Origin of the sequence: Agromyces terreus (assembly GCF_009749465.1) — a bacterium.
Taxonomy (GTDB): domain Bacteria; phylum Actinomycetota; class Actinomycetes; order Actinomycetales; family Microbacteriaceae; genus Agromyces; species Agromyces terreus.
Genome location: NZ_WBIS01000008.1, coordinates 1 through 113,926 on the forward strand (window position 1 = coordinate 1; position 113,926 = coordinate 113,926).

Genomic DNA, 113,926 nt, shown 5'->3' on the forward strand with positions numbered 1-113,926 from the left:
CCCCGACGTCCGGCAGCCGGTCCGCGCCGTACGCCCGGTCGCCGCGCGCTCCGGCGTCGCGCGGCCGTGCTCGGCGGCGTGCTCGCCGCCGGGCTCGCGGTGTCGCTGCTCGCCGGATGCGCGAAGGCGCCGCCCGCACCCTCGCCGCCCGCGGGCGTCGACCTCGAGTCCTTCGACCAGGCCGAGGGCAACGGCCTCTGGCTCGTCGCGGCCGACGACATCGCCGCCGAGGTCCTCGCGGCCGTGCGCGCCGCCGGACCGGTGCACGCGAGCGGAACCTTCACCGAGACGACTCGGTCCGACCCCGAATCCGACCTGGTCCGCGGGCGCGCGCTCGAGCTCGACTACCGCGGGCGCGCCGGCTCCTTCGACGCCCGCGTGCGCTCCGGCGGCACTTCGGCGCGCATCGTCGTCGACGGAGGAACCGCGCATGTGCTGGGCAACGAGGCGTACGCGACATCCATCGACGCCCCCGACACCGCGGGCGTCGTGGTGTGCACCGTCGGCGCCGAACCCGTGGTCGACCGCTGGGACCCGCTGCTCGATCCGGTCGACCTCGTCTCGGCACTGCTCGGCGGCGCCCCGCTCGCGGTGAGCGAGCCCGCAGGCGACGAGGAGCAACTCGACATCGTGATCGGCGAGGGCGCCGCGCTGGGCGTGCTCTCGGTCGAGCGCTACGGGCCGCCGCTGCCGCGCACGTACACCGCCGCCGACGAGACCGGCGACGCGACCTTCGAGTTCGCCGACTGGGGCGTCGAGGCCGACCCCGCGCCGGCGGCCGCCGAGCTCGCCTGCCCCGGGGGCTGAGCGCCAGCCCTCCCCCGCGGCGAGGGCCCGACCGCCGCGATCAGACGGCGGACGTCGGCCCGGCGAGCTTCGGACCCGCCGCGAGCTCGCGGTCGTACGCCTCGACGGCGAGCCGATTGCGCTCGGTGACCGTGCGGCCGCGGGCGGCGATCCATCCGCCGAACCAGATCGGGATCTCGCGGGCGATGACCCCCGCCGCGATCGCGAAGGGATCGAGCCAGCGCTGCGAGATGAAGGTCTCGGCCTCGTCGAAGGTGAGCGTCCACGCCTGCACGGTGAGGAGCGAGGCGCCGATGTACGAGAAGTACACGAGCACGCCGACCAGGAGTCCGAAGACCGCGTAGACCCACCACGGCCCGCGGTTCACGATCGCCGCGAGCAGCGCGAACGCGAGGAACACGGCGACGACCGGAAGCCAGAACACCGCGCTGCCGAGGAAGGAGACGAACACGTCGGTCGCACGCGCCGAGTCGCCCCGCCCGAGGAGCAGGAGGTACGAGACCGCCCCGTAGATGATCGCGAACGCGACGGCGCCGATCGCGGCGACGAGCGCGCCGAAGGCCCGATTGCCCTTCGCCTTGGGCGGCACGGGGGCCTGCACGTAGATGGTCTGCGGCTGCGGCGCGACCGGGGGCGCCGCGAGGGTCGCCGCACCGGCGGCCGCGGCGGCCTCCTCGGGCGTCGGCGGCACGTACGTCTCACGTCGCACGCTGTCGGCCGCGACCGGTTCGGGCAGCGCCTCGGGGGTGTCGGATGCCGCGTCGACGTCGTGCTCGACGAGCACCGCCTCGGCGGGCGTGCGCTCCGGTTCGAGGGGGGCCGGCTCGGACGGGACGGGCTCGACCGGCGCCGGCTCGGACGGGGTCACGAGCGGTTCCTCGGATGCCGCGGCGCCGGCGTTCGCCCGCTGCACGGCCTCGTCGAGACGGGCGGTGCGAGCGGCCTCGGCGTCGTCGACCGAGTCGGCGACGGGCTCTTCCACGGGCTCGGGCGCGTCGAAGATCGTCGCGGGCGCGCGCTCGGGCTCCGGCTCCTCGACCGGCTCGGGAGCGGCCGCGACGTCGTCGACGGCATCGGGCTCGGGCTCGGGCTCGGCGGCCACGGGCTCGGGTGCCGGCTGGAAGACCGGCTCGGGCGCGGCATCCGCCGGCGCCTCGGACTCGTCGGGCGCCGCCGCGAGGTCGGGCTCGTGCTCGTCGGGCGCCGCCTCGTCGAGGGGCGCGTCGGCCGCCTGCGCGGTGCTCGGCGTCTCGGTCGCGTCGCCCTCGTCGGCCGGGAACGCGCCGGAGTCGTCGGGGTCCTTCGTCGTGTCGCTCATCATCGCGCTCCTTCCGGGCGCCACGCACCCGCGGTCGGTCGGCTCATGCTAGCAACGGTCGCCGCACGCGCCCGGGAGCGCGCGCGGAGCATCTTCGAGCCCGTGGCGCGCGCCGCCTACTCCGCCGCCGCCTGCTGCGCGCCCAGGTCGTCCTGCGTCGACGCCGCCTCCTCGGCGTTCACGAGCGAGAAGATGTACCCGCCGATGCGCGCCTGGTGCCCGGGGATCGTGGGGGCCGGCGCGGCCTCCTCCGAGCCGTCGCCGCCCGCGGAATCCTCGGCGGTCGCATTCGGGTCGGTCGCCTCGACGCTCACCTCGAACTCGTTCACGAGCATGAGGCGCTCCCCCGTCTGGAGCCCGTGCACGAACTCCAGGATGTTCGGGTACGCGCCCGAGACCTCGAGCCCGATCTGCATCGTCGCGAAGTTGGCGGGCGTCAGCAGGGCGGATGTCGCGGATCCGACGGGTGCGGCGGACGCGGAGCCCGAGGCATCCGCCGTCTCCCCCTCGGCACCCGATCCGTCGTCGGCCTCGCCGGCGGCATCCGCCCCGACCTCGGCAGGGGGCGCGACCACGTAGGCCGCAGGGTCGCTCACGGTGATGCGCTCGATCGCGACGCCCGTCGACGTCGCGAGCGCGTTGAGCTGGTCGATGAACTCGGGGACGCCGGTTCCGGAGGGCACGGATGCCGCGGCCACCGCCCACTCGGCCTGCAGTTCGGTCTCGTTGCCGGCGTCCGCCTCGAGCTGGTCGAGCACGGCCCGTTCCCGGGCGTTCTGGGCGTCGATGCCGACCTGCTGCGCCTGGACCGCCGCGAGCGAGGCGAGCTGCGGCTGGATGCCGACGAACCAGGCCAGGAGCAGGATCGCGACCATCGCCGCGACCGAGCCGATCACCCACATGCGGTTGCGTGCGTTCATGCTCATTCACCGTCCTTCTGGGCGTCGGTCTCGCCGGCCGTGTCGGACGCCGCCTCCGGCGTCTCGGCGAACCGGTTCGTGAAGACCTCGTCGTCGATGTGCATCGTGATGTTGACGGTGTACGTGCCGTCGTCGTTGGCGCTCGTCTCGCCGGGAAGCGCGTCGGCGTATCCGGGCAGGTCGGCGAGGCCCTCGAGCCAGCGCGGCACGTCGGGGAGGGTCGGGCTCGTCGCGGTGAACGCGATCGTCGCGACCCTGGCCCCCTGGAGCGGCGCGGTGGCCTGCGCGTACGCCGCCATGGGCGTCGCGGAGTCGATGTCGGCCTGCGTGACGACGACGCCCGCGGGGAGCGTGGCCTGCACCTGCTGGAGGTAGTCGCGCCAGTCGATCTCGGTCGAGGCGCCGATCTCCTGCGCCGCCGCGACGATCGTGACGTTGCTGCGCAGTTCGCGGATCTCGCCGTACTCGGTCTGCTGCAGCAGCAGGTCGGTCGTCGCCTGCTGCGAGAGCGCGAGCTGCACGGCGGCCTGCACCTGCAGCGCGAAGACCGCGCCGATGGCGACGGCGGCGACCACGGCGGTGCCGATGATGCCGAGGACGAGGCCCCGCCGCATCCGCCGGTCGCCGCGTTCGGTGCGGATCTCCTCCGGCAGCAGGCTCGCCCGGGGTTCGGCGGCCACGATCGCATCGGCGGCGCGACCGCGTGCGCCGCGGCCGTCCTGCCCGCCCCGGGCGCTCACGCCGCACTCCCGAGCGCGAGGCCGACGGCGACGGCCATGTGCCGCGGATCGCCCGCGAGGCCGGCCTTCTCGATGCGATGCCCGAGCTTGACGGCGGCGAGCACGTCGACGTGCTCGACCGGGAGCCGGGTGAGCTCGCCGAGCGCGGTCGCGAGTCCCTTGAGATGCGCGCCTCCCCCGGTGAGCAGCACCCGGGTGACGGGATCGTCGGGATGGGAATTCTGGTAGTACGCGATCGTGTTGCGGATCGCCGCGAGCTGGCCGCGCACGACGCCCGCGATGACCTCGACCGCCTGCCGCCCGTCGGCGCTCTCGGCGTCGGTGACACGCAGGCCGAGCTCGCGCTTGATGGACTCGGCCGTCGCCGGATCGGAGTCCAGCTCCTTCAGCACCTCGGCGGTGACCGTGTTGCCGCCCGTGTGCACGATGCGCACGAACTGCACCACGCCGTCGCTCACGACGAGCGTCGTCGTCGTCTCGGCCCCGATGTCGACCACGGCCACCGTGCTCGTGATGCCGGCGCGCGTCACGAGCGACCTCGTCAGCGCGAACGGGATCAGGTCGACGTCGGTGGCCTTGAGGCCCGCGCCCTGCACGGCGCGCACGTTGCCGAGCACCACGTCCTTCGGCGCGGCGATGAGCAGGCCCTTGACGACGGGCCCCTGCTCGCTCGTGCCCTCGGACTTCGGGTAGAAGTCGAGCACCGCGTCGGCGAGCGCCATCGGCAGCACGTCGCGCGCTTCGAACTGCAGCGAGTCGCGGATCTGCGCGAGCGGTGCGCGGCGCACCGTGAAGTCGCGGGCGAGCACGCGTTCGCCGCCGATGCCGAGCACCACGTCCTTCGTGGTGAATCCGCCGAGCGACCAGAGGGAGCGCACCGCCGCGGCGACGGTGTTGGGTTCGCGCACCTCCCCGCCGACGACGGCGCCCTCGGGCACCGTGATCTCGGCGTAGTGGGTGAGCACGGGGGTCTTGCGGCCGCCCGCGTCGGCGATCTCCGCCGCACGGATCGAGCCGTTGCCGATGTCGATGCCGGCGAGTGTTCGTGCCATCTCGGGTTCCTTCGTTCGGGTCGTGCGGGGTGTTCGGGTGGTGCCGGGGCGGGGTGCCGAGTCGCCCATCTCTGTCCAAAGTCGGGCGCCTCGGGGTGGGGTCTCGCTCAGCCGAATCCGGCGAGGGCGAGGTACCACGTCGCGACGGGTTCGCCGACGACGATGCCGACCCAGGCGCCGAGCAGCATCCACGGGCCGAACGGGATCGCGGTGCGTTGGCCGGCCCGACGGGTGACGAGCAGCACCAGGCCGGCGAGCCCGCCGAGCAGGAACGCGGCGAACGCGCCCACGGCGAGCTCGGCCCAGCCGAAGTACGCGAGCACGAGGCCGAGCACCCCGGCGAGCTTCACGTCGCCCAGGCCGAGTCCGCCGCGTGAGACGATCGCGAGCACGAGGTAGAGGGTGAAGAGGCCGACGCCGCCCAGCAGGGCGCGACCGATCGCGGCCGGGTCGCCCGCGACGAGGGATGCCGCGACCACGAGTCCGCCGAGCAGGATCGCCGCCCACGCGACGATCACGTTCGGCAGCCGCTTCGTGTCGAGGTCGATGAGGGCGAGGGCGATGCTGACGCCGGCCAGGACGAGCATGATCGCGAGGTCGAGCAGGGAGTGCGCGAGCCCGGCGGTCGTGCTGGCAGGCGTACCCACGCCCGCGTCGCCGACCTGCCCGCCCGGCAGCGTCGCGCCGAACGCGACCCACGCCGCGATGGCCGCGAACGCGAGCCCGGTGAAGAGCTCGACGAGCGGATACCTCGCCGAGATCGGCGCCCCGCAGTCGCGGCAGCACCCGCGCAGCACGAGCCACGAGAGCACCGGCACGTTGTCGCGCGGGCGGATCTCGGAGTGGCACTCGGGGCACGCGCTCGGCGGCGCGACGACCGACCGGCCCGCCGGCACGCGGTAGACGACGACGTTGAGGAACGACCCAATCGCGAGGCCGAGCACGCCGACGGCCGCGACGAGGAACGCGGGCAGGGCGGCGGCGAGGGTCGCGACGGCGGGCATCAGTTCGGCGCTCCCGTCGACGTGAAGGCGGGCGCGGTGGACGAGAACTGGGTCACGCCGTACGTCGTCGACGTGGGGGTGAGGAACTTCGGCGGGGCGATCGTCTTGAAGCGCGTGTCGTAGTTGTAGTCCTTGTCGTATCCGCCGCCGTTGTAGACGATGCCGCGGAACTTCTGCGCGATCGCCCCGTTGACGATGAGATCCCCTCGCTTCGAGCCGACGCTGTAGTTCTGTACCTGGAAGACGTGCGCGACTGAGATCATCGCCGCATCGATTCGGCGGTTTCCCGTGCCGTACGGATTGATCGCGGTGCTGCTGCGCATCGGGTTCCAGACCCAGACCGAGTTCTGGCCGACGAGCCCCAGGATCGAGTCGGTCGACGGCACGTACTTGAGGTCGCCCGTGATGTAGACGACCGTCGCCGAGATCGTGACGGCGCCCTTGAGGTCGCCTCGGACGAACACGTCGCCGCGCCTGCAGTCATAGGACGGGTTGGCATCGGTCGAGACCGGCGACGCCGGGATCGTCTCGGTCGAGGCCGTGGTATTGCCGAAGTACGGGAAGCCGATACGCGGCCAGGCGTTCGTGCCCTGACGGAACTGCCACCCGCTCGTCCGGCCCGAACCGACGCAGGTGAACCGTGGGGGGAGGTACGACGTGCTGGTCGGCCGGTTGGGGTCGGCCGGCCCGGTGGCTGACGGCACGTCCTGCACGTAGATCAGGTTCTGGTCGAGCACCGGAATGGTCGCGCCGGCGTAGGAGTTCAGATCGGCGATCCGTCCGCAGGTATTCGGGCTCTGGGACGCGATGCCGGTCGTGTACGACGGCTGCGTGACGCGCGTCCACGGTGAGATCACGGTCATCGTGCCGCCCGAGTTGAAGGTGATCACGGTGGGCCCGGTGTACAGGCAGCCCGGTCGCGCAACGGTGTCGGGCAGGTCGACGCGGGTCTCGTTCTCCATCTCCTGGTTCGTCGGCGGCATGCCCACCGTCGACGTGGAGACGGGTGCGCCCTGGTTGAAGTTCGGAGTCCCCGATCCGCAGGACGAGTAGTTCGGCGTGCGCGGGTCGGCGGTCGTGACGCTGCCGTTCCAATCGGACCCGCCGCAGATGAGCATGCGATCGTCGGAGTGCGCCGGCCCGTTCATCTCGTCCTCGTTGCGGAACTGGATGTCGACGCAGCCGGGAGGGCGGCCACCCTCCCAATCGTGGCGGATGGGCGAGCAGGTGCCGGTGTTGTACATGGGGTCGCCGAACTCGTAGTCCGTGTACCAGAGGTAGTCGATGAAGCCCTTCTGCTTGATGCTCACGATGATGCTGCGCACCGCGGTGCCGACCTTGCCCGTGGAGCGCACGCGGATCACACCCGTCCGGTCGAAGTTGGAGTTGTCGACCTCGTAGCGGAAGCTCGCCCGCCCGCCCGACCCCGCGACGCTCGCCCACGGTGCGCCCGCCGCCACATTGAACGCCGGGTTCGCCGGCTTGGCGGGCGGCACGGGCAGCGCCACCGAGCTGCCGCTGGCCGTCGAGAACGCCGACGCGGGGTTGCCGTACCTGAAGTAGCTCGCGTCATTCGAGAGACGGCTCGTGTACTCGTCGGCGCCCGCATAGGCGGCCGCGAGCGCGGCGCTGGTGTCGTTGTCGGTCGCGGCCTTGCGGAGGCCCGCGAGCGACCAGCTCGCCCCGATCGCGATGAGGATCAGGAGCACGAGCGAGATGCCGAGCACCGTCAGGAGCGCGGCCCCCCGTTCGTCGTCACGGGCCGGTCGCACACGCGTGTCGAGATTCATGATGGCTCCCGGAGGCCGAGGTTGGCGAGGGGGATGCGGGCCGTGATGACGACCGGCGCCGCCGTGAGGTCGTCGGGCGGCACCATGCTCACCCGCACGCCGATCTCGCTGACCCCGGCGCGCTGGGTGGCGTTCAAGCCGGCGACCGGTGTCGTGATCGGGTTGCCGACGGCGTCGTAGTACGTGAACAGCGCGGTACCCGTGGTGAGGGTTCCCCCAAGGAGGCGCACGGACGCCGGCGCCACCGTCGTCGGATCCGTGCCCGCGAAGACCCATGTGCTGCCAGACGCTGTCGGAATCCACCGTCGTTCCTGCAATTGACCGGCGGCCGTGCGCGAGAACTCGATGAGCGTGGGCTTGGTGGGTCGCCCACCCGTCTCAGCCGTCGGTGAGACGCCGACCGTCGCCATGAGCACGAGTCGTGTCGAGGTCGCCGCGAGGATCGCCGGATCGGGGTCGGTCGTGCCCGACCTGGGATTCGTCGTCGCGAACCGGATGACCGCGCCGAGCTCGTTCGCGGCGTTCGAGGCGTTGCCGGTCGACTCGTGCACCGCACCGGCCTGATGCGTGCCCTTCACGGTCGCGATGTAGATGTTCGCGATCATCGTGAGCACGATGCCCATCAGGATCACCGCGACGAGCAGCTCGACGAGGCTGAAGCCCGCGTCGTCGCTCGCAAGACGCCGACGGATGCCGCGGATCACGGCGCCACCCCGCGCGGGTCGAGGGCGAACCCTCCGTCGGTGTTCGGCACGACGCCGGGCGTCCTGAGCGTGACGCCGGTCTTCAGCACGTTCGACTCGGCCGGTGTCGCCGTGGCGGTCGCCGTGACGGCATAGAGCTTCCAGCTTCCGAACGGAAGCGCGACGCGGGCCGCGACCGTCGTCGAAGCGAGCACCGACCCGAAGTTGTACTGCAGCGTCGAGCCGGTGCACGCGGGCTGGCCGGTTGCGACCGGAGCCGATTGCCGAACCGCGATGAGGAACGTGCGAGCGTCGTTGGCGCTCCCACTCGGCCGAAGCACATCGACCAGCCCCATCGGCACATCGAGGTCGGTGGAGGTGCCGCCCGGCGCCGCACTCTGGAGCGGTGACCGCGAGCCGACGAGCGGCGGAGTCGCCGTGGTCGGTGGCCACGCCTGCGGGTCGTGCACGGTGCACGTGGCGGTGGTCGGGCCGGCGAACGCCTGATAGCCGATCTGCCAGGGATGCAGCTCCTTCGTCCACGAGCCGATACCGGCGGCCGGAGCCGTCACGGCCGATTCGACGACCGGCGACGGGTAGGCCCAGACGCCGTTCGAGTTGATGAACGTCGTCACGAGTTCGTTCGGGTACTCGATCCTCCGGGCGGGCACGGCTGGGGTCTGCGTGGGCAGGCGGAGTGCGTTCGAGGCGTAGCGCAGCGGGAACGTGCCGCGAAGGTCGTACTGGAACGCGGCCGACGCCGACGCACCGGCGACGATGACCACGCTCTTCGTCGGAGCCGAGACCTGGTCGATATCGAGATAGTTCGGGCGGCTGGGCCTGACCGTGTACGTTCCGGGCGCGACGCCGAGCACGAAGCTGCAGCCCTCGGCATCGGTCGGTTCGAGGGCGACTCCCGTACCGGGTGTGATCGTGAACGAGACGCCCGGCTCGCCCAGTCCGTCGGCACCCTTGATCGAGACGAGGAGCGTGCCCTTCGCGGGATCGTTGATGCGGGATGCGGGTGCGAGCAGCGTATCGGTGCGTGCGGGGATGCCGGTCGGGCCCATGTTGGTCCACGTGACCGTGACGTTCACGCGCTTGTACTGCAGCGTGCCGGCGGCGATCGAGCAGGGGGCGTCGGTGCCGGCCGTGCTGATCCAGGAGGTCGACCGCTGGATCGAATAGGTCTCGCCGTCCTGGGTGACCGGCGTCGTCTCGGTGAGCACCTTGAACGGGTCGCCGATCGCGCGCACCTTGTCGATCTCCTGCGAGGCGAGGTTGAGCGCGATCTGGCGCGCCTTGCTGTCGCGGGTGTTCGCGAGGGTGAACGTGAGCGAGTACGCGACGCTCAGGGCGACGATCGCGAAGACGAGCATCGCGACGAGCACCTCGACGAGGCCCATCCCCGCATCGTCTGCGGGGTGGGCCTCGTCGAGGGCTGCGGTGCGTGCGAACACGTGGGTCCTTCGGGCTTCGGGTTTGCCGTCAGTGGGTGGAGCGGGTGGTGGCGGGGCGCCGTTGGGGTCGGCGCCCCGCCGTCGAGCGAGCTAGCAGCCGTTCTCCGCGACTTCTGTCGATTCCGTGATGTGGAACTCGTTGCCGGCCCCACTTGTCGCCTCAATACAGAACGACGCGGACGTCGGAGTGCCGCTGAAGAGCGCGGCTGAATCCAACCCATCACTCTCGACGTAGCCGAAGTTCCCGAGCGATGTCGAAAGGGGTGTAGCGGGTGCCGCAGCATCGGGATCGTCCGCCCAATACGCAATCGTTGCAATCTTTGCGTTGGTCAGGTCCGACTGGGCAGCTGAATCACGCGCCCCGTTCTGCAGCCCGATGTACACGGGGATGGCGATCGCCACGAGGATGCCGATGATGATGACGACGACCAGGAGCTCGATGAGCGTGAAGCCCTTGTCCTCGTCCTTGAGTTGGGTGCGTCGCTGCTCGAGCGACTCCAGGATCCGCTTGATCACGGTGATTCCATTCTGTCGGGTTTCACCCGGTGGGAGGCCGGCTGTGAGGTGAGTCTAGGAACGCGGAATCACCGCCATAAGTCCCCCGATGGGTGACATTTATCCCTGATCAGACCCCCTTTTCGAGGGTCAATGCATACGCATGGACACCATGACGGAGAGCCCGATCAGGATCGGGCTGTCGGGGCATCCGCCGCCGTGTCGAGGGCTGCGCGTCAGCCGCCCTGCACCGCCGTGGCGATCGAGAAGATGGGCAGGTAGAGCGCGATGACCATGCCGCCGATCACGACGCCCAGAAGGGCGATCATGAGCGGCTCGATGGTGGCGGTGAGCTGCTCGGAGGCCGTCTCGACCTCCTGCTCGTAGAACTCGGCGACCTTGTCGAGCATGGGCTCCAGCGCGCCCGAGTCCTCGCCCACCGAGACCATCTGCGTGACCATGGGCGGGAACACCTGCTCCGCGGCGAGCGGCGCCGCGAGCGAACTGCCCTTGCGCACCTGCTCGCCGACACGGTCGAGCGCCTGCTCGATGACCCAGTTGCCCGAGGTCTCGCCGACGATCTTGAGCGACTGCAGGATGGGCACGCCCGCGCCCGTCATGTTCGACAGGTTTCGGGCGAAGCGCGCGATGGCGACCTTGCGGGCGAGCGGGCCGAACACGGGCGCCCGCAGCTTCCACGGGTCGATCGCGCGGCGCACTCGCGCCGTATGGCGGTTCTGCGACCACCAGAACCACGACGCGAGCCCGACCACGAGCAGCACCGGCAGGATCCAGACCATCTGCTCCGAGACGGTCACGAGGAGCTGCGTCGGCCAGGGCAGGTCGCTGCCGAGCCCGTCGAACATGTCCTTGAAGATCGGCACGATGAACACGAGCATGCCGATCACGGCGAGCACCGCCATGATGAGCACGATGACCGGGTAGGTGAGCGCCGAGCGGATGGCCGCGCGGAGCTTGACCTCCTTCTCGAACGTCTCGGCCACCGAGGCGAGCGCCCGGTCGAGGAATCCGCCCGTCTCGCCCGCACGCATCATGCTGATCATGATCGGCGGGAACGTGTGCTCGAACGCGGCGAACGACTCGGAGACGGATGACCCGCGCTCGACCTCGTCGCGCACCTTCGTGAGGATGCGCTGCAGGTTCTTCGACGAGGTCTGCGACTCGAGCACCGACAGGGTGCGCAGGATCGACAGGCCCGCGCCGATCATCGTCGCCATCTGGCGCGCCATGACCGCGAGGTCCTTCAGCGCCACCTGGTCGGAGCCGCCGCCGAACGAGATCTCGCGCTGCAGGCCCGTGCCGGGCGGCGCCTCCTCGATCGAGACGGGCGCGAGGCCCATGACCGCCAGGCGCCCCGCCACGGAGGACTCGCTCGCGGCATCCATTCGGCCCTTGACGATCTTGCCGGCCGTGTCGCGGCCGACGTACGTGTACTGCGCGGTCGCCATCAGCGGACCCCCTTCGTGAACCCGTCGCCGAAGTCGATCTCGCCGAGCGACGGCGCGTTCGTGCGCGTCACGTCGCCGCTGCGCCGCACCAGCTGCTCGAACGCGTCGGGATCGTGCGCCTTCTCGAGGGCGACCCGGCGCGTGATGACCGCGGCGTCGACGAGGGCCGCGAGCGACTGGTCCATCGTCTGCATGCCGAGATCGCGGCCGCCGAGCATCGCGGACGCGACCTGGAACGTCTTGCCCTCGCGGATCAGGTTCGCGATCGCCGGCGTCATCACGAGCACCTCCGTCGCGATCGTGCGCCCCTCGCCCGTCGCGCGCCGCACGAGCGTCTGGCAGACGATGCCCTGCAGCGTCGCCGCGAGCTGCTGGCGCACCTGCCCCTGCTGATGCGGCGGGAACACGTCGATGATGCGGTCGATCGTCTGCGGGGCGTCCTGCGTGTGCAGCGTCGCGAACACGAGATGGCCCGTCTCCGCCGCGGTGAGCGCCGCCGAGATCGTCTCGAGGTCGCGCAGCTCGCCGATCAGGATCACGTCCGGGTCCTGCCGCAGCGCGAACTTCAGGGCCGACGCGAAACTGTGCGTGTCGGGCCCCACCTCGCGCTGGTGCACGATCGACCGCTTGTGCTCGTGCAGGAACTCGATCGGATCCTCGACCGTGATGATGTGGTCGGCCCGCGTGCGGTTCACGAGGTCGATGAGCGCCGCGAGCGTCGTCGACTTGCCCGACCCCGTCGGACCCGTCACGAGCACGAGCCCGCGCGGCAGCGTCGCGAACTGCTCCACCGTCTTCGGCACGCCGAGCGAGGCGAGGTCCTTGATGTCGGCCGGCACGAGTCGGAACGCCGCCCCCATCGCCCCCCGATGCATCGAGTAGTTCACGCGGAACCGCTGCTCGGGCGACACCGCGAACGAGAAGTCGAGCTCGAGATCGCGCTCGAACACCGCGAGCTGCTCCGCCGTGAGCAGGCTCGTCAGGGCCGTGCGCACGCGCTCGGCATCCCACGCGGGGCCCGTCGCCTGTCGGAGGCCCCCGTCGATGCGGAACGTCGGCGCAGCGCCCACCGCGATGTGCAGGTCTGACACCGCCGGCAGCTGCACCTGACGCAGCGCGCCGACGATCGCCGCGTCGGCCGCGGCGAGCGCCGCCTCCTCGGCCGGCGTCAGCGGCACCACCGAGGCCGTGCGCCCCGTCTCGTCCCACGTCGGCACCGCCCGACGCCCCTCGGGGATGATCGGCAGCATGCCCGGGTCGGGCTCGGGGCCCTGCCCCTCCGGCCAGACGTGCTTCGGCTCGAGATCCTGCACGGCGGGGGCCATCGGGCCCGCGCCGAGCAACGTCGACGCGACGTCGGAGCCGCCGCCCGCGGCATCCGTCGCCCATCCGGCCGCCTCGAACGGCTCGTCGGCCCAGCGCTGCTCAGGTGCGTCCATGCGCGTGCCCCTCTCCCCGCGGTCGCTAGATCGCGACCCGCAGGACCTCTTCGATCGAGGTGACGCCGTCGCGCACCTTCGCCCAGCCGTCCTCCCGGAGCGACCGCATGCCGTTGCGGCGCGCCGTCGAACCGATCTCGCTCGCCGCCGCACGCGCCACCGCGAGCCGCTCGAGCTCCTCGTCGACCTCCATGACCTCGTGCAGCGCGATGCGGCCCCGGTACCCCGTCTTCGCGCACGCCTGGCAGCCGACGGCCGCGAAGATCTCGGGCATGCCCTCGCCCGGCGCGAGCTCGAAGCGCATCGCCGCGAGCTCCTCGACCGTGACCTCGACAGGCGCCTTGCACCGGTCGCACAACCGCCGCGCCAACCGCTGCGCCACCACGCAGTCGACCGCCGACCCCACCAGGAACGGCTCGACGCCCATCTCGGTCAGGCGCACCACCGCGCTCGCGGCATCGTTCGTGTGCAGCGTCGACAGCACGAGGTGACCGGTGAGGGATGCCTCGATCGCGATCTGCGCCGTCTCGCGGTCGCGGATCTCGCCGACGAGCACGATGTCGGGATCAGACCGGAGGATGCTGCGCAGCGCGCTCGCGAACGTCAGCCCCGCCTTCGTGTTCACCTGCACCTGGTTGATGCCGTTCATGCGGTACTCGACCGGGTCCTCGACCGTGATCACGTTGACCTCCGACCGGGCCACCGCATTGAGCGTCGCGTACAGCGTCGTCGACTTGCCCGACCCCGTCGGGCCCGTGACCAGGATCATGCCGTGCGGCTTGCGGTACGAGCGCTCGTACACCGCCCGATTGCCCTCGCTCAGGCCGAGATCCTGCAGATCCAGACTCGCGTGCGAGTTGTCGAGGATGCGCATGACGACCTTCTCGCCCCACACCGTCGGCAGCGTCGCCACGCGCACGTCGATCTTGCGGCCGCCGACGACCGCCGACATCCGCCCGTCCTGCGGCTTGCGCCGCTCGGCGATGTCGATGTCGGCCATGATCTTCAGCCGCGAGATCACGCCGCTCTGGATGCTCTTCGGCGCGCTCTGCATCTCGTGCAGCACCCCGTCGATGCGGTACCGCACCCGCAGCGCGTGCTCCTGCGGCTCGATGTGGATGTCGGATGCCGCGTCCGCGATCGCCTGCGACACGAGCACGTTGACCAACCGCACGATCGGCGCATCGTCGTCGGCGTCCGCGACCTGGAACGTCTCGGTGAGGGATGCCTCGGCCTCGCCCTCGAGCGTCGTCGCCAGGTCGAGCAGCTCCTCGTCGGCCCGGTGGTAGCGGTCGATCATGCTGAGCAGCTCGGCCCGATCGGCGACGACCGGGCTCACCGTCAGCCCCGACTCGACCCGCACGTCGTCGAGCGCGAACACGTCGCCCGGGGTCGCCATCGCGAGGATGATCGCGTCGCCCGCCACGGCGATCGGCAGCACCGAGTGCCGCCGGCACGTCGCCGGGCCCACGAGGTCGACCGCCTCCTGCTCGACCGGGTACTCGAGCAGGTCGTCGATGAAGGGCACCCCCGCCTGCGCCGCACGCGCCCGCTGCAACTGCCGCTCCGTGATGAGGCCGCGCGTCACCAGCGAACGCACCGCGCGCTCGTCGGAATCGTCGATCGACGTGATCTCGTGCAGGTGCTCGTAGGGCACGTCGCCCTGCAGGATCAGGATCTCTCCGAGGACGGCCATCGTCGCTCCGCACGATCGGTCGGAGCGGCCGTCGGGTCGACCACCGCACCGAGGTGTGAAGCACGCGGATCGGGTTCCGCGTGTGGCGGCAACACTAGGTTCGGCGTCGCGCGGCCGTCAGTCCCCAGAGCGGGGGCCTCCCCAACGGGGCGCAGCGCACCGCGGCATCCGCCCACCCCGCGGCATCCGCCCGCCCCGCGGCATCCGCCCACCCCGCAGCATCCGCCCGCCCCGCGGCATCCGCCCGCCCCGTGGCATCCGCCCGTTGTGGCATCCGCCCGTTGTGGCAATTCAGGTGCGGAGGCGTGTCGCACCCCCGACTGGCCGCACCCGAAGGCGACACGCCGGGTGCGAACCTGAATTGGCTGCCAGGCGGGGCGGGATGAGGGGCGGGCAGCACGGGCCGGAGACGCCGAACGGCCCCCGATCCGTGAGGTTCGGGGGCCGTTCGTGGAGCGATTCGCGCCTAGCTGTAGTTGCCGGGCGTGAAGTCGTCGTTCGAGAACGCGTCGAAGTCGACGAAGCTCAGGTCGCCCTCGGTGAACGCGGCGTCGTCGGTGAAGATGCGGTTCGGGTACCGCTCCGCCTTCGCCTCCTCGGTCGCCTCGACCGCGACGTTCCGGTACTTGTTCAGACCGGTGCCCGCGGGGATCAGCTTGCCGATGATCACGTTCTCCTTGAGGCCGACCAGCGGGTCGGACTTGCCCTCCATGGCGGCCTGCGTGAGCACGCGGGTCGTCTCCTGGAAGGACGCGGCCGAGAGCCACGACTCGGTCGCCAGCGAAGCCTTGGTGATACCCATGACCTCCTGACGGGCCGAGGCCGTCTTCTTGCCCTCGGTGAGCGTGGCGCGGTTGATCTCGTTGTACTTCGACCGGTCGACCAGCTCGCCGGGGAGCAGGTCGGTGTCGCCGTGGTCGACGACGGTGACCTTGCGGAGCATCTGGCGGACGATGACCTCGATGTGCTTGTCGTGGATCGGCACACCCTGCGAGCGGTAGACGCCCTGCACACCGTCGACGAGGTGCTTCTGCACCTCGCGCACGCCCTTGACCCGGAGGACCTCCTTGGGGTCGACCGTGCCGACGATGATCTGCTGACCGAGCTCGACGTGCTGTCCGTCTTCGACCAGGAGGGTCGAACGCTTGAGCACGTTGTACGCGATCGGCTCGTCGCCGTTGTCGGGCGTGAGGATGACCTTGCGCTGACGGTCGGACTCGTCGATGGTGATGCGACCGGCGGCCTCGACGATGGGCGACGCACCCTTGGGGGTACGCGCCTCGAAGAGCTCCTGCACGCGGGGAAGACCCTGCGTGATGTCGTCGGCCGAGGCCGAACCACCGGTGTGGAAGGTACGCATCGTGAGCTGCGTGCCGGGCTCGCCGATCGACTGGGCCGCGATGATGCCGACGGCCTCGCCGATGTCGACGAGCTTGCCGGTCGCGAGCGAACGGCCGTAGCACTTCGCGCACACACCGACCGCGGACTCGCAGGTCAGGACCGAGCGCACCTTGATCGACTCGACGCCGGCCGCGATGAGCTTGTCGATGAGCACGTCGCCCACGTCTTCGCCCGCCTCGGCGACGACCTCGCCCTTCTCGTTCACGGCGTCGGCCGCGAGCGAACGGGCGAACACCGAGTTCTCGACGTTCGGGTCGCGCACGAGGACGCCCTCGGAGTCGGCCGCACCGATCGGAAGGCTGAGGCCCTTGCCGGTGCCGCAGTCCTCTTCGCGGATGATGACATCCTGCGAGACGTCGACGAGACGACGCGTGAGGTAGCCCGAGTCGGCGGTACGGAGGGCCGTGTCGGCCAGACCCTTGCGGGCACCGTGCGTCGCGATGAAGTACTCCGCCACCGACAGACCCTCGCGGTACGAGGAGATGATCGGACGGGGGATGATCTCACCCTTCGGGTTGTTCACGAGACCACGCATACCGGCGATGTTGCGAACCTGGAGCCAGTTACCACGGGCGCCCGACGTGACCATGCGGTTGATGGTGTTGTCGGTCGGGAAGTTCTCCTGCATGGCCTTGGCGACCTCGTCGGTGGCCTTCGTCCAGATCTGGATGAGCTCCTGACGACGCTCGGCGTCGGTCGTGAGGCCCTTCTCGAACTGCGACTGCACCTTCGCGGCGAGCTTCTCGTAGCGGCCGACGATCTCGCCCTTGGTGGGGGGCGTGATGATGTCGGACAGCGCCACGGTGACGCCCGAGCGGGTCGCCCAGCGGAAGCCGGCGTCCTTGATGCGGTCGAGGGTCGCGGCGACCTCGGTCTTCGGGTAGCGCTCGGCGAGGTCGTTGACGATCGCCGAGATCTGGCCCTTGCCGGCCTGCTCGTTGAAGAACGGGTAGTCGACCGGGAGCGCCTCGTTGAACAGCGCGCGACCGAGCGTGGTCTCCATGAGGAACGGCTTGCCCTCGACGAAGTTCTCGGGGGCCTCGCCCTCGGCGAAGTGCACGCCGTCGAGACGGATGCGCACCTTCGCGTTGAGGTCGAGCGCGATCTCGCCCGGACGGTTCTGGTCGAACGCGAGGATGGCCTCGGAGATCGACGAGAACGCGCGGCCCTCGCCGGCGGCGCCGGGCTTCTCGGTCGTCAGGTGGTGCAGGCCGATGATCATGTCCTGCGAGGGCAGGGTCACCGGGCGGCCGTCGGACGGCTTCAGGATATTGTTCGACGCGAGCATCAGGATGCGCGCCTCGGCCTGGGCCTCGACGGACAGCGGCAGGTGCACGGCCATCTGGTCGCCGTCGAAGTCCGCGTTGAACGCGGCGCAGACGAGCGGGTGGAGCTGGATGGCCTTGCCCTCGACGAGCTGCGGCTCGAACGCCTGGATGCCGAGACGGTGCAGGGTGGGTGCACGGTTCAGCAGCACGGGGCGCTCGCGGATGATCTCTTCGAGGACGTCCCACACGTGCGGGTTCGAACGCTCGACCATGCGCTTGGCGGCCTTGATGTTCTGAGCGTGGCTCAGGTCGATCAGGCGCTTGATCACGAACGGCTTGAAGAGCTCGAGCGCCATCTGCTTGGGCAGACCGCACTGGTGCAGCTTCAGCTGCGGGCCGACGACGATGACCGAACGGCCCGAGTAGTCGACGCGCTTGCCGAGCAGGTTCTGGCGGAAGCGACCCTGCTTGCCCTTGAGCATGTCGCTCAGGGACTTGAGGGCGCGGTTGCCGGTGCCGGTGACGGGGCGTCCGCGGCGGCCGTTGTCGAACAGCGCGTCGACGGCCTCCTGCAGCATCCGCTTCTCGTTGTTGACGATGATCTCGGGGGCGCCGAGGTCGAGCAGACGACGAAGACGGTTGTTGCGGTTGATCACACGACGGTAGAGGTCGTTGAGGTCGGAGGTCGCGAAGCGGCCGCCGTCGAGCTGCACCATCGGGCGCAGCTCCGGCGGGATCACCGGAACGACGTCGAGCACCATCGCGGCGGGCGAGTTGCCCGTCTGCAGGAAGGAGCTCACGACACGCAGGCGCTTGATGGCGCGGATCTTCTTCTGACCCTTGCCCTCGGCGATCTGCAGGCGCAGGTCTTCGGCCTCGGCCGCGAGGTCGAACGCGAGGAGGCGCTTCTTGATGGCCTCGGCGCCCATGTAGGCGTCGAAGTACATGCCGAAGCGGTCCTGGAGCTCGTGGAACACCGAGTCCTCGGGCTTGAGGTCGCCGACCTTGAGGGTGCGGAAGTCCTCCCACACGCGCTCGAGGTGCGCGATCTGCTCGTCGCCCGACTTGCGGACGCCGGTCATCTCCTTGTCGGCGGCGGCCTCGGCCCGCTTGCGCACGTCGGACTTGGCGCCCTCGGCCTCGAGGGCCGCGAGGTCGTCCTCCTTGCGCTTCATGAGCTCGGCGATGCGCGCGTCGCGCTGGTCGCCGATCGTCTTGATCTCGAGGCGGATCTCGTTCTCGAGACCGGGCATGTCGGCGTGACGCCCGTCTTCATCGACATCGATGACCATGTAGGCCGCGAAGTAGATGACCTTCTCGAGGTCCTTGGGCGCCATGTCGAGTAGGTACCCGAGGCGCGAGGGCACGCCCTTGAAGTACCAGATGTGGGTCACGGGAGCGGCGAGCTCGATGTGGCCCATGCGCTCGCGACGGACGGAGGACTTGGTGACCTCCACGCCGCAGCGCTCGCACACGATGCCCTTGAAGCGGACGCGCTTGTACTTGCCGCACGCGCACTCCCAGTCACGGCTCGGTCCGAAGATCTGCTCACCGAACAGACCGTCCTTCTCGGGCTTCAGGGTGCGGTAGTTGATGGTCTCGGGCTTCTTGACCTCACCGTAGGACCACTTGCGGATGTCCTCTGCCGTGGCCAGACCGATGCGAAGCTCGTCAAATGTGGTTGCGTCGAGCAATTTCTCTCCTTGGAAAGTCTCTGTAGTCGTCTACTGGCCAGGCTTAGATCTCGTCGATGTTCGACGACTCGAAGCGCGCGGAGATGTTGATGCCGAGCTCTTCCGCAGCGCGGAAGGCCTCGTCATCGGTGTCGCGGAGGGAGACCGCGGTGCCGTCGGCCGAGAGGACCTCGACGTTCAGGCAGAGCGACTGCATCTCCTTCATGAGCACCTTGAAGGACTCGGGGATGCCGGGCTCCTGGATGTTCTCGCCCTTGACGATGGCCTCGTACACCTTGACGCGGCCGAGGATGTCGTCGGACTTGATCGTGAGGAGCTCCTGGAGCGCGTACGCGGCGCCGTAGGCCTCGAGGGCCCACACCTCCATCTCACCGAATCGCTGACCGCCGAACTGCGCCTTACCACCGAGCGGCTGCTGGGTGATCATCGAGTACGGGCCCGTCGAACGCGCGTGGATCTTGTCGTCGACGAGGTGGTGCAGCTTCAGGATGTACATGTAGCCGACCGAGACCGGGTACGGGAAGGGCTCGCCCGAGCGGCCGTCGAAGAGCTGCGTCTTGCCGCTCGAGTCGATGAGGCGCTCGCCGTCGCGGTTGGGGAGCGTCGAGTCGAGCAGACCCGCGATCTCCTCCTCGAAGGCGCCGTCGAACACGGGGGTCGCGACCTTGGTGCCGGGCGCGGCCTCGTGAGCCGCCTTGGGCAGCTTCTTGGCCCATGCCGGGTTGCCGTCGACCTTCCAGCCCTGCTTGGCGACCCACCCGAGGTGGGTCTCGAGCACCTGGCCGAAGTTCATTCGACCCGGGATGCCGAGCGGGTTCAGGATGACGTCGACCGGGGTGCCGTCGGCGAGGAACGGCATGTCCTCGACGGGCAGGATCTTCGAGATGACGCCCTTGTTGCCGTGGCGGCCGGCGAGCTTGTCGCCCTCGGTGATCTTGCGCTTCTGGGCGATGTAGACGACCACGCGCTGGTTGACGCCCGAGCCGAGCTCGTCGTCGTTCTCGGAGGAGAACTCCTTGACCGCGATGATCGTGCCCTGCTCGCCGTGGGGCACCTTGAGCGACGTGTCGCGCACCTCGCGGCTCTTCTCGTTGAAGATCGCGCGGAGGAGGCGCTCTTCGGCGGAGAGCTCGGTCTCGCCCTTCGGCGTGACCTTGCCGACGAGGATGTCGCCGGGGCGGACCTCGGCGCCGATGCGGATGATGCCGCGCTCGTCGAGGTCGGCCAGCAGGTCGGGGCTCACGTTGGGGAGGTCACGCGTGATCTCCTCCTTGCCGAGCTTCGTGTCGCGGGCGTCGACCTCGTACTCCTCGATGTGGATCGACGAGAGCACGTCGTCCTTCACGAGGTTCTGGCTGAGGATGATCGCGTCCTCGAAGTTGTGACCCTCCCACGGCATGAACGCCACGAGGAGGTTCTTGCCGAGCGCGAGCTCGCCGTTGTCGGTCGCGGGACCGTCGGCGATGACCTCGCCGACCTCGATGCGCTCACCGGCCGTGACGACGACGCGGTTGTTGTACGAGGTGCCCTGGTTCGAGCGGTCGAACTTGCGCAGGTAGTAGGTCTGCGTTCCGCCCTCGTCGAGCTGCACGGTGACGGCGTCGGCCGAGACCTCGGCGACGACACCGGCCTTGTCGGCGGTGACCACGTCGCCGGCGTCGACGGCCGCGTAGCCCTCCATGCCGGTGCCGACGAACGGCGAGTCGCTGCGCAGCAGCGGCACGGCCTGACGCTGCATGTTCGCACCCATGAGGGCGCGGTTCGCGTCGTCGTGCTCGAGGAACGGGATGAGGGACGTGCCGACCGACACCATCTGGCGCGGCGAGACGTCCATGTAGCCGATCTCGTCGGCGGGGATGAGGTCGACCTCGCCGCCGGTCTTGCGGGCGAGGACGCGGTCCTCCTGGAAGTGCCCGTCGGACTTGAGCGGCGCGTTCGCCTGGGCGATGACCTCGCCCGCCTCTTCCATCGCGGTGAGGTACTCGATCTCGTCGGTGACCTTGCCCGCGACGACCTTGCGGTACGGGGTCTCGATGAAGCCGAACGAGTTGATGCGCGCGAACGACGCGAGCGAGCCGATGAGGCCGATGTTCGGGCCTTCAGGGGTCTCGATCGGGCACATGCGGCCGTAGTGCGAGGGGTGCACGTCTCGCACCTCGACGCCGGCGCGGTCTCGCGAGAGGCCGCCGGGGCCGAGCGCCGAGAGGCGACGCTTGTGGGTCAGGCCCGCGAGCGGGTTGTTCTGGTCCATGAACTGCGAGAGCTGCGACGTGCCGAAGAACTCCTTGATCGCGGCGACGACGGGGCGCACGTTGATCAGGGTCTGCGGGGTGATCGCCTCGATGTCCTGCGTGGTCATGCGCTCGCGGACGACGCGCTCCATGCGGGACAGGCCGGTGCGGACCTGGTTCTGGATGAGCTCGCCGACCGCGCGGATGCGGCGGTTGCCGAAGTTGTCGATGTCGTCGACGTCGAGGCGCAGGTCGATGTCCTTGCCGTTGCGACGGCCGGGCAGCGTGGTGCGCTCGTCGTGCAGGGCGACGAGGTACTTGATGGTCGCGACGATGTCTTCGACGGTCAGCACCGAGTCGGTGAGGGGAGCCTCGAGGCCGAGCTTGTTGTTGATCTTGTACCGGCCGACCTTCGCGAGGTCGTAGCGCTTCGGGTTGAAGTAGAAGTTGTCGAGGAGCGCACGCGCGGCCTCGGCGGCGACCTGCTCGCCCGGACGGAGCTTGCGGTAGATGTCCTTGAGCGCCTCTTCCTTCGTGAGGATGTTGTCCTTCTCGAGGGTGAGGGCGATCGACTCGTAGCCGGCGAACTGCTCGAGGATCTCTTCGCTCGTGAGGCCGAGGGCCTTGAGGAACACGGTGACGCTCTGCTTGCGCTTGCGGTCGATGCGGACGCCGACCTGGTCGCGCTTGTCGATCTCGAACTCGAGCCACGCACCGCGGCTCGGGATGACGCGGGCGGAGTAGATGTCCTTGTCGGAGGTCTTCTCGGGCGTGCGCTCGAAGTAGACGCCGGGCGAACGGACGAGCTGCGAGACGACGACGCGCTCGGTGCCGTTGATGACGAAGGTGCCGCGCGCGGTCATGAGCGGGAAGTCGCCCATGAAGACCGTCTGCGTCTTGATCTCACCCGTGAGGTGGTTCATGAACTCGGCGTTCACGTAGAGCGGGGCGGAGAAGGTCTTGCCCTTCTCCTTGCACTCGTCGATCGTGTACTTCGGCGGCTCGAGCTCGGGGTTCGTGAACGAGAGCTGCATGGTCTCGCCGAGGTCCTCGATCGGGGAGATCTCCTCGAAGATCTCTTCGAGACCGGTCGCCTCGGGCAGGTCCGTGCGGCCGGCCTGGACGGCCTCCTCGACGCGCGCCTTCCACGCGTCGTTGCCGACGAGCCAGTCGAAGCTCTCGGTCTGCAGGGCCAGCAGGTCGGGTACGGTGAGGGTGTCGGTGACCTTGGCGAACGAGAGACGGCTTGCACCGCGTCCGTTCTTGGGAGTGGGCGTGGTCGCGTTGCGCGCAGCAGCCAAGTGAATAACCTCCATCGGCCCCGTCGGGCCGGTTCACTGTCGGTAGCGGAGAAAATTGCCCCGAGACGCGTGCCGATGCCGGGGATGAGCCCGACATGCGAAGCCGACCGCAATATGAAGGCATAGTGGGTCTGGGAGCGCAAAGGTTAACCATATACTTTGCGGCACGCCGTGTCCAGTCGATTCTTGATTTGTTCGACGGTCTCAGGTATAACCCAGTTTTCGGATGCCGCTTCGCCGGCCGACGGGGCCTCCTCCCCTATGCTGACCGCACCGACGAGGAGGTCCTGTGAGCACGAACGCACCCGCGACGACCGGCGCCGATCCCGGCCCGACCGTACACGGCTCGGCACCGGCGCCGGCCGTTCGGAGCCTGCGCGGCTATCGACGTATCGCGGTCATCGTGCTCGTCGTCTCGCTCTCGATCACCGCCGTCACCGGCGTCGTCGTGCTGCTCTCGGGCGAGTTCGACACGTTGCAGTCACAGGTGCTGACGACGACGCTGCTCGTCGCGACGTTCAGCGTGGTCGCGCTCTGCCACCTGGCGGTCGCCGGACGCCCGGTACGGATCGTCGGCTACGTCGGCCTCGCGGTGAGCGGCCTCGCGCTCGTCCTCGGCCTGATCTCGATCTGGGTGCCCTACGAGACGGGCCTCGGGGATTTCCTCGGATTCGTCGGGCACGCATTCGGCGCCGCCGCGATCGCCGCGCTCAGCCTCGCCCAGGCGAACCTCGTGCTGCTGTTGGCCGGTCGGCGTCGTACCGTCATCAGGGCCGTGCTCGCGGTCACGCTCCTGGCGATCGCGATCGTCGCCGTCATGCTCTCCCTGCCGCTCGTCAGCGACTGGCAGATCCCAGGGAACCACGCAGACGAGTACTGGCGCTGGTTCGGCGTCGTCGCGATCGTCGACGCGTTCGGCACGGTGCTGCTGCCCGTGCTCGGACTGCTCATGCGGGAGCATGCGACCGCCGCGACCGCCGCGACCCCGCCGAGAGCCGAGCCCGTGGCAGCCTCGGGACAGCCCGACACGTCGCTCGACGCCGCGCTCGACCGACGCATCGCCGACCTCAGCGCGCGCACCGGTCTCGATCGCACCGCCCTGATGAACGCCGCGCTCGATGCGTTCGAGGCGAAAGGCACCCCCGGGGCCTGATCACGACGAGGCGCGAGCGCCTGCGCGTGCGCGTGCGCGTGCGCGTGCGACGATGCCTGCATGGGGCGCATCGAGTTCGAGGCCGACATCTTCAGCGCCGGCGGGCTGACGCTGCTCGTCGACGGATCGGCGCAGTCGCACGTCGACCTCGCCGATCCGACGCGGCTCTTCTTCGAGTACGTGCGCCGCATCGGCCACGTGATCGACCACCATGCGGGCCCGGGCCGGCCCGTCGACGTGCTGCACCTCGGCGGCGGTGCGCTCACCCTCCCCCGCTACGTCGCGGCCACCCGGCCGGGCTCGCGCCAGACGGTGGTCGACGTCGACGCCGAGCTCGTCGAGGTCGTGCGGGCGAGGGCGCCGTGGTCCGCGGCATCCGGCATCGAGGTGCGCGTCGCCGACGCCGAGGACGCGGTGGCCGGCGCCGCCGCGGCACGCGAGCGGTACGACCTCGTCATCGTCGACCTCTACACGCGGCTGGCCGCGCCCGCGTTCGCCGACGACCCGCGGTTCCTCGGCGACTGCCTCGGCCTACTGGGTCCGGGCGGCCTCGTGGCGGTGAACATCGCGGATGCCGCGGGGCTGGCCCGTCTGCGCACGGCCGCCCGTGCGTTCGCCCGCGCGGCGCCGGGCTGCGAGCTGCTCGCCGTCGGCGACACCGCCGTGCTCGACGGGAGCGAGGAGGGCAACACGGTGCTCGTGGCGGCCCCGGGGGCCGGCGCGCCCGGGGCTGCAGCGCCGCGCGGGAGCGGTCTGCCGCCCGGCCTCGGCGAGCGGCTCGCGGGGGCGGGGCCGTTCCCGGCGACCGTGCTCGAGGGCGCGCGGCTCGACTTCGCCCTGTGGGGCGCGTGCTGAGGGATGCCCCGCACCGGGGCGCGGGCGACGTCGCGCGGTAGCGTGGCATCCGTGCCCTCCGGATCCGACCACGACGCCCAGCTCGAACGCCGCCTCTCGGTGAGCGGGCACCTCGCGCACCTCGAGGAGTCGCGGCAGGTGCCGGGTTCCTGGACCCTCTACGTCGACGGCACCCCGCAGTCGCACGTCGAGCTCGACCGGCCCGACTGGCTCGGGTTCGAGTACGTGCGCCGCATCGGGCACGCGATCGACCTCGTGCGCGACGAGGGCGAGGCGATCACGGCCCTGCACCTCGGCGGCGGCGCGCTCACGCTCCCCCGATACGTCGCGGCGACGAGGCCGGGCTCGCGGCAGCAGGTGATCGAGCTGGAGTCCGAACTCGTCGACCTCGTGCGCGAGCACCTCCCGCTGCCGCGCGGCGCGCAGGTGCGCGTGCGGCACGGCGACGCCCGCGAGGTGCTCGCGAAGCTGCCCGCCGGCCTCGACGGCGCGGTCGACCTCGCGATCGTCGACATCTTCTCGGGGGCGCGCACGCCCGCGCACGTGACGAGCGTCGAGTTCTACGAGCTCCTCGCCAGACGCATGGCCCCGCACGGCATCGTGGTCGCGAACGTCGCCGACGGCGCCGGGCTCGCGTTCGCACGCTCGCAGGCGGCGACCCTCGCGCACGTCTTCGGGCATCTCGCGATCGCCGCCGACGCGTCGATGCTGAAGGGCCGCCGGTTCGGCAACGTCGTGATGTACGCCTCGAACGCGGAGCTGCCGTTCGCGGGCCTCCCGCGGCGGCTCGCGAGTGATCCGGCGCCGGCGCGCATGGTCGACGGCGCGGAACTGCGCAACTTCATCGCCGGGGCGCCGGTCGTGACGGATGCCACGGCGGTGCCCTCGCCCCCGCCGGCGCGGTCGATCTTCCTCAAGCGCTGACGCGAGCCCGGCGGCGAGCGCGGGCGACCGGGATCAGCGCGCCCGGACCCAGCCGGGCCGGCTCGGCGCCGACTCGTTCCAGACCCGGTCGAGGGCCGTGACGACGTACGTGTAGGCACGGTTCGGCTGGGCCGCGGCATCCGTCCACTCCTGACGCACGCCGTCGGCGGCGCGCACCGTGGCGACGAGGTTCGCGGCGTCCTCGACGTCGACGGAGGAGGCGCGCCCCTCGACGCGGTAGATCGCGAACGACGTCGCGCGCCGGTTCGGTCTGGCGGCGTCGATCCAGACGAGCCGGGCGCCGTCGTCGTCACGGTACGAGAGCGCGAGCAGCGGGCTCCGCACCGGCGTCGCCGGCAGCCACGACATGGCCGGGACGATCGCGGGCGTCGCGTAGTGGCGATCGCGCAGCAGCGTCATGGCGCCCTGCGGGTCGGCGGGCACGTGCTTGGCCGAGAAGTACACGTTGCCGTGCACGGGCGCGCGCTCGGCGTCGATGCGCCGGTCGAAGTCGAGGTGGTTCGAGAGCTCCGCCGGATCGGTGAACACGCCCGACGTCACCTTGTAGAGGGCCTCGCCGATGTAGAGGTGCGTGTCCGAGGTCGCCGCCACGTCGGCCCACCACGGCACGAGCGCGGCGTAGTCGGCGACCGCGAGCCCGAACTGCCAGTAGATCTGCGGGTTGATGTAGTCGAGCCAGCCCTCGAGCACCCACTTGCGGGTGTCGGCGAACTGCAGGTCGTACGACTGCGACCCGGCCGTCGCCGAACCGGCGGGATCGGTGGTGTCGTTGCGCCAGATGCCGAAGGGGCTGATGCCGAACTTCACCCACGGCTTGGCCGCCTTGATCCGTTCCGAGATCGACCGCACGAACGTGTCGACGTTGTGGCGACGCCAGGCGGCGACATCGTCGAAGCCCGCACCGTGCTCGGCGTAGGCCGCGGCATCCGGGATCGTGGCACCGGCGACCGGATACGGGTAGAAGTAGTCGTCGAAGTGCACGCCGTCGAGGTCGTAGTGCTCGACCGAGTGCATGATGGCCTGCTGGATGTGCTCCTGCACCTCGGGCAGGCCCGGGTCGAAGTAGAGCTTGCCGCCGTACGGCCAGACCCACTCGGGGTGCACGCGCGCCGGGTGCTCGGGCACGAGCTGCGCCGGGTCGGCCTGCATCGACACGCGGTACGGGTTGTACCAGGCGTGCAGCTCGAGGTTGCGGCGGTGCGCCTCCTCGACGATGAACGCGAGCGGGTCGTAGCCGGGGTCCTTCCCCTGCACCCCGGTCAGGTACTGCGACCAGGGCTCGAGGGGGCTCGGCCAGAACGCGTCGGCCGTGGGACGCACCTGCACGAAGACGGCGTTCAGCCGGAACTGCTCGGCCACGTCGAGCCAGTGCAGGAACTCGGCCCGCTGGGCGTCGGCGCCGAGGCCCGGCGCCGAGGGCCAGTCGATGTTCACGACCGACGAGATCCACATGGCGCGCAGTTCGCGCTTGCGCGGGGCGAGCGGGTCGCCGCCCTCGGCTGCGAAGGCCGCCGACGGCGCGAGCGTGCCGATCGTCACGGTGAAGGCGGATGCCGCGGCGCCGGCCGCGGCGAGGGTCAGGAACCCCCGTCGGTCGAGCCCGGTGCTCGCGGGCATGGCGTCGGCGGTCGGAATCTCGCGGGGCATCGTCGTCCTCCATCGGTCGCGTAGGGAAGATACTTCCAGCTTTACGACGCGATGTGAAGAGTTTTTTCCAATCCGGCGCGCGGCCGCGTCACGCGTGCCGGAACCGCACCGCCTGCCCCGGCCGCATCTGCGCCACCGCGTCGAGGGACGCCGCCGCGACGACCGCGATCACCGGGTACCCGCCGGTGACCGGACGATCGGCGAGCAGGATCGTCGGACGCCCGTCGCCCGCCACCTGCATCGATCCCGGCACGGTCGCCTCGCTCGCGAGTTCGCCCCCGACGCGCCGCGCGAGCGTCTCGCCGAGGAGCCTCGCGCCGATGCGGTCGGCCTGCTCCGACATCCGCCACTCGCCGTCGAACAGGGCCCGATGCGCGGCATCCGCGAACCAGTCGGCCCTCGGGCCCGGCAGCAGCGCGAGCGTCACCGGGCCCTCCGGCGGCGGGAACGCGGCCTCCTGGTCGAGCAGGGGCACGGATGCCTCGGGCGGCGCCCCGATCGGCAGCACATCGCCGGCGCGCACCGGCTCGGGCCCCAGCCCGGAGAGCGTGTCGCGCGAACGCGAGCCGAGCACCCGCGGCACGTCGACGCCGCCGCGCACCGCCAGCAGGTACCGGATGCCCCGCGCGGGCGCCGCGAGCTCGAGCACCGACCCCGGGGTCGCCCTCGCAGCCGCGTACGGAGCCGCCCGGCGGCCGTCGAGACGCAGCTCGCCCCACGCTCCCGTCACCGCGAACCACGTCTCGGCGGCGAAGCGCGCCCGGAACCCGCCCGCGACGATCTCGAGGGCGGCCGCACCGTCGGGGTTGCCGACCAGCCGGTTCGCGAGTGCGAGCGCGCCCCGGTCGAGGGCGCCCGAGGCCGGCACGCCGAGATGCGCGAGCCCCGGCCGGCCCAGATCCTGCACCAGCGTCGACGCGCCGGATGCCTCGACCGTGAGGGAGCCCGCGTGCGTCATGCCCGCTCGAACCGCACGCGACGACCGGGAGCGAGCAGCGCCGGCTCGGACGCGGCCGGATCCCAGAGCGGCGCATCGGTGCGTCCGAGCAGGCGCCAGCCGCCCGGGCTCTGCCTCGGGTACACGCCGGCGAAGGCGCCGGCCACCGCGACCGACCCGCCCGGCACGCGGGCGCGGGGCGCGTCGAGCCGCGGCACCTCGAACGGCCACTCGTCGCTCACGAGGTACCCGAAGCCCGGCGCGAAGCCGACGAACGCGACCCGCCACTCGATGCCCGAATGCCGGGCCACGAGCGCCTCGACCGAGACGTGGAGCGACGCCGCCGTCGCCGCGAGGTCGGCGCCGTCGTAGACCACCGGGATCGTGACCGTCTCGGCATGGGCGCCCGCCACGCGGGAACCCGCCTCCGCCGGGATGCGGCGGATCCACGTCGCGGCCGACTCCAGCGGCATCCGCTCGGGATCGACCGAGACGAGCAGGGTGCGCGCCGCGGGGACCAGCTCGACCACGCCCGGACGCCGCGCCGCCTCGAGCGCGTCGTGCAATGCGAGCACCTCGTCGAGCGAATCGCACTCGACGAGCAGCGCCGCCTCGCCGCTCGGCAGCAGGCGCCGGCTCATGCGAAGGACCGGATCTCGACGCCGGCGCGCTCGAGCGCGGCGCGTACCGCGCGCGCCATGGCGGCGGCGCCCGGGGTGTCGCCGTGCAGGCACAGCGAATCGGGGCGCAGTTCGACGCGGCTGCCGTCGTCGGCCGTGATGCCGCCCGTCTCGGCCAGCTCGATCGCACGGTCGGCCGCGGCCGCGGGATCGTCGACGATCGCCCCCGGCTGCCCCCGTGGCACGAGCGTGCCGTCGGCCAGGTAGCCCCGGTCGGCGAACGCCTCGCGGGCGAACCGCAGCCCCGCGGCATCCGCCGCCCGCTCGAGCTCGCTCGCCGGCGGACCGAGCACCGACATCGCCGGGTCGTACGCGAACACCGCCTCGGCGAACGCGTGCGCGGCCGAGGCATCCGCCGCGAGGCGATGGTAGAGCGCACCGTGCGCCTTGACGTACCGAACCCGGATGCCCGAGGCGCGGGCCACCCCGTCGAGCGCGCCGAGCTGCACGAGGAGCTCGGCGGCGATCTCGGACGGACTCGTGTCGAGCGCACGCCGCCCGAAGCCCGCCAGGTCGCGATAGCCCGGATGCGCGCCCAACGCGACGCCCTCGCGGGCCGCCGCCGCGGCGCTCGCCGTCATCGTCATCGCGTCGCCCGCGTGGAACCCGCAGGCCACGTTCGCGCTCGTGACGACGCGGAACATCTCGTCGTCGTCACCGATGCGCCAGGCGCCGAAGCCCTCGCCGAGGTCGCTGTTCAGGTCGATCGTCGGCTGCATGCGTTCCATTCTGCCGAAGCGGCGCGCAGACTGGGGAGATGCGCATCGTGGAGGTTCCTCGTGCGACCGCGGCCCCCGGGGCCGCGGGTGGGGGCGCCCGCGCGGCTGCCCGCGCGGCTGCCCGCCGGTCCCGCGGCCCGGCGGCGCTCGCGCTCGCGCTCGCCGCCCTCCTCGCAGGGCTCGCCGCGTGCACGGCGCCCTCCGAACGCACCGTGCCGCCCTCGACCCCGCCCGGGCCGCCGGCCTCGAGCACGCCCGCGACCGGCTCGCCCGCACCCGAGCCGCCGCCGGCACCGGCCGCCGTCGTTCCGACCGGCGAAGTCGAGACCGTCGCCGAGGGGCTCCGGTCGCCGTGGTCGATCCTCAGGCTGCCGAGCGGCGGGGTCCTCATCAGCGAGCGCGACGGTGGACGCATCGTCGAAGTGCTCGCCGACGGGTCGCTCCGAACCGCGACGACCGTCGCGGACGTGTCGCCGGGCGCCGAGGGCGGGCTGCTCGGGCTGGCGTACCTCGCCGGCGCCGACGGCGCGCCCGGCCACGTCTACGCGTACCTCACCGCGGCATCCGAGAACCGCATCGTGCGGATGCCGCTGGCCGGCGACCCAGGCGCGCTCTCGCTCGGAGCCCCCGAGACCGTGCTCGGCGGGATCCCGCGCGGCGACGCGAACCACCAGGGCGGCCGCATCGCGTTCGGACCCGACGGCACGCTGTTCGCGACGGTGGGCGACGGCGGCGACCGCGACGCCGCGCAGGACCCCGACTCGCTCGCGGGCAAGATCCTGCGGATGACCCCCGAGGGCGCCCCCGCACCCGGCAACCCGTTCGGCACGCTCGTGTACTCGCTCGGACATCGCAATCCGCAGGGGCTCGCGTGGGACTCGGAGAACCGGCTGTGGGCGGCCGAGTTCGGGCAGAACACGTGGGACGAGCTGAACATCATCGTGCCCGGCGCGAACTACGGCTGGCCGGTCATCGAGGGGCAGGCCGGAGCCGAGGGGTTCCGCGATCCCGTGCTGCAGTGGTCGACCGAGGAGGCGAGCCCCAGCGGTCTCGCCGTCGTCGGCGACACGCTCTTCCTCGCGGCGCTGCGCGGGGAGCGCCTCTGGGTCGCATCGCCCGCGAGCGGTGGTGCGCCGTCGGCCTCGCCCGCGTTCGTCGGCGAGTTCGGGCGGCTGCGCGATGCGGTGCCCGGCCCCGACGGCGAACTGTGGGTCATCACGAACAACACCGACGGTCGCGGCAGCCCGGGCGAGGGCGACGACCGCCTGCTCCGGGTGCGACTGGCCGAGGGTTGAGACCTGCCGATCGGGACGTCACCGGGGCTATTCTCATCACATGGCGGATCTCGAGCGGGTGCGACGGTGGGCGGATGCGCTCATCGCGCTGCACCTCGATCCCGCCGTGTGGAGCTTCGGCTTCGATCACGCGAAGAAGCGGGCCGGGCTCTGCAACTACACGTCGAAGCGCATCTCGGTCTCCCGGTATCTCGCCGCCCGCTACGACGACGACGAGATCCACCAGATCCTGTTGCACGAGGTCGCGCACGCGATGGCGGGTCCTCGCGCGGGCCACGGCCCGAAGTGGCGGCGCATCGCCGGCGAGCTGGGCTACGTCGGACGCCGCACGCACGACGGCGAGGTCGCACACGAGCTCGCCCCGTGGGTGGGCCGGTGCCCCGCCGGGCACGAGCACTTCCGCTACCGGCAGCCGACGCGTCCGCTGAGCTGCGGCGTGTGCCATCGCGGCTTCGACCGCGAACACCTCATCGTCTGGCGTCGCCGCGAGATCACGTCGGCGGTGCGACGCCGGGCGGCGAGCGCGAGCGCCGGATGAATCGGGGTCCGGCCGCTTCCGCCGACCGCTAGCATTGCCGGGTGCCCGTCTCAACCGTTGCGATCCCCGTCGGACAATGGCTCGTTTCCCCCGAGGGCGTGCGGTGGTGGTTCGACTCGGGTTCGTTCGCCCTCGACTTCGCCACCACGGGCCCGCTCGGGCAGCAGACGACCGGCGGCACGGCCGGCGGCACGGCCGGTGACACGGCCGGCGCCTCGGTCGGCGGCGCACCCGGTGATGCGCCCGGCGGCGCGGCCGGTGGAGCGCCCGCGGCGCATGAACAGCTGCACGCGCCCGACGACCTCACGGAGTGGCTTCGCGAGCGGTTCCCCGTGCAGATGGGCGCCGCCAGGTCGCGCGATCTGTTCGACGCGGTCGCCCTGCGCGACGCGATCGCCCGCATGGCGCGATCGGCAGCCCGCGGCGAAGACGCCCGCGGTGCCGACATCGACGTCGTGAACCTGTATGCGGCGACCCCCGACATCCCGCCGACGCTCGCGGGCGGCACGCGTCAGGCCGGCCGCTCGGTGCACACCGTTTCGCAGGCCCTCGCGACGATCGCGCGCGACGCGGTCGACGTGTTCTCGCCCGACAACGCCGGTCGCCTGCGCGAGTGCGACGGGGCCGACTGCACGATGGTCTACCTCGACACGTCGCGCGCGGCCACCCGCCGCTGGTGCTCGATGCAGCGCTGCGGCAACCGCGCCAAGGTGCGTGCGCATCGCGCCCGCAAGGCCGGCAATGCACGGGCGGCCGCGCCGGATGCCTCGGCCGCGCCGGCCGCTCCCGCTGCGCCGACCGCCTCCACTGCACCGGCTGCACCGGCCGCGCCCACCTCGTCGGCCGCCGCGGTCTCTTCGGCCGCGCCGGCCGCGGAGACGGCTACGGCCTCGACACCCGCCGAGGGCCGTCGCGCGGAGCAGACCGCGGCCTGACGCGCAGATCCGAGGCACCGCAGGCGAAGGCCCTGCGCCGATCCGAGACCGCACGGGACCTGGCGTCCGTCGGCGCCGTGCGAACCACGCGCGCGCTACATCGCTACATCGCTACCCGGTTTCGAACCGGACCTCCGCCGGGAGCCCGGACACTCGGACACCCGGTGGCCCAGACCCGGCACCCGGTAGCCGGCAACCGGTAGCCGGTGAGCGCCAGTGCGGCAGCCCGCTACGCCCCGAAGACGCCGTCGCGGAGCACCGGAACGAGGTCCGTCACGTCGCGCTGGGTGGCGAGGCGTGCTTCGGCCTTGCGTCCGGCGGCCGCGAGTCCGGCTCCGGTCGCCGAGGCGCCGATCAGGTGGACGGCGGCGTGCTGGAGACCCTCGAAGGCGGCGCAGGCGACCGCGGCCTCGGGCGAGGTGTGGTCGATGCCGAGTCGCACGAGCGAGTCGATGACGGCGCCGGCGGTGAGCTGGTCCTCGATGGCGAACCGGATCCCGCGCTGCGCGCCCACGGCGTCGTCGATCGCACCCGTCGCGCGGTCGGAGACATCCGACGCATGAGTGGCATCCGTGGCATCCGACGACGCATCGGGCAGGGGAGTCGGCTCCGCGTGCTCCCCCGCCGCGACGACGGCGACGGCGAGGCGCTCGCCGCGCGCCTCCTGCAGCGCGAGGATGCGTCGTGCGACGGCCTCCCGATTGCGGAGGGACGCCGCGAGCACCACCACGTCGAGCCCCGCGAGGGACGCGGCGAGGTCGGCGGTCGTCGTGCCCTCGGCATCCGCGGCGCCCGAGGCATCCGCTGCCGACGGGGCGATGGCGTACGTGTCGCCGCGCTCGGCGGCGAGCACCGCCTGCGTGGTGGCGAGGAGCGCGTCGACGAGCACGACGATGTGCGCACCCGGCAGGATGCGGCGCGCACCGTCGACGCCCCAGTCGAACCGGACCTGGTACTTCGCCTGGGCGAGGCCGGCATCACCGACACCGGCAGCCCCGAGGCCCGGTCGGTCGCGGCGCTGATCGGGGGTGTTCGTCGCATCGTTCACCGCGACAGGCTACCTCCGAGCGCCGCGGGCGCCCCGCCGCATGACGCTCAGCGACGGCCCATGAGGTCGTACGCGGCCAGGGCCTCGGCGTCGCTCGCACGCGCCGTCGCCCGGCGAGCGGCATCGAGCGCGGCCACCGGATCGGGCTCCTGGCGCGCGATCACGAGCTGGCGCTCCGCCTCGGCGAGGCGCGTGCGCGCGTCGGCGCCGACGCGACGTCCGCCGCGCCGGATCGCCTCGCCGGCCGCCCCCAACTGACTCTCCGCGATGGCCAGGGCACCGCCGAGGGCGCCGCGCGCGCCGTCGACGCGCGAGCGGGCCGCTCGCGCCGTGGCGCGGGCCACCTCGAGCCGGTCGCGCACCATGCGGAGGCGATCGCGCGCCGCGAACGGATCCGGCAGTTGGCTCGGCTCCGTCGAAGCGACGACGGCACCGGCGCCGGCACCGACGGCCCCAGGGCCGGCGCCCCAGGTTCCGGCCCGCGCCTGCACCGCCTCGTCGACGGCGCGCGCGAGCGCGGCGCGAGCCTCAGGATCCTCGGTCGCATCGCGCTCGGCGCGGGCGGCGCGAAGCTCTTCCTCGAGCGCGGCGGCCTGCGCGAGCGCGTCGGCACCGACCGCCTCCAGGTCGGACTCGACGCGTTCGGCCTCATCGAGCATGCGCGCCGCGCGCTCGAGCAGCCCGGCCGCCGCCGACGTCGGCTCGGCAGCGCCCAGCCCTCGGTCGAGCCGCCCCCGCGCGACCTCGAGCTGTTCGGACGACGCGGCGAGCGCGGCATCCGCTCGACCGAGCGCGTCGTGCGCGCCTCCGAGCGCCGACGCGGCGAACCGACCGTCGAGGCGGTCGAGCATCGCCGCCGCTTCGTCGCGACGCACCGACAGCGCGTCGCGCCGGCCCTCGAGGAGCGGCGCCTCGGAGCTCGCACCCCGCTCGGCGAGCCGGCGCGCGTCGAGCGCCGCATCCGACGCCGCCAGGGTCGCGAGCGCCGACTCGCAGAGATCGACGATGCGGGCCGACCAGCTGCGCCGCTCGGCCGCGGTGTCGGGCTCGGCGTCGTCGAGCCGCTGCTGGAGCAGGAACGCCTCGCGCAGACGACGCTGCGCGACCTCGACCGCCTCGCGCACCGACGCGGCCGTCGCCCGATCGAACTGCGCCTCGACGAACAGCGCCTCGGCGAGCGCCTCCCGCACCGCGGAATCGGCCTGCACGATGAGGGACTTCGCCCGGAGCTCGGCCCCGCGACCCGACTCGAGGGCGGCCCGCTCGCGCCGGGCGCCCAGCCGGCGGAACGCGACGATGCCGCCGACGACCGCGGCCGCCGCGACGCCCAACACCACGAGCGAGGGCAACCACCAGAGTCCATCGGGCATGCCGGGATTCTACGTGCGTCGCGTGCACGGGCACCGTGCCGCCCGCACAGACCCCGTGAATGGGCAGAACCTGCTTGGCTGCGGCATCCGCCGGTCGTAGGGTCGGCTCATGCGGGTCCTCCTGAAGCTCGAGCTCGACTGCACGCCCGATGCGGCCTGGCGGGCGCTGCACAGCCCGGCGGTGCTGCGCGAGGTGGTCGCGCCCTGGCTCGACTTCGGCTCGCTCGAGGCGGGCGGGCTGCCCACCGCGTGGCCCGAGGGCCGGCACCGGCTGCAGCCGCGCGCGTTCGGCCGCTTCCCGGTGGGCGAGGAGGTCATCGACCTCGGGTATCCCGGCGGCCTGCCCGACGGCGTGCGCATGCTGCGCGACTCCGGCGGCGCGATCAGCGGACCGTTCGCCCTCTTCGACCGGTGGGACCACCGCATGGCCGTCTCGGCCCTGCCCGGCGGCCGCACGCTCTACCGCGACCGGCTCATCGCCCACGCCGGCGCGCTCGACGCGGTGGCCTGGTACCCGACCTGGGCGTTCTGGCAGTGGCGCGGCCGGCAGCTGCGCCGGCTCGCGCCGACCTGGGCGTTCGACCCGCCGGGCACGGCGGATGCCGCGAGCGCGGCGGATGCCTCCGGTCGAGCGGATGCCGCGAGCGCGGCGCACCCCGCAGCCGCACCGAACCCGGCCGGGACTCCGGTCTCCCCACCCGCACGGAAGGGCCGCCCCGCATGACCGACCAGCTCCCCACCCTGCAGCTCGCCGACTGGCGGCGGCGCGTCTTCGGCCTCTACGCGGGCGTGCGGCAGTTGAGCGCCCACGACCCCGCGGCCGGCCACGAACTCTGGAAGTCCGCGAGGGACGAGCTCTTCGGGGGGCATCCGCAGTCGCCGCTGATGCCCGACGACCGGGCCGTGTTCACCGGCCTCACGGTCGCGCCGTACGACCCCGACTGGCGATTCGAGCTCGAGGTGCGTCCGGCCGATGAGCCGCAGAAGCTCACGGTCGACAGCTCGACCGACGGCAGGATCCGCTTCTCGCTGCTCGGCACCGTGCGCATCCCGTACCTCGGCACGCTCGACGTGTGGCGGCTGAGCCAGTACGCGGGCGGCCTGTTCGTGCCCGTGAAGGACAAGCTCGCCGGCGCGCCGGGCGGAACGTACGGCGGCGGGCGCTACCTGCTCGACACGGCGAAGGGCGCCGACCTCGGCCCGGGCGGCGGGGTCGACTCGCTCGTCATCGACTTCAACTTCGCGTACAACCCGTCGTGCGCGTACGACCCGTCGTGGTCGTGCCCGCTCGCGCAGCCCGGCAACACGGTGCGCGAGGAGATCCCGGTCGGCGAGCGGCTCGCCCGCTGAGTCGGTCTCGAGACGCTCCGCGCCGGTGGTCGAGGAGGCGCGCCAGCGCCGTCTCGAGACCCCCCGCTGGTCTCGAGACGCTTCGCTCCTCGACCGGCGGGCGCCGCTGGTCGAGGAGGCGCGCCAGCGCCGTCTCGAGACCCCCCGCTGGTCTCGAGACGCTCCGCTCCTCGACCGGCGGGGCTGCACGCTGGTCGAGGAGGGCCGCCAGCGCCGTCTCGAGACCTCCCCCGTCGGTCTCGAGACGCTCCGCTCCTCGACCGGCGAAGGGACTCACAGGGTCGGGCACGCGGCATCCGCTATGCTGATGGACGGCGTGCGCGATGAACGCGCCGCCTGCGTCGTAGAAACGCTTTCCGGGCAGGGCCTCATCTGAGGGCGCCCGTTGACTCTCATACGGCGAACGGATGCGCCGACCGGCGCCTTCGCCAATCCCACCGCCGGGCCGATCCGCCGCACCGTGCAGCCGTTCCATGCGAACGCGCGGGCAGCGGCGCCACCGTGCGGTGCGCCCCGAAAGGCACCCATGACCGACACCACCTTCAGCACGCTCGGCGTTCCCGCGCCCCTCGTCGCGGCCCTCTCCGCCGACGGCAAGACCAGCCCGTTCCCGATCCAGGTCGACACCCTGCCCGACACGCTCGCCGGCCGCGACGTGCTCGGCCGCGGCAAGACCGGCTCGGGCAAGACCCTCGCGTTCTCCATCCCGATGGCCGCCCGCCTCGGCGGCGAGCTCGCCGGCGGCAAGCGCCGCCCCGGCCGCCCCCTCGGCCTCGTGCTCGCCCCGACGCGCGAGCTCGCGACCCAGATCGACGCCGTGCTCGCCCCCCTCGCCAAGGCGTACGGCATGACCACGACCACGATCTTCGGCGGCATCAGCCAGAAGCGCCAGGTCGACGCCCTGCGCGCCGGCGTCGACATCGTCGTCGCCTGCCCCGGCCGTCTCGAAGACCTCATGCAGCAGGGCCACGTCACCCTCGACGCCGTCGAGATCACCGTGCTCGACGAGGCCGACCACATGGCCGACCTCGGGTTCCTGCCCGTCGTCACGCGCATCATGGACAAGACCCCGCAGTCGGGCCAGCGCCTGCTGTTCTCGGCGACGCTCGACAACGGCGTGGACAAGCTCGTCAAGCGCTTCCTCCACAACGAGGTGCTGCACTCGGTCGACGAGGCCACCTCGCACGTCGCCGCGATGACCCACCACGTGTTCGAGGTCGAGGACGTCGACGCGAAGAACGACCTCATCACGGCGCTCGCCTCGGGCACCGGCCGCCGCATCCTCTTCATGCGCACCAAGCACCACGCGAAGAAGCTCGCGAAGAAGCTCACCGAGCAGGGCATCCCCGCGGTCGACCTGCACGGCAACCTGTCGCAGCCGCAGCGCGACCGCAACCTCGCCGCGTTCGGCGACGGCTCGGTCAAGGTCCTGGTGGCCACGGATGTCGCGGCGCGCGGCGTGCACGTCGACAACGTCGAGCTCGTCATCCACGTCGACCCGCCCATGGAGCACAAGGCGTACCTGCACCGTTCGGGCCGCACCGCCCGCGCCGGCAGCGAGGGCGACGTCGTCACCATCTGCCTGCCCTCGCAGAAGCAGGACCTCAAGACCCTGCTCCGCAAGGCCGCGATCCAGGTCACGCCCGAGCGCGTGACCGCGAAGTCCCCCTCGGTCGTGAAGCTCGTCGGCGAGGTCGCCCCCTACGTGAAGCCCGCGCCCCGCGCTGCCGTGCAGCAGGGCGGCGGCCGCTCGCAGGGCGCCGGTCGTTCGCAGGGCGCCAACGCGCAGCGCAAGCGCGCGGCCCGCGACGGTGCGCCGGTCTCGGGCGAGGCCCGCACCGAGGGCGGCGGACGCCGTCGCCGGGGTCGCGGCAACGGCGGCGGTTCGGCGGATGTCGCACCCGGCGCTCCCCGTCGCGACCGCTCCGGCCGCCCGGCCGAGGCGAAGGCCAACGCGCCCAAGCAGGGCTCGGGCCACAGCCGCGGCGCGCAGAGCTCGGGCGCGCAGCGCGGTGCATCCGGCCGCCCCGCGAAGCAGCCGCTCCGCGTCGGCAGCGTCGTGAGCGGCACGGGCGCCCAGCGCTCGAACCGTCGCGCGCAGGGCTGACGCCGCGCCGCCCGCGTCGGCGCACGTCGGCGCACGTCGACGCAGCCCACGTCACCCGATTCGGAGATATTCGCGACACGCCGCGGTGCAGAGGCCCGAACTGCGGCGCGTCTCGAAATCTCCGAATCGGGCAACTGGCAGCCGCTCGGCGAAGCCGCGCCACCAGGGGTGGTCACGGAACCACAGGGCGACCCCGCTCGATTTGTCGCTCGCCGGAGCCTGGCTTAGCCTCTGGATATGAGCACCGACGTTGTTGCCGAAGCACTTGTGATCCGTCCGGTCCGCGATTCCGACGCCGAAGCCCTCGGCCGTGTCCACGCCCAGTGCTGGCACGAGGACTACGACCAGCTGGTCGACGAGGCCACCCTCGCGAACCTCTCCCCCCGCCGCATGGCCGAGCTCTGGGCGCACCGCCTCGGGCAGAACGAAGACCACACCTACTTCGCCGCGCTCGTCGACGGCGAGATCGTCGGCTTCGCCGGCGCAGGCCCCGCTCGCGACGACGACGCGCCCCGCGAGCACGAGCTGTTCTTCATCCACCTGCTCGACTCGCACCACGGCCACGGCATCGGCCAGAAGCTCTTCGACGCCACCGTGGGCGACGCCGCGGCGACGCTGTGGGTGCCGTCGGCGAACACCCACGCGATCGGCTTCTACGAGCGCAACGGCTTCACCGCCGACGGCGCCTCGCACGACGAGCCGTTCCTCGGCGAGACCATCCACGAGATCCGCATGGTGCGCTGAGCGGGCGCACTCGCGATTCTGACGAGACGGACGGATGCTGCGGCATCCGCCCGTCTCGTGCTCTGGGGCCGTGCTGCGGCATCCGCCCGTCTCGTACTCGGGGGCCGTGCCGCGGCATCCGCCCGTCTCGCGCTCTGGGGACGTGCTGCGGCATCCGCCCGGCTCGCGTCGCCGCCGGCCGCGGTGCCGCAGACCCTCAGCGCAGCGCACCGACCGACGCCAGCGCCTGGCGCACGAGCAGCCCGCGGCCGCCCTCGAACTCGTCGCCGACCGCGTCGGATCCGGCGTCGGCGGGCGTCATCCAGGTGACCTCGAGCGCGTCCTGACGCGGCTCGCAGGTGCCCGTCACGGGCACCACGAACACGAGCGACACCGCGTGCTGGCGGTCGTCGTGGAACGGCGAGACGCCGGGCATCGGGAAGTACTCGGCGACGGTGAACGGCACCGGGCTCGCGGGCAGCAGCGGGAACGCCATCGGCCCGAGATCCTTCTCGAGGTGGCGGAACAGCGCGTCGCGCACGGTCTCGCCGTACATCACGCGACCCGACACGAGGGTGCGGGTCATCTCGCCGACCGCGTTGGCCCGCAGCAGCACGCCGACCTCGGTGACCTGCCCGAGCCCGTCGACGCGCACGGGCACCGCCTCGACGTAGAGCAGCGGGAGCCGCCCGCGGATCTCGGCGAGCTCGATGTCGGTCAGCCAACCTGGTGACGGATTCGACGCGGGCTGGTTGACGGGCTCGTCGCCGTTCCAGTCGGGGTCCGGGGTGCGCACGCTCATGCCTCGATTCTGCCCCAGCATCGCCGGGATACGATGCGTGGATGCGAATCGACGACGAGGCGGTGCTCTGGTCGGCCTCCGAGGCCGACCGCGCGGGCCGGCCGCTGCTGGTGCTCCTGCACGGATTCAACTCGAACGAGGGCGACCTCTTCGGCCTCGGCCCGTACCTGCCCCTCGAGCCCACGCTCGCGTCGTTGCGGGCCCCCGAGTTCACCGGCTACGGCTACGCGTGGTTCCCGCTGCTCGCCGAGGGCGCCGAGATGTCGATCGAGGGCGCGGATGCCGCGACCGACGCGATCCTCGACTGGCTCGACCGGGTGGCGCCCGACGGGGCATCCGTGGGCCTGCTCGGATTCTCGCAGGGCGGGGCGATGGCGATCGAGCTGCTGCGCCGCGCCCCCGAGCGCTTCTCGTTCGCGGTGAGCCTGGCCGGATTCGTGCTGCCGGGCGAGCGCGCCGGCGACGGCGACGCTCGCCTCGCCGAGCTCGCGCCGCCCGTGTTCTGGGGCCGCGGCACCGACGACACCGTGATTCCGGATGCCTCGGTGCAGCGCACCCGCGACTGGCTGCCGTCGCACTCCTCGCTCGACGAGCGCATCTACGAGGGGCTCGCTCACTCCGTCTCGGAGGTCGAGCTCGCGGATGTCGCCGCGTTCGTGCGCGCGCAGTACGCGGCCTGACGCGCCGCGCAGAGCCTCCCGACTGCGCCGTGCACCCCTCGGCTTCAGGCCGAAGGCGCCGGGTCAGGACGAAACGGCGGGAAACGTCCTGATCCGGGAACGTCGGCCTGACGCCACCCTGAGATCAGGCCGAAGGTGCCGGATCAGGACCAAACGGCCGAAAACGTCCTGATCCGGGAACGTCGGCCTGACTTCACCCTGAGATCAGGCCGAAGGCGCCGGATCAGGACCAAACGGCGGAAAACGTCCTGATCCGGGAACGTCGGCCTGATCTCTCGCCCGGGGCGGGAGAAGAGCGGCGGGGGGAGGAAGAGGAGGAGGAGGAGGAGGTCAGACGCCCGAGCCGCCGGAGGTGCGCCCCTCGGCCCGACGTGCGGCGCGCTCCTTGTCGCGCTCGGCGACGCGGATCTTCTCCTGACGCACGGCGGCCTGCGTGGCGCGCTCCTGCACGAGCCACTGCGGCGGCGCCTCGAGTAGCGACTTGATCTCGGCGCTCGTGAGCGGGTCGACGACCCCGCCCCGGGCGAGGCCCGAGTTCGAGATGCCGAGCTTGGCCGCGACGACCGTGCGCGGGTGCGGGCCCTCGCGGCGCAGCTTCTCGAGCCACTCGGGCGGGTCGGTCTGGAGCTTCGCGAGCTCGTCACGGGTGACGACGCCCTCGCGGAAGTCCTCGGGGGTCGCGTCGAGGAGGATCCCGAGCTTCTTGGCGGCGGTCTCGGGTTTCATCGACTGGGAGGCGTTCACCCTCACACGTTAGCCGGTTCACCTGTGCGCGGCATCCGCTGGCTCCTCCTGCTCGCCCGCTCCAGTCCCACTTCGGCCCGCCCGCGCCCAGCGACCGCCACCGGGGCGCGATAGCCTGTGGTGGGCGTTTCCGCGGCACAGGAGGGGGCGAGATGACCCTGCAACTGCGCTATGTCGCCGGGGTCAGCCCCGCACGATGGCTCCGCGCCTGGAACGAGCGACGGCCCGACCTGCCGCTCGAGGCCCGTCGCGTCGACGAGCCGGCCCAGCTCGACGGCCTGCGCGAGGGCGAGGTCGACGTCGCGTTCGTGCGGCTGCCGATCGCCGACGAGGGCCTGCACGTCGTCGCGCTCTGGGAGGAGCAGCCCTTCGTCGTGCTGCCCCACGACCACGCGTTCGCCGACGAGGCATCCGTCACGCTCGCCGACCTCGCCGACGAGCCGACCGCACCGATCCAGGACGACGCGGCGATGACCATCGAACTCGTGGCCGCCGGCACCGGGCTCGCGCGGGTGCCGCAGGGCGTCGCCCGGCTGCACGCCCGGAAGGACGTCGTCGCGATCCCGATCTCGGATGCCCCGACCACCCGCATCGCCCTGGTGTGGACCCTCGAGCGCGACGACGCCGACATCCAGGAGCTCGTCGGGGTCGTGCGCGGCCGCGGCGCGAAGAGCTCGCGCGGGCGCGACGACGACGAGCCCGCGCTCTCGCCCGCGAAGGCCGCGAAGAAGGCCGCGGCCGAGCGCCGGGCCGCCGAGGCGGCGAAGTCCGGCAAGGGCAAGGGCAAGGGCGGCGGCGCGAAGTCCGGCAAGGGTGGCAAGACGTCGCGCCCGGGCCCGCGCACCGGCGGCAAGCAGCGCAACCAGCGGAGGGGCCGATGAGCGACGCCCGGCCGTTCCTGTTCCTGTCGGCGCGGCCCGAGGTCGAGGCCGTGGGGCCCGAGTACGAGTCCGTGCGGCGGGCCATGGGCGTCGACGCGGGCCGGCTCGAGCATGTTCGCCTCGACGTCGAGACGCTGCCGACGACCGACCTCTCGGCGTACGCCGGCATCGTCGTCGGCGGCAGCCCGTACAACGTGACGACCCCTGACGAGCACAAGCACCCCGTGCAGCGCCGCGTCGAGGACGACCTCGCACGCATCGCGCAGTCGGCCCTCGACGGCGGTCACCCGCTGCTCTTCACGTGCTACGGCATCGGCGTGCTCACGCGCCTGCTCGGCGGCACGGTCGGCGTCGAGCACGGTGAAGAGGCCGCCGCGGTCGAGATCACCCTCACCGACGCCGGCGTCGACGATCCGCTGACCGGGGTGCTCCCCCGCCGCTTCGACGCGCTCGTCGGGCACAAGGAGGCGACCGAGGCGCTTCCCGCCGACGCCGTGCTGCTCGCGTCCTCGGCCGCGTGCCCGGTGCAGGTGTACCGGGTCGGCACGAGCGGGGTGTACGCGACGCAGTTCCACCCCGAGGTCACGGCGGCGGAGTTCGTCGCCCGGGCGAACGTCTACCGGCACCACGGCTACTTCCCCGCCGCCGAGCTGCGGGCCGTGAGCGAGCGGCTCGCCGCGGCATCCGTCACCGCACCCCAGCTGCTGCTCCGCCGCTTCGCCGAGCTCGCCGACGCCTGACCGGGCTCACGCCGGCAGCGCCGGCGCCTGCGGGGACTGCGGCGGCACCGCCGGGTACATCCGTCGCAGCACGAGGCGCTGGCCGAGCGTCCAGGCGACCGTGACGAGCAGGTAGATCGCCGCGGCGAGCGGCACGAACATCGCCACCACCGCGGTGATGAACTGGAGCAGCCCCAGCACGCCCTGCATGCGGGCGAGGCCCTCGGGCGACAGGGTGCCGGGCATCGTGCCCGCGCCCGTCGTGGCCGGGCTCGCGGCATCCGGTGCCGTCGCGACCGGACGGAACGCCCGTCGCGTGATCTCGCCGACGAGCGCGATGAGCAGCACGATCGTGCCGAACACGACGATGACGGTCGGCGTCGCGGTGCCCGCGGCGATCGATCCGGCGAGGCTCGTGCCGAGCGGCACGCCGAACAGGGTGTGCGCGAGCAGCTCGTTCGGATGCCCCGCGATGACCGGCAGGATGAACAGGGCGTAGATCACGCCCACCACCGGGATCTGCACGAGCATCGGCAGGCAGCCCGCCAGCGGCGAGGTGCCCTCCTCGGCGTAGAGGGCCATCGTCTCGCGCTGCAGGCGCTCGGGGTCCTTCTTGTGCTTGCGCTGCAGTTCGGCGATCTTCGGGGCGAGCCGCGCGCGCGTGCGCTCGGCCTTCGCCTGCAAGATGCCGACCGGGATGAGGGCGGCGCGCACGAGCAGGGTCACGAGCACGATCGCGAGTGCGGCGCTCGACGCGCCGGCCAGGGGCTCGAGCAGGTTCGAGAGCGACATGAGGAGCGAATAGGCCGCGTCGAGCACGGCGGCGATGGGCGGGAAGGCGTAGAGGTTCACGAGAGCGTCCTAGCGGTCGGAGCGGAAACTGGGATTCCGTCTGGCCGCGAGGGTCGCCTCGGCCTCCCGCGAGCGCGGGACGAGGGGCGGATGTCGCTACGCGGCCGGGATGCCGCGCCCCGGCGCCCTCGGGCGCGGGCGACCTGCCGCATCGGGGTCGCTCTGGGCGATGAGCCGGCCCGGATCGGCCGTCTGCCGGAGCCGGAGCGACGCACCGGCCGGGTCTGCGCCGACGAGCGCGGGCACGGCGCGATGCGCGGTGACGAGGACCGCGACCGCGGCGACGCCGAGGGCGCCGATGACGAGCATCGAGACGTGCGCGTCGCCCGCGAGCTGCGGTTCGAGCACGCCCTGGATCAGGCGCAGGAGAGCGACGAGGTGTTCCATGTCGGCCTCCTCCCGCGCAGCGCGGGCGCGCCGCTGCCGTCCACGCTAGCACCGGCCCCGGCCTCGATTTCATTTTTCAGGAGGGGGTGTGCGATCGGCGCGGCGTGTCGCGGCGAACGCTGCCGCGACGGGCCGTCGCGCCCACACCCCCTCCTGAAAAAGGTCAGAGGTTCGCGCCCCAGGCGGTGGACTCGCCCGCGGGCGAGACGGCCTGCGGCACGCCCCACGGGTTCGCCGTCTGCAGCGGTGCGGGCAGCAGCTCCTCGGGGGCGCCCTGATAGGCGACGGGGCGGAGGAAGCGCGTGATCGCCGCGGTGCCGACCGAGGTCGACGAGTCGTTCGTGGTCGCGGGCCACGGCCCGCCGTGCTGCATCGCGGGGGTCACCGCGACCCCGGTCGGCCAGCCGCCGAAGAGCACGCGCCCGGCGTGCTCGGTGAGCACGCGCACGAGCGCGCGCAGCTCGGGCGTCGCCTCTCCGGCCGCGGCGTGCACGGTGGCCGTGAGGTTGCCCTCGAGCAGGATGGGCACGAGCGCGGCGAGGTCGGTTCCGGGATCGGTCTCGACGAGGATCGCGAGCGGGCCGAACGACTCCTCGAGCAGCGTCTCTCGCGCCGCCAGCAGGTCGTCGAGGGAGACGGCGACGACGGTCGGCGTGACCCAGCCCTGGCCTTCGCCGTCGAACTCGACCCGCCCTTCGGCGATCGCCCGGACCCCGGACGTCGCGAGGATCGCCTCGCGACGGGCGGCGTAGCCCTCGGTGATGCGCGGGTTCAGCAGGCGGTGGGGGGCGACGGATGCCGCGGCATCCGCGATGCCCTGATCGAGTCCGTGCCCCTCGGGCAGGAACACGTAGCCGGGCTTCGTGCAGAGCTGACCCGCCGACCCGCTGACGCTCGTGACGAACCCCGAGACGAGCTCGCCCGAACGCTCGGCGAGCGCGCCCTCGGTCACGAACACCGGGTTCAGGCTGCCGAGCTCGCCGAAGAACGGGATGGGCACCTCGCGCGCGGCGGCGATGCCGGCGAGGAACTGGCCGGCGGGGATCGAGCCCGTGAAGGATCCGGCCTTCACGCGCGGGTCGCGCAGGATCGCGACGCCCTCCTCCTGGCCCATGACGACCTGGAACACGCCGTCGGGCATGCCGGCGGCGGCGAGCGCCTCGACCACGACCGCCTCGGTGCGGCGGGTGAGCTCGGGGTGGCCCGGGTTGCCCTTGAGGATGACGGGGCAGCCCGCGGCGAGCGCCGAGGCGGTGTCGCCGCCGGCCACCGAGAACGCGAACGGGAAGTTCGAGGCGGCGAAGTTCACGACGGGGCCGAGCGGCACCAGGTAGCGACGCACGTCGGCGCGCGGGCCAAGCGCGAACTCGGGGTCGGCCGCGTCGATGCGCACGTCGAGGTAGCCGCCGTCGGCGACCGTCTCGGCGAAGAGCCGCAGTTGCACGGCGGTGCGGCGCAGTTCGCCCCGGAGTCGCGCCTCGGCGAGTCCGGTCTCGGCCATCGCGACGGCCACGAGCCCGTCGGCGTTCGCCTCGAGCGCGTCGGCGACGGCGACGAGCGCCCTCGCCCGGTCACGCGGGTTCGTGTCGGCGAACGGCTGCGCGGCGGCGGCGGCCGCAGCGGCGATGGTCTCGAGCTCGGGGTTCATGGATCTCCTCCTGGGTGCGGCGGGTGCGGGTTCGTGCGACGGAGCGGCGGTGCGGCCTAGAACTGGAAGCCGGTGGGGAACGGGTCGCTCGGGTCGAGCAGGTAGTTCGCGGTGCCGGTGACCCATGCGCGGCCCGTGATGGTCGGGATGACGGCGGGGCGCCCCTCGACCTCGGTCTCGGCGACGAGGCGCCCGATGAACCGGCTGCCGATGAACGACTCGTTCACGAAGTCGGTGTCGAGCGCGAGCTCCCCGCGGGCCCACAGTTCGGCCATGCGGGCCGAGGTGCCCGTGCCGCAGGGCGAGCGGTCGAACCAACCGGGGTGGATGGCCATGGCGTGGCGCGACAGCGCGGCATCCGACCCCGGCGCGATGAACTCCACGTGATGGCAGTGGTCGAGGCCCTCGATCGACGGATGCCTCGGCGGCGCCGTCTCGTTGATCGCCGCCATGATCGCGAGTCCGGCGGCGATGATGTCCTGCTGGCGCGAGCGCTCGTAGGGCAGCCCGACGGCGTCGAGGTCGACCATGGCGTAGAAGTTGCCGCCGAAGGCCATCGAGTACGGCACCGTGCCGAAGCCCGGCACCTCGACGGTCGCGTCGAGCACGTCGACGTAGCTCGGCACGTTCTCGATCGTGACCGAGTCGGCGTGCCCGTCGCTCACGGCGACGCGCGCGATGACGAGGCCCGCCGGGGTGTCGAGGCGGATCTCGGTGACGGGTTCGACGACCTCGACCATGCCCGTCTCGACGAGCACGGTCGCGACGCCGATGGTGCCGTGACCGCACATGGGGAGGCATCCGCTCACCTCGATGTAGACGACGCCCCAGTCGCAGTCGGGGCGGGTCGGGGGCTGGAGGATGGCGCCGCTCATCGCGGCGTGCCCGCGCGGTTCGTTCATGAGGAACAACCGCAGGTCGTCGAGGTGCTCCATGAAGTGGAGCCGCTTCTCGTTCATCGTCGCGCCGGGGATGACCCCGACGCCGCCGGTCACGACCCGCGTGGGCATGCCCTCGGTGTGCGAGTCGACGGCCGAGATGACCCGGTTCGAGCGCATGCGTCCTCCTCCAGCCCTTCCGTTCGCTTCAGCCCGCGGGCTCAGCGGCTCGCGATGTAGTCGAGCGCCTTCTGCGTGTCGCGGCGCACCTGCGCCTCGTGCTCGGCCGTCAGCGGGCCGCGCGGCGGACGCGTGGGCCCGCCGTAGCTCTGCCCTGCGATGTCGATCGAGAGCTTGATCGCCTGCACGAACTCGGTCTTGGAGTCCCAGCGGAAGACCGCGACGAGCTGCGTGTACAGCGTACGCGCCTCGTCGATGCGTCCGGCCTTGACGAGGTCGTAGATCTCGACGGCCTCCTTGGGGAACGCGTTCGGGTAGCCGGCGAACCACCCGGTCGCGCCCACCACGAGGGATTCGAAGAGCAGGTCGTCGGCGCCCGCGATGACGTCGATGTCGCAGAGTTCCTTGATCTCGAGGACGCGGCGGATGTCGGCCGTGAACTCCTTGATCGCGACGACGTTCTCGAGCTGCGCGAGCTCGGCGACGAGGTCGGGCGTCAGGTCGACCTTCGTGTCGAAGGGGTTGTTGTAGAGCATGATCGGCAGCCCTACCTCGTTCAGGCGGGTGTAGTGCTCCACGATCTCGCCGCGGTTCGCGCGGTAGATCGTCGGCGGCAGGGCGAGCACGCCGTCGGCGCCGTCCTCCTTGGCGTACTCGGCCCACTGCACGGCCTGGTGCCAGCCGACGCCGTGCACGCCCGCGACGACGAGCCCGCGACCGGCGACGGTCTCGACGGCGACCTGGATCACCTTGCGGCGCTCCGCGTCGGTGAGGCTCGAGTACTCGCCGAGCGATCCGTTCGGGCCGACGCCGCGGCATCCGTTCTCGATCAGGAAGTCGCAGTGCGCGGCGAACCGGTCGAAGTCGACGGCGAGGCCGGCGGGTGCGGAGGGGTCCTCCTTGAAGGCGAGGGTGGTCGCGACGACGACTCCGCCGAGGTCGAATTTCTGCGTGGTCATGGGTGTCCCTTCCGGACGGTGTGGGTGGTGGATGTGGTGGGGTCTTCGGCGGCGGCGAGCTCGCCGATGCGCAACGGCGAAGCGATCGGCCTGCGGTCGGTGGTGGCCCGCCGGTCGAGGAGGCCGCCCGCGTCGCTCCGCCGGTCGAAGAGGCCGCCCGCGGCCGTCTCGAGACCAGCGGATGCCGCGTGCCCGGCGTCATCCTCGCCGCCGACGTCGGGCCCAGCGCCGAGGAGCTCCTCGACGGTGCGCCCGCAGATGCGCCCCTGGCAGATGCCGAGGCCCGCGCGCGTCGTGAGCTTCATCGAGCGCAGCCCGCTGCCGCAGGTCGCCTCGCGGGTGTCGCGGAGGCGCCCGTACGGCACCTCCTCGCAACGGCACACGAGAGTGTCGTCGTCGAGCCAGGAGGTCCAGCCGGAGCGGATGCCGTGCGCGGCCTCGATGCGGGCGGCGAACCCGGCGAACGTGCGCCGGGCGCCGACGGCCGCGCCGAGGTCGGCGTCGCGGGCGCTGCCGCCGGCCGCGACGTGCCCGGCGATCTCGCCCTCGGCGAGCGCCGCGTCGACGCCGCCGATGCCCGTGATCTCGCCCGCCGCGTAGACCCCCGCCACGCTCGTGCGCTGGCCGTCGTCGACGCGCACGAAGCGTTCGGGCGTGAGCTCGCAGCCCGCGGCGATCGGCAGTTCGAGGCGGGGGGTGAATCCGTGGCTCACGCACACGGCATCGGTCTCGACGCGGCGCTCGGTGCCGGCGATCGGCGCCCAGTCGGCGTCGACCTCGGCGATCGTCACGGCCTCGACCCGGTCGGCGCCGTGGGCGGCGACGACCGCTCGCCCGGTGACGTAGGGGATGCGGTGGCGCAGGTGGGAGCCGACGTAGCCCGCGAGCTCGCCGCCCTTCTTCGCCGCCCCGATGAGCTGCCACGGCTTCGGGAGCCACCCCCTGACGAGGCCCGCGACGCGGCTCGCCTCGTAGACGCCGAGGACCTTCGCGCCGGTGGCGGCGACCGATGCGGCGACCGGGAGCAGGAACGGACCGGCGCCGGCGACGACGACCCGCCCGCCGAGCGCGACGCGCTCCCCCTTGGCGAAGGCCTGCGCCGCACCCGCGGTGAACACGCCCGGCAGGTCCCATCCGGGGAACGGCAGGGTGCGGTCGTGCGCGCCCGTCGCGAGCACGAGCGCGTCGGGACGGAACGTGCGTCCGACGCGGCGGGTGCCGTCGGGCGGGCCGACGAGCACGTGCACCGCGACGGGGGCCGGCACGGTCGCGGCATCCGTCGAGGCCGAGGCATCCGTCACGGCCGAGGCATCCGCCCCGCCCGAAGCATCCGTCACGTCCGAGGCATCCGTGCGCTCGATCGCCCAGACCTGCGCACCGAGCACGATCTCGCAGCCGTCGTCGCGTTCGAGTTCGTCGTGCAGCGCCCGGTACGTGGACCAGCCGTGGTGCAGCGCGCGCTCGTTCGCCGACGGGCGTGACGGCGGCAGGTGGCGCCAGTACTGCCCGCCGGTCGCGTCGGACGCGTCGAGGAGGATCACGGAGGCCCCGCGCTCGCGGGCGGCTCGCGCGGCGGCGAGCCCGGCGGGCCCCGCGCCCACGACGAGCACCGTCCTGGTGCGGATCGCGGCGATCATCGGGCCGCCTCGGGGAGTTCGTCGTGCTGGGACTCGACGACGTCGCCGTCGCCCGCGCGTCGTTGGCAGGCGCGCACATCCCGTTCGCCGTTGACCGTGACGATGCAGTCGAAGCAGACGCCGATGCCGCAGAAGAGACCCCGCGGGCGCCCGTCGACCGACGTCCGACGCCAGGCGAGCCGACCCGTCGCGAGCACGACGCCCGCGATGGTCTGACCCTCGACGCCCGAGACGGGATCGCCGTCGATCGAGATCACGATGGGGGTCGCGGCGCCGGGCCGGATCGGATCGCGGTGCGCGGGCACGGGGCGTGCGGGCATCAGGCGGCCTCCTCGAGGTACGGTGCCAGGCTCGCGCGGGCGAGGCCGAACGGCGCGGCGTCGATGGGCGCCGCGGTGCCGAGCATGCCCGCGACGAGCAGCTCCGCCGTCGCGAGCGAGAGGCCGATGCCGGCGCCCTCGTGCCCGCTGGCGTGCCAGAGCCCCGCGATGCGGTGGTCTTCGCCGATCACCGGCAGGTGGTCGGGCATGAACGGCCGGAACCCACCGTAGGCGCGCATGATCGAGGCGTTCGCGAGGAACGGGAACAGGCGCAGCGCCTTCGTCGCGATCTCGCGGATCACGTCGACCCGGAGCCGCTCGTCGAACCCGACCTGCTCGCGGCTGGAGCCGAGGAGCACCGTTCCCGCGGCGGTCGATTCGACGACGCTCGAGGTCTGCAGCGCGGCATCCGATGACTGCGTGGCGCCGAAGTAGTCGCCGTCGTAGACCTTGTGGAACACGCGGTGGGGCATGCGCGTGGTGACGAGCACCATGCCGCGGCGGGGGCGGACGGGCAGGATCGCGCCGAGCGCGCGGGCCGTCTCGCCCGACCACGGGCCGGCCGCGAGGAGCACGGCGCCGGCCGGGACGTCGCCCGCGGTCGTGACGAGCCCGATGAGGCGACCGGATGCGTCGCGCTTCGCGCCCGTGACCTCGACGCCCGTGCGCACCGCAGCGCCGTGGTTGCGCGCCGAGGCGAGCAGCGCCTCGGTCGCGATCACCGGCTGCACCTGCGCGTCGTCGGGGTAGTGCACGGCTGCGGTGATCTCGGGGTTCAGCCACGGCTCGAGCTCGAGGGCCGTGCCGTTCGGGATCGCGCGCGCGTCGACGCCCGCGGCCCGCTGGCTCGCGGCGAAGGCGCGCAGCGGTTCGGCGCCGGCCGCCGTCGTGGCGACGACCAGGCCGCCCTTGCGCTCGTACTCGAGCGACGGGAAGGCGGGTCCGAGCTCGTCGGCGAGCTCGTCGACGAGGTCGGGCCAGAGCGAGGCGGCGTAGACCGCGAGGTCGAGCTCGGGGCCGGGGCCCTTGTCGGAGACGAGGAGGTTGCCCTCGCCCTTCGCACTGGTGCCGGATGCCGCGGCGCCGCGTTCGAGCACGGTCACGCGCACTCCGGCCACGGCGAGTGCCCGCGCGCAGGCGGCGCCGACGATGCCCGCGCCCACGATGACGACGTCGCTGACCATGGGGCGCTCCTCCGCTCTCGCATCCGATCCGACATCAGTAATATGTCACATATCGATCGGAGATTCAACGCTCCCGACCGGCCGGCACCGGTGGATGGATTCAGTGTCCTGTCCTTCCGGATGGTGCGCAACCGACGGATCGTCCACGGATGCATCCGGCGCCGCCATCGCCGACCCTGCGGGTCCTAGGCTGAGCGCATGGCCGACGAAGAGTCCGCACGCACGCCGCCACTGGGCTCGGGGCTCTCCGCCGTGCTCGACTCGGTGCTCGAACAGGCCAGGCCGACCGACGGCGGCGAGGTCGCGGGCTACATCCCCGAACTCGCGGACGAAGACCCCGAGCAGCTCGGCATCGCCCTCGCGAGCGTACGCGGAGCCGTGCACGAGGCCGGCGACAGCGACGCGGAGTTCACGATCCAGTCCGTCTCCAAGCCGTTCGTGTTCGCCCTCGCGCTCGAGCAGTCGGGGCTCGCGGCGATCACCCGGCACGTCGGCCTCGAACCGAGCGGCGAGCCGTTCAACGCCATCAGCCTCGAAGAGCGCACCGGGCGCCCCCTCAACCCGATGATCAACGCCGGCGCGATCGTATGCTCCTCGCTCATCAGGGGCGACGATGCCGCGGCCAAGTCCGGGGTCATCGAGGCCGGGCTCTCGGCGTTCGCCGGACGCACGCTCGACGTCGACGAGGCGGTCCTCGCGTCCGAGGCGGCTACCGGCGACCGCAACCGCGCGCTCGCGCATCTCGCCCGCGCCGCGGGAACCCTCGCGTCGACGGCCGCCGTCGCGACCGACGCCTACTTCCGCCAGTGCTCGGTGAACGTGACCGCCAGGGATCTCGCCGTCATGGCCGCGACGCTCGCCGCTGGCGGCGTGAACCCCGTCACGCGCGAACGCGTCGTGAGCGAGGACGTCGCCCGGTGGACCACGGCCGTCATGACGAGCTGCGGCATGTACGACGCCTCCGGCGAATGGCTCGTGCGGGTCGGGCTGCCCGCGAAGAGCGGCGTCGGCGGCGGCATCGCCGCGCTGCAGCCCGAGCAGTTCGGCATCGGCACCTTCAGCCCCAGGCTCGACGCGCGCGGCAACAGCGTGCGCGGCATCGCGATGCTCGAGGAGCTGAGCGAACGGCACGGGCTGCACATGCTCGAGCACCGCGCCGCGCCGCTCTCCCCCATCGGCGAGATCTCCGTGGGCGGCGACGGCTCGGCCTCGGCGGGCGACGACGTGGTCGCGCTCCTGCGTGGCGACCTCACCTTCGGCAACGCCGAGGAGGTGCTCACGCGACTGCAGCCCCTGCTCGAGTCCGGCCGCCACCTCACCCTCGACTTCAGCGCCGTCACGCGAGTGGGAGAGCCCGCCGCACGGATCTTCAGGTGGGCGGCGCAGGCCATGGGCGACGCGGCCGACGGGCGCCCGCGCCTCGAGCTGCGCGACCCCGACGGTGTGATCGGGGCCTGATCGGGCTACTCCCCCTCGGGGTTGCCCGCCCACCAACCGAGGGTGTGGTGGATGTGCCGGTGCATGAGCGCCCTGGCGCCCTGCGCGTCGCCGTCGGCGAGGCGCTGCAGCAGCACGAGGTGCTCCGCCGCCGACTCGTCGAGGCGCTTCGTCTCGAGCATGTCGGAGAGGCCCACGAGGCGGGTGCGGGAGCGCAGATCCGCCACGGTGGCGACGAGGAGGCGGTTGCCGAGCAGGCGGGTCAGCGCCAGGTGGAACTCGAGGTCGGCCTCGAGGTAGCTGCGGAGGTCGCCCGTGCGGGCGCCGTCGACGATCTGCTCGGCGAGAGCCTGCAGCGCGGGCAGCTCGTCGGCGGGGAACCGCCGTGCGAGCTCCTCCATGGCGGGCGGTTCGAGGAGCTGGCGCACCTCGACGATTTCGCGCAGCGCCTCGGGGCTCACGGTGGTGACGCGGAACCCCTTGTTGCGCACGGGCTCGACGAACCCGCGGCTCTCGAGGTCGAGCATCGCCTCGCGCACCGGCGTCGCCGAGACGTCGAACTGCGCGGCGAGCGTCGGCACCGTCAGCAGCTCGCCCGGCGCGAGCTCGCCCGAGATGATCGCCGCCGACAGGGCCTGTTCCACGCGGGCCCTCAGGCTCAGCTGCGCCTCGACCGGTCGGATCGCCGTCACGGCCATCTCGATGTCCTCTCTGTCGGAGGTGCGAGCCCGAAGCGGATCACCGCGCCCGCATCCACTGCTCGATGCCGGTCGCGTCGATCGGCAGCGCGGCCGACAGCACCTCTGAGCCGCCGGTCGTGACCAAAATATCGTCTTCGAGGCGAACTCCGACGCCACGCAGCTCGGGCGGCACCGTCGTGTCGAACGCGTGGAAGTACAGGCCGGGCTCGACGGTGAGCACCATTCCGGGCGTCATCACGTTGCCCTGGTACGCCTCGTAGCTCGATTGCGCGCAGTCGTGCACGTCGAGGCCCAGATGATGTCCGATGCCGCACACGAGGTAGCGCCGGTGGTGCTGGCCCTCGGGCGAGAGCGCCTCGTCGACGGAGACGGGCAGCAGCCCCCAGTCGGCGAGCCCGTGCGCGATGACCTCCATCGATGCCGTGTGGAAGTCGGAGAACGGCCGCCCCGGCGAGACGGCGGCGAGGCCCGCACGGTGCGATCGCTCGACGAGGTCGTGCACCTCGCGCTGCGCGGCGCTGAACGTGCCGGATGCCGGGAACGTGCGGGTCACGTCGGCCGTGTAGTAGGTGCGGTTCTCGACGCCCATGTCGAGCAGCAGCAGCTCGTCGGGCTTCACCGGACCGTCGCAGCGCACCCAGTGCAGCGTCGGCGCGTGCTCGGCGGAGCCGACGATCGTCGAGTAGCCGGGGCCGTTGCCGAAAGTGCGCGCGTGCCGGTCGAACGTGCCCTGCAGCCACCGCTCGCCGCCGAACTCGATCGCGTTCGGCAGCTCGCCGATCACGCTGCGGAACCCCTGCACCGTGGCGTCCACGGCGCGTCGGAGCTCCTCGACCTCCCAGTCGTCCTTGATCATGCGCAGCTCGGCGAGCACGCGTCCGAGCTCGGTCGAGCGCCGAAGGGCGGCGAGCGCCGGATGCCCCGAGTTCAGCGTGCCCGTGAGGAGCACGTCGTCTGCTCGCCCGATCGCGTCGGCGAGCCGGTCGAGCGGCCGCACGTCGATTTCGAGCGCGGCCGCCCAATCGCCCGCGTCGGGCGCCGAACCGACCCAGAGCTCGCCGTGCGCCGCGTTCGCGAAGAAGTCGGGGTTGCCCGGGTACGCGGGCGCGGGCACGAACAAGGTCGCGTCGTGCCCCGTTCCGGCGGGCGTCATCAGCACGACGGCGTCTTCGGCGGAGCATCCGCTCAGCCAGAAGAAGTCGCTGTCGGGGCGGAAGTCGTAGTTCGTGTCGTTCGCGCGCACGGGCGCACGGCCGGCGGCGACCACGATCGCGCGGCCGGGCAGCGCGGCGCTCAGCCGGGCGCGATGGGCTGCGGATGCCGCGGCGACGCCGGCCTCGACCGGCGGCGTGCGGTCGGGCGCGTCCCATCCCGTCGCCATGTACTCGAGGAACGCGGGCACCTCGCGCAGGCGCGGCAGCCGCGGGTCGCGGGTCGCGGGCGCCGGCATCGACGCCGTGGGGGTGCTGGGCGTCGCCGGAGTCCCGGGCGCCCCGGCGGCGTGCGCGTGGCCCGCGTGGGCCGCCTCGACGGCGGTCGAGCCCGTGTCCGATCCATGCATGCTCGTCATCTCCATCCTCATGCTCCCAGATACGCCTCGATGACCCGTGGATCGGCGGCGAGCTCGTCGGCGGTCCCCGACATCGCGACCGAACCGCCCTCGATCACGTACGCGCGATCCGCGATGCGGAGCGCGGCGCGCGCGTTCTGCTCGACGAGCAGCACCGTCGTGCCGTTCCTCCGCACGTGCTCGATGATCTGCATGACCTGCTTCACCACGAGCGGAGCGAGTCCCATGGAGGGCTCGTCGAGCAGCAGCAGCTTCGGGCCGCCGACGAGCGCCCGCCCGAGCGCGAGCATCTGCTGCTCGCCGCCCGAGAGCGTGCCGCCCTGCTGCGACCGCCGTTCAGCGAGACGGGGCATGAGCGCATACGCCTCGTCGGCCCGCTGCCGGATCAGCTTCTGGTCCTTCACCAGGTAGCCGCCGATCAGAAGGTTCTCATGCACCGTCATCGTCGAGAAGATCCGGCGACCTTCGGGGATGTGGAGCAGACCGGCCGCCACAATATCCCACGGCTGGAGTTTCGCGAGGTCCTGTCCGCGCCAGGTCACGGAACCCGCATTCGGGCGCACGAGCCCGGAGATCATCGAGAGGGTCGACGTCTTCCCGGCACCGTTGTTGCCGAGCAGCGCGACGATCTCGTTCTCCTGAACGTCGATCGACAGGCGGTCGAGAGCCTGCACCCGGTGGTAATACAGGTCGACGTCTGCGAGTACGAGGGCGCTCATTCGTCCTCCTCCGTTCCGAGGTAGGCCTCGATGACGGCCGGGTCGGCCTTCACCTCGGCCGGGGTGCCGTCGGCGATCTCCTTGCCGAAGTTCAACACCACGATGCGTTCGGACACCTCCATGACGAGGCCCATGTCGTGTTCGATGAGCACGATCCCGACCCCGAGATCCCTGATGCGCCGGATGAGCGCCATCAGCTCCGTCTTCTCGCGATGGTTCAGGCCGGCGCCGGGCTCGTCGAGCAGCAGCAGCCGGGGGCCCGTGGCGAGCGCGCGGGCGATCTCGAGCCGACGCTGCTCCCCATAGGGCAACTGCGTCACGAAGAGCCCCTCATCGTCGCGGAAGCCGACGAAGTCCAGCCATCCGCGTGCATCTTCGGTGCATTGCGCCTCCGCGCGCCGATACCGCGGCGTGTGCAGCAAGGCGTCGAAGAAGTTCTCTCGCAATCGCGCGTGCATCGCGGTCTTGACGTTGTCGATGACCGTCATGTCCTGGAACAGGCGCAGGTTCTGGAAGGTGCGCGCCATCCCCCGCTTCGTGATCGCCGAGGGCCGCACGCGGGTGATGTCCTCACCCGCGAATCGAACCGACCCCCCGGTGGGCCGATAGAAGCCGGTGATGCAGTTGAAGGCGCTCGTCTTGCCGGCGCCGTTCGGCCCGATCACCGAGACGATCTCGCCCGCGTGGACGTCGAAGCTCAGCCCGTCGACGGCTCGGACGCCGCCGAACTGCACGGCGAGATCGGTGACGCTGAGCAGGAGCTCGCCCGCGGCGACGGTGGGCTGTGCAGTCATCGTGCACCCCCGTCCCGGCCGGCGCCGGATCCATTCTCGGCGGGCCCCCGTGCCGCGTCGCCATCGCGGCCCTGCGCGGCATCCGCCGCCTGCTTCGCCTCGGCAGCCTGCTTGGCCTCGGCAGCCCAAGGGATGTTCGTCGTCGTCAACGGTTCGATCCTCCGTTTCTTCAAGAAGGGCAGCACGGCGTTCGCCGGCCAGAGTCCCGCGGGTCGGAAGATCATCACGACGACCAGCAGCACGCCGAAGATGAGGTACCGCCACTCCGAGAACTCGCGCAGGAACTCGGGGGCGAGCGACACGAACAGCGCTCCGATGATCACGCCGGGCGTCGAGCCCATGCCGCCGAGTACCACGGCCATGAGGATGAGCGCCGAATAGAGGAACTCGAACGAGGGCGGCGAGATCGCGCTGAGGTGCGACGCGAGCAACGAGCCGGCGACGCCACCCCAGACGGCGCCGATGATGTACGCCGAGAGCTTCGTCGTGTACCCGTTGATGCCCATCGCCTCGGACGCGTCTTCGTCATCGCGGATGGACTTCCACGCCCGGCCCAGCTTGCCGCGCGAGAGTCGGGCCGCGCCGACGGTCGCGAGCCCGAGGGCCACGATCACGACGAAGAAGTAGAACAGGACCTTCGAGGTGAACGTGATGCCGAACAGCTCGAGGCCGTCGGCGAACGACCAGCCGAAGAACGACCAGGTCGGGATGCCGTGGATGCCGCTCGCACCGCCCGTGATCGACAGGTTCGTCGCGGTGATGCGGATGATCTCGCCGAACCCGAGCGTGACGATCGCGAGATAGTCGGATCGGAGACGCAGGGTCGGCCCGCCGATCACGACCCCGGCGAGCACGCAGGCGAGGATCACGATCGGGATCGTCTCGAACATGCTGAAGCCGAACTGGGTCGTCAGGATTCCCGACGTGTACGCGCCCACGGCGACGAAGGCGATGTACCCGAGGTCGAGCAGCCCGGCGTAGCCGACGACCACGTTCAGGCCCATCGCGATCATGACGTAGATGAAGGCCGAGGTGAGGATCGAGATCACGTACGGCGACGCCGTGATGAACGGCACCGAGAGCGCGAGGATGAAGAGCAGCAGCCCGGTCGTGTTCATGAAGCGCTGCGGAGCGAGCAGCCCCGAGAGCGGGGCCGGTCGGGCGTGGAGCGGAGCAGGCGCTTCGATGTATGCACCTCGCGCCGCGGCATCCGTGGATCTGGTCGTGGCCATCCGGTCACATCCTCTCTGCGATTCGGGCACCGAGGATTCCGGTGGGTCTGATGGACAGGAAGAGGATGAGGCAGGCGAACGTGAAGACGTCGCGCCATTCGCCGCCGAGCACGAACGTCCCGAACGACTCGAGGAGGCCGAGCACCAGGCCGCCGAGCATCGCCCCGTAGAGGTTGCCGATGCCGCCGATCACCGCGGCCGTGAACGCCTTCAGCCCGATCGTGAAACCCATCAGGAAGTCGATCGAGCCGTAGTACGCACCGGCCATGACGCCGGCGGCCCCGGCGAGTGCGGAGCCGATGAAGAACGTCCGGGAGATGACGCGGTTGACGTTGACGCCCATGAGCAGCGTCGCGCGGGGGTCGAGTGCGATCGCCCGCATGGCGCGGCCTTCCTTCGACCGCATGACGTAGAGCTGGAGCACCCACATGAGCAGCGCCGCGATCACCATGAGCACGATCTGCGGCACGGACACCCGGCCGCCGAGCACCTCGACGGATTCGCCGCTGAGGCGGAACGGGAACACCTCCGGAGCCGGTCCGAAGATCTGGCGCACCCCGTACTCGAGGGTGAACGAGACGCCGACGGCGGTGATGAGCACGGCGAGTCGTGGCGAGTTCCGCAGCGGCCGGTACGCGACGCGCTCGATCAGCACGCCGATGCCGCCGGTCAGGATCATCGTGATGAGCAGGACGAGCAGGAGGATCGGCAGCGACGCGGTGCCGAGGAACCCGATCACCGAGCCGAGGAGCACGAAGGCGATGAACGAGCCGAGCATGTAGATGTCGCCGTGGGCGAAGTTCAGGAGCTTGATGATGCCGTAGACCATGCTGTAGCCGAGGGCGACGAGTGCGTAGAACGAGCCGACGAACAGGCCGTTCCAGATGAGTTGGAAGAGATCTCCGGTGATGAATTCGATCATGTCTGTTCCGATCCGCGAGCGTGCTGCCCCGGCGACGCCCGATCGGGGCGTCGCCGGGACGGGTCGGCTCAGCTCTGCAGGTCGTCCTTCAGCACGAAGGTGCCGTCGGCGTCGATCGAGACGATCGCGAAGCCGCCCTCGGACAGGGTGCCCTCAGGCGTGAAGGTCAGCGGTCCCGAGAAGATCGGGAATCCGTCGAGGCCGCGCAGCGCCTCGATGACGGCGTCCGTGTCGGTCGATCCGGCATCCGTCATGGCCTCGGCCATGACTCGCACCGCGTCGTAGGACTGGGTCGAGTACGGGCCGGGCTCCGACCCGAACGCCTCCTCGTAGTCCCCGATCCAGTCGCCCGCGCCTTCCAGCATGTCGGGCGTCTGCGTGAAGGTGGCCACGACGTTGTCGGTGTAGCCCTCGCCGGCGATCTCGGCGAACTTGCGGTCGACGCTGCCGTCGCCGACAAGGATGGGGCCGTCGTAGCCCGCATCGACGAGCTGGCGGGTGATCAGCGCGCCCTCCTGGTAGTACCCGGTCCAGACGACGAAGTCCGGATTCGAGCTCATGACGTTGTTCACGTTCGCCGAGTAGTCCTTCTCACCGGGGGTCACGGACTGGTCGAGGACGACCTCGAGGGTTCCGTCCTCCTCCGCCTGCTCGACGAACGAGACGGCGAGGTCCTTCGAGTAGTCGGTGTTGTCGTTGAGCACGGCGACCCGGGTCGCGCCGACCTTCAGCGCGTACTCGAGCGTCGCCGCGGCCTGCTGGGTGCCGGTGCCGTTGATGAGGAAGACGTTGTCGAGTCCGGCTTCGACGAGCTTGTTCGAGTTCGCGGCCGGGATCACCATCGGAATGCCGGCTTCGGAGAAGATCGGCAGGGTCGGGAGGGTGGCGCCCGAGCAGTACCCGCCGACCGAACCCTCGATTCCCGCGGCGACGAGCTTGTTGGCCGCGGCGACCGAGGCCGTCGCGTCGCACGCGTCGTCCTCGGCGACGAGCTCGAGCTCTCGTCCGTTCACTCCGCCGTCGGAGTTGATCTCGTCGACCGCGAGCTGCGCGCCGTTCTGCATGTACTCGCCGAATACCGACTCCGAACCGGAGAACGGCGCGAGCAGGCCGAGCTTGATCGGGCCGGACTCGTCGGCGTCGGAGCCTCCGCCGCCGGCGATGCCGCCGGCGCAGCCGGCGAGGATGATCGCGGCCGCGGCCGCGATCGAGGCGGACGCGAGTACGCGTCGGCCTCTGGGTGTGTTCGTCATAGGTCGGCCCTCCGTGATGCATCGATGGATCGCTTGGGTGCGAGCAATGCTGTGTCACACAGCACTGGTAGTGGGTGACATATTACTCATGGAACTCCCCCACCGGTCAAGCCCTGAATCACGTTCGGGGACGTCTTTCCGCGATCGACACCTTCGCAATTCAGGACGACGCGCCGTGCGCCGGCCCGACACGCCGGGCGGAAGCGCCGACACGCGGGGTCCATCCTGAATTGCGGATGCCTCGAGCGCGGCGGATGCCCCGGCACGGCGGGCAGACCCGGGCACGGCGGATGCTTCGGGCACGGCGGGCGCCCACGGGCACGGGCACCCCCGCCCGCCCCGCCCGCCGACCCGCTCAGTCCTCGAGCAGCCGCTCGAACAGCACGTGGTCCTGCCACTCGCCCGCGATGCGGAGGTACCGGCGTGCGAGCCCGAACCGCTCGAACCCGTTGCGCTCGAGCACGGTCTGCGAGGCCGCGTTGTGCACGAGGGTGCCCGCCTGGACGCGGTGGAGGCCGGCATCGCGCGCGGCGTGCAGCGCGACGCCGACGGCCGTGGTCGCGAGACCGCGCCCGACGAGCCCGCCGTCGACCCAGTACCCGAGGTTGGCGTTGCGGAACGCGCCCCGCACGATGTCGGTCAGGTTGACGCGGCCGACGATCCGGTCGCCGTCGACGAGCACGAGCGGGATCGCGGTGCCCGCCTCGTAGCGTTCCAGCTGCGCTCGCGCGTCGCGCACGTGCACCGCGTCGGTGAAGAACCCCTCCGAGCGCTCGGGCTCCCACGGCGCGAGATGCTCGCGGTTGCGCCGGTACGCCTCGGCGAGCGCGGGCCCGTCGTCGGCGGCGAGGAGGCGCACGGCGATGCCGTCGTCGAGTTCGACCGGGTCGCGCATGCGGTCCTCCCTGCTCTGCGGGCGGATGCCGCGGGGCGACGTGGGCCCCGAGGCATCCGCGGGGCGACGAACCACGCTAGCAGCCGCCCCGCTTCACGCGCAGGGCGGCAGGCGCACGCCCTCAGGCGTCGACGGCCGCGATCCGCCCCTCGTCGATCGCGCGGGTGAACGCGCGGAAGTCCTCGTCGTTCTGGTCGGCGTACGACACGGCGAAGGCCGAGACGGCGTCGTCGAAGGCGCGCGATCCCCCGAGGTAGGCCGCGATCGCCACGCGGTCGCCGGTTCGCCCGTGCGCCCTCGCGAGCGTCTCGCCGCAGAGCCGTGCGTAGAGCTCGGCGCCGTGGGGCACCAGCTTCTCGGGGTCGAACGAGCCCTTCCAGTCGTGGAGCTGCCGCAGGTAGAAGTCCCGGCGGCGCCCGTTCGCGTCGGTGACGCCGGGCGACCAGCCGAGGAAGATGTCGCCGGATGCCTGCATGAGCCGCTGCCCCCGCACGACGCGTTCGCCGTGGCTCGCGTGCTCGCTCGGTCCGAGGAACCGCTCGAGCACCGACGCCTGCGCTTCCTTCGCCTGGAGGAGGATCGCGTCGTCGTCGTCGCGCCCGCGCAGGAGCACGATCCACGAACGGGTGCCGACGCTGCCGACCCCCGACACGCGCCGCGCCATGTGCACGTACGAGTACTCGGAGAGCGGATGCCGCGCCGCGCCGAGCGTCGACCGGTACGCGTCGAGCACCTCCCGCATGAGCTCGGCGGTCGCCGCCTGCTCGCCTCCGACGAAGTCCTCGACGGGCACGACGAGCGGCGGGTCCGGGAGGATCCGCATGCGGCCGTCGACGAAGCCCACGAGCTTGGACACGGCCTTCACGCGGTCCTTCGAACGGGCCTTGGCCGCGACGGAGTCGATGCCGCGGACCTGCCGTTTTCCGGCGCGGTCCGCCTTCCGCTCCCGGCGCACCCATTCCCGCACGCTCTCGACCGAGACGGTGTCGTACCACGCGTCGAGCACGGACGCGCCGGCGGCCCCCTGCATCTGCTCGCGGTAGCCGCGCACAGCGGCGCGCCGCATGCCGTCCCGCTCGCCGTCGGTGAACCCGCGGTGCCGTCCGGCGATCTCGATGCTCGCGACGAGCCGTTTGACGTCCCACTCGAACGGACCGGGAAGCGTCTCGTCGAAGTCGTTCATGTCGAATACGAGCCGGCGCTCCGCCGAACCGAACAGCCCGAAGTTCGAGAGGTGCGCGTCGCCGCAGAGCTGCACGACGAGGCCGCTGTCGCGGATCGTGGCGAGATCGGCCGCCATGATGAGCGCCGCGCCGCGGAAGAACGCGAACGGCGAGGTGCGCATGCGTCCGTGGCGGATGGGCACGAGGTCGGGATCGCGCTGGGCGGCCTGCCCCTCGAGCAATGCGACCGGGTCGACGCGCGTCTGCGGCGGGGTCCACTCCGCGTGCCCGCTGCGTCGCAGGCGGGCGCGCGCCTCGAGACCTGCCGCTCGTCGGGCCTCGAAGTCGGAGGATTGCGGCGACAGGCGGGCGACGGGCATGGTCGACGGGCTCACGTGAACCTCCACTCGCGACGGCGACGTCGGATGCGTCCCCTGGTCGGAGCGTACCTCCGGAGGACTCGCGCGAAAAGCATGGCTTCGCCGCCGAATCGGGTCTAGGTTGGCCCCAACAGAGGACGCCGGCTCAGAGGAGACCCCGTGAGTGCACCCGAGACGCCCGGCACGGCTTTCAACGGCAGGCTCGCTCTCCTGCTCGCCATGGCGATGTTCGTCCTCGTCGTCGACACGTCGATCATGAACGTGTCGATCTCGGCGGTCGTGGAGGACATCGGCACCACCGTCAGCGGGGTGCAGGGCGCGATCGCGCTCGAGGCGCTCGTGTCGGCCGCGTTCATCCTCATCGGCGGCAAGGTCGGCGACCTCATCGGCCGCAAGCGCGCCTACGTCATCGGCCTCCTCTGCTACGCCGCGGGCGCGGCGGCGATGACGCTCGCGCAGAGCCTCCTGCCGATCATCGTCTTCTGGGCCGTCATCGGGGGGCTCGGCGCCTCGATGCTCCTGCCGTCGATGCAGTCGCTCATCCACGGCAACTTCGAGGGCAAGGCGCAGACGCGGGTGTACGCGATGGTCGGGGCATCCGCCGCCATCGCCGCCGCCGTGGGTCCGCTGATCGGCGGGGTCATCACGACGTTCCTGTCGTGGCGCGTCTCGTTCCTGCTCGAGGCGCTCGTCATCGTGGTGGTGCTCAGCGGCATCCGCCTCGTGCGCGACGTGCCGTACACGGGTCCGCGACGAATCGACGTCGTCGGGTCGATCCTCTCGGTGCTCGGCATGGGCGGCGTCGTCATCGGCATCCTCGTATGGCAGGAGGGCGGCGAGGCGGTCGGCATCCTGATCGCCGTCGGGCTCGTCGGGCTCGGAAGCCTGGCGTACTGGCTCGTGCGCCGCAAGCGGCTGGGCAAGCCGACGCTCATCGATCCGGCGCTGTTCGTCTCGAAGCTGTTCCGGCTGGGCATCACCGGGCAGTTGCTGCAGCAGATCGCGCTCGGCGGGACGATGATCGTGCTACCGATCTACCTGCAGATGGTGCTCGGCTACAACGCGCTGTTCGCGGGCCTGTCGATCGCCCCGCTCTCGCTCAGCATGTTCGTCGTGGCCATGCTCGTCGGCCGCCGCGCCGGCTCCCGGAGGCCGGCGAACCTGATCCTCTCGGGCTTCGCGCTCCTGACCCTCGGGCTCGTCATCCTGCTTCCCGTCGTGCCGCGCGCGGACTCGGGGTGGTGGCTCTTCGCCCCGCTCGTCGTCGCCGGCACCGGGCTCGGCCTGCTCGTCTCCCAGTTGAACAACTACACGCTGTCGCCGATCTCGAACGAGCGCGTGAGCGAGGCGGCGGGCGTGAACTCCGCGGCGGGATCGTTCGGCCTGTCGTTCGGGCTCGCCTTCGCGGGCGCGATCATGCTCGCGGTGCTCTCGTTGACGTTCACGAGCATGACGAACGCGAGCGAGGTGCTGCCGTCCGACGACAAGGAGCAGGTCGCCCAGGTCCTCCAGGAGGACGCCGAGATCATGTCCGACGCGCTGCTCGTCGACCTCCTCGCCGACGAGCCCGAAGAGATCTCCGACGAGATCGTGCGCATCAACACGGAGGCGCGCCCGATCGCCCTTCAGATCGCCCTGCTGATCCCGCTCGTCGCGGCGCTCCTCGGCCTGTTGAACGGCTTCCGCATGCGGCGCCAGCCCGATCCGAAGGCGAACGGCGCGGCCGAGGGCATGCTCCTCGGCTGACCCGGCAGGCCTGGCCGGCCCGGTTCCGGAACGGCGAACGCCCCGGCCCCCAGCGAGTGGGAGTCGGGGCGTTCTGTGGCGGTACCGGTGGGATTTGAACCCACGGTGCGCTTTCACGCACACAACTTTTCGAGAGTTGCACCTTCGGCCGCTCGGACACGGTACCGAGGTCAATGGTAGACGACACCGCGCAATCGTCCAAAACGAGCCGGGCGGGCGACCGGAGGGCATGGCGGCGAGCGGATGCCGCGGCGCGGCGTCGTCGGCGGACGCGGATGTCGGCGGCGGCCCTTACGCTCTCCCCATGGCCAAACCCGTCTCCGCGTTCCGTTGCACCGAGTGCGGCTGGAGCACCGTCAAGTGGGTCGGCCGCTGCGCCGAGTGCCAGCAGTGGGGCACGGTCGTCGAGGCCGGCGCACCGTCGGGCATCACGCGCACGCTGAAGCCCGTCGCGGTCGGCGCGACGCAGGTCGCGCGATCGATCACCGAGGTGACCACCGAGGAGCGCGGGCACTGGCCGAGCGGCGTCGGCGAGTTCGATCGCGTGCTGGGCGGCGGCATCGTCCCCGGCGCGGCCATCCTCCTGAGCGGCGAGCCGGGCGTCGGCAAGTCCACGCTCCTCCTCGACGTCGCGGCGCGCGTCGCGGCATCCGGTCGTCGAGTGCTCTACGTGAGCGCCGAAGAGTCGGTCGCCCAGGTGCGGCTGCGCGCGGGTCGCACCGGCGCGCTGCAGCCCGAGCTGTTCCTCGCCGCCGAGACCGATCTCGCGACCGTCATCGGGCAGGTCGACGCAGTGTCGCCCGAGTTGCTCATCGTCGACTCGGTGCAGACGGTCTCGAGCTCGCAGAACGAGGGCATCGCGGGCCAGCCGGGCCAGGTGCGCGAGGTCGCGTCCACGCTCATCCGCCTCGCGAAGGAGCGGGAGCTGCCCGTCCTCCTCGTCGGCCACGTCACGAAAGACGGCACCATCGCGGGGCCGCGCCTGCTCGAGCACCTCGTCGACGTCGTGTGCCAGTTCGAGGGCGACCGGCAGACCGCGCTGCGTTTCGTTCGGGCGCTCAAGAACCGTTTCGGCCCGACCGACGAGGTCGGTTGCTTCGAGATGACCGGCGACGGCATCGCCGAGGTGCCCGATCCGAGCGGCCTCTTCCTCAGCCGCGGCGCGGGGGTCAGCGGCACGTGCGTCACCGTCGCGCTCGAGGGCCGTCGCGCCCTCCCCGTCGAGGTGCAGGCCCTCGTGGTCGCCACCAGGGCGCCGCAGCCGCGACGCGTGGTGAACGGGGTCGACCCGTCGCGCGTCGCGATGATCCTCGCGGTGCTCGAGCGCCGCGCCGGGCTCCGTCAGATCGGCGAGCACGACGTCTACGTCTCGACGGTCGGCGGGGTCCGACTCGTCGAGCCGGGCGCCGATCTCGCCATCGCCATCGCCATCGCGTCGGCCATGCGCGACCGCGCCGTGCCGCACGACCTCGCCGCCTACGGCGAGATCAGCCTCGCCGGCGAGGTGCGACCGGTGAACTCGGCCAGGCAGCGCGGCAGCGAGGCGCGGCGTCTGGGCTACGCCACGATCCTCGACGTCGAGGCGGGCAGCGTGCAGGCCGCCGTCGGCCGGGCACTCGCCGCCGGTTCCTCCGTTCGCGAACGCGAGCTCGACGCCGCGTTCTGACGGCGCCCCTCTGACGGCGCGTTCTGAGGGCGCCGAACCCGCCGACGGGCCTGGGCCGTCAGACCTCGAGCGCCCGCAGGAGCTCGGCGGGCGGCGCCTGCATCGGGTGGGGCCCGGCGATGTCGAGGAACACGGTCGTGATCGTCGACTCGTAGCGCTTGAGAAAGGTGCGCAGCCAGGCGGGGCTCTGCAGCCCGACCGCGGGCGGCAGGTTGTCGGGCTTGTTCGCGGCGTCGCTGAAGAGCAGCAGCGCCACGTCGCCGGTGTTCGGGTCGCGGTAGGTCCACACCTCGCCGCCGTCGAGCGGCTTGTCGCGCGGGCCGGGCTTCACGAGCGGCACGACGGTGTTGCCGTGGCGCAGCGCGAACGCGACCGCGGCCATGTCCTGCTTCTCGAGCGCCTCGGCGAGCGCCTCGGACCGGAACTCCACGGGCTCGGCGGCCTTGCCCGGCCTGCCCGACTTCTTGCGCTGCGCCATCCCCCAAGCGTACCGAGCCGTACCCGACCCTCCGGCAACGACGCTTTTCAGGAAGGGGTGTGGGCACGCGCGACGATTTCGCCCGGAACGAAGCCGAGACGCACCCGAGTCGCCACACCCCCTCCTGAAAAGTGAACACGGCGGAGGTGTGCCGCACCGCAGTGCAGCAAGCGACCGCGACCGCGACCGCGACTCAGTACAGTTGGAACTGCTTCGTCAGGTCGTCGGATGCGTACCCGTCGACCGAGACCGACAGATGGTACGAGGCACCCCCGGCCGGCACGGCTTCGCGCGCCCCCTCGCAGGTCTCGGGGCTCGAGCGGGTGCGGTCCCAGACGATCGGCGCGGCCGAGCTGACCGGCGTGCCGGGTTTCAGCGACACCTCGGCGTCGATGGCGTCGGTCTGGCAGTCGGTCGAGATCCAGTACTGCTCGTCGCCGCTGGAGATGGTGAAGACCTGGGCGGAGGTGCCGGCGTTCAGCACGCACACGTTCTTGCCGGTGTTCGTGATCGTCACCGAGAGCTGCGGCTGCTCCCCGGCCTCGTAGACCGTCTTGTCGGTGACGGGTTCGACGGTGATCTGCTCGGGCGAGCACGGGTCGCCGTCGAGCGCGGTCGACTCGGTCGGGATCGTCGTCGGCTCGGGGGTGCTCGACGCGACCGCGCTCGGCGTGGCGGTCGCGCCCGGCTCGCCCTGCGCGCCGCCCGGGCGCACGATGATGAGCACGACCGCGACGATCACCGCGATCAGTCCGAGCAGCACGACGAGCCGTCGCCGACGGTAGACCTGCGGCGAGTGCCGTCGGGCCGGTGCCTGATTCGTCGACATGTTCACAGGGTACGACCGGCGAGCGGATGCCGCGGGCGCGCGCCCGGCGTGCCGAAATGCCCGGTGAAGCGGTGGTTCACCGCTGGTCAGAACCGTTTGAGCATGCGAGTGTTGCCGAGCGTGTTCTGCTTGACGCGTGCGAGGTCGAGGAACTCGGCGACGCCGTCGTCGTGCGAGCGCACGAGTTCGGCGTACACCTCGGGTGCGACGGTCTCTTCGCCCATGTCCTCGAAGCCGTGGCGGGCGAAGAAATCGACCTCGAACGTGAGGCAGAACAGCCTGCTGAGCCCCAGCTCACGGGCGTCGGCGACGAGGCGTTCGACGAGCGCATGGCCGACGCCGTGCCCGAGCCACTCGTCGGCGACGACGAGGGTGCGCACCTCGCCGAGGTCCTCCCACATGGCGTGCAGGGCGCCGGCGCCGATGATTCGGTCGCCGTCGGGCGCCTCGGCGACGCGGAACTCCTGGATCGCCCCGTACAGGTCGACGCGCTCCTTGCCGAGCAGGATGCGTCGGGACACGAGCGGTTCGACCAGCGAGATGATCTGCGGAACGTCGCTCGTGCGCGCCGGGCGCACTCTGAACTGGGTCATCCGTTCATCGTATTCTGCCGGGGCGAGTCAGCCGGATTCGGAGAATCGGCGACACGCCGGGCGACGCCGGCCGTGACGCGGCGTGTCGCCAGGACGTCCGAATCGGGCAGCGAGCCCCGGGCAGCGAGCCGCGGGCAGCGAGCCCCGGGCAGCGAGCCGCGGGCAGTGAGGGCACGACGAAGGGGCCGGGCCCGAAGGCCCGACCCCGGTCGGTGAAGCGGATGCCTCGTCGGTCGGCGAACCCGATCAGTCGGCCGTGGCCGCGAGATCGGGCGTGGCCGGGCCGGTGCCGATGGCGGCACCCGTGTTGACGCCGATGCCCACGGGCAGCGCGCGCTGCGTGGTCGTGAAGACGAACTTGCCGTCGAGGAAGTCGACGTGCACGTGGTCGCCCGAGTTGAGCTCGCCGTGCAGGATCTTCTCGGACAGCGTGTCTTCGACCTCGCGCTGCACGGCACGGCGCAGCGGCCGGGCGCCGAGCGCGGGGTCGTAGCCGACCTCGATGAGGCGCTCCTTCGCGGGCACCGTCAGCTCGACGGTCATGTCGCGGTCGAGCATGCGGTCGCTGAGGCGCTTCACGAAGAGGTCGACGATCTGCAGCAGCTCGGGCTTGGAGAGCTGCGGGAACACGATGATCTCGTCGACGCGGTTCAGGAACTCGGGCTTGAAGTGCTTCTTCAGCTCCTCCTTCACCTTGCCGCGCATGAGGTCGTACCCGGTGCGGGTGTCGCCCTCGAGCGCGAAGCCGACGGGCCCGCTCGAGATGTCCTTCGTGCCGAGGTTGGTCGTCATGATGATGACCGTGTTCTTGAAGTCGACCACTCGGCCCTGACCGTCGGTCAGGCGACCCTCTTCGAGGATCTGGAGCAGCGAGTTGAAGATGTCGGGGTGCGCCTTCTCGATCTCGTCGAACAGCACGACCGAGAACGGCTTGCGGCGCACCTTCTCGGTGAGCTGGCCGCCCTCTTCGAAACCGACGAACCCGGGAGGGGCGCCGAACAGGCGGGAGACGGTGTGCTTCTCGCCGTACTCCGACATGTCGAGCGAGATCATCGCGGCCTCGTCGTCGAAGAGGAACTCGGCGAGCGCCTTGGCGAGCTCGGTCTTGCCGACGCCCGTGGGGCCGGCGAAGATGAACGAGCCCGAGGGGCGGTGCGGGTCCTTCAGTCCGGCGCGGGTGCGGCGGATCGTCTTCGACAGTGCCGAGATCGCCTCCTCCTGGCCGATGACGCGCTCGTGCAGCGCCTTCTCCATGAAGACGAGCCGCGAGCTCTCCTCTTCGGTGAGCTTGAAGACGGGGATGCCGGTGGCCTGTGCGAGCACCTCGGCGATCAGGCCCTCGTCGACGACCGCGGTCGTCTTGACGTCGCCGGCCTTCCACTGCTTCTCGAGGCGCAACCGCTCGCCGAGGAGGTTCTTCTCCTCGTCGCGCAGGGACGCGGCCTTCTCGAAGTCCTGCTCCTCGATGGCCGTCTCCTTCGCGGCGCGGACGACGGCGATCTTCTCGTCGAACTCGCGCAGCTCGGGCGGCGAGGACAGGATCGACAGGCGCAGACGTGCGCCGGCCTCGTCGATCAGGTCGATGGCCTTGTCGGGCAGGAAGCGGTCGCTGATGTACCGGTCGGCGAGGTTCGCCGCGGCCACGATGGCGCCGTCGGTGATCGACACCTTGTGGTGCGCCTCGTAGCGGTCGCGCAGGCCCTTGAGGATGTTGATGGCGTGGGGCAGCGACGGCTCCTGCACCTGGATCGGCTGGAAGCGGCGCTCGAGCGCGGCATCCTTCTCGAAGTGCTTGCGGTACTCGTCGAGCGTGGTCGCGCCGATGGTCTGGAGCTCGCCTCGTGCGAGCAGCGGCTTCAGGATCGAGGCGGCGTCGATCGCGCCCTCTGCGGCACCGGCCCCCACGAGGGTGTGGATCTCGTCGATGAAGACGATGATGTCGCCGCGCGTGCGGATCTCTTTGGTGACCTTCTTCAGGCGCTCCTCGAAGTCACCGCGGTAGCGGGACCCGGCGATGAGCGAACCGAGGTCGAGCGAGTAGAGCTGCTTGTCCTTCAGCGTCTCGGGGACCTCGTTCTTCACGATCGCCTGCGCGAGGCCCTCGACGACGGCGGTCTTGCCGACGCCGGGCTCGCCGATGAGGACGGGGTTGTTCTTGGAGCGGCGCGAGAGGATCTGCATGACCCGCTCGATCTCCTTCTCGCGGCCGATCACGGGGTCGAGCTTCGACTCGCGTGCGGCCTGCGTGAGGTTGCGGCCGAACTGGTCGAGGATCTGCGACCCGCCCTGCGGCTGCTGCTGGTCGTTCGCGCCGACCTGCACCTGCTCCTTGCCCTGGTAGCCCGAGAGCAGCTGGATGACCTGCTGGCGCACGCGGTTCAGGTCGGCGCCCAGCTTGACGAGCACCTGGGCGGCGACGCCCTCGCCCTCGCGGATGAGCCCGAGCAGGATGTGCTCGGTGCCGATGTAGTTGTGGCCGAGCTGCAGCGCCTCGCGGAGCGAGAGCTCGAGCACCTTCTTGGCCCGCGGCGTGAACGGGATGTGCCCGGTCGGCTGCTGCTGACCCTGGCCGATGATGTCCTGCACCTGCTCGCGCACCGCGTCGAGCGAGATGCCGAGCGATTCGAGCGCCTTGGCGGCGACCCCTTCACCCTCGTGGATGAGCCCGAGCAGGATGTGCTCGGTGCCGATGTAGTTGTGATTGAGCATCTTGGCCTCTTCTTGGGCCAGGACGACGACACGACGGGCTCGGTCGGTGAATCTCTCGAACATGCTCTACTCCTCTCGACCCCTCAGGGCAGGGGGCGCCGATACATCGAGCGTAACCAGCGCGGATGCCGCGTGGGCCGGTGTTCGCCGTGGGCGCACCGCCGAGGAGAGGATCGGGGCGGAGAGAAGCGGACTACTTGACCGGGACGGTGACCGACTCGTCGCCGACCTCGACGACGAGGGGCTCGGTCGTGGTGACGTACACCGGGCTCCAGAAGACCGTGGTGTGCGGCACGAGATCCATGGTGCAGGGCTGGTCGGCGGGGATCTCGGCCACGTCGACGGAGACGCGGTTGCCTTCGCCGGCGGGCTCGACCACGTTGATGCGCGTTCCGATCTCGGGGCAGGTCGAGCTGCCCGGGATCGTGACGGCGAGCTGGCCGCCCTGGCCGACCCACGCGGCCGAGAGGCCCTCGCCGGCGGGCTCGTCGGTGTGGCCCTCGGCGTCGCCCTCGTGGTCGCTCACGGGCAGCCCGGTGAAGTCCTCGACGGGGCGAGGGCTCGGGTTGCACGCGGAGAGCAGGAAGACGGATGCCGCGGCCACGGCCACGACGCCTGCACGACGGAGGATGAGGGAGGAGCGCATGCGGATAATGGTATCGGTTCGACCGCGCTCGGCGCGCGTCGGCGCTACCATGCGGGCATGAGCAATCTCGAGCGCGATCCGGTCGAGTCGGTGAGCGGCCCCGAACCGACGCACGCGGCCGCGATCCAGGTGCTCGCCCCGCGCGACGTGCCGCTCGGCGGCCCCCGGGCGATGCGCGTGCGACGCACGCTTCCGCAGCGCGGCCGTACGACGATCGGCGCCTGGTGCTTCGTCGACCACTACGGCCCCGACGACGTGGCGGCCTCCGGGGGAATGCTCGTGCCGCCGCATCCGCACACCGGCCTGCAGACCGTGAGCTGGCTCTTCGAGGGCGAGATCGAGCACCGCGACAGCACCGGCAGCGCCGAGTTCGTGCGACCGGGCGCCGTCAACCTGATGACCGCCGGCCGCGGCATCGCCCACTCCGAGGTGTCGACGCCCGCGACGACGCGCCTGCACGGGGTGCAACTCTGGATCGCCCTGCCCGACGCCTCGCGCGGCATCGCCCCGTTCTTCGAGCACGCGCAGGTCGAGCCGGTCGTCGTCGACGACGCCGAGGTGCGCGTGTTCGCCGGGTCGCTCCCGGGCGTCGAGGCATCCGACGGTCTCGACCAGGAAGGCGCCGTCACCGTCTTCTCGCCGCTCGTGGGCGCACAGGTCGAGCTCCCCGCCGGGGGCGAGGCGTGGATCGAGCTCGACCCCGCGTTCGAGCACGGCCTGCTCGTCGACCTCGGCCCGCTGACGGCGACGATCCCGGCGCTCGACGACGAACCCGACGACGCCCGCCCCGACGCCGACCCGCTCGCCGTCGCCGGGCACACGACCGGGCTCGCCCGAGGCGAGCTCGGCTACATCGGCGTCGGGCACGAGGGCGTCCGGCTCCGGGCCGGTGCCGACGCGCCCGCGCGCGCGGTGCTCATCGGCGGCACGCCGTTCGGCGAGGAGCTCGTCATGTGGTGGAACTTCATCGGCCGCGACCACGACGAGATCGCCGAGTTCCGACGCCAGTGGCAGGCCGACGTCATCGCCGCCGGCGACGCCGACGGCCGCTTCGGCACCGTCGACGGGTTCGATGGGGCCCCGCTGCCGGCGCCCGAGCTGCCCACGGTGCGCCTCAAGCCGCGATCGTAGGGCGGGCGCGCGGTCGCGGCATCCGCCCCGCTACTGCAGCGCCGAGGTGAGCCGCGCGAGGTTGTCGAGCACCGTCGAGCGGATCGGCTGCCGCAGCCACTCGTCGAGCGTGAGCTCGCGGCTGTCGGTGCGGTACCCGTCTTCGACCGAGCGGAGCTCCTCGACGAAGGAACGCCCACGCACGAGGAGGGAGACCTCCATGTTGAGCTCGAACGAGCGGATGTCCATGTTGCTCGAGCCGATGACCGCGACGTCGTCGTCGATCGTGAAGTGCTTGGCGTGCAGGATGTACGGCGCCTTGTACATGTAGATCTTGACGCCCGAACGCAGGAGCGCCTCGTAGTAGGAGCGCTGCGCGTGGTAGACGAGGGCCTGGTCGCCGATCTCGGAGACGAAGAGCTCGACGTGCACGCCCCGCTGCGTGGCACCGCTGATGGCCATCAGCATCGCCTCGTCGGGCACGAAGTACGGGCTCGTGATGATGAGCCGCTCCTTCGCCGCGTACAGCAGCGCCAGGAACAGGCGGAGGTTGTTGCGGCTCGGATAGCCGGGGCCGCTCGGCACGACCTGGCAGTCGAGGTTCTGCGCCTCGGCCGGCTGCTCGAAGGAGTCCGAGATGTCGCGGGTGAGCTCTTCGCCGGACTCGAGGTACCAGTCGGTGCGGAAGATGGCGTCGAGGCCCGACACGATCGGCCCCTCGACGCGGGCGACGAGCTCCTTCCACTTCAGCCCGCGACGGATGTTGCCGCGCTTGTTGTAGCTGCGGTCGATCATGTTCTGCGACCCCATGAACGCGACGTCGCCGTCGACGACGAGGATCTTGCGGTGGTTGCGGAGGTCGGGGCGCTGGTACTTGCCCTTGAACGGCTGCACCGGCAGCATGAGGTGCCAGTCGACGCCCATCTTCGTCAGCCGGCGGAGCGTGCGCCGATAGCCCTTCGATCGCAGCGACGCCACGTGGTCGAGCAGCAGGCGCACCGTGACCCCGCGCTCGACGGCGTCGCCGAGCGCGTCGAAGAACGGCTCGGTCGTGTCGTCGAGCGCGAGGATGTAGAACTCGACGTGCACGTAGCGTTCGGCGCCGCGCACCGCGTCGGTCATCTGGTCGAGGGAGTCCTGATATCCGCCGATGAGGCTCGCGCTGTTCGACCCGATGAGGGGCATGGCCCCGAGGTTGCGGTTCAGCTGCACGACGCCCGCGAACCACGAGGGCCAGCCGCGCGAATCGCTGACGCGCTCGAAGCCGTGCGTCGAGTCGCGGATCACCTCGTCGACCTGGGCCTGCTTGCGGCGGCGCTTCTTCGGCAGCTTCGGATTGCCGATGAGGAGGAAGAAGAGCACGCCGAGGTACGGGATGAAGAAGATCGCGAGCAGCCAGGCCATGCCCGCCGTCGGACGGCGGTTGCGCGGCACGACGATGATCGCGACCACGCGGATGACGAGGTCGATCGCGAGCAGCGCGAAGGTCACGATCGCCGTGACCATCGCGGTCTGCTCCGACGTCATCGAGGTCAGTCGGCGGTGCGTTCGGCGCCGAGATCGGGGCGGCGCTCGAGCCCCAGCTTCGCGCGCTCCTCGGCCTCGATCTGGGCGTACGCGGCACGCTCCGTGCGGTCGGCGCGCAGGATCGACCGCATCACGAACCAGAAGATGAGTCCGATGAGCACGGTCGGCGCGAGCGACCAGATCGCATTCGCCCAGAAATCATTCATAGGCCTTCAGGATACGCGGTTCGGCTGGGAATGCGGATGTCGCGGCATCCGCCCGTATCAGGCCGGGCACGAAACCGTTGCCATTATGTTACGTAATGGAAACAAGGATTTATATAGCCTTTCGCTATGCAGCGCCCAAACGCAGACCTCGAGTCACTCACGCGAGCCCTCGACCTGCACAGCCTGCGAATCCTCTCGGCGATCGAACGCACCGGCTCCATCAGCGGCGCGGCCCGTGACCTGGGCTACTCGCAACCGGCGATCACCCAGCACCTCCAACGCCTCGAGGCCCGCATCGGCGCGCAGCTCGTGAACCGCACCGGCCGCGCGGCTCGGCTCTCGCCCGCGGGCCAGCTGCTCGCGCGCCACACCCCCCGCATCGAGGCGAGCCTCACGGCCGCCGCCGCCGAGCTGGCCGAGGTGCTCGGGCGGCGCGCAGACTCCCTCCGCATCGCCGCCTTCCCCTCCGCGCTCGCGGGCGTCGTCGCCCCGCTGCTCGCCCGCCTCGACCTCGAGGCCCCCGACGTCGACATCGACATCGTCGAGGCCGACACCGATCAGGCGCTCGCCCTCGTGCGCGACGGCCGGGCCGACATCGCCGTGCTGAGCACCCCCGCCGGAGCGCACGCACATGCCTCGCACGTGCGCCGCGAGGGCCTGCGCAGCAGCTTCCTCTTCGCCGACGACGTGCTCGCCGTGGTTCCCGCGAGCTTCCGGGGCGACCCCGGCGCCGCGGAGGCGCTCGGCGACGCGGCGCCCGGCGGAGCGAGCGCATCGACGGTGGCCGGCGGCAGCCGCGTGGGCATCGAGGCCCTCGCGGACCTCCCGTGGATCGGCGGCGCGGCGACCTGCACGGCGCAGGCCGCCGACGCGGCGACCGCGCGCGGCATCGCCCACACCGTGGCGTTCGAGGTGACCACGCCGCAGGCCGCGCTCGCCCTCGTCGACCGCGGGCGGGGCGTCGCCTTCCTCTCGACCACCGCCCTGCACTCGGTCGCCCTGCCCGAGGGCGTCCGCGTGCTCGGCCTCGCCCCGCGCATCCGACGCCGGGTGCTGGCCGTCTCGCTCGCCGAGTCCGCGTCGATCCCGGCCATCGCCGATGCCCTGCGCCTGCTCGCCGGCCGGCCCGCGGTCGCCCCCGCGCTGCTCACCCTCATCACCCCCATGCACCCGGTGTCGCACAGCCACCGGACGCGCCTCAGCAGTGCGCCCTTCCGCACCGCCTTCGGCGCACCCGCCACGACCACCCCGCACCTCGAACTGGAGACCGCCGACATGCCCTCGACCACCCTCACTCGCGGAGCGCGCGCCGGCGCTGCCGCGGCCGGCGTGCTGCTGCTCGCAGCATGCACCGCCGGCTCCCCCGCCGACGCGCCCGCCGTCGACAGCGGCGCCGAGATCGACTCGATCACCGTCGCCCTGCCCGGATCCCTTTCGAACCTGTACGTGGGTCAGGAGAGCGGCATCCTCAACTACTACATCGCGTCGATCACCCAGGAGGGCCTCGTCTCGGTCGATGCAGACGGCAAGCTCCAGCCCGGCCTCGCCGAGTCGTGGACCCAGCCCGACGACGTGACCTACGTCTACGAGCTCCGCGACGACGCCGAGTTCCAGGACGGCACGCCGGTCACCGCCGACGACGTGGTGTTCAGCCTCGAGCAGGCGCGCGACGAGACCAGCTCGCCCGGCCTGTCGTACTACCTCGGCGGCGTCGACACGGTCGAGAAGACCGGCGACCACGAGGTCACCATCACGCTCGCCGCTCCCGACGCCGCCTTCGCCGCGAACATGAGCACCGGCGGCGCCGCGTTCATCACGTCGAAGGCGTTCTGGGAGGCCAACGACGGCGCGGTGGGCACGAGCAGCTCGCTGCTGCTCGGCTCCGGCCCGTACGAGGTCACCGAGTTCGTGCCCGACTCGCACGTGAGCTTCGACCGCGTCGACACCTGGTGGGGCGAACTGCCCAAGGTCAAGCACATCGACGTGCAGTTCATCCCCGACGAGAGCACGCGCCTGCTCGCCGCCCAGAAGGGCGACGTCGACGTCGCGTTCAACGTGCCGCTCGCCCAGTCGACCCAGTGGGAGAACCTCGACGGCATGCGCGTCGACTACGTGAACGACCTCTCGTACGTGGGCCTCTACTTCAACACCGCCATCGAGCCGTTCGACGACCCCAAGGTGCGCGAGGCCTTCGCGCACAGCGTCGACCGCGACGCGATCGTCGACAAGCTGCTGCGCGGCCACGGCGAGGCCGCGACCGCGATCGCGACGCCCGAGTCCCTCGGTTCCGTCTACTCCGCCGACGAGGCCCGCGACCTGCTCGCCGAGACGCCGCAATGGGACTTCGACCTCGACGCGGCCAAGGCGGCGCTCGCGGCATCCGACCACCCCGACGGCTTCGAGACCGAGATCCTCACGCCGAACACCGGCCCCCAGCTCGGCACGGCCGCGCAGTCGCTCGCCGAGAACCTCGCGAAGATCGGCATCACCCTCACCGTGCGCGAGGTGCCCATCGAGGAGTGGCTCGCGAGCCTCGAGCCCGACGCCGAGTACGGCGTGGGCATGATGTGGTACTTCTCGACGCTCGGCGACCCCGCCGAGGTCTCGAGCTACATGCTCGGCGCCGACAACGTGTCGAACTACGCCAACCCCGAGATCGACGACCTGTTCGCGCAGGCCGGCGCCGAGTCCGACCCGGCGACCCGTATCGACCTCCTCCTCGAGGCCGAGAAGCTGCAGGCCGAAGACGTCATCAACGTGCCGCTCTGGTGGGGCCAGTCGGCGACCGCGTTCGCCGACGACCTCGGCATGGACGACTACTCCTCGTTCGCGTTCATCTCGGCCTGGCCGACGACCCTCTACCGCATCGCCGGCTGATGACCGTCACCACCCCTCGAGCGCGCGCATCGCGAGCCCGGCCCCTCGGCCGGATGCTCGCGGTGCGCGTGCTCGGCATGCTCGCGATCCTGCTGGTGCTCTCGTTCATCGTCTTCTCGATGATGTACCTGGCACCCGGCGACCTCGTGAAGACGTTGCTCGGCAACCGGCCCGCCTCCCCCGAGGCGGTCGCCGCGATCCGCGAGCAGTACCACCTCGACGACCCGTTCCTCGTGCAGTACTTCACCTGGCTGGGCGGGGTGCTCACGGGCGACCTCGGCGAGTCGATCCGCCTCCAGGTGCCCGTGGCCGACGCGATCGCATCGCGCCTGCCCGTCACCCTGGCGCTCTGCGCCGTCGCGTTCGTGCTGGCCCTCGCGGTGTCGATCCCCCTCGGCGTCGCGAGCGCCGTGCACGCGGGCCGGCCCGTCGACCGGGTCGGCAGCGCGCTCGGCATCGTCGGGCTGAGCGCGCCCACGTTCGCGGTGGGCCTCCTGCTGCTCTACGTGTTCGCGTACTACGTGCCGATCTTCCCGGTCTACGGGGCCGGCGACGGCGGGCTCGACACGCTCTACCACCTCGTGCTGCCGGGCATCACGCTCGCGCTCGGCCTCGGCGCCATCGTGCTGAAGCTCACGCGCACCGCGCTGCTGCGCGAACTCGACGCCGACTACGTCACCTCGGCACGGGCCCGCGGCATCGACGACCGCGTCGTGCACCGTCTGGCGCTGCGCAACGCGCTGATCCCCATCGTGACCGGCGCGAGCCTCGTGCTCACCTTCCTCGTCGGCGGCACCGTGCTCGCCGAGACCACGTTCGCGCTGCCCGGCATCGGCCTGCTGCTGCAGGACTCGGTGCTGTTCAAGGACATCGCGGTCGTGCAGGCGCTGACGCTGCTCATCGCCGTGGCGATCGCGGTGATCGCGCTGCTCGCCGACCTCGCCTACCTGCTGCTCGATCCGCGCGTCCGCGCGAAGGGGGTGCCCGCATGAGCACGAGCACCACCGCGCGTGCCGTCGTCGACGGCCCCGTCGGCGTCGAGTTCCGCTCGAAGCACCGGGTGCCGATCGTCGTGGCCATCTCGCTCGGGTTCCTCGCGATCGTCATGTTCTTCGTCGTCGCGGCACCGTTCCTCGTGCCGAACGCGACGGAGCAGGACATCCTCTCGAGCCTGCTCCCGCCCGGCACCCCCGGGCATCCGCTCGGCACCGACGAGCTCGGCCGCGACATCCTCGCCCTGACGATCGCCGGGGCGACCTCGGCGCTCGTGGGGCCCTGCATCGTCGCCGTCGGATCGATGCTCATCGGCGTGCTGCTCGGCACCGTCGCCGGTTACGAGCGCGGCTGGGTCGACTTCCTCGTCAGCCGTTGGACCGACCTGCTGCTCGCCCTGCCCGTGCTGCTCGCCGCCATCGTGGTGGCGGGCGTCTTCGGCGGCGGCTACTGGACGACGACGCTGCTGCTCATCGTGCTGTTCTCGCCGTCCGACATCCGCATCGTGCGCGCGGGCGTGCTCGAGCAGTCGGCGCGGCCGTACATCGAGGCGGCGCAGATGCTGTCGCTTTCGCGGTGGCGGGTCATGTTCCGGCACATCCTGCCGAACGTGTCGACGCTCGTCATCACGAACGCGATGCTCAACGTGGCCTTCGCGATCGTCGCGTTCTCGTCGCTGTCGTTCCTCGGCGTCGGCGTGCCGGCCGGCACCGCCGACTGGGGGCGCCAGCTCACCGACGCGCGCTCCATCATGTTCGACAACCCGGCTGCGGCGATCGTGCCCGCGCTGCTCATCATCGCGGTCGCGTGCGCCGTGAACCTCGTCGGCGACTGGCTCGGCCAGCGCCTGACCCGCACCGGAGGTGTCGCATGACCGCGGTCTCGATCCACGCCCGCGGCCTGACCGTGCTCGCGCCCGACGGCCGCACGATGGTGCAGCCGCTCGACCTCGACCTCGTCGGCGGCGAGACCGTCGCCCTCATCGGCGAGTCGGGCTCGGGCAAGACGCTCACCGCGAAGTCGCTCATCGGCCTGCTGCCGCCCGGCTTCCGCGCACAGGGCGAGGTGCGGTACGGCGAGCAGGCCTTCGAGCTGTCGATGCCGGATGCCGCGTGGCGGCCGTTGCGCGGACGCACCGTGTCGCTGCTGCTGCAGGACCCGTTCACGAGCCTCTCGCCCGTGCACCGGTGCGGCGAGCAGATCGCGTGGACCATCGAGGCGGCCACCGGTCGACGCCTGCGCGGCGCGGCCCGCACGTCGGCCATCGCCGCGCGCCTCGCCGAGGTGCGTCTGCCCGAGCGCGTCGCCCGCGCCTACCCGCACGAGCTCTCGGGCGGCATGCGGCAGCGCGTCGCGATCGCGGCGGCCCTCGCGAGCGACCCCGTGCTGCTCATCGCCGACGAGCCCACGACGGCGCTCGACGCGAGCAACCAGGCCGAGATCCTCGACCTGCTGCACGGCATCCAGACGGCGCGCGGCATGGCGGTGCTGCTCATCTCCCACGACCTCGGGCTCGTGCGCGGCCGCACCGACCGCGTGCTCGTCATGCGCTCGGGCGAGATCGTCGAGCGCGGCGACACGGCCACCGTGCTCGCCGCACCCGAGCACGCGTACACGCGCGCCCTCATCGAGGTCGACCCTGCCATGCGGGCGCTCGCGGCCGACGACGGCTCGACCGCCGACGGCTCGGCCGACGACGGCTCGACACCCGCCCTCGCGGCGGGCACCGACCGGCCGACGGCTGTGCTCGAGGCATCCGGCATCGTCAAGCGATTCGGCGAGCGCACGGTGCTCGACGACGTCTCGATCGCGCTCCGCCCGGGCGAGGTCACGGGCGTCGTCGGCGAGTCGGGTTCGGGCAAGAGCACGCTCGCGCGCTGCATCGCCGGCCTCGAGCGCGAGGACGGCGGCGAGATCCGGTTCGAGGGCGTCGTGCTCGCCCCCGGCCGCGGCTCGCGCACCCCCGCGCAGATGCAGATCGTCTTCCAGGACCCGTACTCCTCGCTCAACCCGATGATGTCGATCGGGGCGATCCTGCGCGAGGCGCTGCACGTCGCGCGCCGGCCCGCGGCCGACGTGGCCGTGCTGCTCGAGACCGTCGGGCTTCCGGCCGACTTCGCGGGCAAGCGCCCGGCCCAGCTCTCGGGCGGGCAACGGCAGCGCGTGGCCATCGCGCGCGCTCTCGCGCCGCGCCCCAGCGTGCTCATCTGCGACGAGTCGGTCTCGGCCCTCGACGTGTCGGTGCAGGCCCAGGTGCTCGCCCTGCTCGCGCAGCTGCGCGACGAGCTCGGTCTCGCGATCCTGTTCATCTCGCACGACCTGGCCGTGGTGCGCGAGATCGCCGACACGGTCACCGTCCTCTGGGACGGCCGCGTCGTCGAGCAGGGCGAGTGCGCCCGCGTGCTCACCGCCCCCGAACACGAGTACACCCGGCTGCTGATCGCGGCCGGCCGCCGCGAGAACCCTCGCGCCGCGGCATCCGATCTCGCCTCGAAAGGAACCCGGTGAGCCAGGTATCCACCGCCCCCACCACCCTCGACGCTCCAGCAGCCGTGCCCGCCGGAGCGCCCGGGTGGGAGCCCGACGCGTGGCTGCGCGACTTCCTCGGGGCGGAGCGCACCGCGTTCTGGCAGCGTTCGCGCACCCCCTACTCGCCCACCGTGCACGTCGAGCGCGCGGCCGACGGCGAGCCGCTCGCCGCGGTGCTCACCACGCGTCGGCCGAGCACCGCCGCGGTCAAGATCGTCGAACTGCACCACACGGATGCCGCGGCGGCCCGCCGCGCGATCGAGCACGTCGTCGCCGACTCGGCCGAACGGGGCGACGCCGCCGTGAAGTGGGAGCTGCGCGGCGAGACCGCCCCGCCCGCGCTCGCCGCCGAGCTCGGGTTCGCACCGATGCGCGCGCCGCACCCGTCGGCCGACGGCACCGTCGGGGTGCGCGGACTCGTGCGCTGGCACCGGCCCGTCCCCCACGACGAGGCGCCGTACTACGGGCAGACCACGCTCTACACCTGCGGCGCGGTCGCGGGCCTGCTCGCGGCGACCCTCGCCGGGGCGTCCGGCTTCACCGGCGATGCCGGAGACCGCGACCTCGAGTTCGCCTTCTGGCGCCGCGCGAGCAACTACCCCGCATGCGAGCCCGTGGGCCTCGCCGTCGCGATGCGCGAGACCGTGGGCGAGGGCCGCACGGTCGAGGTGCACCTCGACACCGATGAGCCCGTGCTGCTCGAGGAGTACACCGGGTTCGAGCACGACTTCCGTGCCGAGCTGCAACAGGAATCCCGTCGGCGGGCCGCCGCGCTTTCGGTGCCGGTCGTCACCGAGCGCATCGCGATCGACGAGGTCGTCCGACGCATCGCCGGCGGCGAGTCGGCGCTGCTGCTCATCGACGAGGCGCCCATGCACGGCGAGACCGGGCCGCACTGGGTGCTCGCGCACGCCGTCGTTCCGGGCGAAGCGGTCGTGCTCATCCAGGACCCGTGGATCACGTCGGAGCGCGGCGAGACCTGGGTCGACACGCACGATCTCCCCGTCGCGGCATCCGACCTCGACCGCATGATCGCGTGGGGGCCCTCGGCGACCCGCGGCGTCGTCTTCGTCGGACGCTGAGCGGCGGGCGGGCGGAACGGCTCGGCTCAGCTCAGCTCAGCTCAGCTCAGGTGAGCAGGCCCCAGATGCCCGACCCCAGAAGGTAGGCGCCGATCGCCCCGACGACGATCCAGATCGCGAGGCGGGCGTTCGACGGGCGCTTGGGGTCGGGCTCGGGCTCGAGTTCGCTCTTCGGGAGGTAGTCGTTCATCTGCGGCATCCGCTCGTCTCGGTTCGGGCCGCTACTTGACGAGCGGGAAGAGGATGGTCTCGCGGATGCCGAGACCCGTGAGCGCCATGAGAAGGCGGTCGATGCCCATGCCCATGCCGCCCGACGGCGGCATGCCGAACTCGAGCGCGCGCAAGAACTCCTCGTCGAGGCGCATGGCCTCGGGGTCGCCGCCCGCGGCGAGCTTCGCCTGCTCGACGAAGCGCTCGCGCTGCACGACGGGGTCGACGAGCTCGGAGTAGCCGGTGGCCAGCTCGAAGCCGCGCACGTAGAGATCCCACTTCTCGACCACGCCGGGCGTGCTGCGGTGCCCGCGCACGAGCGGGGAGGTGTCGAGCGGGAAGTCCATCACGAAGGTGGGCCGTTCGAGCCCGCCCTTGATGTGGTGCTCCCACAGCTCTTCGACGTACTTACCGGGCAGGGGGTGCTCGACCTCGACGCCCGCCTCGTCGGCGAGCTGCTTCAGGCGCTCGATCGGGGTCTCGGCCGTGATCTGCTCGCCGACCGCCTCGGAGAGCGTGCCGTACATCGAGATGCGGTCCCACTCGCCGCCGAGGTCGAACTCGGTGCCGTCGGCCCAGGTGACCACGTGCGAACCGCTCGTCTCGAGCGCGGCGTCTTGGATGAGGCGCTGCGTGAGGTCGGCCATGGTCGTGTAGTCGCCGTAGGCCTCGTACGCCTCAAGCATCGCGAACTCGGGGCTGTGCGTAGAGTCGGCGCCCTCGTTGCGGAAGTTGCGGTTGATCTCGAACACCCGGTCGATGCCGCCGACCACGGCGCGCTTGAGGTACAGCTCGGGGGCGATGCGCAGATAGAGCTCGGTGTCGAACGCGTTCGAGTGGGTCACGAACGGACGAGCGGATGCCCCGCCGTGCATGACCTGGAGCATGGGCGTCTCGACCTCGACGAACCCGAGCCCGGCGAACGTGCGGCGCAGGCTCGCGTTGGTCTTGGCGCGGTCGAGCACGTTCTTGCGCGCCTGCTCGCGGGCGATGAGGTCGAGGTAGCGGCTGCGCACCCGGGTCTCTTCGCTGAGGTCGTTGTGCAGGTTCGGCAGCGGCAGGATCGCCTTGGACGCGATCTGCCACTCGTTCACCATGATCGAGAGCTCGCCGCGGCGGCTCGTGATGACCTCGCCGGCGACGAACACGTGGTCGCCCAGGTCGACGAGCTCCTTCCAGTCGGCCAGCGACTGCTCGCCGACCTCGGCGAGCGAGACCATCGCCTGCACGCGGCTGCCGTCGCCCGACTGGAGGGTCGCGAAGCAGAGCTTGCCCGTGTTGCGCGAGAACACGACGCGCCCCGCGAGGCCGACCTGCTCGCCGCTGGCCTCGTCGACGCCGAGGCCCACGAAGCGGTCGCGCACCTGCGGGATGGTCGTGGTGATCGGCAGGCGCACCGGATAGGCGCCGCCGCCGAGGTCGTCGGAAGCCGCGATCAGCCGCTCGCGCTTGGCGAGCCGCACGACCTTCTGCTCGGAGATCTCGGCCGCGGTGGGCTCGTCGGCGGGCTGTGCGGCACCCTGGGGGGCGGCATCCGTCTGGGTCTCGGCCATCGTTCTCTCTCGTCGCGGGGCACGTGCCCGACCAGCCTACTCAGCCCGGGCTGGACGCACGCTCCGCGCGGCGGCTACGACGCGAGGATCACGGCGCGGTTGTCGATGAGGCGGGTCGACCCGACGTTCGCGGCGACGAGCGCGAGCGCGGGGCCCGACGCGTCGGCGGCGACCGGGAGGAAGGTCTCGGGGTCGACGATCACGAAGTAGTCGAGCTCGACGCCGTCGTGGTCGCCGAACGCCGCGACCGCCTCGGCCAGTGCCTCGTCGACGCCCTCCCCCGCGGAATCGGCGGCCGCGCCGAGCGCCTCCGAGAGCACGAGCGCCGCCCGGCGCCCGGTGTCGTCGAGGAACCGGTTGCGACTCGAGAGCGCGAGGCCGTCGGCCTCGCGCACGGTCGGCACGACGTCGACCTCGAGCCGCAGGTCGAGGTCGCGGACCATGCGGCGCACAAGGAAGACCTGCTGGGCGTCCTTCTGCCCGAACACGGCGACGTCGGGCTGCGCGATCGAGAAGAGCTTCGCGACGACCGTGAGCATGCCGTCGAAGTGCCCGGGCCGCGAGGCGCCCTCGTAGAGCCCGCCGACCGAGCCGGCCACGACGCGCGTCGGGCTCGCCCCGGCGGGGTACATCTCGGCGACGGACGGCGCGAACACGACCTCGACGCCGAGCCCGGCCAGGGCCGCCACGTCGGCGTCGAGCGTGCGCGGGTACCGGTCGAGGTCTTCGCTCGGGCCGAACTGCAGCGGGTTCACGAAGATCGACACGACGACCACGTCGGCGAGCTCGCGGGCCCGTCGCACGAGCGCGAGATGCCCCTCGTGCAGCGCGCCCATGGTCGGCACCAGGGCGACGGATGCCCCGCCCCGGCGTCGCTCGTCGAGGGCCGCTCGCAGCCCGGAGATGGTGCTCACGACGCGGGTCGCCTCTGCGCGCTTCGCCGCCTCGGTCACGTGGCCCCTCCCAGCGGCCGATCGTCGTCGGCCCCGTCGATCGTACTCGCACCGTCGAGGCGCGGCCCCGGGTCGTGCCTGGCGAGGGCGTTCTCGACGGCGCTGCGCACGAGCGGCGCGAGCACCGCGCCCGGCCGGGTCACGCCGATGCCGTCGAGGAGCCCGCTGGCCTGATCGACGATCGCGCTCGAGAACGAGACGGCCGTGTCGATCGCCTCGCCGTAGGCGGCGCGGTCGGCCTCGCCGACGATGAACGGTTCGCCGCCCATCTCGACGACGAGCGCCTGACCGATCGGCAGCACGGGGGCCGGCGCGGTCACGGCGAACCACGTGCCCGGCAGCCGCGCGAGGTCGATGCTCGTGCCGGTGAAGGTCATCGCGGGGTGCACCGCGAGCGGGATCGCGCCCGCTCGCCGCGCGGGATCGAGCACGGCCGTGCCGTGCCGGGCGTTCGTGTGGAGCACGAGCTGCCCCGGCTGCCAGACCCCTGCCTCGGCGAGGCCCGCGACCAGGCCGGCGAGTTCGGATTCGGCCACCGCGAGCAGCACGAGCTCGCTGCGCTCGACGATCTCGGGAACCGTGAGCACGGGCACCGAGGGGAGCATGGCGGCGGCCCGCTCGCGGCTCGCCGCCGAGACCGCGGCGATGCCGGTGAGCCCGTGGCCAGCGCCCGCGAGGGCCGCGGCCAGCACGGCGCCCACCCGTCCGGCGCCGATGGTTCCGACGCCGAGGCGCCCCGGTCGTTCGCTCATGCGGGTGCCTCCGTCCGCGCGATCGCGCCCCAGTGATGGCTCTCGTCGGATGCCGCCCAGGTCACGGCGTCGGCGGCGAGCCGCTCGAACAGGTCGCGGCCCTCGGCGGTCTCGATGACCGGCAGCACGACCTGCACCGGACCCGAGACGGTGTGCACGCGCACCGCCGCGAGGTCGAGCAGACGACCGACCGGGCCGCGCGAGAGCGCGACGGACTGCACGCGGGCGAGCGGCATGAGCACGAGCGAACGCGTGAGCGCGCCCGTGCGGAACAGGGCGACGCCCGAACCGGCGGCCCAGCCGATGCGACGCCTCGAGAACGGCCGCAGCCAGGCCGCGCGCCGCGGCGTCGCCGTGAACCCGCCGCCGGCGCCGCGCCCGGTGAGCCCGACCGCGACGAGCGGCTCGACGGCGCCCGCCGACTCGGGCAGCAGCAGCGCGAGCACGCGCCCCACGTCGGCCGCCGACCCGACGGGCAGCACGATCGTGCGCTGCGCCTGCTCGCTCGACGCGCTCATCGACTGCCCAGCGAGGTTGACCTTGACGCTCCACCAGCCGAACGGGCGCCAGAGGATCCACTGGGTCACCGAGACGGCGTGCACCCGCCCGGGCGGGATGGTCTGGTTCGCGGTCGAGAGCAGGCCGTAGCCGATGCGCACGCCGTCGGGCGTGCCGGCGATCGAGTACCGCAGCGATTTCGTGATGCGCGACCACAGGTAGCCGACGAGGCCGATGACGGCGGGGATGAACGAGAAGATGACCCAGCTCTGCCCGTTGGCGATGCCCACGACGATGACGGCGACGAACACGAGGATCGAGATGGTCGTGCCGCCGAGCAGCGTCGAGGCGATCACGCGCCCGACCGAGAGGTGCACGACCGACGCGGGCGGCGCCAGCGACGGGTCGAGCTCCGGCGCGAGGAACTCGTCGACCCGCCGGCCGATGACGGCCGAGACGGGGCCGTGGGCGGATGCCGCGGGCGAGCCGGTGCCCGCGGGATCGCCCGGCACCGCGACATCTCCCGGCACCGAGGCATCCGTCGCCCCCGCGGCATCGACCGGCATCGAGGCATCCGTCGCCCCCGCGACGCTCACCGTGATGCCCGCGACGCCCGGGGCCGCCGCCTTCGAGCGTTCGGCCCGCGCACCCGAGGCCAACCGCAGGATGTCGGCGCGCAGCCCGTCGGCCAGCGCCGACGCGAGGTAGGAGAGCTGCACGTTGCCGGACTGCCCCGCGACCGAGACGTCGAGCTTCGCAGTGCCGAAGAGCCGCGCGAACAGTGGCCGCGCGATGTTGACCCCCTGCACCCGATCGAGCCGCGCCGACCGGTGCGAACGGAACAGGATGCCGCTGCGGACCTCGACCGCCTCGCCCGTGATGCGGAACGTGTGCATGCGCCACGACAACCAGAACCCGACGATGACCGCGATCACGACCGCCGCGACCGCGAGCAGCGCCCAGCCGACCTGGCCGTTCAGCACGATCGCGCCGACCGGGTCGTTCGCCCAGTCGTTCTGCCACTCGCCGTAGTTCGAATCCAACTCGTCGCCGAGGTCGGGCACGAAGACGAAGACGAACATGTCGACGATGCGCTCGCGCAGATTCGCGATGACGAACCCGAGCACGGCGATGAACACGAGCCCACCCCGCAGGAGCGGACTCGCCGGATGCAGCCGATGCCATTCGCCGTCGGCGAGCGGCGTGACCGTCTTCGGGGGGACCGGAGCGGTCACAGGCCCGCCCGTCGGGACTCGGCCAGCGCCACCAGTTCGTCGCGCAGCCGCTCGGCGTCCTCGATCGGGAGGCCCGGCACCGACACCGCGGTCGCGGCCGCGGCGGTGACGAACTTCAGGTCGGCGAGTCCGAGCGCGCGCGCGACCGGGCCGCGCGTGACATCGACGAGCTGCATGCGCCCGTAGGGCACCGCCACCTGCCGCTGGTACATGATGCCGCGGCGGAACAGCAGGTCGTCGTCGCGCAGGCGGTAGCCGATCGAGCGCACGCGGCGCGGCTCGAACGCGATCGTCACGAGCGAGATCGCGCCCACCGCGATCGCGGCCCAGAGCGCCCACCACCAGTCGAACAGGAAGTACGCGACCAGGAACGCCGCGACGAAGAGCGCCGTGCCGACGAGCGAGCCGACGACCTCGACGATCACGTACTTGGGCGAGACCCGCTTCCATTCCTCGGAGCCGGATGCCTCCACCGCCGGCACGTCGTCGGCGGATGCCTCGGGGCTCGATGACTCGGGGCCGGCTGCCTCGGGGCTCGGCCAGGCCGACGGGTCGGCGTCGGGGTGCGGCACGTCGGAGTCAGGCATGCGCGTGCTCGTCCTTCTCGGCTTCGGGGTCGTCGGGCGGGAGCGTGCAGAACTGCTCGGCGAGCAGCCCGCCCACGAGCAGCAGGGCCGCGCCGATGGCCGACGCGACGGCGAGCCACACCGTCGATGCCGACGGCAGCACCGTGCGCGTGAGCAGGAAGAGGGTGATGCCAACGCCGAATCCCAGCATCAGGGCGCCGCTGAGGCTGCTCGCCTTGGCGAGCACGGCGATGCGCATCGCGCGGAACGGATCGAGGTGCTTCGTCGAGTGCTGCCTGACGGCGCGGCGGATGGGCCAGGCCAGCGCCACGATGATCGCCGCGACGCCGACGAGGGTGATCGACAGCGAGAGCGGGGGGACGATGGCCTTGCCGCCCCACGACACGACCGCGAGGTCGACGAGGTAGCCGAGCGCGGCGCCCACGATGACCGCGAACACCACGGCGCTCGGGTGGGTTCGCCTCATCGACGGGTCACCTCGTCGTGCGCCTGCGCGCGGAGGTCGGCGACGCGCCCCCGACCGGGGATGACCGCGTCGGGGTCGACGTCGAGCCAGGGCTGCAGCACGAAGGCGCGCTGCCAGGCCCTCGGGTGCGGCAGCTGCAGCCCGGTGTCGTCGATGACGAGCCCGTCGACGTCGATGAGGTCGAGGTCGAGCGTGCGATCGCCCCAGTGCTTCAGCCGCTGTCGGCCGTGCGCGGCCTCGATGTCGTGCAGCGCCGCGAGCAGCTGGTGCGGGGTGTGCGCGGTGGTCTCGAGCACGACGACGCCGTTGAGGTAGCCGGGTGCGTCGCGGTCGACGCCCGCGTCGGTGAGCGCGGGCGTCTCGTAGACGGGCGAGATGGCGACGAGCTCGACCCCGTCGAGCTCGGCCAGCTCGCGCATGGCCTCGGCGACGGTGGTCTCGCGGTCGCCGAGGTTGGCCCCGAACGCGATGACGGCGCGGCTCATGCTCGCCCCCGCACGATCGACACCGCGACATCCGCGAACGGGACGGTGATGGGCGCCTGCGGCTTGTGCACCGTCACCGCCGCCTCGATGGTCGCGGGGTAGGAGAGCGCGACCTCGGCCACGCGCTCGGCGACGGTCTCGATGAGGTCGACCGGATCGCCTTCGACGGCTGCGACGACCGCCTCGGCGAGTTCGCCGTAGTGCACGGTCTGCGCGAGATCGTCAGCGGATGCCGCAGCGCGGAGGTCGACGAGGACGGAGACGTCGATGACGAACTCCTGCCCCTGCTCGCGCTCGAAGTCGAAGACGCCGTGGTTCGCCTGCACCCTGAGCCCGGTCAGGGTGATCCGGTCGCCCGGTCGTCGATCTCGCGGTTCAGCCACGGCTTCCACTCTGCCACGCCCCGACGACGTCGAGGGCGCGGCGCGTGGCCTGCACGTCGTGGACGCGCACGCCCCAGGCCCCGGCCTGCGCGGAGAGGGCGCTCACGACCGCGGTGGGCAGGTCGCGTTCGGCCATGGTCGCGTCGTCGGGCAGCAGCGAGCCGATGAAGCGCTTGCGGGAGGCGCCGACGAGCACGGGGAACCCGAGGCCGGTGAGCACGTCGAGGCGGCGGAGCACCTCCCAGTTCTGCTCGCCCGTCTTGGAGAACCCCAGACCCGGGTCGAGGATGATGCGCTCGGATGCCACGCCGGCCGCGGTCAGCGCCTCGACGCGCCGCGCGAGCTCGTCTCGCACGTCGACCGCGACGTCGGCGTACTCGGTGAGCGAGTCCATGCGGTCGGAGTGCCCGCGCCAGTGCATCGCGACGTAGGCGGCCCCGGTGTCGGCGACGGTCGGGACCATCGCTTCGTCGGCGAGCCCCGCCGACACGTCGTTCACGATCTCGGCGCCGGCCTCGACCGCGGCCCGCGCCGTCGCCGCCCGCATCGTGTCGACGCTCACCCGGATGCCGCGTGCGGCGAGCTCGCGCACGACCGGCACGACCCGGCGCAGCTCTTCGGCGGGCTCGACGCGCGCCGCGCCCGGACGCGTCGACTCGCCGCCGACGTCGAGGATGTCGGCGCCGTCGGCGACCAGGTCGAGTCCGTGGGCGACCGCCCGGTCGACGTCGAACCACTCGCCGCCGTCGCTGAACGAGTCGGGCGTCACGTTGATGACGCCCATCACGAGGGTGGATCGCCCGTCGCTCATGCCCCGCCGCCGATGAGCGCGATGATCTCGGCACGGGCGGCGGGTTCGGAGAGCGCCCCACGACCGACGATCGTGATGGTCGAACTGCGCTCCTGCCGCGACCCGCGCGTGGTCACGCAACGATGCTGCGCGTCGAGGACGACGAGCACGCCCCTCGGGTCGAGACCCGTCTCGAGGGCGTCGGCGATCTCCTCGGCGAGCCGCTCCTGGAGCTGCGGGCGTGCGGCGAGCGTGTCGACCACGGCCGGGATGCGCCCGAGCCCGACGACCCGGTCGCCCGGGAGGTAGGCGATGTGCGCGGTGCCGACGAACGGCAGCAGGTGGTGCTCGCACACCGACCGGAACGCGAGGTCGCGGAGTACGACGGCGTCGGAGGTCGCCGGGACCCCGGCGTCGGATGCCCCGATCGGCACGGTGTCGGCGAGGTGGCTCAGCGGGTCGACCGCGAGCCCGCCGAAGAAGTCGGCGTACGCCTCGGCCACGCGCTGCGGGGTGCGCCGGAGCCCGGCGCGCTCCGGATCCTCGCCGATGGCGAGGAGGATCTCGAGCACGGCGCGTTCGATGCGTTCGGTGTCGACACCGGCCATGGCGGGCCCTCTCAGGTCGGCGGTGGGCGCCGACGGCGCGTTACGCCGTCGCGGGGCGCGGGTTCTGTCGGGGCGAGCGCTTCGGGGCTGGCTCGTCGGCCGACTCGTCGCTCGAGTCGATGCCGCCGTCGACGGCGCCCGGGTCGATCGGGGCCTTGTCGGTCGGGAAGACGATCGGCGGGATGTCCGAGACCGGTCGCTTGTCGCTCGAGAGCCACAGCGGGCGCTCGGGCAGCTTCTTCACGTCCGTGAAGATCTCGGCGATCTGGTTGTGGTCGAGCGTCTCGTGCTCGAGGAGCTCGGCCGCGAGCCGGTCGAGGATGTCTCGGTTGTCGTTGAGCACCTGCCAGGCCTCGTCGTGCGCCTGCTCGATGAGGCTGCGCACCTCGCCGTCGACCCGCATGGCGATCTCTTCGGAGTAGTCGCGCTGGTGCCCCATGTCGCGGCCGAGGAAGACCTCGCCCTGCGCCTGGCCGAGCTTGACCGCGCCGACGTTCGCGCTCATGCCGTATTCGGTGACCATCTTGCGGGCCGTCGACGTGGCCTTCTCGATGTCGTTCGAGGCGCCGGTCGAGGGGTCGTGGAAGACGATCTCTTCGGCGACGCGACCGCCCATGGCGTACGTCAGCTGGTCGAGCAGCTCGTTGCGGCTGATCGAGTACTTGTCTTCGAGCGGCATCACCATGGTGTAGCCGAGCGCCCGGCCTCGCGGGAGGATCGTGATCTTCGTCACGGGGTCGGTGTAGTTCATCGCCGCCGCCGCGAGCGCGTGTCCGCCCTCGTGGTAGGCCGTGATGAGCTTCTCCTTGTCCTTCATGACGCGGCTGCGACGCTGCGGACCGGCGATGACCCGGTCGACGGCCTCGTCGAGCGCGCGGTTGTCGATGAGCTGCGCGTTCGAGCGGGCGGTGAGCAGCGCGGCCTCGTTGAGCACGTTGGCCAGGTCGGCGCCGGTGAAGCCGGGCGTCTTGCGGGCCAGCACCTCGAGGTCGACGCCCTTGGCGAGCGGCTTGCCCTTCGAGTGCACCTCGAGGATGCGCTGACGGCCCTTGAGATCGGGGGCGTCGACGCCGATCTGGCGGTCGAAGCGGCCGGGGCGCAGGAGCGCGGGGTCGAGGATGTCGGGGCGGTTCGTCGCCGCGATGAGGATGACGTTGGTCTTGGGGTCGAACCCGTCCATCTCGACGAGGAGCTGGTTGAGCGTCTGCTCGCGCTCGTCGTGGCCGCCGCCCATGCCGGCGCCGCGGTGGCGGCCGACGGCGTCGATCTCGTCGATGAAGATGATGGCGGGGGCATTCTCCTTCGCCTGCTCGAACAGGTCGCGCACGCGGGACGCGCCGACGCCGACGAACATCTCGACGAAGTCGGAGCCCGAGATCGAGTAGAACGGCACGCCAGCCTCGCCGGCCACGGCGCGGGCGAGCAGGGTCTTGCCGGTGCCGGGAGGGCCGTACAGCAGCACGCCCTTGGGAATGCGGGCGCCGACGGCCTGGAACTTCGCGGGCTCCTTCAGGAAGTCCTTGATCTCCTCGAGTTCCTCGATGGCCTCGTTCGAGCCGGCGACGTCTTCGAAGGTGACCTTCGGGCTCTCCTTCGTGACGAGCTTCGCCTTGGACTTGCCGAACTGCATGACGCGGTTGCCGCCGCCCTGCATGCCCGAGAGCATGATCCAGAAGAAGAGGCCGATGAGCACGAGCGGCAGCAGGATGCCGAGCATCGAGAGGAACCAGTTCGGCTGCGGGACCTCGTCGTTGTACCCGTCTTTCGGGTTGGCCGCGTCGACCGCGGCCACCACGTCGTCGCCGCGCGGCGTCACGTAGTAGAACTGCACCTTGTCGCCGAACTCGTCATCGGCCTTCGCGAGGGTGAGGTCGACGCGGTTCTCGCCGTCGACGATCTTCGCCTCGGACACCTTCTCGTCTTGCAGGAACTCGAGACCCTGCTGCGTCGACACCTCTTTGAAACCGGAGGCGGTGATGAGGCTCGACCCGATCCAGACGGCGACGATCGCCAGCAGGATGTAGATGATCGGCCCGCGCAGGATCTTCTTGATGTTCATGGTGTTGACAGGCTACCCCGCGGAAACCGACCGCCGGCCGAGTGTTCGCTGTGGGCCGACGGAGACGCCCGCCGGTCGGGTAGCGCAGCGTCTCGAGACCCCGCCCGCCGGTCGAGGAGCGAAGCGTCTCAACACCCGCCGGTCGAGGAGCGAAGCGTCTCGAGACCCGCCGGTCGAGGAGCGAAGCGTCTCGAGATCCGCCGGTCGAGGAGCGCAGCGTCTCGAGACCCCTCAGGAGTAGACGTGCGGCGCGAGGATCGCCACGTCGCGGAGGTTGCGGTACCGCTCGGCGAAGTCGAGCCCGTACCCGACCACGAACTGGTTCGGGATGTCGAAGCCGAGGTACTTGACGTCGATCGCGACCTTGGCCGCGTCGGGCTTGCGCAGGAGCGCGCAGATCTCGATGGAGGCGGCGCCGCGCGATTCGAGGTTCTCGAGCAGCCACGCGAGCGTCAGGCCCGAGTCGATGATGTCCTCGGCGATGAGCACGTGCCGGCCGGTGAGGTCGGTGTCGAGGTCCTTCAGGATCTTCACGACGCCCGACGACTTCGTGCCCGCCCCGTAGCTGGACACGGCCATCCAGTCCATGCTGATGTGCGAGCGGAGTTCGCGTGCGAGGTCGGCCATGACCATGACCGCGCCCTTCAGCACGCCGACGATGAGCAGGTCCTCGCCCTCGTAGTCGGCCTCGATGCGCCGCGCGAGCTCGGCGAGCTTCGCGTGGATCTCGGCTTCGGTGACGAGCACCTCGGTCAGGTCTGCTTCGATCTCGCTCGCGTTCATGGGCGCTCCTCCGGTGCGTGGTGGTCGAGACCCGGACGCCGTGGGTGCGCGGCGAACGGATGCCACGAGCCTAATCGCCGCGGCCCGCGACCGTACCCCCGATCGCCGGTCGAGGAGCGAAGCGCCACGCCGGTCGAGGAGCGAAGCGCCACGCCGGTCGAGGAGCGAAGCGCCACGCCGGTCGAGGAGCGAAGCGTCTCGAGACCCTGCCGGCGCTGGTCTCGAGACGGCGGCTCCTCCGTCGCGGCAGCGCTCGACCGCCGAGCCCGTCAGTGGTCGTGCGGCAGCACCTCGGTCGAACCGGTGGTCGAGAACACGAGGTGCCGTCCGGCCCGGGTGACGCGCACGCCGTCGGGCAGCTCGAGCGGCCCCTGCCCGTGCCAGTCGGTGACGAGGCGTGCGACGTCGAGCGTCTGCACGCGCGAGAGCGAGACGCCGAACTCGCTGCCGACGACGTGCCGGATGATGCGTTGCCGCAGTGCCGCCGGGTTCGCGGCGAGCGCCCCGACCGAGATCGCGATACCCGCCTCGGCGGGTTCGCAGATCTCCTCGATGAGCTCGTCGATCTGCGCCTCGAACGCGTCGTCGTCTTCGCGGAGCTGCTCGGCGGTGCGCACGAGCGCCTCGGCGATGCCGGGCCCGAGTTCGGCCTCGAGCACGGGCAGCACCCGTTCGCGCACCCGCACGCGCGCGTACGAGGGGTCGGCGTTGTGCGGATCCGTCCACGGCTCGAGCCCGGCGTCGGCGCACGCCTGCACGGTCGTCGCACGGCGGATGCCGAGCAGCGGCCGCACGTATCGCCCCGCGCGGGCGGGCATGCCGGCGAGGCTCGCCGCCCCGGATCCGCGCGCGAGCCCCAGCAGCACCGTCTCGGCCTGGTCGTCGAGCGTGTGCCCGAGCAGCACGCACGCGGCATCCGTCGACCGCGCGGCCTCGTCGAGCGCGGCGTAGCGGGCACGGCGGGCGGATGACTCGGGGCCGCCCTCGCCCGTGACCTCGACGCGCGTGACGAGCACCGGGTCGAGCCCGAGCGCACGCGCCTGCTCGGCCGCGCGCGCCGCGACCTCGGCCGAGCCCGGCTGCAGCCCGTGGTCCACGATCACGGCGCCCGCGCGCAGGCCGGCACGCGGCGCCTCGAACGCGGCGGCCGCGGCGAGCGCGAGCGAATCGGGACCGCCCGAGAGCGCCACGAGCACGAGTCCGTCGGCGGGCAGCACGGCCCGCACCGCCCGCCGCACGTCGGCGATCGGGGGCGTCAGCCGGGGGCGGCGGCCGTCGGCGGCATCCGTCGTCTCATCCGATTCGGTTCCTGAGGGCATCAAGTAACCTTATTCCGCCGCTCGCGACAGGCCGAGGCCCGTGCCGGCGCACGATTCACACCGTGCTTCCACAACCAAGGAGAACCCACATGGGCGAGTACGCCGCCGTCATCGAGATCCCCAAGGGGAGCCGCAACAAGTTCGAGGTCGACCACGAGACCGGTCGCGTGTTCCTCGACCGCGTGCTCTACACGACCTTCGTGTACCCCACCGACTACGGCTACTTCGAGAACACGCTCGGCCTCGACGGCGACCCGGTCGACGTGCTCGTGCTGCTCGACTACCCGCTGTTCCCGGGCGTGGGCGTCAAGGTGCGCCCCGTGGGCGTGTTCAACATGACCGACGACGGCGGCAGCGACGCCAAGGTCATCGCCGTGCCCGCGGGCGACCCGCGCTGGGCGCACATCACCGACGTGGACTCGATCCCCGAGTACACGCGCAAGGAGATCGAGCACTTCTTCGAGCACTACAAGGACCTCGAGCCCGGCAAGTGGGTCAAGACCGAGGGCTGGGGCGACGCCGCCGAGGCCGAGGCCATCATCCAGGCCGGCATCGAGGCGTTCCCCGGTCACTGACCGATCGGCATCGCCGGTCGAGGAGGCGCCCCGGCGCCGTCTCGAGACCCCGGATGCCGCCGGTCGAGGAGGCGCCCCGGCGCCGTCTCGAGACCAGCGGATGCCGCAGCATCCGTGAACCGAAGGGGCGGGCCGCCACGGCCCGCCCCTTTCGCGTCCCCGGCGGCGAGCACCGCGCCGTGACCGCGCGCGATGTACGTCTCGGCTGGGCTTCCGGCCGACACGCCGGAGCCGGTGATCGGACTCCGGCGCGCCGGAGGGGATCCCAGCCCGGAGTGGCGCTGGGGTCGGGCCCGGGGCAGGGATCCGGGATCAGGGGTCGGGCCCGGGGCAGGGTCGGGGTCGGGGTCGGGCCCGGGCACGGGCCGAGACACCGTCGGCCGAACGGACGTCCGTCAGCCCGCAGGCCGGGCCGCCGCGGCGGGCGAACCCCAGATGAAGTAGTCGCGCACGGGCACGCCCTCGCGCGGCGCCTCGAGGATGCGTCCGCCGCCGAGGTAGATCGCGACGTGGTAGTAGTCGCCGCCTCCACCCCAGAAGAGCAGGTCGCCGCGCTGGATCTGCGAGAGCGGCACGGCCTTTCCGCGCGCGGCGAGCGTGTGGTACTGGTTCGTCGCCGAGTGCGTGCCGATGCCGATGCCCGCGTAGCCGTATGCCGCCTGCGTGAGGCCCGAGCAGTCCCAGACGCCGGGTCCGGCGCCGCCGAGCACGTAGGGCTCGCCGAGCTGCTGGCTCGCGAACCAGATGGCCGCCTCGACCGCGCTCGCGTTCGGCGGGGCCGGCGCCGGGGCGCTTCCCCCACCGGAACCCGAACCGGAGCCGCCGCCCGACCCGGAGCCGCCCCCGGAGCCGCCCCCGGAGTTCTCCGCCGCAGCCGCCTCAGCCGCCTCGGCCGCCGCAGCCGCCGCAGCGGCCGCAGCGGCCTCCGCAGCCGCCCGCGCCGCAGCCGCCGCCTCGGCCGCCTCGCGCGCCTGCCCCTCGGCACGTTCCCGTTCGAGCTGCGCCGTGGTGCCCTGCAGGCTCGCGAGCTGCGCGTACAGCTCCTCGGACCGCTGCTGCTGCGTCGCCACGGCGGCGTTCGCCGCGTCCGCGGCGGCGGCCGCCTCGTCGGCGCGGGCCTCGGCGAGCGTGGCGAGACGTTCACGCTCGGTCGCGGCATCCGCCGCCTGTTCGCGCAGCGACTCCGCCGTGTTCCGATCGGCCGTCGCCTGCTCGTAGACCTCGTTCGCCTGGGCGCCGAGGCGGTCGGCCATGCCGAGCTGCTGCAGGAGTCCGGCCGCGTCGTCGCCCGTGAACACGAGCTCGGCCGACAGGTCGTTGCCCGCGGTCTTCGCGAGGTGCGCGGCGAGCAGCCCCGCCCGCATCTTCGAGATCTCGGCGACGGCATCGGCCTCGTCGGCCTGCTTGCCGAGGCGTTGCTCGCGCTCGGCCGCCTGATCGCGTTCGTCGACGGCGACCCGCCACGCCTCGTCGGCGCGCATGGAGGCCTCGGCCGCGGCATCCGCTGCCGTCTGGAGCCCGGCGAGGAGTTCGCCGACCCGATCGATCTCGGCCTGCTTGGTCTGCTCGTTCTGCTTGGCCTGCTCGATGTCGCTCCACGACGGGTAGTCGGGATCGGCCATGGCCGGCCCGCCCGCCGCGACGACGGATGCCGTGACCGCGCCGATCGCGACGGTGGAGAACACGGTCGCGGGCTTCACGCGCGACAGCGGCCTCGTGCGGTTGTCAACCAAGTCTCACTCCCCGATCCGCCATGAAGGGGATCGGATCGATGCGTCCACCCCCGACGAAGACCTCGAAATGCAGGTGGCATCCGGTCGACGCCCCCGTGGTTCCGCTCGACGCGATGTTCTGCCCGGCCTCGACCCATTGGCCGGTGCCGACGTACGTGCCGCCGTCGCGGATGTGCGCGTAGCCCGTCCAGACGCCGCCGCCGTGGTCGATCTGGACGTAGTTGCCGTACGTGCCCGACCATCCGGCGTAGCGGACGACGCCGCTGTTCGCCGCGAAGATGGGGGCGTCGCATCCGGTGCCGAGGTCGACCGCGTAGTGGAAGCTGTTCGAGCAGCCCCCTGAGGTGCAGATCGACGCCCGCGGGCCGAAGTCACCGGTGATGTAGCCCCAGGCGGGCAGCGCCCAACCCGAGCTCGCGATCGTTCCCGGCGAGCCCTGGCTCAGCGCCTCCTGCCGGCGGCGCTCCTCCTCCTTGCGGCGGCGCTCCTCCTCTTCCTTGCGCTTGCGCTCGCCTTCTTCGTAGGCCGCGGTCGTCTTCGCCTCGGTGTCCTTCAGGAACTTCAGCTGCTGGTCGAGCTCGATCTTCTTCGCCTGCGACTCCGCGAGGGCGGCCTCGGCTGCGGCCTGCGCCGCCTGGGCCGCGGCGAGCGCCTCCTCGGCGGCGATGCGCAGGCGCTCGCGCTCCCCCCGGGCGACCTCGGCCTGGTCGGCCAGCGAGGACGCCGCGTTCGCCTTCTCGTTCGCCTCGTCGTAGATGGCCGACGTGCGCTCGACCATCTTCTCCATACTGCCGAGCTTGCCGAGCAGGGCCTCGGTCGCGGCCGAGTCGCCCGCGTCGAGGAACAGGCTCACGCCCACGTCGGCCGTGCCCGAGCGGTAGAGCTGCGCGGCCACCTGACCGGCGTTCGCCTCGGCCGTGGCGGCCTCCTCGGCCGCGGCATCCGCCTGCGCCTGGATCTGATCGGCCCGCAGCACGGCGTCGTCGTACTCCTGCTGGGCGACCATGAGCTCGTCGGTGCGCCGCTCCGCCTCGGCGCGGGTCGCGGCCACGTTGTCCTCGAGCTGCGCGATGAGCCCCGTGATCTCCTCCACCGCGGCGGCTCCGGCCTTGGTGTTCGCCTTGGCCTCCTGCAGTTCGTCCCATGTGGGGTAGTCGGCCGCCCACGCCGCCTGCGGATCGGTGCCCGACTGCACGACGCCGAACACCGCGACGGCGACCACCGCCATCGACGCGATGACACGTCGGATCCGGGCCTTCGCCGGCGGTGATGTGCGCGTGGTGGTGCGTGTCATGAGTCCTCGTGCAGGCGTGCTCCGCCCGGTGCTCCTCGATCTTCCATGCAGGGTGGCAGGCTCACCCTAGGCTGGGGTTCGGCGCGATTCCGGCAATTCCGGGGCGTGTGGCGGATGCCGCGGCCGCGCGCCCGGGGCATCCGCTCGGGTCGTTCGGGGTCGATCTGCCGTCGTTTCGGGGTCGATCTGCCGTCGTTTCGGGGGTGTTCTACGGCCGTCCGCGGCTCGTTCCGCGCTCGTTTTGCCAATGCGGCGATTGGCACGTATGCTTGCTTCTCGGCGGTCATGCCCCAGGCAAGACCTCCGGCCCCATCGTTTAGTGGCCTAGGACACCGCCCTTTCACGGCGGCAGCACGGGTTCGAATCCCGTTGGGGTCACTCCACGAAGGTCAAGTACAATCAAATTGAATACTCGGGTGCGCAAGCACCTATCGAGGCCCTGTAGCGCAGTTGGTTAGCGTGCCGCCCTGTCACGGCGGAGGTCGCGGGTTCAAGTCCCGTCAGGGTCGCTCAGGCGACAAGCCCTTTCCCTTACGAGAGAAGGGGCTTTCTCCTTATTCGAGGCCGATACCGATCAAATCGGCGGATGCCTCGAGGCTCTGTAGCTCAGTTGGTAGAGCGTTCGACTGAAAATCGAAAGGTCACCGGATCGATGCCGGTCGGAGCCACAACCAAAACCCCCGGGAGACCCGGGGGTTTTCGTGTTTCATATCAAGCGAGCGCACGTTGGGGGCCGGCCCGTTCTCGGACCGGCCCCCACTGCTCGACTCAGAACGACTGAGTCACGAGATCAGCCGTCAGTACGCCCCCAAATCCCGCCACGGGCCGTTCGAGTCGCCGGGCGCCTGGTTGCGGCTCCACCACTTGGCGGTCCAGGTATGGCCCTCATACGCGACGGTTTCACCACCGGTGTAGACCCAGGTCGCCGTCCACTCGCGCACGCCGTCACCCGCTGCGGGCACGAGGTCGCCGCGCTCCATCCACGAGCCGGTACGGCTGCTGCCGGGCTTCTCGTTCTTCGTCCACCACTGCGCGACGTAGGCGGCACCGTCGTATGAGACCTCATCTCCTCGGTCGTAGACCGTGGTTGCGGCCCAGGCCGGCGGCATGGGCTCGACGAGCGTGAACGACACGCTGGTCTCGTTGCCCGCGACGTCGGCGACGACGAGTTCGTTGGCACCGAGTTCGGCGCCGTACGCACCGGGCTTGACGCCGTCGAGGTCGATCGCCGTGGCGTCGGCGAGGTCGGTCGCGACCCCGTTGACGCTCACCCGGTCGACCTTGAACTCGTCGGCGAGCGCGAACGAGACGACCTCGTATCCGCCTGCGGCCGTGCCGACGGTGCCGGCGCCGGACTTCACGCTGGCCGTCGGCCCGGTGACGTCGAGCACGAACGAGAGCGTGGTGACGTTGCCGGCGACGTCGTACACCTTCAGCTCGTTGCTGCCGGCCTTGCCGCCGAACGCGCCGGGCTTCACGCCGTTGAGGTCCGACCAGGTGTTGTCGGTCAGGTCCTTGGCGACGCCGTTGAGTTCCAGCCGATCGATCCATCCCTCGTCGAAGAGCTTGAACGAGACGGTGCGGTACACGCCATCGCGTCCCTTCGTGTCGGGCTTGACGGTCACGGTCGGTGCGGTCGTGTCGCCCGAGGCCTCGATTCGGTACGTCTCCCCGGCTTCGCCCTCGAACCGGATGGTGCGGCCGTCCTGGTCGCCGTCGTAGTTCGCGACCTTCTGCACACGGATGCGGGTGCCGTCGGAGTCGGTCACCTTCATGCGGGTGAGGTCGACGCCCTTGACGGTGAGCGTCTGCGCGACATCCGGCGTCAGCACGGCTTGGGCGAGGGTGCCGCCCGACCAGGCGAGGTCGACGCCGACGTCGCCGCGCGCCCGGAGGCCGGTGACCGACCCGTCGCTCCAGACCTCGGGCAAGGCCGGAAGCAGTTCGATCGCGTCGCCCTGCGACTGCAGGAGCATCTCGGTCGCGCCTGCGGTTCCGCCGAAGTTGCCGTCGATCTGGAACGGCGGGTGGGCGTCCCACAGGTTGTCGTACGTGCCCTGCTTGAGCAGGGTGCTGTACAGCACGTGGGCGCGGTCCCCGTCGCGCACGCGGGCCCAGAAGTTGAGCTTCCACGCCATCGACCAGCCGGTCGAGGAGTCGCCGCGCGTGTTCAGGGTGACCTTCATCGCGTCGACGAGGGCGTCCTCCTCGGCGCTGCGTCCGGCGACGACCTGGTCGCCCGGGTGCAGCGCGTAGAGGTGGTTGGTGTGGCGGTGGCTGCCGTCGCCCGTGAAGTCGATGGCGATGGGGTTCTGCCATTCCTGCAGTTGACCGCCCTGGTAGGTGCGTCCACCCTGCGTGTACGTTCCCTTCGGCGCGATCTGCAGGCCGAGTATGCCGGCGTTCGCCGTCTCGATCTCGTCGAGGTATGCGTCTTCGGCGTCGCGGCCTTCCAACCCGCTCGCTTCGTCGGACTCGTCGAGCCGGTCGCCCAGCACGTCGTGCGCCTCGGCGACGTCCTCGAAGAGTCCGCTCACGACCGACTGCGGTTCGGTTGCGCCCGCCGAGTACGGTCCGTGTTCGGGCGAGTACGACGGGCTCACGACGAGCTTGCCGGATGTCGGGTCGAGCACGAGCGAGTCGACCCAGAACAGCGCCGCGTCGCGCAGCAGGTCATAGTGCTCCTCGAGGAAGTCGAGGTCCTGCGTGTACCGATAGTGCTCCCAGATGTGCTGCGCGAGCCAGGCGCCGTCCTCGGGGCTGAAGAACGCGCCGGAGACCGCCGGGGCGGTGTTGCCCCACGTGTTGTTCTCATGCCAGGTCGTCCACCCGCGCGTCCCCTCGCCGAAGACGCGCTCGACGCCTTCGGTGCCGCGGGGCACCAGGCTGTCGATGTAGCTGATGAGCGGCTCGGTGAGCTCCGAGAGGTTCGTCTGCTCGGCCAGCCAGTAGTTCATCTGCAGGTTGATGTTGGCGTGGTAGTCGCTCGCCCATGGCGGGTTGGTGCCGTAGGCCCAGATGCCTTGGAGGTTCGCCGGGAGCGACCCTTCGCGCGACGACGCGATGAGCAGGTAGCGGCCGAACTGGTAGTAGAGCGTCTCGAGGTACAGGTTCTCGTCGGCCGTGTTGGTGCCGTCCCGATAGCCCTTCAGCAGTTCGGGTGTCGTCTTCGACGTTGCGGATGCCACGTCGCCGAGGTTGAGCTGCACGCGGTCGTAGAGCTCGCTGTAGTCGGCGAGGTGCGTCTCGTAGAGTTCGTCGAAGCCCTTGGCGGATGCCGCGTCGATGCGCTCCTCGACCTCGGGGAGCGGGTCTTCGCCGTCGAAGTAGTTGTTCAGCGGGTCTTCGCCGGGGTGCGGCTCGTCGGCGGTGATGTCCTCCTGGTAGTTCGTGTTGGTGGCGGTGAGCAGCACGACGGAGTCGGCGTTCTCGACGCGGATCGCGTTGCCCGACTTCACGATCTTGGCGTTCTCCCCCTGCGGGATGACCTTGAGCTGCTGCGCGTAGTGCAGCGCGTCGTTGAACAGGTTGACATCGTCGGCACCCGCGGTGTGGCCGCCGACCCAGCCGGTGGCGGTGATGGTGTCGCCGTCGACGGTGAGCTTCTGAGGGTCGATGGGCTTGATCGAGAACGCCTGCGTGATCGCGCCGGGCTCGTCGGCGGTGAGGCGGACGGCCATCACCTGGTCGGGGTTCGACACGAAGTACTCGCGTTCGAAGCCGATGCCGTCGCGCGTGTACGAGACCGAGGCCCTGCCGCCGTCGAGGTCGAGCTCGCGGCGGTAGTCGCTGACCGGGTCTTCCTCGGGCGTCGTCACTGGCAGCACGTCGATCTCCGACATCTGCGGGTTCTGACTGGCCTGCGCGAGCGCGGTGACCGTCATGCGGAATGCGCTGAACGTGCCGGGCACGTCGGCGTCGAACTGCTTGTAGGCCTTGCGCGCGGAGCCGAAAGCGGCATCCGTCACGGTGTCGATCAGCGACCACTCGCCAGAGTCCGACTTGCCGTACAGCTTCCAGGCCTTGAAGTCGCGGCCGGGGACGTCGTTGCCCGTGGCGAGGCGATAGGTCGTCACCGCGACGGGGGCGGAGTACGACCAGTCGACCTGGTACGGGTTGGCCTCGGTGATCGGGCCGGCTGCGTGCGCGTACATCTTCGAACCGGTGTCGCCGTCGAACAGCGACGGCGAGCGCTCGGCCGCGTTATCGGGGTGCTCCTTGTTGGCCGTCGACGAGACGAACTTCGGTGCGCTGCTCGCCGGGATCGTCACCTCGAGCTCGGACATCTGGGGGTCGCCGCCGCTCGCGGTCGCCGTCACCGACATCCGGAACTGGTCGTACGAGCCCGGCACGTCGAACGTGAACGACTTGTACGTCAGGCGGGCGGCGCCGAACGCGGCATCCGCCACGGTGTCGACGACGGCCCATGCGCCGTCGCCCTTGCGCGCCTCGAGCACCCAGGTCTTGAAGTCGCGGCCGGGGCTGTCATTGCCCGTCGCGAGCCGATACGCCGAGGCGTCGAACGCCTTCGAGTACGACCACTCGACCACGTAGGGATTCGTCGCGGTCGGCGCCCCGAACTTGTCGGCGTACATCTTGGTCTGCGTCGTGCCGTCGAAGAGCGACCGCGTGGTTTCGCCGGCGTTGTTCGGGTTCGTGTAGTTCGCCGAGTACTCAGCGAGCTCGACGACGTCGCCCGAGTTCATGATGATCGAACTGAGCTGTCGGTAACTTCCGAAGTTCGCCTTGCTGCCGACGAGTTGGTTCACGACGCCTGTGATCTCGTTCATCTTCGCCGAGCTCGGCGTCGTCGCGGGCGTGATGTTGCCGTTCGCATCGACCGTCGCGGGCGAGGTCTCGTCCCAGGCCGCCTGGATGAGGTCTTGGGCCTTCTTGATGTTGGCGGCGTTCTCCTCCGACGTCTTCGAGCTGAAGCCGCCGTCGTACGCCGGGTTCTGCCCCGGGCCGCCGGTCCAGTAGGTGTGGTCGTTGATGACGATCTCGTCGCTGTCGACGCCGCCGAGGATACTGGCGCCCAGGTAGCCGTTGCCGAGGGGGATGCTCTCCTTCTCCCACGCGCCCGCCTTGTCGTTCGCCGGGCCCGCGGGTGCGGAGTACCACGCTTTGAGGGCCGGTTGTTCGCCGAACCCATCGGCTTCGGCGGCTGCCGCCGACGTTCCGCCCAGGGTGACGACGGCTCCCGAGCCGAGTGCGAGGGCGAGGGCGCTCGCGACCCAACTCCTCGCTCGTCGCCGCCGCCGTCGGGCGGTCGCGCCATTGATGTCGTGGTCGGCCGTGTACACAGAGCTCTCCTTCGATCGGGCGCGTCCGAGCCGCGCCGGTACTGCGTTGCCTGATCGGGTGCGGATGGCCATCGGGCACGTCGAGTCGACGTGCAGCGCGTGAAGTGGCACCCGGACGCTGCGCGAGGCCGATGGGGTGTTCGCCGAGACCCGCGACGGAATCGCCGCGGGGCTTCGGTCTAGTCGTGCAGGTCTACGGACTGCAGGTCTACGGACATCGGTTCGGCGAGCGAAGGCGTCGGACGCGGACCGCGGTGTCGTTGCTGGTGCACGGTGGTTCCTCTCGTCGTTGAGATCAACGCTCACGAGCGTAGCAGTCATCGGATGTTTAATCACTACTTCGTCGAGTTGCTCCTGATTTTGTTGCACTAATGAGGTATCGATCAGACCTTTGCGCAACCCTCTCACTTCGGAGATGGCCGCACCGTAGTCTGAGCCCACGAAAACAGGAGGGCCGATGACGTCGACCGACGACGAAGCGCTGGCGATCGAACCGCGTACGAACGAACGCATGCGCGACCGGTTCCGCTCGGCGACCGCGATGCTGTCGACCGCGGTGGCCCTGCGCGGGCTCGCCGCCATCGTCGCCGGAACGGCCGTGCTGCTCCTGCCCGACGCCACCACCACGCTGGTGACGGTCATCGTCGTCGTGCTCTTCGCGATCGGCGGCGTCGCCGACCTCGTCTTCGCGGTCAGCGGGCACCGGTGGCTGCGGCGGCCCATCAACCGGTGGCTCGCCGCCCTGCGCGGGCTCGCGGCACTCCTCGCCACCGCGGTGCTCGGCCTGATCGCGTTCGCCGGATCCGGCGAGATCACGCTCGTGATCGTCGTCGCGGTGCTGGGCGTGTACATCGGCATCCGCGGCGTGGTCGCCGTCATCGCGGCGCTGCTGCGTCGACGCGACCGCGACCCGCTCCCCCGCCTCGCCGCCGGGTCGATCGCGATTGTGGCGGGCGTGCTCGCGTTCGTGGTGCCGGCCTCGCTCGCCGCGACCGTGATCATCGCCGGCGCGACCGTGTCCCTCCTCGTCGGCCTCGTGCTCATCGCCTGGAGCGTGCGGCGAGCCGGCCAGGAGACCGGGCTCGACCCCTCGACGGCCACGATCACCGAGGTGGTCTGGGACTGGATCGAGGGATCCGACCTCGGCCGGGCGACGCGCGCCGAACAGGCATCCGGTCTCTACTTCGAGAACCCGAGCCGCGCGACGAAGCTCGGCACCTGGTGGGTGATGCTGCTGCTCTCGGTCGCTATCGCGACGTTCGCGGTGCTCGCCGACTCCACGGCCGTGGTCATCGGCGCCATGCTCGTCGCGCCGCTCATGACCCCGATCCTCGGCCTCTCGGGCGCGCTCGTGAACGGGTGGGGCCGACGCGCCGTCGAGTCGTCGCTGCTCGTGCTCGCCGGCGCGGTGGTCGCCGTCGCGCTCGCCTACGGCATCGCCGCCTGGGCTCCGGTCGCGATCTCGTTCGACACGAACACGCAGATCATCTCCCGGGTGTCGCCGAACACCATCGACATGCTCATCGCCCTCGCGGCCGGCGCCGCGGGCGCGTTCGCGACGGTGAACACCCGCGTGGCGAGCGGCATCGCCGGCGTCGCGATCGCCGTCGCGCTGGTGCCGCCGCTGGCCGTGGTCGGCGTGAGCCTCAACGGCGGACGCTTCGACGACGCGGGCGGGGCGTCGCTGCTGTTCCTCACGAACTTCGTCGCGATCGTGCTCGCCGCCGCCGCGGTCTTCGTGCTGACCGGCTTCGCCCGTCCGTTCGCCCTGCGCAAGCGCCCGCGGCAGATCCTGCAGACCGTCGCCCCCTTCGTCGCACTCGCCGGCATCGTGATGGTGCCGCTCATGCTGACCTCCGAGGGCCTGCTCCAGTCCGACACGCGCCTGCGCGACGCACAGGAGACCGCCGTGACCTGGCTCGGCGACGACAGCGACTTCATCGTCACCGACGTCCGGATCGACGGCGACCAGGTGCAGGTCACGATCAGCGGCGGCGGCGATCCGCCGTCGGCGAGTTCGCTGCGCGACGCCCTCCAGGCCGACTTCGACGAGCCCGTCGGCCTGCGGCTCGCGGTCGTCCCGGTCGACGTCACCGTGATCCCCGCCCCCGTCGGCTGAACCTGCGCACGCTGCGCCGAGGGTCGTCGATCGGCGGGCGCCGACCGCCGATCCGGCGGCCGCCGACCTGACCCCCGGCAGGGGCCTTGTCGCCCGCCCGTGCACGCGCGAGAATTCGGCGATGACGAACCTCACGATCATCGGGCGCTCGCCGGACCCCGAGCAGGTGCAGGCGCGCAGTCGCACCCGACGGTCGATCGCGGCGCGCATCCGCAACGTGGGGCAGAACCGCATCGGCGCGCTCCTGCTGCTCGTCGCCACGGCCGCGGCGATCGTCTGGGCGAACGTGTCGACGGGTTCGTACGAGAGCTTCTGGGAGACCCACCTGTCGATCGGCGTCGGAGACATCCAGCTCGACTTCACCCTGCACGCCCTCGTGAACGACGCGCTCATGGCGATCTTCTTCTTCACCGTCGGGCTCGAGGTGCGCCGGGAGTTCGCGATCGGCGAGCTCACGAGCTGGTCGCGCGCGGTCGTGCCCGTGGTCGCGGCGATCGCGGGCCTGGCCGTTCCGGCCGCGCTGTTCCTGCTCATCGCCGGCGGATCGGGCGAGGCGCACGCCTGGGGCATCGTGATCTCGACCGACACCGCGTTCCTCGTGGGCGCCCTCGCGCTCATCGGCCCGCGCGTGCCGGGGCGCCTGAGGGTGTTCCTGCTCGCCCTCGCCGTCGTCGACGACATCGGCGCGCTCAGCATCATCGCGCTGGTCTACACGTCGGACTTCACGCCCGCTCCGCTCATCATCGCCGCGCTCGGGCTCGTGGGCGTGTACTTCACCCGGTACCTGCGGGGCGGCCGCGGTCCGGTGTACGCGACGCTGTCGGTCATCGTGTGGATGTCGTTCCTCGCCTCGGGCGTGCACCCGACGCTCGCGGGCGTCGCCATCGCACTGCTCGTGCCCGTGTACCGCCCCAACCGCCGCGACGTCGAGCACGCCCTCGACCTCGCTCACACGTTCCGGCAATCACCGAACACCGAGTACGCCAGGGCTGCGGCGAACAGCCTGCGCGAGTCGATCTCGATCAACGAGCGCCTGCAGTCGGCCTACGCGCCGTACGTCGCCTACGTGATCCTGCCGCTCTTCGCCCTCGCGAACGCGGGGGTGCGCATCACGCCCGAGATCCTGGCGGGCGCGCTCGCGTCCTCGCTCACCTGGGGCATCGTGGCGGGGCTCGTGGCCGGAAAGCTCATCGGCGTCTTCGGTTCGACGGCGCTGCTGCGCGTCCTGCGCATCGGGGAGTTCGGTCCGGGCCTCACGCTCGACCGCATCGCGGGCGGGGCGGCGCTCTGCGGCATCGGCTTCACGATCTCCCTGTTCATCGTCGACCTCGCGATCACCGACGAGAACGCCCAGAACGAGGCGAGAGTGGGCGTGCTCGCGGCATCCGTCATCGCGTTCGTGCTCGCCACGGTGATCTTCAGGATCTCGGATGCCGCGCGCCCCGACCTCGACGCCGGTCAGACGCTCGCCCGGCCGATCGATCCGAAGCGCGACCACGTGTTCGGCCCCGACGACGCCCCGTACACGATCGTCGAGTACGGGGACTTCCAGTGCGGATTCTGCCTCAAGGCGTCGGGATCGATCCAGGAGGTCAAGGCCGAGCTCGGCGACCGCCTGCGGTACGTCTGGCGGCACGCACCGCTCACGCAGTACCACCCGAACGCGCTCGCGGGCGCCGAAGCCGCGGAGGCCGCGTCGTTGCAGGGGAAGTTCTTCGAGTTCGAGCGCGGGCTCTTCGCCGATCAGGAGAACCAGCGCCCCTCCGACATCCTCCGCCTGGCGGGCGAGCTCGGCCTCGACGTCGAGCGGTTCGAGGCCGACCTCACGAACCCGAAGGTCACCGGTCGGGTGCGCGACGACATGCTCGACGCCGAGGTGATGGGCATCGCCGCGGTGCCGACGCTGTTCATCAACGGCCGCCGGCACAGCGGGCCGTACGACGCGCAATCGCTGATCCGTGCGCTCGCGGCGGACGACGGATCGGCCGCGCCCGTCGGCTGACTCCGTCCGACCGCTGCCGAAGCCGACCGCGCCGGCGGCGCGCCGTGTAGGTTCGTTCGTGGCAGGGGCGGCCGCGGTCCGCAGGCGGCGCGTCCCGGCATCCGCAATCGAGGGGGCACCATGACCGACGACCACCTTCCGCGCCGATTCCAGATCGAGCTGCCCGCCGACCGTGCGCAGGGGGTCTTCGCCGACTTCGCGCGCGTCTGGCACACGCCGAACGTGTTCGTCATGGACTACGTCGCCCTCACCCAGCCGCCCTCGCAGGTCGAGGACGCCGACGGCACGAGGGCGGTCGCCGTGCCCGGGCAGATCGTGAGCCGCATCCGCATCCCTCCCGAGCAGGTGTTCGAGCTCGCGAAGGCGCTCACCCAGCAGCTCGAGGCCTGGGAGCAGGAGACCGGCCGCAAGCCGCCCGAGAAGCCGCTGTTCGGCGGGCACTCCACGCCGTAGCGGGTCGACGGCAGGGCGAGCGGATGTCTCGCAACCCCCTTGTCCGGTGACGCCGCGACTGGTGGACTGGGCCTCGCCACCATCCGCCCGAGCAACGTCACCGAGAGCAGGGAACCATGCCGTTCGTCACCGTCGGAACCGAGAACTCCGCCCCGATCCAGCTCGCCTACGAGGACCACGGGTCGGGCTCGCCCGTCGTGCTGATCCACGGGTACCCGCTGAGCGGGGCCTCATGGGAGAAGCAGGAACGCGCCCTGCTCGACGCCGGCCACCGCGTCATCACCTACGACCGTCGCGGCTTCGGCGCGTCCAGCAAGCCGATCGCCGGATACGACTACGACACCTTCGCGAACGACCTGAAGACGCTGCTCGACACGCTCGACCTGCACGACGTCGCCCTCGTCGGCTTCTCGATGGGCACCGGCGAGGTCGGCCGCTACCTCGGCGCGTTCGGCAGCGAGCGCGTGTCGAAGGCGGCGTTCCTCGGCAGCCTCGAGCCGTACCTGCGCAAGACCGACGAGAACCCGACGGGCGCCGCACCCGACTTCGACGACCTGAAGGCCGCTGCGACCGGCGACCGGTTCGCCTGGTTCACGGGCTTCTTCGAGAACTTCTACAACCTCGACGAGAACCTCGGCTCCCGCATCTCCGAAGACGCCGTGCGCGGCAGCTGGCAGGTCGCCGCCGCGGCGTCGTGGTACGCGGCATCCGCCTGCGTCGACACCTGGCTGACCGACTTCAGGGGCGACATCGAACGCATCGACGTGCCCGCGCTCATCCTGCACGGCACGGCCGACCGGATCCTGCCGATCGACGCGACCGCGCGCGAGTTCGCCAAGCGCCTGCCCGACGCGACCGTGGTCGAGATCGAGGGCGCGCCCCACGGACTGCTCTGGACGCACGCCGACGAGGTGAACACGGCGCTGCTGGAGTTCCTGGCGGACTGAGGGCGGCCGGCGGCACCGCGTCGTGACGTGCCGGCCGCGCAGGCGGCGTCGACGGTCGCGGGCCGCGGTAGGCGACGCCGCCGCCCGCGTCAAGGGGTTTGCCGTGCCGCCCACGCTTGCGAGCATCGTCGTATGAGCGACCACGAGCACGACGCGACCACGCCCGACGCGACCACCGCACCGGTTCAGGAGGGCAGCCTCACCGATGCCGACGACGGCGAGCGGCTCGAGGGCGTCGTCGAGCAGGTTCGCGGCGACCTGCTGTCGGGGCACGTCGACGACCTGCAGCGCATGGTGCGCGAGCGGCTCGAGCAGGCCGGACTCGCGGCATCCCCCAACGACGTCGACGCGGTCGTGTCGGCGGTGCAGACGCCCTGATCCGAGTCACGGTTGCAGGAAACGAGGACCCATCCCCCTCTGACAGCGAGGATGCGTCCTCGTTTCCTGCATCTCGAACGCGAGCGGATGCCGCGAGCCGAGGTTGCGCGCACGTGAGCGCCCTGCGAGCGCGAGTGCAAACGCGAGCGCCGCAGCTCAGCGCCGCGCGGCCCACTCGAGCAGCTGCTCCGCGGGCCACGTGTTGACGATGCGCTCGGCGGGCACCCCGCTCGCCTCCGCGCGCGCGGCCCCGAGCTCGAGGAACGCGAAGTGCCCCGGCGCGTGCGCGTCGCTGTCGATCGAGAAGCGGCATCCGGCGTCGAGCGCGAGCGCGATGAGGTCGTCGGGCGGGTCCTGCCGCTCGGGGCGCGAGTTGATCTCGACGGCCACGTCGTGCTCGGCGCAGGCGGCGAACACGGCCCTCGCGTCGAACGTGGATTGCGGGCGCGTGCCGCGCGAGCCCTCGACCAGACGGCCGGTGCAGTGCCCGAGCACGTTCGTGCGCGGGTTGCGGACGGCACGGAGCATCCGCTCGGTCAGCTCCTTCGACTCGGTGCGGAGCTTCGAGTGCACGCTCGCGACGACCACGTCGAGCCGTTCGAGCATCTCGGGGGCCTGGTCGAGCGATCCGTCGAGCAGGATGTCGACCTCGATGCCGGTGAGCAGGCGGATGCCGCGGCCGTCGCCCGTCTCGGCCGGGGTGCGGTTCAGCCGCTCGATCACGTCGAGCTGGTCGAGGAGGCGTTCGACGCTGAGCCCGTTGGCGATCGTGAGGTTCGGCGAGTGGTCGCTGACCACGAGGTAGTCGAGGCCGACGGATGCCGCGGCGCGGGCCATCGTCGAGATGGGCGTCGTGCCGTCGGACCAGTCGGTGTGGCTGTGCAGGTCGCCGCGGAGCTTCGCGCGGAGCCCCTCGACCGAGCCCGCGGCAGGGCCGTCCTGCTCGCGCAGCGCGACGAGGTGGCTCGGCACGGCGCCGCCGACCGCCTCGGAGATCACGCCGAACGTGGTGTCGCCGATGCCCGCGGTGCGCTTCAGGCGTCCGTCGCGCACGCGTTCGGCGAGCTCGTCGGCGGGGAGGTCGCCGATGATGCCCGCCGCCTTGCGGAACGCCTTCGACTTGAACGCCGAGGCCCGGTCGCGCTCGAGCAGGAAGGCGATCTCCTCGAGCGCCGCGATCGGATCCATGCGCCCATTCTGGCGCGGGCGCGCGGGTTTCGGCAGCCCCACCGGGCAGACGGCGCGCGGACGCCGCGGGCCGGTGCAGTAGCTTCGGAACATGACGTTCAACCCGAACGCCGACATCAGCGGCGGCAAGACCTCCAAGCGCGGACGGAACACGGGCATCGCCGTCGGCGGCGGGCTCGGCGTGGTCGCCCTCGTCATCGTCGCGCAGCTGCTCGGCGTCGACCTGACGGGCCTGCTCGGCGGCGGCGAGAGCCAGGAGTCGGCGCCCGACACGAGCATCGAGCAGTGCCTCACCGGGCAGGACGCGAACGAGCGCGTCGACTGCCGCATGCGCGGCGCCGCCGCGTCGCTCGAGGACTACTGGGCGGCCGCCGCACCCCAGGAACTCGGCATCGACTACGCCGCGCCCCAGGACTTCGCGCTGTTCACCCAGTCGGTGTCCACGGCCTGCGGCTCGGCGACGAGCGCGACCGGACCCTTCTACTGCCCGCCCGACCAGATCATCTACGTCGACGTGACGTTCTTCGACGAGCTCGAGTCGCAGTTCGGCGCGAGCGGCGGCTCGCTCGCCCAGATGTACGTCGTGGCGCACGAGTGGGGTCACCACGTGCAGAACCTCGCCGGCACGTTGCAGGCCGCGCAGGACGGGCAGACCGGCCCGACCTCGAACAGCGTGCGCACCGAACTGCAGGCCGACTGCTTCGCCGGCGCATGGGTCGGCGCCGCCGCCGAGACGCGCGACGACGACGGGGTGCCGTTCCTGCAGCAGCCGACGGTCGCCGAGGTGGCCGACGCGTTGAGCGCGGCCGCCGCCGTCGGCGACGACCGCATCCAGGAGGCGACGCAGGGGCAGGTCAGCCCGCACACGTTCACCCACGGCACGAGCGAGCAGCGCCAGCGCTGGTTCACCGTCGGGTACGAGCAGGGGCCGACGGCCTGCGACACGTTCGGCATCGACGGCGCGCAGCTCTGACCGACGGCGCGCAGCGCTGACCCCGGGCGCCGGAGCTCGGGCCCCGAGCCCGCCCGGCTCGCGACCCGCCGCTACAGCTCGACGACCGTCATGCCCGACCCGGCCGCGCCGGCGCCCATCGAGGCGAGCGCGTCGGGCACCTCGTCGAGGCCGATGCGCCGGCCCACGAGCTCGATCGGCCGGAAGAACTCCGACGCCACGGCGTCGAGCATCGACGGGTACTCGTGGGCGGCCATGCCGTGGCTGCCGAGGATCTCGAGCTCGCCCGCGATGACGGCGTCCATGGGCATCGCGGCGAGCGCCGAGGTGCCGACCATGAGGCCGATCTGCACGTGGCGTCCGCGCTTCTTGAGGCTCCGGACCGAGGCGAACGAGGTCTCGCTGCTGCCGTACGCGTCGACCGAGACATCCACCCCGCCTCCGGATGCCTCGAGGATGCGCTCGGCGGCGCCCTCGCCGCCGCGCACGGGAACGGCGCCCAGCTTCTCGGCGGCCTGGAGTGCGGCGTCCGACACGTCGACGCCGTAGACCGTGACGCCCGCCGCGACCGAGATCATGATCGCCGAGAGGCCGACCCCGCCGCATCCGTGCACCGCGATCTGCTCGCCGGGCGCGAGGCGGCTGCGCGAGACGATGGCGCGGTAGGCGGTGGCGAAGCGGCATCCGAGCGAGGCGGCCTCGACGAAGCCGAGGGCGTCGGGCAGGCGGATGAGGTTGAGCTCGGCCTCGTCGATCGCGACGAGTTCGGCGAACGAGCCCCACCGCGTGAAGCCGGGCTGCGACTGGGCGTCGCACACCTGCTCGTTGCCGGCGAGGCATTCGGCGCAGCGCCCGCACGCGCAGATGAACGGCGCGGTGACCCGGTCGCCGACGGCCCAGCCGGAGTCGGGGGCGACCTCGGAACCGAGCTCGACGATCTCGCCCGCGAACTCGTGCCCGGGCACGTGCGGGAGGGCGATGACGTCGTCGTGGCCCATCCAGCCGTGCCAGTCGCTGCGGCACACGCCGGTCGCCCGCACCCGGATGACAGCGCCCCGCGGCGGGCAGTCGGGTTCGGGCACGTCGGCGAGTTCGGGTCGCTCGCCGAAGGCGGTGAAGAGCACGGCACGCACGGGTTCCTCCGTTGGGTCGACGGATGTCGCGGCTGCGAGCGGCGCGTCGGGTCGGCGGGCCGGGGGCTCCGCCACGCGGCTTCGCGGGCGACGCATGTGAGCCTACCGGCCCGTCGGGCGGGTGCCGGCCACGCCCACGGCCACGGCCTCCGGAGCACGAGCGTCCGCCGCGAGACGGTCCGGGGCACGCTCCGCCAAATTGTGGAACAATCTGTGCATGCGTTTCGTCGTGGCCGTGCTCCTCGCGTCCGTGTGCTTCGGCACCACGGGAACCGCGCAGGCGCTCGGCCCCGACGCCGACCCGCTCTCCGTCGGGGCCGCGCGCATCCTCATCGGCGGCGGCGCCCTCGCCCTCATCGCGGGTGCGAGCCTGCTCGTGCGGCGGTCCCGGCGACCAGGGGACGGGCGAGCGGATGCCCCGACGCGGCCGCAACCGGCGGCGCGCGCTCCGCGGCATCCGCTCGGTTCCCTCCTCGTCGTGCTCGTCGGCGCCCTCGGCGTGCTCGCCTACCAACCCGCGTTCTTCGCGGGAACCGCCGCGAACGGCGTGGCCGTCGGCACGGTCGTCGCGCTCGGCTCCGCCCCCGTCATCACCGGCGCCCTCGACTGGGCGCTGCGGCGCCGGTATCCGGGCACCCGCTGGCTGGTCGCGACCGTGATCGCGACGGCCGGCGTCTCGGTGCTCGCCCTCGCGTCGGACTCGACGCAGGCCGCGGCCAGCCCGCTCGGCCTGCTCGCCTCGCTCGGGGCCGGCGCCTCCTACGCCGTCTACACGCTCTCCGCGAAGCAGCTGCTCGACCGGGGCTTCACCCCGACCGGGAGCATGGGCGCGCTCTTCGGCACCGCCGCGGTCGCGAGTCTGCCGATCCTGCTGGCGACGGATGCCTCGTGGCTCGCCACCGACGCCGGCCTCGCCATGGCGCTCTGGCTCGGGCTCGTCGCCACCGCCCTGGCCTACGTGCTCTTCGGCGTCGGGCTCTCGGGGCTCGCGCCGGCCGTCGTGGCCACGCTCACGCTCGCGGAACCGCTGACCGCGGGGCTGCTCGGCGTCGTCGTGCTCGGCGAGACCCTGGCGCCGGCATCCGTGCTCGGACTCGCCATCCTGGCGCTCGGCATCGTCGTGCTCGCGACGGGCGGATGTCGGAGGTCGAACGTATCTTCGAGGACATGGACATCATCCTCATCCCCGGGTTCTGGCTCGACGCCGCGTCGTGGGGCGACGTCGTCCCCATCCTCGAAGAGGCCGGGCACCGCCCCCACCCCGTGACGCTGCCCGGGCTCGAGTCGGTCGACGCCGACCGCCGCGAGATCGGCCTGCGCGACCACATCGACGCCGTCGTGCGACTCGTCGACACCTTCGCCGAGCCGGTCGTGCTCGTCGCGCACTCGGGCGGCGGCGCCGTCGCCCACGGGGTCGCCGACGCCCGCCCCGACCGCGTCGCCCGGGTGGTCTACGTCGACGCCGGCCCGCTCGCCGACGGCCAGGCGATCAACGACGAACTGCCCGTCGTCGACGGCGAGATCCCGCTGCCCGAATGGCAGGACTTCGACGACGCCGACCTCGTCGACCTCGACGACGACCTGCGTGCGAGATTCCGCGCTCGGGCGGTGCCCGAGCCGGTGCGCGTCGCGACCGACCCGCTCGTGCTCCGCGACGACCGCCGCTACGACGTTCCCGTCACCGTCATCGCCTGCGAGTTCCCGAGCTCCACGCTCGTCGACTTCATCGCGGCCGACGCCGGGTTCACCCGCGAGCTCGCGCGCGTCCGCGAGGTCGCCTACATCGACCTGCCCACCGGCCACTGGCCCCAGTTCACGAAGCCGGTGCAGCTGGGGCAGGCGATCGCCGCGGCCGTGCGGTGATCCGGTCGCCCTTCGCACCGCCCGCGGGGGCGACGGGGCCGCCGGGCCGCGTGTACCAGTGATCGACTCCGCGGCTGCAGGTGCAGGCCGCCTCGACCTTCTCCTCCAGGCCCACCGCCTGGAAGAACTCACGGTGCGGGGCGGTAGGGGCGCTCGTGCGAGGCATCTTCGACTCCAGTCCATCTCGGCACGCCGATCGCGTGCCTCATCTGGAGAGACGCCCGACCCCGCCGATCATGACGCGGGTTCGTCGCCCTTCTCGCCCGCGGTGTCGTCGGGCTCGGCGGTGTCGTCGGGCTCGGCCGTG

Annotated in this window: 97 protein-coding genes, 4 tRNA genes and 1 pseudogene; 35 read left to right on the top strand and 67 right to left on the bottom strand. The window is 71.6% G+C overall.

The window, feature by feature from the left end; all coding sequences use genetic code 11:
• Window positions 1–807: hypothetical protein (locus tag GQQ92_RS16620; protein ID WP_407922081.1), on the top strand; the 807-nt coding region annotated here is incomplete at its 5' end.
• Window positions 808–847: 40 nt separating this feature from the next.
• On the opposite strand, the gene GQQ92_RS13435 is transcribed toward GQQ92_RS16620, so the two are convergent.
• The 15 genes from GQQ92_RS13435 to rpoB all read right to left on the bottom strand — a co-directional run bounded on the left by GQQ92_RS13435 (window position 848) and on the right by rpoB (window position 22,768).
• A complete protein-coding gene (locus GQQ92_RS13435; protein WP_156999821.1) occupies window positions 848–2,125 on the bottom strand; it encodes a hypothetical protein in 1,278 nt (425 codons plus the stop codon).
• A gap of 116 nt (window positions 2,126–2,241) precedes the next feature.
• On the bottom strand, window positions 2,242–3,051 hold the full coding sequence (locus GQQ92_RS13440; protein ID WP_156999822.1) for a hypothetical protein: 810 nt from the start codon (window positions 3,049–3,051) through the stop codon (window positions 2,242–2,244).
• Window positions 3,048–3,725 carry a hypothetical protein gene (locus GQQ92_RS13445; protein WP_156999823.1) on the bottom strand — a complete coding sequence of 226 codons (678 nt, stop codon included), beginning with the start codon at window positions 3,723–3,725 and terminating at the stop codon, window positions 3,048–3,050. The genes GQQ92_RS13440 and GQQ92_RS13445 overlap by 4 nt, the downstream gene beginning before the upstream one ends.
• Window positions 3,726–3,781: 56 nt before the next feature.
• Complete coding sequence (gene pilM / locus GQQ92_RS13450; protein ID WP_156999824.1) at window positions 3,782–4,837, bottom strand: type IV pilus assembly protein PilM; 1,056 nt, start codon at window positions 4,835–4,837, stop codon at window positions 3,782–3,784.
• Between the two features lie 107 nt (window positions 4,838–4,944).
• Complete coding sequence (locus GQQ92_RS13455) at window positions 4,945–5,841, bottom strand: prepilin peptidase (protein ID WP_156999825.1); 897 nt, start codon at window positions 5,839–5,841, stop codon at window positions 4,945–4,947.
• Window positions 5,841–7,631 (bottom strand): hypothetical protein, encoded by a 1,791-nt coding sequence (locus GQQ92_RS13460; RefSeq protein ID WP_156999826.1) that lies wholly within the window; start codon window positions 7,629–7,631, stop codon window positions 5,841–5,843. Before GQQ92_RS13460 ends, GQQ92_RS13455 begins: the two co-directional genes overlap by 1 nt.
• Window positions 7,628–8,335 (bottom strand): type IV pilus modification PilV family protein, encoded by a 708-nt coding sequence (locus GQQ92_RS16625; RefSeq protein WP_197738262.1) that lies wholly within the window; start codon window positions 8,333–8,335, stop codon window positions 7,628–7,630. The genes GQQ92_RS13460 and GQQ92_RS16625 overlap by 4 nt, the downstream gene beginning before the upstream one ends.
• Window positions 8,332–9,774, bottom strand: a complete 1,443-nt coding sequence (locus GQQ92_RS13465) for a type IV pilus modification PilV family protein (RefSeq protein ID WP_156999827.1) — start codon at window positions 9,772–9,774, stop codon at window positions 8,332–8,334. The genes GQQ92_RS16625 and GQQ92_RS13465 overlap by 4 nt, the downstream gene beginning before the upstream one ends.
• Before the next feature lie 90 nt (window positions 9,775–9,864).
• Complete coding sequence (locus GQQ92_RS16945) at window positions 9,865–10,290, bottom strand: prepilin-type N-terminal cleavage/methylation domain-containing protein (RefSeq protein WP_156999828.1); 426 nt, start codon at window positions 10,288–10,290, stop codon at window positions 9,865–9,867.
• A gap of 215 nt (window positions 10,291–10,505) precedes the next feature.
• Window positions 10,506–11,738, bottom strand: coding sequence for a type II secretion system F family protein (locus GQQ92_RS13475; RefSeq protein ID WP_156999829.1), 1,233 nt, complete (start codon window positions 11,736–11,738; stop codon window positions 10,506–10,508).
• Window positions 11,738–13,177 (bottom strand): type IV pilus twitching motility protein PilT, encoded by a 1,440-nt coding sequence (locus GQQ92_RS13480; protein WP_232057698.1) that lies wholly within the window; start codon window positions 13,175–13,177, stop codon window positions 11,738–11,740. Before GQQ92_RS13480 ends, GQQ92_RS13475 begins: the two co-directional genes overlap by 1 nt.
• Before the next feature lie 25 nt (window positions 13,178–13,202).
• Window positions 13,203–14,873 carry a GspE/PulE family protein gene (locus tag GQQ92_RS13485; RefSeq protein WP_156999830.1) on the bottom strand — a complete coding sequence of 557 codons (1,671 nt, stop codon included), beginning with the start codon at window positions 14,871–14,873 and terminating at the stop codon, window positions 13,203–13,205.
• A 94-nt stretch (window positions 14,874–14,967) separates the two neighbouring features.
• A complete protein-coding gene (locus tag GQQ92_RS13490; protein WP_156999831.1) occupies window positions 14,968–15,147 on the bottom strand; it encodes a hypothetical protein in 180 nt (59 codons plus the stop codon).
• Window positions 15,148–15,339: 192 nt separating this feature from the next.
• Entirely contained in the window at window positions 15,340–19,236 is a 3,897-nt protein-coding gene (rpoC, locus tag GQQ92_RS13495) for a DNA-directed RNA polymerase subunit beta' (protein WP_156999832.1), read from the bottom strand.
• A gap of 43 nt (window positions 19,237–19,279) precedes the next feature.
• Window positions 19,280–22,768: a DNA-directed RNA polymerase subunit beta gene (rpoB, locus tag GQQ92_RS13500; protein ID WP_156999833.1), complete on the bottom strand. Its 3,489-nt coding sequence runs from the start codon at window positions 22,766–22,768 to the stop codon at window positions 19,280–19,282.
• Window positions 22,769–23,057: 289 nt separating this feature from the next.
• On the opposite strand from rpoB, the gene GQQ92_RS13505 reads away from it, so the two are divergent.
• The 3 genes and pseudogenes from GQQ92_RS13505 (at window position 23,058) to GQQ92_RS13515 (ending at window position 25,700) form a co-directional block, all read left to right on the top strand.
• Window positions 23,058–23,921 (top strand): hypothetical protein, encoded by an 864-nt coding sequence (locus GQQ92_RS13505; protein WP_156999834.1) that lies wholly within the window; start codon window positions 23,058–23,060, stop codon window positions 23,919–23,921.
• A gap of 42 nt (window positions 23,922–23,963) precedes the next feature.
• A pseudogene (locus GQQ92_RS13510) lies at window positions 23,964–24,776 on the top strand (spermidine synthase); the annotation flags it as partial.
• A gap of 51 nt (window positions 24,777–24,827) precedes the next feature.
• Window positions 24,828–25,700, top strand: coding sequence for a spermidine synthase (locus tag GQQ92_RS13515; protein WP_156999836.1), 873 nt, complete (start codon window positions 24,828–24,830; stop codon window positions 25,698–25,700).
• A gap of 33 nt (window positions 25,701–25,733) precedes the next feature.
• On the opposite strand, the gene GQQ92_RS13520 is transcribed toward GQQ92_RS13515, so the two are convergent.
• The 4 genes from GQQ92_RS13520 to GQQ92_RS13530 form a co-directional block, all read right to left on the bottom strand.
• A complete protein-coding gene (locus tag GQQ92_RS13520) occupies window positions 25,734–27,368 on the bottom strand; it encodes a glycoside hydrolase family 10 protein (RefSeq protein ID WP_232057699.1) in 1,635 nt (544 codons plus the stop codon).
• An 88-nt stretch (window positions 27,369–27,456) separates the two neighbouring features.
• Window positions 27,457–28,326: a 5-oxoprolinase subunit C family protein gene (locus GQQ92_RS16630; RefSeq protein ID WP_197738264.1), complete on the bottom strand. Its 870-nt coding sequence runs from the start codon at window positions 28,324–28,326 to the stop codon at window positions 27,457–27,459.
• Window positions 28,323–28,946, bottom strand: a complete 624-nt coding sequence (locus GQQ92_RS16635) for a 5-oxoprolinase subunit B family protein (RefSeq protein WP_197738265.1) — start codon at window positions 28,944–28,946, stop codon at window positions 28,323–28,325. Before GQQ92_RS16635 ends, GQQ92_RS16630 begins: the two co-directional genes overlap by 4 nt.
• Window positions 28,943–29,704 carry a LamB/YcsF family protein gene (locus GQQ92_RS13530; RefSeq protein ID WP_197738266.1) on the bottom strand — a complete coding sequence of 254 codons (762 nt, stop codon included), beginning with the start codon at window positions 29,702–29,704 and terminating at the stop codon, window positions 28,943–28,945. The genes GQQ92_RS16635 and GQQ92_RS13530 overlap by 4 nt, the downstream gene beginning before the upstream one ends.
• Window positions 29,705–29,742: 38 nt before the next feature.
• Between GQQ92_RS13530 and GQQ92_RS13535 the strand changes: the two genes are divergently transcribed.
• From GQQ92_RS13535 to GQQ92_RS13545, 3 genes are read left to right on the top strand one after another with little or no spacing between them, the layout of a single operon-like run.
• On the top strand, window positions 29,743–30,999 hold the full coding sequence (locus GQQ92_RS13535; protein WP_156999837.1) for a PQQ-dependent sugar dehydrogenase: 1,257 nt from the start codon (window positions 29,743–29,745) through the stop codon (window positions 30,997–30,999).
• Window positions 31,000–31,039: 40 nt separating this feature from the next.
• Window positions 31,040–31,537, top strand: coding sequence for a SprT-like domain-containing protein (locus GQQ92_RS13540; RefSeq protein WP_156999838.1), 498 nt, complete (start codon window positions 31,040–31,042; stop codon window positions 31,535–31,537).
• A 41-nt stretch (window positions 31,538–31,578) separates the two neighbouring features.
• A complete protein-coding gene (locus tag GQQ92_RS13545; protein WP_232057700.1) occupies window positions 31,579–32,472 on the top strand; it encodes a CGNR zinc finger domain-containing protein in 894 nt (297 codons plus the stop codon).
• A gap of 229 nt (window positions 32,473–32,701) precedes the next feature.
• Here the strand turns inward: GQQ92_RS13545 and GQQ92_RS13550 are convergent, their stop codons facing one another.
• Both GQQ92_RS13550 and GQQ92_RS13555 read right to left on the bottom strand, forming a co-directional pair.
• Window positions 32,702–33,520 carry a 2-phosphosulfolactate phosphatase gene (locus GQQ92_RS13550; RefSeq protein ID WP_156999839.1) on the bottom strand — a complete coding sequence of 273 codons (819 nt, stop codon included), beginning with the start codon at window positions 33,518–33,520 and terminating at the stop codon, window positions 32,702–32,704.
• Between the two features lie 47 nt (window positions 33,521–33,567).
• Window positions 33,568–34,890, bottom strand: a complete 1,323-nt coding sequence (locus GQQ92_RS13555) for a hypothetical protein (RefSeq protein ID WP_156999840.1) — start codon at window positions 34,888–34,890, stop codon at window positions 33,568–33,570.
• A 109-nt stretch (window positions 34,891–34,999) separates the two neighbouring features.
• Between GQQ92_RS13555 and GQQ92_RS13560 the strand changes: the two genes are divergently transcribed.
• The 4 genes from GQQ92_RS13560 to GQQ92_RS13575 all read left to right on the top strand — a co-directional run bounded on the left by GQQ92_RS13560 (window position 35,000) and on the right by GQQ92_RS13575 (window position 39,091).
• Window positions 35,000–35,614, top strand: a complete 615-nt coding sequence (locus GQQ92_RS13560) for a hypothetical protein (protein WP_197738267.1) — start codon at window positions 35,000–35,002, stop codon at window positions 35,612–35,614.
• A complete protein-coding gene (locus tag GQQ92_RS13565) occupies window positions 35,611–36,240 on the top strand; it encodes a DUF1684 domain-containing protein (RefSeq protein ID WP_156999841.1) in 630 nt (209 codons plus the stop codon). Before GQQ92_RS13560 ends, GQQ92_RS13565 begins: the two co-directional genes overlap by 4 nt.
• Before the next feature lie 526 nt (window positions 36,241–36,766).
• Entirely contained in the window at window positions 36,767–38,347 is a 1,581-nt protein-coding gene (locus GQQ92_RS13570) for a DEAD/DEAH box helicase (protein ID WP_156999842.1), read from the top strand.
• Window positions 38,348–38,584: 237 nt separating this feature from the next.
• Entirely contained in the window at window positions 38,585–39,091 is a 507-nt protein-coding gene (locus tag GQQ92_RS13575) for a GNAT family N-acetyltransferase (RefSeq protein ID WP_156999843.1), read from the top strand.
• A 196-nt stretch (window positions 39,092–39,287) separates the two neighbouring features.
• On the opposite strand, the gene GQQ92_RS13580 is transcribed toward GQQ92_RS13575, so the two are convergent.
• Window positions 39,288–39,872, bottom strand: coding sequence for an NUDIX hydrolase family protein (locus GQQ92_RS13580; RefSeq protein ID WP_156999844.1), 585 nt, complete (start codon window positions 39,870–39,872; stop codon window positions 39,288–39,290).
• 41 nt (window positions 39,873–39,913) lie between these two features.
• On the opposite strand from GQQ92_RS13580, the gene GQQ92_RS13585 reads away from it, so the two are divergent.
• Window positions 39,914–40,552 carry an alpha/beta hydrolase gene (locus GQQ92_RS13585; RefSeq protein WP_156999845.1) on the top strand — a complete coding sequence of 213 codons (639 nt, stop codon included), beginning with the start codon at window positions 39,914–39,916 and terminating at the stop codon, window positions 40,550–40,552.
• A gap of 330 nt (window positions 40,553–40,882) precedes the next feature.
• Here GQQ92_RS13585 and GQQ92_RS13590 read toward each other — a convergent pair whose 3' ends face one another.
• Window positions 40,883–41,278: a DUF5997 family protein gene (locus GQQ92_RS13590; protein WP_156999918.1), complete on the bottom strand. Its 396-nt coding sequence runs from the start codon at window positions 41,276–41,278 to the stop codon at window positions 40,883–40,885.
• A gap of 170 nt (window positions 41,279–41,448) precedes the next feature.
• Between GQQ92_RS13590 and GQQ92_RS13595 the strand changes: the two genes are divergently transcribed.
• Together GQQ92_RS13595 and GQQ92_RS13600 are read left to right on the top strand one after the other, a co-directional pair.
• Window positions 41,449–42,177: a LysR family substrate-binding domain-containing protein gene (locus tag GQQ92_RS13595; protein WP_156999846.1), complete on the top strand. Its 729-nt coding sequence runs from the start codon at window positions 41,449–41,451 to the stop codon at window positions 42,175–42,177.
• The gene (locus GQQ92_RS13600; RefSeq protein ID WP_156999847.1) at window positions 42,174–42,917 is read left to right on the top strand and encodes a glutamine amidotransferase; all 744 of its coding nucleotides are present in this window, start codon (window positions 42,174–42,176) and stop codon (window positions 42,915–42,917) included. The genes GQQ92_RS13595 and GQQ92_RS13600 overlap by 4 nt, the downstream gene beginning before the upstream one ends.
• A 6-nt stretch (window positions 42,918–42,923) precedes the next feature.
• Here GQQ92_RS13600 and GQQ92_RS13605 read toward each other — a convergent pair whose 3' ends face one another.
• The 8 genes from GQQ92_RS13605 to GQQ92_RS13640 form a co-directional block, all read right to left on the bottom strand.
• Window positions 42,924–43,748 (bottom strand): YidC/Oxa1 family membrane protein insertase, encoded by an 825-nt coding sequence (locus GQQ92_RS13605; RefSeq protein ID WP_156999848.1) that lies wholly within the window; start codon window positions 43,746–43,748, stop codon window positions 42,924–42,926.
• Between the two features lie 96 nt (window positions 43,749–43,844).
• Window positions 43,845–44,135, bottom strand: coding sequence for a DUF6412 domain-containing protein (locus GQQ92_RS13610; protein WP_156999849.1), 291 nt, complete (start codon window positions 44,133–44,135; stop codon window positions 43,845–43,847).
• A gap of 163 nt (window positions 44,136–44,298) precedes the next feature.
• A complete protein-coding gene (locus GQQ92_RS13615) occupies window positions 44,299–45,783 on the bottom strand; it encodes an aldehyde dehydrogenase (NADP(+)) (RefSeq protein ID WP_156999850.1) in 1,485 nt (494 codons plus the stop codon).
• 56 nt (window positions 45,784–45,839) lie between these two features.
• On the bottom strand, window positions 45,840–46,841 hold the full coding sequence (locus tag GQQ92_RS13620; protein ID WP_156999851.1) for a proline racemase family protein: 1,002 nt from the start codon (window positions 46,839–46,841) through the stop codon (window positions 45,840–45,842).
• A gap of 41 nt (window positions 46,842–46,882) precedes the next feature.
• Window positions 46,883–47,800 carry a dihydrodipicolinate synthase family protein gene (locus GQQ92_RS13625; protein WP_156999852.1) on the bottom strand — a complete coding sequence of 306 codons (918 nt, stop codon included), beginning with the start codon at window positions 47,798–47,800 and terminating at the stop codon, window positions 46,883–46,885.
• Window positions 47,797–49,437: an NAD(P)/FAD-dependent oxidoreductase gene (locus GQQ92_RS13630; RefSeq protein WP_156999853.1), complete on the bottom strand. Its 1,641-nt coding sequence runs from the start codon at window positions 49,435–49,437 to the stop codon at window positions 47,797–47,799. The genes GQQ92_RS13625 and GQQ92_RS13630 overlap by 4 nt, the downstream gene beginning before the upstream one ends.
• Entirely contained in the window at window positions 49,434–49,757 is a 324-nt protein-coding gene (locus tag GQQ92_RS13635) for a (2Fe-2S)-binding protein (RefSeq protein WP_156999854.1), read from the bottom strand. The genes GQQ92_RS13630 and GQQ92_RS13635 overlap by 4 nt, the downstream gene beginning before the upstream one ends.
• Complete coding sequence (locus GQQ92_RS13640) at window positions 49,757–50,941, bottom strand: NAD(P)/FAD-dependent oxidoreductase (RefSeq protein ID WP_156999855.1); 1,185 nt, start codon at window positions 50,939–50,941, stop codon at window positions 49,757–49,759. Before GQQ92_RS13640 ends, GQQ92_RS13635 begins: the two co-directional genes overlap by 1 nt.
• A 198-nt stretch (window positions 50,942–51,139) precedes the next feature.
• Between GQQ92_RS13640 and glsA the strand changes: the two genes are divergently transcribed.
• Window positions 51,140–52,399, top strand: a complete 1,260-nt coding sequence (glsA, locus tag GQQ92_RS13645; protein ID WP_156999856.1) for a glutaminase A — start codon at window positions 51,140–51,142, stop codon at window positions 52,397–52,399.
• 5 nt (window positions 52,400–52,404) lie between these two features.
• Here the strand turns inward: glsA and GQQ92_RS13650 are convergent, their stop codons facing one another.
• From GQQ92_RS13650 to GQQ92_RS13690, 9 genes are all read right to left on the bottom strand, one after another.
• Window positions 52,405–53,076 carry a GntR family transcriptional regulator gene (locus GQQ92_RS13650; protein WP_156999857.1) on the bottom strand — a complete coding sequence of 224 codons (672 nt, stop codon included), beginning with the start codon at window positions 53,074–53,076 and terminating at the stop codon, window positions 52,405–52,407.
• A 40-nt stretch (window positions 53,077–53,116) separates the two neighbouring features.
• Window positions 53,117–54,649 carry an aminopeptidase P family protein gene (locus tag GQQ92_RS13655; RefSeq protein WP_308206765.1) on the bottom strand — a complete coding sequence of 511 codons (1,533 nt, stop codon included), beginning with the start codon at window positions 54,647–54,649 and terminating at the stop codon, window positions 53,117–53,119.
• Window positions 54,650–54,657: 8 nt separating this feature from the next.
• A complete protein-coding gene (locus GQQ92_RS13660) occupies window positions 54,658–55,368 on the bottom strand; it encodes an ABC transporter ATP-binding protein (RefSeq protein WP_156999858.1) in 711 nt (236 codons plus the stop codon).
• A complete protein-coding gene (locus GQQ92_RS13665; protein WP_156999859.1) occupies window positions 55,365–56,162 on the bottom strand; it encodes an ABC transporter ATP-binding protein in 798 nt (265 codons plus the stop codon). Before GQQ92_RS13665 ends, GQQ92_RS13660 begins: the two co-directional genes overlap by 4 nt.
• Complete coding sequence (locus tag GQQ92_RS13670; RefSeq protein ID WP_156999860.1) at window positions 56,159–57,394, bottom strand: ABC transporter permease subunit; 1,236 nt, start codon at window positions 57,392–57,394, stop codon at window positions 56,159–56,161. Before GQQ92_RS13670 ends, GQQ92_RS13665 begins: the two co-directional genes overlap by 4 nt.
• Before the next feature lie 4 nt (window positions 57,395–57,398).
• Entirely contained in the window at window positions 57,399–58,316 is a 918-nt protein-coding gene (locus GQQ92_RS13675) for a branched-chain amino acid ABC transporter permease (protein ID WP_156999861.1), read from the bottom strand.
• Between the two features lie 68 nt (window positions 58,317–58,384).
• Window positions 58,385–59,569 carry a branched-chain amino acid ABC transporter substrate-binding protein gene (locus tag GQQ92_RS13680; protein ID WP_156999862.1) on the bottom strand — a complete coding sequence of 395 codons (1,185 nt, stop codon included), beginning with the start codon at window positions 59,567–59,569 and terminating at the stop codon, window positions 58,385–58,387.
• 355 nt (window positions 59,570–59,924) lie between these two features.
• Complete coding sequence (locus GQQ92_RS13685) at window positions 59,925–60,464, bottom strand: GNAT family N-acetyltransferase (protein WP_156999920.1); 540 nt, start codon at window positions 60,462–60,464, stop codon at window positions 59,925–59,927.
• A gap of 121 nt (window positions 60,465–60,585) precedes the next feature.
• Window positions 60,586–62,022 (bottom strand): DUF2252 domain-containing protein, encoded by a 1,437-nt coding sequence (locus GQQ92_RS13690; protein WP_232057703.1) that lies wholly within the window; start codon window positions 62,020–62,022, stop codon window positions 60,586–60,588.
• Between the two features lie 204 nt (window positions 62,023–62,226).
• Between GQQ92_RS13690 and GQQ92_RS13695 the strand changes: the two genes are divergently transcribed.
• Window positions 62,227–63,753 (top strand): MFS transporter, encoded by a 1,527-nt coding sequence (locus GQQ92_RS13695; RefSeq protein ID WP_156999922.1) that lies wholly within the window; start codon window positions 62,227–62,229, stop codon window positions 63,751–63,753.
• 76 nt (window positions 63,754–63,829) lie between these two features.
• On the opposite strand, the gene GQQ92_RS13700 is transcribed toward GQQ92_RS13695, so the two are convergent.
• A tRNA-Ser gene (locus GQQ92_RS13700) sits at window positions 63,830–63,919 on the bottom strand.
• 138 nt (window positions 63,920–64,057) lie between these two features.
• Here GQQ92_RS13700 and radA point away from each other — a divergent pair.
• Window positions 64,058–65,419 (top strand): DNA repair protein RadA, encoded by a 1,362-nt coding sequence (radA, locus tag GQQ92_RS13705; RefSeq protein WP_156999863.1) that lies wholly within the window; start codon window positions 64,058–64,060, stop codon window positions 65,417–65,419.
• 58 nt (window positions 65,420–65,477) lie between these two features.
• Here radA and GQQ92_RS13710 read toward each other — a convergent pair whose 3' ends face one another.
• The 5 genes from GQQ92_RS13710 to GQQ92_RS13730 all read right to left on the bottom strand — a co-directional run bounded on the left by GQQ92_RS13710 (window position 65,478) and on the right by GQQ92_RS13730 (window position 70,674).
• A complete protein-coding gene (locus GQQ92_RS13710) occupies window positions 65,478–65,897 on the bottom strand; it encodes a dehydrogenase (protein ID WP_156999864.1) in 420 nt (139 codons plus the stop codon).
• 193 nt (window positions 65,898–66,090) lie between these two features.
• Entirely contained in the window at window positions 66,091–66,726 is a 636-nt protein-coding gene (locus GQQ92_RS13715; protein ID WP_156999865.1) for a hypothetical protein, read from the bottom strand.
• Window positions 66,727–66,812: 86 nt separating this feature from the next.
• The gene (locus GQQ92_RS13720) at window positions 66,813–67,319 is read right to left on the bottom strand and encodes an amino-acid N-acetyltransferase (RefSeq protein ID WP_156999866.1); all 507 of its coding nucleotides are present in this window, start codon (window positions 67,317–67,319) and stop codon (window positions 66,813–66,815) included.
• Between the two features lie 246 nt (window positions 67,320–67,565).
• The gene (locus GQQ92_RS13725) at window positions 67,566–70,091 is read right to left on the bottom strand and encodes an ATP-dependent Clp protease ATP-binding subunit (protein ID WP_156999867.1); all 2,526 of its coding nucleotides are present in this window, start codon (window positions 70,089–70,091) and stop codon (window positions 67,566–67,568) included.
• Between the two features lie 130 nt (window positions 70,092–70,221).
• Window positions 70,222–70,674: a hypothetical protein gene (locus tag GQQ92_RS13730; protein WP_156999868.1), complete on the bottom strand. Its 453-nt coding sequence runs from the start codon at window positions 70,672–70,674 to the stop codon at window positions 70,222–70,224.
• 57 nt (window positions 70,675–70,731) lie between these two features.
• Here GQQ92_RS13730 and GQQ92_RS13735 point away from each other — a divergent pair, with 57 nt between their 5' ends.
• Window positions 70,732–71,805, top strand: a complete 1,074-nt coding sequence (locus tag GQQ92_RS13735; RefSeq protein WP_156999869.1) for a pirin family protein — start codon at window positions 70,732–70,734, stop codon at window positions 71,803–71,805.
• A 30-nt stretch (window positions 71,806–71,835) separates the two neighbouring features.
• Here GQQ92_RS13735 and cls read toward each other — a convergent pair whose 3' ends face one another.
• Together cls and GQQ92_RS13745 are read right to left on the bottom strand one after the other, a co-directional pair.
• A complete protein-coding gene (cls, locus tag GQQ92_RS13740; RefSeq protein ID WP_232057704.1) occupies window positions 71,836–73,311 on the bottom strand; it encodes a cardiolipin synthase in 1,476 nt (491 codons plus the stop codon).
• A gap of 5 nt (window positions 73,312–73,316) precedes the next feature.
• Window positions 73,317–73,517, bottom strand: a complete 201-nt coding sequence (locus GQQ92_RS13745; protein WP_156999870.1) for a hypothetical protein — start codon at window positions 73,515–73,517, stop codon at window positions 73,317–73,319.
• 126 nt (window positions 73,518–73,643) lie between these two features.
• On the opposite strand from GQQ92_RS13745, the gene GQQ92_RS16950 reads away from it, so the two are divergent.
• Genes GQQ92_RS16950 through GQQ92_RS13770 form a run of 5 tightly spaced genes read left to right on the top strand, consistent with a single transcriptional unit; the run spans window position 73,644 to window position 80,998 of the window.
• The gene (locus tag GQQ92_RS16950) at window positions 73,644–76,394 is read left to right on the top strand and encodes an ABC transporter substrate-binding protein (protein WP_156999871.1); all 2,751 of its coding nucleotides are present in this window, start codon (window positions 73,644–73,646) and stop codon (window positions 76,392–76,394) included.
• Window positions 76,394–77,386 carry an ABC transporter permease gene (locus tag GQQ92_RS13755; RefSeq protein WP_156999872.1) on the top strand — a complete coding sequence of 331 codons (993 nt, stop codon included), beginning with the start codon at window positions 76,394–76,396 and terminating at the stop codon, window positions 77,384–77,386. Before GQQ92_RS16950 ends, GQQ92_RS13755 begins: the two co-directional genes overlap by 1 nt.
• Window positions 77,383–78,261 (top strand): ABC transporter permease, encoded by an 879-nt coding sequence (locus tag GQQ92_RS13760; protein ID WP_156999873.1) that lies wholly within the window; start codon window positions 77,383–77,385, stop codon window positions 78,259–78,261. The genes GQQ92_RS13755 and GQQ92_RS13760 overlap by 4 nt, the downstream gene beginning before the upstream one ends.
• Complete coding sequence (locus GQQ92_RS13765) at window positions 78,258–79,895, top strand: ATP-binding cassette domain-containing protein (RefSeq protein WP_156999874.1); 1,638 nt, start codon at window positions 78,258–78,260, stop codon at window positions 79,893–79,895. Before GQQ92_RS13760 ends, GQQ92_RS13765 begins: the two co-directional genes overlap by 4 nt.
• Window positions 79,892–80,998, top strand: a complete 1,107-nt coding sequence (locus tag GQQ92_RS13770; RefSeq protein WP_156999875.1) for a peptidase C39 family protein — start codon at window positions 79,892–79,894, stop codon at window positions 80,996–80,998. The genes GQQ92_RS13765 and GQQ92_RS13770 overlap by 4 nt, the downstream gene beginning before the upstream one ends.
• 46 nt (window positions 80,999–81,044) lie before the next feature.
• On the opposite strand, the gene GQQ92_RS13775 is transcribed toward GQQ92_RS13770, so the two are convergent.
• From GQQ92_RS13775 to tilS, 14 genes are all read right to left on the bottom strand, one after another.
• Complete coding sequence (locus GQQ92_RS13775; protein ID WP_156999876.1) at window positions 81,045–81,188, bottom strand: hypothetical protein; 144 nt, start codon at window positions 81,186–81,188, stop codon at window positions 81,045–81,047.
• 31 nt (window positions 81,189–81,219) lie between these two features.
• Window positions 81,220–82,761, bottom strand: a complete 1,542-nt coding sequence (lysS, locus tag GQQ92_RS13780; RefSeq protein ID WP_156999877.1) for a lysine--tRNA ligase — start codon at window positions 82,759–82,761, stop codon at window positions 81,220–81,222.
• Window positions 82,762–82,835: 74 nt separating this feature from the next.
• A complete protein-coding gene (panC, locus tag GQQ92_RS13785) occupies window positions 82,836–83,714 on the bottom strand; it encodes a pantoate--beta-alanine ligase (RefSeq protein ID WP_156999878.1) in 879 nt (292 codons plus the stop codon).
• The gene (locus GQQ92_RS13790) at window positions 83,711–84,466 is read right to left on the bottom strand and encodes a DUF2520 domain-containing protein (RefSeq protein ID WP_156999879.1); all 756 of its coding nucleotides are present in this window, start codon (window positions 84,464–84,466) and stop codon (window positions 83,711–83,713) included. The genes panC and GQQ92_RS13790 overlap by 4 nt, the downstream gene beginning before the upstream one ends.
• Window positions 84,463–86,199 (bottom strand): PH domain-containing protein, encoded by a 1,737-nt coding sequence (locus GQQ92_RS13795; protein ID WP_156999880.1) that lies wholly within the window; start codon window positions 86,197–86,199, stop codon window positions 84,463–84,465. Before GQQ92_RS13795 ends, GQQ92_RS13790 begins: the two co-directional genes overlap by 4 nt.
• Complete coding sequence (locus GQQ92_RS13800; RefSeq protein ID WP_156999881.1) at window positions 86,196–86,786, bottom strand: PH domain-containing protein; 591 nt, start codon at window positions 86,784–86,786, stop codon at window positions 86,196–86,198. Before GQQ92_RS13800 ends, GQQ92_RS13795 begins: the two co-directional genes overlap by 4 nt.
• Window positions 86,779–87,252: a DUF3180 domain-containing protein gene (locus tag GQQ92_RS13805; RefSeq protein WP_156999882.1), complete on the bottom strand. Its 474-nt coding sequence runs from the start codon at window positions 87,250–87,252 to the stop codon at window positions 86,779–86,781. The genes GQQ92_RS13800 and GQQ92_RS13805 overlap by 8 nt, the downstream gene beginning before the upstream one ends.
• A complete protein-coding gene (folK, locus tag GQQ92_RS13810) occupies window positions 87,249–87,737 on the bottom strand; it encodes a 2-amino-4-hydroxy-6-hydroxymethyldihydropteridine diphosphokinase (protein ID WP_156999883.1) in 489 nt (162 codons plus the stop codon). Before folK ends, GQQ92_RS13805 begins: the two co-directional genes overlap by 4 nt.
• Window positions 87,734–88,120, bottom strand: coding sequence for a dihydroneopterin aldolase (gene folB / locus GQQ92_RS13815; RefSeq protein ID WP_156999884.1), 387 nt, complete (start codon window positions 88,118–88,120; stop codon window positions 87,734–87,736). Before folB ends, folK begins: the two co-directional genes overlap by 4 nt.
• On the bottom strand, window positions 88,113–88,931 hold the full coding sequence (gene folP / locus GQQ92_RS13820; RefSeq protein ID WP_156999885.1) for a dihydropteroate synthase: 819 nt from the start codon (window positions 88,929–88,931) through the stop codon (window positions 88,113–88,115). The genes folB and folP overlap by 8 nt, the downstream gene beginning before the upstream one ends.
• Entirely contained in the window at window positions 88,928–89,518 is a 591-nt protein-coding gene (folE, locus tag GQQ92_RS13825) for a GTP cyclohydrolase I (protein WP_156999886.1), read from the bottom strand. The genes folP and folE overlap by 4 nt, the downstream gene beginning before the upstream one ends.
• 40 nt (window positions 89,519–89,558) lie before the next feature.
• Complete coding sequence (gene ftsH, locus GQQ92_RS13830) at window positions 89,559–91,577, bottom strand: ATP-dependent zinc metalloprotease FtsH (protein WP_156999887.1); 2,019 nt, start codon at window positions 91,575–91,577, stop codon at window positions 89,559–89,561.
• Window positions 91,578–91,808: 231 nt separating this feature from the next.
• Window positions 91,809–92,360 carry a hypoxanthine phosphoribosyltransferase gene (hpt, locus tag GQQ92_RS13835; protein WP_156999888.1) on the bottom strand — a complete coding sequence of 184 codons (552 nt, stop codon included), beginning with the start codon at window positions 92,358–92,360 and terminating at the stop codon, window positions 91,809–91,811.
• A 269-nt stretch (window positions 92,361–92,629) separates the two neighbouring features.
• On the bottom strand, window positions 92,630–93,679 hold the full coding sequence (gene tilS / locus GQQ92_RS13840; protein WP_156999889.1) for a tRNA lysidine(34) synthetase TilS: 1,050 nt from the start codon (window positions 93,677–93,679) through the stop codon (window positions 92,630–92,632).
• An 89-nt stretch (window positions 93,680–93,768) separates the two neighbouring features.
• Between tilS and GQQ92_RS13845 the strand changes: the two genes are divergently transcribed.
• Window positions 93,769–94,254, top strand: coding sequence for an inorganic diphosphatase (locus GQQ92_RS13845; protein ID WP_156999890.1), 486 nt, complete (start codon window positions 93,769–93,771; stop codon window positions 94,252–94,254).
• Between the two features lie 395 nt (window positions 94,255–94,649).
• Here GQQ92_RS13845 and GQQ92_RS13850 read toward each other — a convergent pair whose 3' ends face one another.
• Together GQQ92_RS13850 and GQQ92_RS13855 are read right to left on the bottom strand one after the other, a co-directional pair.
• Entirely contained in the window at window positions 94,650–95,987 is a 1,338-nt protein-coding gene (locus GQQ92_RS13850) for a C40 family peptidase (RefSeq protein WP_156999891.1), read from the bottom strand.
• Window positions 95,980–97,281, bottom strand: coding sequence for a M23 family metallopeptidase (locus GQQ92_RS13855; protein ID WP_156999892.1), 1,302 nt, complete (start codon window positions 97,279–97,281; stop codon window positions 95,980–95,982). Before GQQ92_RS13855 ends, GQQ92_RS13850 begins: the two co-directional genes overlap by 8 nt.
• Window positions 97,282–97,586: 305 nt before the next feature.
• On the opposite strand from GQQ92_RS13855, the gene GQQ92_RS13860 reads away from it, so the two are divergent.
• From GQQ92_RS13860 to GQQ92_RS13870, 3 genes are all read left to right on the top strand, one after another.
• Window positions 97,587–97,659 (top strand) — tRNA-Glu (locus tag GQQ92_RS13860).
• Between the two features lie 57 nt (window positions 97,660–97,716).
• Window positions 97,717–97,790 (top strand) — tRNA-Asp (locus GQQ92_RS13865).
• A gap of 86 nt (window positions 97,791–97,876) precedes the next feature.
• A tRNA-Phe gene (locus GQQ92_RS13870) sits at window positions 97,877–97,949 on the top strand.
• Window positions 97,950–98,078: 129 nt separating this feature from the next.
• Here GQQ92_RS13870 and GQQ92_RS13875 read toward each other — a convergent pair.
• Window positions 98,079–102,584 carry a glycosyl hydrolase family 95 catalytic domain-containing protein gene (locus tag GQQ92_RS13875; protein WP_197738268.1) on the bottom strand — a complete coding sequence of 1,502 codons (4,506 nt, stop codon included), beginning with the start codon at window positions 102,582–102,584 and terminating at the stop codon, window positions 98,079–98,081.
• Between the two features lie 457 nt (window positions 102,585–103,041).
• Here GQQ92_RS13875 and GQQ92_RS13880 point away from each other — a divergent pair, with 457 nt between their 5' ends.
• The 5 genes from GQQ92_RS13880 (at window position 103,042) to GQQ92_RS13900 (ending at window position 108,483) form a co-directional block, all read left to right on the top strand.
• A complete protein-coding gene (locus tag GQQ92_RS13880) occupies window positions 103,042–104,703 on the top strand; it encodes a DUF389 domain-containing protein (RefSeq protein ID WP_156999894.1) in 1,662 nt (553 codons plus the stop codon).
• A 121-nt stretch (window positions 104,704–104,824) separates the two neighbouring features.
• Window positions 104,825–106,705: a Na+/H+ antiporter NhaA gene (gene nhaA, locus GQQ92_RS13885; RefSeq protein ID WP_156999895.1), complete on the top strand. Its 1,881-nt coding sequence runs from the start codon at window positions 104,825–104,827 to the stop codon at window positions 106,703–106,705.
• A 120-nt stretch (window positions 106,706–106,825) separates the two neighbouring features.
• On the top strand, window positions 106,826–107,158 hold the full coding sequence (locus tag GQQ92_RS13890) for a DUF3467 domain-containing protein (protein ID WP_156999896.1): 333 nt from the start codon (window positions 106,826–106,828) through the stop codon (window positions 107,156–107,158).
• A 116-nt stretch (window positions 107,159–107,274) separates the two neighbouring features.
• Window positions 107,275–108,105, top strand: a complete 831-nt coding sequence (locus GQQ92_RS13895) for an alpha/beta fold hydrolase (RefSeq protein ID WP_156999897.1) — start codon at window positions 107,275–107,277, stop codon at window positions 108,103–108,105.
• Window positions 108,106–108,237: 132 nt separating this feature from the next.
• Complete coding sequence (locus GQQ92_RS13900; protein ID WP_156999898.1) at window positions 108,238–108,483, top strand: hypothetical protein; 246 nt, start codon at window positions 108,238–108,240, stop codon at window positions 108,481–108,483.
• Window positions 108,484–108,639: 156 nt separating this feature from the next.
• On the opposite strand, the gene GQQ92_RS13905 is transcribed toward GQQ92_RS13900, so the two are convergent.
• Window positions 108,640–109,671, bottom strand: coding sequence for a PHP domain-containing protein (locus GQQ92_RS13905; RefSeq protein WP_156999899.1), 1,032 nt, complete (start codon window positions 109,669–109,671; stop codon window positions 108,640–108,642).
• Window positions 109,672–109,762: 91 nt separating this feature from the next.
• Between GQQ92_RS13905 and ypfJ the strand changes: the two genes are divergently transcribed.
• Window positions 109,763–110,644 carry a KPN_02809 family neutral zinc metallopeptidase gene (ypfJ, locus tag GQQ92_RS13910; protein ID WP_156999900.1) on the top strand — a complete coding sequence of 294 codons (882 nt, stop codon included), beginning with the start codon at window positions 109,763–109,765 and terminating at the stop codon, window positions 110,642–110,644.
• A 71-nt stretch (window positions 110,645–110,715) separates the two neighbouring features.
• Here ypfJ and GQQ92_RS13915 read toward each other — a convergent pair whose 3' ends face one another.
• A complete protein-coding gene (locus tag GQQ92_RS13915) occupies window positions 110,716–111,756 on the bottom strand; it encodes a zinc-dependent alcohol dehydrogenase family protein (RefSeq protein WP_156999901.1) in 1,041 nt (346 codons plus the stop codon).
• A 217-nt stretch (window positions 111,757–111,973) separates the two neighbouring features.
• On the opposite strand from GQQ92_RS13915, the gene GQQ92_RS13920 reads away from it, so the two are divergent.
• Together GQQ92_RS13920 and GQQ92_RS13925 are read left to right on the top strand one after the other, a co-directional pair.
• Entirely contained in the window at window positions 111,974–113,023 is a 1,050-nt protein-coding gene (locus GQQ92_RS13920) for a DMT family transporter (protein WP_156999902.1), read from the top strand.
• Window positions 112,924–113,619, top strand: coding sequence for an alpha/beta fold hydrolase (locus tag GQQ92_RS13925; protein WP_156999903.1), 696 nt, complete (start codon window positions 112,924–112,926; stop codon window positions 113,617–113,619). Before GQQ92_RS13920 ends, GQQ92_RS13925 begins: the two co-directional genes overlap by 100 nt.
• Window positions 113,620–113,926 lie beyond the last annotated feature (307 nt).

Excerpts from the sequence above, each read along its gene's own strand:
- nhaA (WP_156999895.1), top strand. The coding sequence starts at position 104,825 with ATGACGAACCTCACGATCATCGGGCGCTCGCCGGACCCCGAGCAGGTG.
- GQQ92_RS13615 (WP_156999850.1), bottom strand. The coding sequence starts at position 45,783 with ATGAACCCCGAGCTCGAGACCATCGCCGCTGCGGCCGCCGCCGCCGCG.
- GQQ92_RS13680 (WP_156999862.1), bottom strand. The coding sequence starts at position 59,569 with ATGACGAACACACCCAGAGGCCGACGCGTACTCGCGTCCGCCTCGATC.
- GQQ92_RS16630 (WP_197738264.1), bottom strand. The coding sequence starts at position 28,326 with ATGACGCACGCGGGCTCCCTCACGGTCGAGGCATCCGGCGCGTCGACG.
- GQQ92_RS13630 (WP_156999853.1), bottom strand. The coding sequence starts at position 49,437 with ATGATCGCCGCGATCCGCACCAGGACGGTGCTCGTCGTGGGCGCGGGG.
- GQQ92_RS13895 (WP_156999897.1), top strand. The coding sequence starts at position 107,275 with ATGCCGTTCGTCACCGTCGGAACCGAGAACTCCGCCCCGATCCAGCTC.
- GQQ92_RS13435 (WP_156999821.1), bottom strand. The coding sequence starts at position 2,125 with ATGAGCGACACGACGAAGGACCCCGACGACTCCGGCGCGTTCCCGGCC.
- GQQ92_RS13675 (WP_156999861.1), bottom strand. The coding sequence starts at position 58,316 with ATGATCGAATTCATCACCGGAGATCTCTTCCAACTCATCTGGAACGGC.
- GQQ92_RS13485 (WP_156999830.1), bottom strand. The coding sequence starts at position 14,873 with ATGGCCGTCCTCGGAGAGATCCTGATCCTGCAGGGCGACGTGCCCTAC.
- GQQ92_RS13585 (WP_156999845.1), top strand. The coding sequence starts at position 39,914 with ATGCGAATCGACGACGAGGCGGTGCTCTGGTCGGCCTCCGAGGCCGAC.
- GQQ92_RS13455 (WP_156999825.1), bottom strand. The coding sequence starts at position 5,841 with ATGCCCGCCGTCGCGACCCTCGCCGCCGCCCTGCCCGCGTTCCTCGTC.
- GQQ92_RS13580 (WP_156999844.1), bottom strand. The coding sequence starts at position 39,872 with ATGAGCGTGCGCACCCCGGACCCCGACTGGAACGGCGACGAGCCCGTC.
- GQQ92_RS13735 (WP_156999869.1), top strand. The coding sequence starts at position 70,732 with ATGAGCAATCTCGAGCGCGATCCGGTCGAGTCGGTGAGCGGCCCCGAA.
- GQQ92_RS13790 (WP_156999879.1), bottom strand. The coding sequence starts at position 84,466 with ATGAGCGAACGACCGGGGCGCCTCGGCGTCGGAACCATCGGCGCCGGA.
- GQQ92_RS13715 (WP_156999865.1), bottom strand. The coding sequence starts at position 66,726 with ATGTCGACGAATCAGGCACCGGCCCGACGGCACTCGCCGCAGGTCTAC.
- GQQ92_RS13800 (WP_156999881.1), bottom strand. The coding sequence starts at position 86,786 with ATGCCTGACTCCGACGTGCCGCACCCCGACGCCGACCCGTCGGCCTGG.
- GQQ92_RS13610 (WP_156999849.1), bottom strand. The coding sequence starts at position 44,135 with ATGGAACACCTCGTCGCTCTCCTGCGCCTGATCCAGGGCGTGCTCGAA.
- GQQ92_RS13540 (WP_156999838.1), top strand. The coding sequence starts at position 31,040 with ATGGCGGATCTCGAGCGGGTGCGACGGTGGGCGGATGCGCTCATCGCG.
- GQQ92_RS13595 (WP_156999846.1), top strand. The coding sequence starts at position 41,449 with ATGACCCTGCAACTGCGCTATGTCGCCGGGGTCAGCCCCGCACGATGG.
- GQQ92_RS13900 (WP_156999898.1), top strand. The coding sequence starts at position 108,238 with ATGAGCGACCACGAGCACGACGCGACCACGCCCGACGCGACCACCGCA.
- GQQ92_RS13710 (WP_156999864.1), bottom strand. The coding sequence starts at position 65,897 with ATGGCGCAGCGCAAGAAGTCGGGCAGGCCGGGCAAGGCCGCCGAGCCC.
- GQQ92_RS13660 (WP_156999858.1), bottom strand. The coding sequence starts at position 55,368 with ATGAGCGCCCTCGTACTCGCAGACGTCGACCTGTATTACCACCGGGTG.
- GQQ92_RS13635 (WP_156999854.1), bottom strand. The coding sequence starts at position 49,757 with ATGCCCGCACGCCCCGTGCCCGCGCACCGCGATCCGATCCGGCCCGGC.
- GQQ92_RS13620 (WP_156999851.1), bottom strand. The coding sequence starts at position 46,841 with ATGCGCTCGAACCGGGTCATCTCGGCCGTCGACTCGCACACCGAGGGC.
- GQQ92_RS13570 (WP_156999842.1), top strand. The coding sequence starts at position 36,767 with ATGACCGACACCACCTTCAGCACGCTCGGCGTTCCCGCGCCCCTCGTC.
- GQQ92_RS13760 (WP_156999873.1), top strand. The coding sequence starts at position 77,383 with ATGAGCACGAGCACCACCGCGCGTGCCGTCGTCGACGGCCCCGTCGGC.
- GQQ92_RS13640 (WP_156999855.1), bottom strand. The coding sequence starts at position 50,941 with ATGGTCAGCGACGTCGTCATCGTGGGCGCGGGCATCGTCGGCGCCGCC.
- GQQ92_RS13695 (WP_156999922.1), top strand. The coding sequence starts at position 62,227 with ATGGCGATGTTCGTCCTCGTCGTCGACACGTCGATCATGAACGTGTCG.
- ypfJ (WP_156999900.1), top strand. The coding sequence starts at position 109,763 with ATGACGTTCAACCCGAACGCCGACATCAGCGGCGGCAAGACCTCCAAG.
- GQQ92_RS13670 (WP_156999860.1), bottom strand. The coding sequence starts at position 57,394 with ATGGCCACGACCAGATCCACGGATGCCGCGGCGCGAGGTGCATACATC.
- GQQ92_RS13720 (WP_156999866.1), bottom strand. The coding sequence starts at position 67,319 with ATGACCCAGTTCAGAGTGCGCCCGGCGCGCACGAGCGACGTTCCGCAG.
- GQQ92_RS13600 (WP_156999847.1), top strand. The coding sequence starts at position 42,174 with ATGAGCGACGCCCGGCCGTTCCTGTTCCTGTCGGCGCGGCCCGAGGTC.
- GQQ92_RS13925 (WP_156999903.1), top strand. The coding sequence starts at position 112,924 with ATGGACATCATCCTCATCCCCGGGTTCTGGCTCGACGCCGCGTCGTGG.
- GQQ92_RS13855 (WP_156999892.1), bottom strand. The coding sequence starts at position 97,281 with ATGACACGCACCACCACGCGCACATCACCGCCGGCGAAGGCCCGGATC.
- GQQ92_RS13440 (WP_156999822.1), bottom strand. The coding sequence starts at position 3,051 with ATGAGCATGAACGCACGCAACCGCATGTGGGTGATCGGCTCGGTCGCG.
- GQQ92_RS13650 (WP_156999857.1), bottom strand. The coding sequence starts at position 53,076 with ATGGCCGTGACGGCGATCCGACCGGTCGAGGCGCAGCTGAGCCTGAGG.
- GQQ92_RS13565 (WP_156999841.1), top strand. The coding sequence starts at position 35,611 with ATGACCGACCAGCTCCCCACCCTGCAGCTCGCCGACTGGCGGCGGCGC.
- GQQ92_RS13475 (WP_156999829.1), bottom strand. The coding sequence starts at position 11,738 with ATGGCGACCGCGCAGTACACGTACGTCGGCCGCGACACGGCCGGCAAG.
- GQQ92_RS13920 (WP_156999902.1), top strand. The coding sequence starts at position 111,974 with ATGCGTTTCGTCGTGGCCGTGCTCCTCGCGTCCGTGTGCTTCGGCACC.
- ftsH (WP_156999887.1), bottom strand. The coding sequence starts at position 91,577 with ATGAACATCAAGAAGATCCTGCGCGGGCCGATCATCTACATCCTGCTG.
- GQQ92_RS13805 (WP_156999882.1), bottom strand. The coding sequence starts at position 87,252 with ATGAGGCGAACCCACCCGAGCGCCGTGGTGTTCGCGGTCATCGTGGGC.
- folE (WP_156999886.1), bottom strand. The coding sequence starts at position 89,518 with ATGGCCGGTGTCGACACCGAACGCATCGAACGCGCCGTGCTCGAGATC.
- GQQ92_RS13730 (WP_156999868.1), bottom strand. The coding sequence starts at position 70,674 with ATGCGCTCCTCCCTCATCCTCCGTCGTGCAGGCGTCGTGGCCGTGGCC.
- GQQ92_RS13745 (WP_156999870.1), bottom strand. The coding sequence starts at position 73,517 with ATGAATGATTTCTGGGCGAATGCGATCTGGTCGCTCGCGCCGACCGTG.
- GQQ92_RS13625 (WP_156999852.1), bottom strand. The coding sequence starts at position 47,800 with ATGACCACGCAGAAATTCGACCTCGGCGGAGTCGTCGTCGCGACCACC.
- GQQ92_RS13685 (WP_156999920.1), bottom strand. The coding sequence starts at position 60,464 with ATGCGCGACCCGGTCGAACTCGACGACGGCATCGCCGTGCGCCTCCTC.
- GQQ92_RS13655 (WP_308206765.1), bottom strand. The coding sequence starts at position 54,649 with ATGACGAGCATGCATGGATCGGACACGGGCTCGACCGCCGTCGAGGCG.
- GQQ92_RS13845 (WP_156999890.1), top strand. The coding sequence starts at position 93,769 with ATGGGCGAGTACGCCGCCGTCATCGAGATCCCCAAGGGGAGCCGCAAC.
- pilM (WP_156999824.1), bottom strand. The coding sequence starts at position 4,837 with ATGGCACGAACACTCGCCGGCATCGACATCGGCAACGGCTCGATCCGT.
- GQQ92_RS13560 (WP_197738267.1), top strand. The coding sequence starts at position 35,000 with ATGCGGGTCCTCCTGAAGCTCGAGCTCGACTGCACGCCCGATGCGGCC.
- lysS (WP_156999877.1), bottom strand. The coding sequence starts at position 82,761 with ATGGCCGAGACCCAGACGGATGCCGCCCCCCAGGGTGCCGCACAGCCC.
- GQQ92_RS13755 (WP_156999872.1), top strand. The coding sequence starts at position 76,394 with ATGACCGTCACCACCCCTCGAGCGCGCGCATCGCGAGCCCGGCCCCTC.
- GQQ92_RS13590 (WP_156999918.1), bottom strand. The coding sequence starts at position 41,278 with ATGAAACCCGAGACCGCCGCCAAGAAGCTCGGGATCCTCCTCGACGCG.
- GQQ92_RS16635 (WP_197738265.1), bottom strand. The coding sequence starts at position 28,946 with ATGAGCCGGCGCCTGCTGCCGAGCGGCGAGGCGGCGCTGCTCGTCGAG.
- GQQ92_RS13490 (WP_156999831.1), bottom strand. The coding sequence starts at position 15,147 with ATGCCACAACGGGCGGATGCCACGGGGCGGGCGGATGCCGCGGGGCGG.
- GQQ92_RS13575 (WP_156999843.1), top strand. The coding sequence starts at position 38,585 with ATGAGCACCGACGTTGTTGCCGAAGCACTTGTGATCCGTCCGGTCCGC.
- GQQ92_RS13520 (WP_232057699.1), bottom strand. The coding sequence starts at position 27,368 with ATGCCCCGCGAGATTCCGACCGCCGACGCCATGCCCGCGAGCACCGGG.
- radA (WP_156999863.1), top strand. The coding sequence starts at position 64,058 with ATGGCCAAACCCGTCTCCGCGTTCCGTTGCACCGAGTGCGGCTGGAGC.
- glsA (WP_156999856.1), top strand. The coding sequence starts at position 51,140 with ATGGCCGACGAAGAGTCCGCACGCACGCCGCCACTGGGCTCGGGGCTC.
- GQQ92_RS13890 (WP_156999896.1), top strand. The coding sequence starts at position 106,826 with ATGACCGACGACCACCTTCCGCGCCGATTCCAGATCGAGCTGCCCGCC.
- GQQ92_RS13555 (WP_156999840.1), bottom strand. The coding sequence starts at position 34,890 with ATGCCCGATGGACTCTGGTGGTTGCCCTCGCTCGTGGTGTTGGGCGTC.
- GQQ92_RS13880 (WP_156999894.1), top strand. The coding sequence starts at position 103,042 with ATGACGTCGACCGACGACGAAGCGCTGGCGATCGAACCGCGTACGAAC.
- GQQ92_RS13535 (WP_156999837.1), top strand. The coding sequence starts at position 29,743 with ATGCGCATCGTGGAGGTTCCTCGTGCGACCGCGGCCCCCGGGGCCGCG.
- folP (WP_156999885.1), bottom strand. The coding sequence starts at position 88,931 with ATGAGCGACGGGCGATCCACCCTCGTGATGGGCGTCATCAACGTGACG.
- GQQ92_RS13725 (WP_156999867.1), bottom strand. The coding sequence starts at position 70,091 with ATGTTCGAGAGATTCACCGACCGAGCCCGTCGTGTCGTCGTCCTGGCC.
- GQQ92_RS13460 (WP_156999826.1), bottom strand. The coding sequence starts at position 7,631 with ATGAATCTCGACACGCGTGTGCGACCGGCCCGTGACGACGAACGGGGG.
- tilS (WP_156999889.1), bottom strand. The coding sequence starts at position 93,679 with ATGCCCTCAGGAACCGAATCGGATGAGACGACGGATGCCGCCGACGGC.
- GQQ92_RS13905 (WP_156999899.1), bottom strand. The coding sequence starts at position 109,671 with ATGGATCCGATCGCGGCGCTCGAGGAGATCGCCTTCCTGCTCGAGCGC.
- hpt (WP_156999888.1), bottom strand. The coding sequence starts at position 92,360 with ATGAACGCGAGCGAGATCGAAGCAGACCTGACCGAGGTGCTCGTCACC.
- GQQ92_RS13765 (WP_156999874.1), top strand. The coding sequence starts at position 78,258 with ATGACCGCGGTCTCGATCCACGCCCGCGGCCTGACCGTGCTCGCGCCC.
- GQQ92_RS16950 (WP_156999871.1), top strand. The coding sequence starts at position 73,644 with ATGCAGCGCCCAAACGCAGACCTCGAGTCACTCACGCGAGCCCTCGAC.
- folK (WP_156999883.1), bottom strand. The coding sequence starts at position 87,737 with ATGAGCCGCGCCGTCATCGCGTTCGGGGCCAACCTCGGCGACCGCGAG.
- GQQ92_RS13665 (WP_156999859.1), bottom strand. The coding sequence starts at position 56,162 with ATGACTGCACAGCCCACCGTCGCCGCGGGCGAGCTCCTGCTCAGCGTC.
- cls (WP_232057704.1), bottom strand. The coding sequence starts at position 73,311 with ATGACGTCGGAGCAGACCGCGATGGTCACGGCGATCGTGACCTTCGCG.
- GQQ92_RS13775 (WP_156999876.1), bottom strand. The coding sequence starts at position 81,188 with ATGAACGACTACCTCCCGAAGAGCGAACTCGAGCCCGAGCCCGACCCC.
- GQQ92_RS13480 (WP_232057698.1), bottom strand. The coding sequence starts at position 13,177 with ATGGACGCACCTGAGCAGCGCTGGGCCGACGAGCCGTTCGAGGCGGCC.
- GQQ92_RS13530 (WP_197738266.1), bottom strand. The coding sequence starts at position 29,704 with ATGCAGCCGACGATCGACCTGAACAGCGACCTCGGCGAGGGCTTCGGC.